97 protein-coding genes, 6 tRNA genes and 5 pseudogenes (1 of these 108 cut by a window edge) are annotated in these 112,137 nt (G+C 62.9%); 52 read left to right on the plus strand and 56 right to left on the minus strand.

Features of this window, described 5'->3' with window-relative positions:
- Positions 1–101: 101 nt before the first annotated feature.
- Positions 102–512 carry a PilZ domain-containing protein gene (locus OXH74_RS17780; protein ID WP_375738154.1) on the minus strand — a complete coding sequence of 137 codons (411 nt, stop codon included), beginning with the start codon at positions 510–512 and terminating at the stop codon, positions 102–104.
- On the opposite strand from OXH74_RS17780, the gene OXH74_RS17785 reads away from it, so the two are divergent.
- From OXH74_RS17785 to cysB, 5 genes are all read left to right on the plus strand, one after another.
- Positions 511–897: a thioredoxin gene (locus OXH74_RS17785; protein WP_375738155.1), complete on the plus strand. Its 387-nt coding sequence runs from the start codon at positions 511–513 to the stop codon at positions 895–897. The genes OXH74_RS17780 and OXH74_RS17785 overlap by 2 nt on opposite strands.
- Positions 897–1,850: a putative 2-dehydropantoate 2-reductase gene (locus OXH74_RS17790; protein ID WP_375738156.1), complete on the plus strand. Its 954-nt coding sequence runs from the start codon at positions 897–899 to the stop codon at positions 1,848–1,850. Before OXH74_RS17785 ends, OXH74_RS17790 begins: the two co-directional genes overlap by 1 nt.
- 11 nt (positions 1,851–1,861) lie before the next feature.
- Entirely contained in the window at positions 1,862–2,767 is a 906-nt protein-coding gene (locus OXH74_RS17795; protein ID WP_215369555.1) for a 5'-nucleotidase, read from the plus strand.
- A gap of 44 nt (positions 2,768–2,811) precedes the next feature.
- Positions 2,812–3,312, plus strand: coding sequence for a universal stress protein (locus OXH74_RS17800; RefSeq protein WP_215369558.1), 501 nt, complete (start codon positions 2,812–2,814; stop codon positions 3,310–3,312).
- A 121-nt stretch (positions 3,313–3,433) separates the two neighbouring features.
- Positions 3,434–4,408, plus strand: coding sequence for an HTH-type transcriptional regulator CysB (gene cysB / locus OXH74_RS17805; protein WP_375738157.1), 975 nt, complete (start codon positions 3,434–3,436; stop codon positions 4,406–4,408).
- A gap of 230 nt (positions 4,409–4,638) precedes the next feature.
- Here the strand turns inward: cysB and OXH74_RS17810 are convergent, their stop codons facing one another.
- Positions 4,639–4,986, minus strand: a complete 348-nt coding sequence (locus OXH74_RS17810; RefSeq protein WP_375738158.1) for a hypothetical protein — start codon at positions 4,984–4,986, stop codon at positions 4,639–4,641.
- Positions 4,987–4,989: 3 nt separating this feature from the next.
- Positions 4,990–5,724 (minus strand): phosphoadenylyl-sulfate reductase, encoded by a 735-nt coding sequence (locus OXH74_RS17815; protein WP_375738159.1) that lies wholly within the window; start codon positions 5,722–5,724, stop codon positions 4,990–4,992.
- A 188-nt stretch (positions 5,725–5,912) separates the two neighbouring features.
- On the opposite strand from OXH74_RS17815, the gene thrH reads away from it, so the two are divergent.
- Positions 5,913–6,530, plus strand: coding sequence for a bifunctional phosphoserine phosphatase/homoserine phosphotransferase ThrH (gene thrH, locus OXH74_RS17820; RefSeq protein WP_215369566.1), 618 nt, complete (start codon positions 5,913–5,915; stop codon positions 6,528–6,530).
- Positions 6,531–6,649: 119 nt separating this feature from the next.
- Here thrH and pabB read toward each other — a convergent pair whose 3' ends face one another.
- A complete protein-coding gene (gene pabB, locus OXH74_RS17825; RefSeq protein WP_375738160.1) occupies positions 6,650–7,999 on the minus strand; it encodes an aminodeoxychorismate synthase component I in 1,350 nt (449 codons plus the stop codon).
- A gap of 652 nt (positions 8,000–8,651) precedes the next feature.
- On the opposite strand from pabB, the gene OXH74_RS17830 reads away from it, so the two are divergent.
- Complete coding sequence (locus OXH74_RS17830; RefSeq protein WP_375738161.1) at positions 8,652–9,002, plus strand: hypothetical protein; 351 nt, start codon at positions 8,652–8,654, stop codon at positions 9,000–9,002.
- 176 nt (positions 9,003–9,178) lie between these two features.
- Here the strand turns inward: OXH74_RS17830 and OXH74_RS17835 are convergent, their stop codons facing one another.
- The gene (locus OXH74_RS17835; RefSeq protein WP_375738162.1) at positions 9,179–10,528 is read right to left on the minus strand and encodes a class II 3-deoxy-7-phosphoheptulonate synthase; all 1,350 of its coding nucleotides are present in this window, start codon (positions 10,526–10,528) and stop codon (positions 9,179–9,181) included.
- A gap of 284 nt (positions 10,529–10,812) precedes the next feature.
- Here OXH74_RS17835 and OXH74_RS17840 point away from each other — a divergent pair, with 284 nt between their 5' ends.
- Positions 10,813–11,559 (plus strand): spermidine synthase, encoded by a 747-nt coding sequence (locus tag OXH74_RS17840; RefSeq protein ID WP_375738163.1) that lies wholly within the window; start codon positions 10,813–10,815, stop codon positions 11,557–11,559.
- Positions 11,560–11,701: 142 nt separating this feature from the next.
- On the opposite strand, the gene OXH74_RS17845 is transcribed toward OXH74_RS17840, so the two are convergent.
- Positions 11,702–12,493, minus strand: a complete 792-nt coding sequence (locus OXH74_RS17845) for a crotonase/enoyl-CoA hydratase family protein (RefSeq protein ID WP_375738164.1) — start codon at positions 12,491–12,493, stop codon at positions 11,702–11,704.
- A 318-nt stretch (positions 12,494–12,811) separates the two neighbouring features.
- Here OXH74_RS17845 and OXH74_RS17850 point away from each other — a divergent pair.
- Positions 12,812–14,543 (plus strand): annotated as a pseudogene (locus OXH74_RS17850) (DEAD/DEAH box helicase).
- Positions 14,544–14,647: 104 nt separating this feature from the next.
- On the opposite strand, the gene OXH74_RS17855 reads toward OXH74_RS17850, so the two are convergent.
- Positions 14,648–15,415: a DODA-type extradiol aromatic ring-opening family dioxygenase gene (locus tag OXH74_RS17855; protein ID WP_375738165.1), complete on the minus strand. Its 768-nt coding sequence runs from the start codon at positions 15,413–15,415 to the stop codon at positions 14,648–14,650.
- 99 nt (positions 15,416–15,514) lie between these two features.
- Here OXH74_RS17855 and OXH74_RS17860 point away from each other — a divergent pair, with 99 nt between their 5' ends.
- A complete protein-coding gene (locus OXH74_RS17860) occupies positions 15,515–16,180 on the plus strand; it encodes a thiopurine S-methyltransferase (protein ID WP_375738166.1) in 666 nt (221 codons plus the stop codon).
- Between the two features lie 107 nt (positions 16,181–16,287).
- Here the strand turns inward: OXH74_RS17860 and htpX are convergent, their stop codons facing one another.
- The 3 genes from htpX to OXH74_RS17875 all read right to left on the minus strand — a co-directional run bounded on the left by htpX (position 16,288) and on the right by OXH74_RS17875 (position 18,975).
- Positions 16,288–17,160 carry a protease HtpX gene (htpX, locus tag OXH74_RS17865; RefSeq protein WP_215369577.1) on the minus strand — a complete coding sequence of 291 codons (873 nt, stop codon included), beginning with the start codon at positions 17,158–17,160 and terminating at the stop codon, positions 16,288–16,290.
- Between the two features lie 86 nt (positions 17,161–17,246).
- Positions 17,247–17,705 (minus strand): hypothetical protein, encoded by a 459-nt coding sequence (locus OXH74_RS17870; protein ID WP_375738167.1) that lies wholly within the window; start codon positions 17,703–17,705, stop codon positions 17,247–17,249.
- A 58-nt stretch (positions 17,706–17,763) separates the two neighbouring features.
- Positions 17,764–18,975: a pyridoxal phosphate-dependent aminotransferase gene (locus OXH74_RS17875; RefSeq protein ID WP_375738168.1), complete on the minus strand. Its 1,212-nt coding sequence runs from the start codon at positions 18,973–18,975 to the stop codon at positions 17,764–17,766.
- A 178-nt stretch (positions 18,976–19,153) separates the two neighbouring features.
- Here OXH74_RS17875 and msrB point away from each other — a divergent pair, with 178 nt between their 5' ends.
- The 3 genes from msrB to OXH74_RS17890 all read left to right on the plus strand — a co-directional run bounded on the left by msrB (position 19,154) and on the right by OXH74_RS17890 (position 20,743).
- Positions 19,154–19,546: a peptide-methionine (R)-S-oxide reductase MsrB gene (gene msrB / locus OXH74_RS17880; protein WP_375738169.1), complete on the plus strand. Its 393-nt coding sequence runs from the start codon at positions 19,154–19,156 to the stop codon at positions 19,544–19,546.
- A gap of 244 nt (positions 19,547–19,790) precedes the next feature.
- Complete coding sequence (locus OXH74_RS17885; RefSeq protein ID WP_215369581.1) at positions 19,791–20,276, plus strand: glutathione peroxidase; 486 nt, start codon at positions 19,791–19,793, stop codon at positions 20,274–20,276.
- Positions 20,273–20,743 (plus strand): MarR family winged helix-turn-helix transcriptional regulator, encoded by a 471-nt coding sequence (locus OXH74_RS17890; RefSeq protein WP_375738170.1) that lies wholly within the window; start codon positions 20,273–20,275, stop codon positions 20,741–20,743. The genes OXH74_RS17885 and OXH74_RS17890 overlap by 4 nt, the downstream gene beginning before the upstream one ends.
- On the opposite strand, the gene OXH74_RS17895 is transcribed toward OXH74_RS17890, so the two are convergent.
- Positions 20,724–23,051: an ATP-binding protein gene (locus tag OXH74_RS17895; protein WP_375738171.1), complete on the minus strand. Its 2,328-nt coding sequence runs from the start codon at positions 23,049–23,051 to the stop codon at positions 20,724–20,726. The two genes, OXH74_RS17890 and OXH74_RS17895, sit on opposite strands and share 20 nt — an antisense overlap.
- 98 nt (positions 23,052–23,149) lie before the next feature.
- Between OXH74_RS17895 and OXH74_RS17900 the strand changes: the two genes are divergently transcribed.
- Together OXH74_RS17900 and OXH74_RS17905 are read left to right on the plus strand one after the other, a co-directional pair.
- Positions 23,150–24,040, plus strand: a complete 891-nt coding sequence (locus tag OXH74_RS17900) for an ATP-binding protein (RefSeq protein ID WP_375738172.1) — start codon at positions 23,150–23,152, stop codon at positions 24,038–24,040.
- Positions 24,037–24,528, plus strand: coding sequence for a GAF domain-containing protein (locus OXH74_RS17905; RefSeq protein WP_375738173.1), 492 nt, complete (start codon positions 24,037–24,039; stop codon positions 24,526–24,528). The genes OXH74_RS17900 and OXH74_RS17905 overlap by 4 nt, the downstream gene beginning before the upstream one ends.
- 165 nt (positions 24,529–24,693) lie before the next feature.
- Here OXH74_RS17905 and OXH74_RS17910 read toward each other — a convergent pair whose 3' ends face one another.
- Entirely contained in the window at positions 24,694–25,356 is a 663-nt protein-coding gene (locus tag OXH74_RS17910; protein WP_375738174.1) for a glutathione S-transferase family protein, read from the minus strand.
- Positions 25,357–25,392: 36 nt separating this feature from the next.
- Positions 25,393–26,163, minus strand: a complete 771-nt coding sequence (locus OXH74_RS17915) for a hypothetical protein (RefSeq protein WP_375738175.1) — start codon at positions 26,161–26,163, stop codon at positions 25,393–25,395.
- Positions 26,164–26,396: 233 nt separating this feature from the next.
- On the opposite strand from OXH74_RS17915, the gene OXH74_RS17920 reads away from it, so the two are divergent.
- From OXH74_RS17920 to OXH74_RS17955, 8 genes and pseudogenes are all read left to right on the plus strand, one after another.
- Positions 26,397–26,472 (plus strand) — tRNA-Glu (locus OXH74_RS17920).
- Between the two features lie 15 nt (positions 26,473–26,487).
- Positions 26,488–26,563, plus strand: a tRNA-Gly gene (locus OXH74_RS17925).
- Between the two features lie 32 nt (positions 26,564–26,595).
- Positions 26,596–26,671 (plus strand) — tRNA-Glu (locus tag OXH74_RS17930).
- 15 nt (positions 26,672–26,686) lie between these two features.
- Positions 26,687–26,762, plus strand: a tRNA-Gly gene (locus OXH74_RS17935).
- A 32-nt stretch (positions 26,763–26,794) separates the two neighbouring features.
- Positions 26,795–26,870, plus strand: a tRNA-Glu gene (locus tag OXH74_RS17940).
- 15 nt (positions 26,871–26,885) lie between these two features.
- A tRNA-Gly gene (locus OXH74_RS17945) sits at positions 26,886–26,961 on the plus strand.
- A gap of 376 nt (positions 26,962–27,337) precedes the next feature.
- Positions 27,338–28,364: pseudogene (locus tag OXH74_RS17950) on the plus strand (IS110 family transposase).
- Between the two features lie 422 nt (positions 28,365–28,786).
- Positions 28,787–30,757: an alkyl/aryl-sulfatase gene (locus OXH74_RS17955; protein ID WP_375738176.1), complete on the plus strand. Its 1,971-nt coding sequence runs from the start codon at positions 28,787–28,789 to the stop codon at positions 30,755–30,757.
- A gap of 73 nt (positions 30,758–30,830) precedes the next feature.
- On the opposite strand, the gene OXH74_RS17960 is transcribed toward OXH74_RS17955, so the two are convergent.
- From OXH74_RS17960 to OXH74_RS17975, 4 genes are all read right to left on the minus strand, one after another.
- The gene (locus tag OXH74_RS17960; protein ID WP_375738177.1) at positions 30,831–32,225 is read right to left on the minus strand and encodes a DUF1254 domain-containing protein; all 1,395 of its coding nucleotides are present in this window, start codon (positions 32,223–32,225) and stop codon (positions 30,831–30,833) included.
- A 170-nt stretch (positions 32,226–32,395) separates the two neighbouring features.
- A complete protein-coding gene (locus OXH74_RS17965) occupies positions 32,396–32,800 on the minus strand; it encodes a DUF202 domain-containing protein (protein WP_375738178.1) in 405 nt (134 codons plus the stop codon).
- 1 nt (position 32,801) lies between these two features.
- The gene (locus OXH74_RS17970) at positions 32,802–33,197 is read right to left on the minus strand and encodes a YidH family protein (protein ID WP_215369604.1); all 396 of its coding nucleotides are present in this window, start codon (positions 33,195–33,197) and stop codon (positions 32,802–32,804) included.
- A gap of 114 nt (positions 33,198–33,311) precedes the next feature.
- On the minus strand, positions 33,312–33,611 hold the full coding sequence (locus OXH74_RS17975) for a hypothetical protein (protein ID WP_375738179.1): 300 nt from the start codon (positions 33,609–33,611) through the stop codon (positions 33,312–33,314).
- 304 nt (positions 33,612–33,915) lie between these two features.
- Here OXH74_RS17975 and OXH74_RS17980 point away from each other — a divergent pair, with 304 nt between their 5' ends.
- The gene (locus OXH74_RS17980; protein WP_375738180.1) at positions 33,916–34,887 is read left to right on the plus strand and encodes a LysR family transcriptional regulator; all 972 of its coding nucleotides are present in this window, start codon (positions 33,916–33,918) and stop codon (positions 34,885–34,887) included.
- Here the strand turns inward: OXH74_RS17980 and OXH74_RS17985 are convergent.
- From OXH74_RS17985 to OXH74_RS18010, 6 genes are all read right to left on the minus strand, one after another.
- Positions 34,851–36,107, minus strand: coding sequence for an MFS transporter (locus OXH74_RS17985; RefSeq protein WP_375741642.1), 1,257 nt, complete (start codon positions 36,105–36,107; stop codon positions 34,851–34,853). The two genes, OXH74_RS17980 and OXH74_RS17985, sit on opposite strands and share 37 nt — an antisense overlap.
- Before the next feature lie 114 nt (positions 36,108–36,221).
- Positions 36,222–37,385, minus strand: a complete 1,164-nt coding sequence (locus OXH74_RS17990) for an acyl-CoA dehydrogenase family protein (protein ID WP_375738181.1) — start codon at positions 37,383–37,385, stop codon at positions 36,222–36,224.
- 17 nt (positions 37,386–37,402) lie between these two features.
- The gene (locus OXH74_RS17995) at positions 37,403–38,950 is read right to left on the minus strand and encodes an AMP-binding protein (protein ID WP_375738182.1); all 1,548 of its coding nucleotides are present in this window, start codon (positions 38,948–38,950) and stop codon (positions 37,403–37,405) included.
- Positions 38,951–39,167: 217 nt separating this feature from the next.
- On the minus strand, positions 39,168–40,514 hold the full coding sequence (locus OXH74_RS18000) for a DUF1329 domain-containing protein (RefSeq protein ID WP_375738183.1): 1,347 nt from the start codon (positions 40,512–40,514) through the stop codon (positions 39,168–39,170).
- 2 nt (positions 40,515–40,516) lie between these two features.
- Positions 40,517–42,397: a DUF1302 domain-containing protein gene (locus tag OXH74_RS18005; protein ID WP_375738184.1), complete on the minus strand. Its 1,881-nt coding sequence runs from the start codon at positions 42,395–42,397 to the stop codon at positions 40,517–40,519.
- A gap of 118 nt (positions 42,398–42,515) precedes the next feature.
- Complete coding sequence (locus tag OXH74_RS18010; RefSeq protein ID WP_375738185.1) at positions 42,516–43,862, minus strand: serine hydrolase domain-containing protein; 1,347 nt, start codon at positions 43,860–43,862, stop codon at positions 42,516–42,518.
- Positions 43,863–43,979: 117 nt separating this feature from the next.
- On the opposite strand from OXH74_RS18010, the gene OXH74_RS18015 reads away from it, so the two are divergent.
- Complete coding sequence (locus OXH74_RS18015) at positions 43,980–44,903, plus strand: LysR substrate-binding domain-containing protein (RefSeq protein WP_375738186.1); 924 nt, start codon at positions 43,980–43,982, stop codon at positions 44,901–44,903.
- Positions 44,904–45,038: 135 nt separating this feature from the next.
- Here OXH74_RS18015 and OXH74_RS18020 read toward each other — a convergent pair whose 3' ends face one another.
- The 5 genes from OXH74_RS18020 to OXH74_RS18040 form a co-directional block, all read right to left on the minus strand.
- Complete coding sequence (locus tag OXH74_RS18020; RefSeq protein ID WP_375738187.1) at positions 45,039–46,223, minus strand: acetyl-CoA C-acyltransferase; 1,185 nt, start codon at positions 46,221–46,223, stop codon at positions 45,039–45,041.
- A 17-nt stretch (positions 46,224–46,240) separates the two neighbouring features.
- The gene (locus OXH74_RS18025; RefSeq protein WP_375738188.1) at positions 46,241–46,675 is read right to left on the minus strand and encodes an acyl-CoA thioesterase; all 435 of its coding nucleotides are present in this window, start codon (positions 46,673–46,675) and stop codon (positions 46,241–46,243) included.
- Between the two features lie 45 nt (positions 46,676–46,720).
- Positions 46,721–47,884, minus strand: coding sequence for an iron-containing alcohol dehydrogenase (locus tag OXH74_RS18030; protein WP_375738189.1), 1,164 nt, complete (start codon positions 47,882–47,884; stop codon positions 46,721–46,723).
- Positions 47,885–47,945: 61 nt separating this feature from the next.
- Positions 47,946–49,736, minus strand: coding sequence for an acyl-CoA dehydrogenase C-terminal domain-containing protein (locus OXH74_RS18035; RefSeq protein WP_375738190.1), 1,791 nt, complete (start codon positions 49,734–49,736; stop codon positions 47,946–47,948).
- The gene (locus OXH74_RS18040) at positions 49,733–50,971 is read right to left on the minus strand and encodes a 3-hydroxyacyl-CoA dehydrogenase NAD-binding domain-containing protein (protein WP_375738191.1); all 1,239 of its coding nucleotides are present in this window, start codon (positions 50,969–50,971) and stop codon (positions 49,733–49,735) included. Before OXH74_RS18040 ends, OXH74_RS18035 begins: the two co-directional genes overlap by 4 nt.
- A gap of 98 nt (positions 50,972–51,069) precedes the next feature.
- On the opposite strand from OXH74_RS18040, the gene OXH74_RS18045 reads away from it, so the two are divergent.
- The gene (locus tag OXH74_RS18045) at positions 51,070–51,969 is read left to right on the plus strand and encodes a LysR family transcriptional regulator (RefSeq protein ID WP_375738192.1); all 900 of its coding nucleotides are present in this window, start codon (positions 51,070–51,072) and stop codon (positions 51,967–51,969) included.
- A gap of 142 nt (positions 51,970–52,111) precedes the next feature.
- On the opposite strand, the pseudogene OXH74_RS18050 reads toward OXH74_RS18045, so the two are convergent.
- From OXH74_RS18050 to OXH74_RS18070, 5 genes and pseudogenes are all read right to left on the minus strand, one after another.
- Positions 52,112–52,474 (minus strand): annotated as a pseudogene (locus OXH74_RS18050) (TraC family protein); the annotation flags it as partial.
- A gap of 98 nt (positions 52,475–52,572) precedes the next feature.
- A pseudogene (locus tag OXH74_RS18055) lies at positions 52,573–52,766 on the minus strand (TIGR03751 family conjugal transfer lipoprotein); the annotation flags it as partial.
- Positions 52,745–53,488, minus strand: coding sequence for a DUF3726 domain-containing protein (locus tag OXH74_RS18060; RefSeq protein WP_375738193.1), 744 nt, complete (start codon positions 53,486–53,488; stop codon positions 52,745–52,747). The gene OXH74_RS18060 and the pseudogene OXH74_RS18055, both read right to left, overlap by 22 nt.
- The gene (locus OXH74_RS18065) at positions 53,488–55,188 is read right to left on the minus strand and encodes a hypothetical protein (RefSeq protein WP_375741643.1); all 1,701 of its coding nucleotides are present in this window, start codon (positions 55,186–55,188) and stop codon (positions 53,488–53,490) included. The genes OXH74_RS18060 and OXH74_RS18065 overlap by 1 nt, the downstream gene beginning before the upstream one ends.
- 189 nt (positions 55,189–55,377) lie before the next feature.
- A complete protein-coding gene (locus tag OXH74_RS18070) occupies positions 55,378–56,283 on the minus strand; it encodes a LysR family transcriptional regulator (RefSeq protein WP_375738194.1) in 906 nt (301 codons plus the stop codon).
- A gap of 93 nt (positions 56,284–56,376) precedes the next feature.
- On the opposite strand from OXH74_RS18070, the gene OXH74_RS18075 reads away from it, so the two are divergent.
- From OXH74_RS18075 to OXH74_RS18095, 5 genes are all read left to right on the plus strand, one after another.
- Positions 56,377–57,819, plus strand: coding sequence for an aldehyde dehydrogenase family protein (locus tag OXH74_RS18075; RefSeq protein WP_375738195.1), 1,443 nt, complete (start codon positions 56,377–56,379; stop codon positions 57,817–57,819).
- Between the two features lie 13 nt (positions 57,820–57,832).
- Entirely contained in the window at positions 57,833–58,819 is a 987-nt protein-coding gene (locus tag OXH74_RS18080) for a dipeptidase (RefSeq protein WP_375738196.1), read from the plus strand.
- A 236-nt stretch (positions 58,820–59,055) separates the two neighbouring features.
- Positions 59,056–60,606 (plus strand): BCCT family transporter, encoded by a 1,551-nt coding sequence (locus OXH74_RS18085; RefSeq protein WP_375738197.1) that lies wholly within the window; start codon positions 59,056–59,058, stop codon positions 60,604–60,606.
- A gap of 48 nt (positions 60,607–60,654) precedes the next feature.
- Complete coding sequence (locus OXH74_RS18090; RefSeq protein ID WP_375738198.1) at positions 60,655–61,026, plus strand: RidA family protein; 372 nt, start codon at positions 60,655–60,657, stop codon at positions 61,024–61,026.
- Between the two features lie 169 nt (positions 61,027–61,195).
- Positions 61,196–61,957, plus strand: coding sequence for a TerC family protein (locus tag OXH74_RS18095; RefSeq protein WP_375738199.1), 762 nt, complete (start codon positions 61,196–61,198; stop codon positions 61,955–61,957).
- 160 nt (positions 61,958–62,117) lie between these two features.
- Here OXH74_RS18095 and OXH74_RS18100 read toward each other — a convergent pair.
- A pseudogene (locus tag OXH74_RS18100) lies at positions 62,118–63,256 on the minus strand (SRPBCC family protein).
- Between the two features lie 89 nt (positions 63,257–63,345).
- Here OXH74_RS18100 and OXH74_RS18105 point away from each other — a divergent pair.
- Positions 63,346–64,266 (plus strand): LysR family transcriptional regulator, encoded by a 921-nt coding sequence (locus OXH74_RS18105; protein WP_375738200.1) that lies wholly within the window; start codon positions 63,346–63,348, stop codon positions 64,264–64,266.
- 51 nt (positions 64,267–64,317) lie between these two features.
- Here OXH74_RS18105 and OXH74_RS18110 read toward each other — a convergent pair whose 3' ends face one another.
- Complete coding sequence (locus tag OXH74_RS18110; RefSeq protein ID WP_375738201.1) at positions 64,318–64,728, minus strand: PA2817 family protein; 411 nt, start codon at positions 64,726–64,728, stop codon at positions 64,318–64,320.
- A 177-nt stretch (positions 64,729–64,905) separates the two neighbouring features.
- Between OXH74_RS18110 and OXH74_RS18115 the strand changes: the two genes are divergently transcribed.
- From OXH74_RS18115 to OXH74_RS18140, 6 genes are all read left to right on the plus strand, one after another.
- Positions 64,906–65,571, plus strand: coding sequence for a transglutaminase family protein (locus OXH74_RS18115; RefSeq protein ID WP_375738202.1), 666 nt, complete (start codon positions 64,906–64,908; stop codon positions 65,569–65,571).
- 336 nt (positions 65,572–65,907) lie between these two features.
- Complete coding sequence (locus OXH74_RS18120) at positions 65,908–66,528, plus strand: glutathione S-transferase family protein (protein WP_375738203.1); 621 nt, start codon at positions 65,908–65,910, stop codon at positions 66,526–66,528.
- A gap of 91 nt (positions 66,529–66,619) precedes the next feature.
- Positions 66,620–67,552 (plus strand): ABC transporter ATP-binding protein, encoded by a 933-nt coding sequence (locus OXH74_RS18125; protein WP_375738204.1) that lies wholly within the window; start codon positions 66,620–66,622, stop codon positions 67,550–67,552.
- Positions 67,549–68,328: an ABC transporter permease gene (locus tag OXH74_RS18130; RefSeq protein ID WP_375738205.1), complete on the plus strand. Its 780-nt coding sequence runs from the start codon at positions 67,549–67,551 to the stop codon at positions 68,326–68,328. Before OXH74_RS18125 ends, OXH74_RS18130 begins: the two co-directional genes overlap by 4 nt.
- Positions 68,329–68,450: 122 nt before the next feature.
- The gene (locus OXH74_RS18135; RefSeq protein WP_215369673.1) at positions 68,451–69,467 is read left to right on the plus strand and encodes an efflux RND transporter periplasmic adaptor subunit; all 1,017 of its coding nucleotides are present in this window, start codon (positions 68,451–68,453) and stop codon (positions 69,465–69,467) included.
- Positions 69,464–72,526 (plus strand): efflux RND transporter permease subunit, encoded by a 3,063-nt coding sequence (locus tag OXH74_RS18140; RefSeq protein ID WP_375738206.1) that lies wholly within the window; start codon positions 69,464–69,466, stop codon positions 72,524–72,526. The genes OXH74_RS18135 and OXH74_RS18140 overlap by 4 nt, the downstream gene beginning before the upstream one ends.
- 101 nt (positions 72,527–72,627) lie before the next feature.
- On the opposite strand, the gene OXH74_RS18145 is transcribed toward OXH74_RS18140, so the two are convergent.
- The 4 genes from OXH74_RS18145 to OXH74_RS18160 all read right to left on the minus strand — a co-directional run bounded on the left by OXH74_RS18145 (position 72,628) and on the right by OXH74_RS18160 (position 75,837).
- The gene (locus tag OXH74_RS18145; protein ID WP_375738207.1) at positions 72,628–73,188 is read right to left on the minus strand and encodes a putative glycolipid-binding domain-containing protein; all 561 of its coding nucleotides are present in this window, start codon (positions 73,186–73,188) and stop codon (positions 72,628–72,630) included.
- A gap of 36 nt (positions 73,189–73,224) precedes the next feature.
- Positions 73,225–73,569 carry an MmcQ/YjbR family DNA-binding protein gene (locus OXH74_RS18150; protein WP_375738208.1) on the minus strand — a complete coding sequence of 115 codons (345 nt, stop codon included), beginning with the start codon at positions 73,567–73,569 and terminating at the stop codon, positions 73,225–73,227.
- Between the two features lie 17 nt (positions 73,570–73,586).
- Positions 73,587–74,768 carry an MFS transporter gene (locus tag OXH74_RS18155; RefSeq protein WP_375738209.1) on the minus strand — a complete coding sequence of 394 codons (1,182 nt, stop codon included), beginning with the start codon at positions 74,766–74,768 and terminating at the stop codon, positions 73,587–73,589.
- A gap of 160 nt (positions 74,769–74,928) precedes the next feature.
- Positions 74,929–75,837, minus strand: coding sequence for a LysR substrate-binding domain-containing protein (locus OXH74_RS18160; RefSeq protein ID WP_375738210.1), 909 nt, complete (start codon positions 75,835–75,837; stop codon positions 74,929–74,931).
- Between the two features lie 153 nt (positions 75,838–75,990).
- On the opposite strand from OXH74_RS18160, the gene OXH74_RS18165 reads away from it, so the two are divergent.
- On the plus strand, positions 75,991–76,497 hold the full coding sequence (locus OXH74_RS18165; RefSeq protein WP_375738211.1) for a DUF1993 family protein: 507 nt from the start codon (positions 75,991–75,993) through the stop codon (positions 76,495–76,497).
- A gap of 209 nt (positions 76,498–76,706) precedes the next feature.
- Complete coding sequence (locus tag OXH74_RS18170; RefSeq protein WP_375738212.1) at positions 76,707–77,315, plus strand: FMN-dependent NADH-azoreductase; 609 nt, start codon at positions 76,707–76,709, stop codon at positions 77,313–77,315.
- Positions 77,316–77,443: 128 nt separating this feature from the next.
- Here the strand turns inward: OXH74_RS18170 and OXH74_RS18175 are convergent, their stop codons facing one another.
- On the minus strand, positions 77,444–79,033 hold the full coding sequence (locus OXH74_RS18175; protein WP_375738213.1) for an ABC-F family ATPase: 1,590 nt from the start codon (positions 79,031–79,033) through the stop codon (positions 77,444–77,446).
- Between the two features lie 613 nt (positions 79,034–79,646).
- Between OXH74_RS18175 and OXH74_RS18180 the strand changes: the two genes are divergently transcribed.
- Entirely contained in the window at positions 79,647–80,075 is a 429-nt protein-coding gene (locus tag OXH74_RS18180; RefSeq protein ID WP_375738214.1) for a hydrogenase, read from the plus strand.
- 92 nt (positions 80,076–80,167) lie between these two features.
- Positions 80,168–80,425 (plus strand): PRC-barrel domain-containing protein, encoded by a 258-nt coding sequence (locus tag OXH74_RS18185; protein ID WP_375738215.1) that lies wholly within the window; start codon positions 80,168–80,170, stop codon positions 80,423–80,425.
- Between the two features lie 756 nt (positions 80,426–81,181).
- Here the strand turns inward: OXH74_RS18185 and OXH74_RS18190 are convergent.
- Positions 81,182–81,397 carry a hypothetical protein gene (locus OXH74_RS18190; RefSeq protein ID WP_375738216.1) on the minus strand — a complete coding sequence of 72 codons (216 nt, stop codon included), beginning with the start codon at positions 81,395–81,397 and terminating at the stop codon, positions 81,182–81,184.
- Between the two features lie 518 nt (positions 81,398–81,915).
- Positions 81,916–82,194 carry a peptidylprolyl isomerase gene (locus OXH74_RS18195; protein ID WP_215369699.1) on the minus strand — a complete coding sequence of 93 codons (279 nt, stop codon included), beginning with the start codon at positions 82,192–82,194 and terminating at the stop codon, positions 81,916–81,918.
- Between the two features lie 120 nt (positions 82,195–82,314).
- Here OXH74_RS18195 and OXH74_RS18200 point away from each other — a divergent pair, with 120 nt between their 5' ends.
- Together OXH74_RS18200 and OXH74_RS18205 are read left to right on the plus strand one after the other, a co-directional pair.
- Positions 82,315–83,517, plus strand: coding sequence for a PilT/PilU family type 4a pilus ATPase (locus OXH74_RS18200; RefSeq protein ID WP_375738217.1), 1,203 nt, complete (start codon positions 82,315–82,317; stop codon positions 83,515–83,517).
- Between the two features lie 142 nt (positions 83,518–83,659).
- Positions 83,660–84,256 carry a DJ-1/PfpI family protein gene (locus OXH74_RS18205; protein WP_375738218.1) on the plus strand — a complete coding sequence of 199 codons (597 nt, stop codon included), beginning with the start codon at positions 83,660–83,662 and terminating at the stop codon, positions 84,254–84,256.
- 22 nt (positions 84,257–84,278) lie between these two features.
- On the opposite strand, the gene OXH74_RS18210 is transcribed toward OXH74_RS18205, so the two are convergent.
- Both OXH74_RS18210 and OXH74_RS18215 read right to left on the minus strand, forming a co-directional pair.
- Positions 84,279–86,234, minus strand: coding sequence for an acetoacetate--CoA ligase (locus tag OXH74_RS18210; RefSeq protein ID WP_375738219.1), 1,956 nt, complete (start codon positions 86,232–86,234; stop codon positions 84,279–84,281).
- Between the two features lie 54 nt (positions 86,235–86,288).
- A complete protein-coding gene (locus tag OXH74_RS18215; RefSeq protein WP_375738220.1) occupies positions 86,289–87,203 on the minus strand; it encodes a LysR family transcriptional regulator in 915 nt (304 codons plus the stop codon).
- 125 nt (positions 87,204–87,328) lie between these two features.
- On the opposite strand from OXH74_RS18215, the gene OXH74_RS18220 reads away from it, so the two are divergent.
- The 3 genes from OXH74_RS18220 (at position 87,329) to OXH74_RS18230 (ending at position 89,999) form a co-directional block, all read left to right on the plus strand.
- Positions 87,329–88,027, plus strand: coding sequence for a CoA transferase subunit A (locus OXH74_RS18220; RefSeq protein ID WP_215370753.1), 699 nt, complete (start codon positions 87,329–87,331; stop codon positions 88,025–88,027).
- 36 nt (positions 88,028–88,063) lie between these two features.
- Positions 88,064–88,720, plus strand: a complete 657-nt coding sequence (locus OXH74_RS18225) for a CoA transferase subunit B (protein ID WP_375738221.1) — start codon at positions 88,064–88,066, stop codon at positions 88,718–88,720.
- A 100-nt stretch (positions 88,721–88,820) separates the two neighbouring features.
- Complete coding sequence (locus OXH74_RS18230) at positions 88,821–89,999, plus strand: acetyl-CoA C-acetyltransferase (protein ID WP_375738222.1); 1,179 nt, start codon at positions 88,821–88,823, stop codon at positions 89,997–89,999.
- Between the two features lie 322 nt (positions 90,000–90,321).
- Here OXH74_RS18230 and OXH74_RS18235 read toward each other — a convergent pair whose 3' ends face one another.
- The 6 genes from OXH74_RS18235 to OXH74_RS18260 form a co-directional block, all read right to left on the minus strand.
- On the minus strand, positions 90,322–91,227 hold the full coding sequence (locus tag OXH74_RS18235; RefSeq protein WP_375738223.1) for a hydroxymethylglutaryl-CoA lyase: 906 nt from the start codon (positions 91,225–91,227) through the stop codon (positions 90,322–90,324).
- A 97-nt stretch (positions 91,228–91,324) separates the two neighbouring features.
- Positions 91,325–93,268: an acetyl-CoA carboxylase biotin carboxylase subunit gene (locus OXH74_RS18240; protein WP_375738224.1), complete on the minus strand. Its 1,944-nt coding sequence runs from the start codon at positions 93,266–93,268 to the stop codon at positions 91,325–91,327.
- Positions 93,265–94,065, minus strand: coding sequence for a gamma-carboxygeranoyl-CoA hydratase (locus OXH74_RS18245; RefSeq protein ID WP_375738225.1), 801 nt, complete (start codon positions 94,063–94,065; stop codon positions 93,265–93,267). The genes OXH74_RS18240 and OXH74_RS18245 overlap by 4 nt, the downstream gene beginning before the upstream one ends.
- 101 nt (positions 94,066–94,166) lie before the next feature.
- Entirely contained in the window at positions 94,167–95,774 is a 1,608-nt protein-coding gene (locus tag OXH74_RS18250; protein WP_375738226.1) for a carboxyl transferase domain-containing protein, read from the minus strand.
- Positions 95,775–95,883: 109 nt separating this feature from the next.
- On the minus strand, positions 95,884–97,047 hold the full coding sequence (locus OXH74_RS18255) for an isovaleryl-CoA dehydrogenase (RefSeq protein WP_375738227.1): 1,164 nt from the start codon (positions 97,045–97,047) through the stop codon (positions 95,884–95,886).
- 40 nt (positions 97,048–97,087) lie between these two features.
- Positions 97,088–97,486 (minus strand): MerR family DNA-binding transcriptional regulator, encoded by a 399-nt coding sequence (locus OXH74_RS18260; protein WP_375738228.1) that lies wholly within the window; start codon positions 97,484–97,486, stop codon positions 97,088–97,090.
- Positions 97,487–97,686: 200 nt separating this feature from the next.
- Between OXH74_RS18260 and OXH74_RS18265 the strand changes: the two genes are divergently transcribed.
- The 4 genes from OXH74_RS18265 (at position 97,687) to OXH74_RS18280 (ending at position 103,443) form a co-directional block, all read left to right on the plus strand.
- The gene (locus OXH74_RS18265) at positions 97,687–99,591 is read left to right on the plus strand and encodes a sigma-54-dependent Fis family transcriptional regulator (protein WP_375738229.1); all 1,905 of its coding nucleotides are present in this window, start codon (positions 97,687–97,689) and stop codon (positions 99,589–99,591) included.
- Between the two features lie 160 nt (positions 99,592–99,751).
- Positions 99,752–101,479 (plus strand): ABC transporter ATP-binding protein, encoded by a 1,728-nt coding sequence (locus tag OXH74_RS18270; protein ID WP_375738230.1) that lies wholly within the window; start codon positions 99,752–99,754, stop codon positions 101,477–101,479.
- Positions 101,469–102,149 (plus strand): peptidase S8 and S53 subtilisin kexin sedolisin, encoded by a 681-nt coding sequence (locus tag OXH74_RS18275; protein WP_375738231.1) that lies wholly within the window; start codon positions 101,469–101,471, stop codon positions 102,147–102,149. Before OXH74_RS18270 ends, OXH74_RS18275 begins: the two co-directional genes overlap by 11 nt.
- On the plus strand, positions 102,142–103,443 hold the full coding sequence (locus OXH74_RS18280; RefSeq protein ID WP_375738232.1) for an NAD(P)/FAD-dependent oxidoreductase: 1,302 nt from the start codon (positions 102,142–102,144) through the stop codon (positions 103,441–103,443). The genes OXH74_RS18275 and OXH74_RS18280 overlap by 8 nt, the downstream gene beginning before the upstream one ends.
- Positions 103,444–103,522: 79 nt before the next feature.
- Here the strand turns inward: OXH74_RS18280 and ald are convergent, their stop codons facing one another.
- The 6 genes from ald to OXH74_RS18310 all read right to left on the minus strand — a co-directional run bounded on the left by ald (position 103,523) and on the right by OXH74_RS18310 (position 111,479).
- Positions 103,523–104,644, minus strand: a complete 1,122-nt coding sequence (gene ald, locus OXH74_RS18285; protein WP_375738233.1) for an alanine dehydrogenase — start codon at positions 104,642–104,644, stop codon at positions 103,523–103,525.
- Positions 104,645–104,781: 137 nt separating this feature from the next.
- Entirely contained in the window at positions 104,782–105,549 is a 768-nt protein-coding gene (locus OXH74_RS18290; protein WP_375738234.1) for a slipin family protein, read from the minus strand.
- Between the two features lie 2 nt (positions 105,550–105,551).
- Entirely contained in the window at positions 105,552–106,949 is a 1,398-nt protein-coding gene (locus tag OXH74_RS18295) for a nodulation protein NfeD (protein WP_375738235.1), read from the minus strand.
- 186 nt (positions 106,950–107,135) lie between these two features.
- On the minus strand, positions 107,136–108,095 hold the full coding sequence (locus tag OXH74_RS18300) for a homocysteine S-methyltransferase family protein (RefSeq protein WP_375738236.1): 960 nt from the start codon (positions 108,093–108,095) through the stop codon (positions 107,136–107,138).
- Positions 108,096–108,416: 321 nt separating this feature from the next.
- Entirely contained in the window at positions 108,417–109,580 is a 1,164-nt protein-coding gene (locus OXH74_RS18305) for a catalase family protein (RefSeq protein WP_375738237.1), read from the minus strand.
- Positions 109,581–109,604: 24 nt separating this feature from the next.
- On the minus strand, positions 109,605–111,479 hold the full coding sequence (locus OXH74_RS18310) for a di-heme-cytochrome C peroxidase (RefSeq protein ID WP_375738238.1): 1,875 nt from the start codon (positions 111,477–111,479) through the stop codon (positions 109,605–109,607).
- Positions 111,480–111,809: 330 nt separating this feature from the next.
- On the opposite strand from OXH74_RS18310, the gene OXH74_RS18315 reads away from it, so the two are divergent.
- On the plus strand, positions 111,810–112,137 hold the 5' end (the start) of the coding sequence (locus tag OXH74_RS18315) for a sigma-54-dependent transcriptional regulator (protein WP_375741644.1). Its footprint extends 947 nt past the window's final position; only the first 328 of its 1,275 coding nucleotides appear in the window; the start codon lies at positions 111,810–111,812; the stop codon falls past the right edge of the window.

The following is a 112,137-nucleotide window of genomic DNA, read 5'->3' on the forward strand; positions in this document are numbered from 1 at the left end:
CGGAACGCAGCTGTTTGAACGCGGCGGGGAGGGGAACCTTACCGCTTTCCACGCAGGCTCCACAATGGTGAATGGTAGCGCAGACACGGAAATTGCCGGGCCTAGACGGGGAAGAAGTCCGACGCGTGCGCATCAACCCATTCGCGAGCGACAGCCTCGACGGGCAAGGGGTGGCCCACCTCGGCCTCTCGCTGCTTGCGGTAATGCTCGATATGGCAGACCTGCTCCACCATGCGCGCGCGGAAAAAGCTCTCTTCGCTGATGAAGCTGATGCCGATCAGATAGTCCTCCAACTGTTTTCGGCACCACGCCACGATGCCCGTCAGGTGCGCGTGATCCCCGAGCAGGGGGATCTGCAGTTCAATGGCCGTACCCCGGCGGAATGCCCGTGTGGAGTTGCATGCCACCCCGCCGAAGCTGATATCGTGCAGCCGCTGCAAAGGTTGGGAGCCGTTTTTGCTCCGGACCAGTTCTACCGGCATATCGGTGGGATGACGCAGGAATTGACGCATGTTCGCAAACCCCCGGTGCCATGAATCTGGCATCGCTGAGATCAGTATAGTGACCGAGCTGGAGCTGAGTGACCTGGATGCGGATCGTCACCTGCTTGACCTTCCGGGAACGTCCTTGTTGATCTTTACCACTGTGGGGTGCGCCAGCTGCCGCTGGGCGCGCCGCGAATTGCCGCGTGTGTTACTGCCTGTCGAGCGTTTGTGCTGGATCGACGCGGGGATAAGTGGCGGCCTGGTGCAGCGGTATGAGGTATTCCATCTGCCCGCGATGTTTGTGGTGCGGGATGGCCAATTTCATGGCGCGTTGCGGTCGAGCCTGTACCGCGATGATTTAATTCAAGCGCTGGATCGGGTGCTGTCCCGACCGGCAGAGGAGCTTCCTTGATGACTACAGGTAAACCGCGCATCGGCATCATTGGTACCGGTGCTATCGGCGGTTTTTATGGCTTGATGCTGGCGCGTGCCGGCTTTGATGTACATTTTCTGCTGCGAAGCGAGTTCCCCGCCGTCTCCGCCCGTGGCTTGCAACTGAACAGCGCTGTGCATGGCGCGCAAGTGTTGCATCCGGTGCAGGCCTATCGCAGTGCGGCCGACATGCCGCCTTGTGATTGGTTGCTGGTGGGGGCCAAGACCACCAGCAATACAGCCCTTGCGCCCGCTATCGTCGATGCTGCGGCTCCCGGCGCCAAAGTGCTGTTGCTGCAGAACGGCCTGGCAGTCGAAGACGAATTGCGCCCGCTGCTGCCGGACTCACTGCATCTGCTCGGCGGCCTTTGCTTCATTTGTGCGCATCGTTCAGCCCCTGGTGTGATCGAGCATCAGTCGCTCGGTGCGGTCAATCTGGGCTATCACTCCGGGCCGACGCAAGGTGATGAGGAGCGTATGGCGTTAGTCGAGGAGGGCGCCTCGCTGTTCCGCACAGCCGGCATCGATTCGTCCGCTGTGGCCAGTCTGGAGCAGGCGCGCTGGCAGAAGCTGGTCTGGAACGTGCCATACAACGGTTTGGCGGTCTTGTTGAATGCCGGGACCACCGCGCTGATGGCCAATCCTGACAGCCGCGCGCTGATCCAGGCGCTGATGCAGGAGGTCGTAGATGGCGCTGCGGCATGCGGCCATCGTGTTCCTGACAACTTCGCAGCCAAGTTGCTTGCGGGCACGGACCGGATGCCGGACTACCTGCCCAGCATGTATCACGATTTCATCCAGCATCGGCCTCTTGAGCTTCATGCCATCTACGAGGCACCGCTTGCTGCCGCGGCTGGCGTCGGGTTCGAGATGCCGCAGGTGCGAGCGCTGTACCAGGCGCTACGCTTCCTGGACGCACGTAACCACGACTGAGGGCAAAACCTATGGGCGCGGGATTGGGTGACAAGCTGGTGCTGGCAATCTCATCGCGGGCGCTGTTCGACCTCGATGAAAGTCACTCGATCTATGAATCGCAGGGCATAGCGGCCTACCGCCAGTATCAGATTGACCATGAGGAGGAAGTGCTTGCCCCCGGCGATGCCTTTCCTCTGGTCCAGAAGCTGCTGGCGATCAATGAGGCGCTCGAACAGCCCCGCGTCGAGGTCATCCTGGTATCGCGCAACAGCGCTGATACCGGGTTACGCGCATTCAATTCGATCCAGCACTACGGGCTGGCAATTTCCCGGGCCGCGTTTGTCGGCGGGCGCAGCCCTGAGCCTTACCTGAGGGCCTTTGGTTGCCACCTGTTTCTCTCCACCCATGCCGATGATGTGCGTAATGCCCTGCAAAGTGGCTATGCCGCGGCGACCATCCTATCGGGTGGCCCACGCCGTGCAGCCAGTAACGAGCTTCGCATCGCATTCGACGGAGATGCGGTGTTGTTTTCCGATCATTCGGAACGTATCTATCAGCGTGGTGGTCTGGAGGCGTTTCAGGCTCATGAACGCGATGCCGCCCGCGCACCGCTGGATGGTGGGCCTTTCAAACCCTTCCTGGCTGCCCTCAATCGGCTCCAGCAGGAGTTCCCGCCGGAGGCTTGTCCCATTCGCACAGCTTTGGTGACGGCCCGGTCGGCCCCAGCCCACGAGCGGGTCATACGCACGTTGCGCGAATGGGACATCCGCCTGGATGAGTCCTTCTTCCTTGGTGGTCTGGAGAAAGCGGCCATTCTCGAGACATTCGGTGCTGACGTTTTCTTCGACGATCAGGCAGGACATTGCGAAAAAGCCCGTGAAGTTGTCGCTACCGGGCATGTTCCTCATGGCGTGAGCAACGAGCCGCAGTTCTGACTAAGCTCTTTTGAGGCCCGCCAAGAAAGGCAGTAGGAGGCCTCATGATCCACTCGATTCTCTATGCGACGGACCTCGGTCTCTACGCCCCTTATGTTTTGCAACATGCGCTTCATATGGCCAGGGCTTTCAACGCCCAGCTCTACGTGGTCCACGCGGTCGAGCCCCTTGGCTTGTTCGCTGAGTCCGTCCTGCAGACCTATCTTGACGACGACACCCTGAAAGAACTCCGTGCCAAGGGCTTGGGCACCGTCATGTCGAGTATCGAGCAGCGTGTGCTCGAAGGGTTTCGCGATGAGATGGGGGAAGCCTTGCAGGATCTTGACCTGATCCGTGCGGTTCGCGTGGTTCAGGGCGACCCGCCGCAGGTGATTCTGGAGGAAGTGCAGAAGCTTTCGGTCGATCTGCTGGTCGTTGGCAGTCACAGCCATGGTGCGGCGCTTGATACCCCCTTGGGGAGGACTGCTGCGCGGCTCGTGCAGCTTTCCGAAGTGCCGGTCTACCTTGTGCCGATGCTTCAGCACCGTGGTCGAGGCGAGTTCTGAAAGCCGTTTGGACGAATGGTGTGCAAAGCAGAAAAAAACGTCTAGTTTTATTCTTCGAACCATTAATATGGTTATAAACGCCGCTGAACTCCTGCGTCGTCATTCGTTTTGAGGATCGCTTATGAAGCTCCAGCAACTGCGCTACATCTGGGAAGTGGCGCACCACGACCTGAACGTGTCCGCTACTGCGCAAAGTCTCTACACCTCGCAGCCGGGCATCAGCAAACAGATTCGCCTGCTGGAGGATGAGCTCGGGGTCGAGGTGTTTGCTCGCAGTGGCAAGCATCTCACCCGTGTGACCCCGGCAGGGGAACGCATCATCACGACGGCGGGAGAAATCCTGCGCAAGGTCGAAAGCATCAAGCAGATCGCCCAGGAGTTCTCCAATGAGAAGAAGGGCACCCTGTCCATCGCCACCACCCATACCCAAGCGCGCTATGCGCTACCGCCGGTGATTGGCAATTTCATCAAGCAGTATCCGGACGTCGCCCTGCACATGCATCAGGGTACGCCCATGCAGATTGCCGAGATGGCGGCTGACGGCACGGTCGACTTTGCGATCGCCACCGAGGCGCTGGAGCTGTTCGGTGACTTGGTGATGATGCCCTGCTATCGCTGGAATCGTTGTGTCATCGTGCCTCAGGGGCACCCGCTGGCCAAGCTGCCGAAGTTGACGCTCGAGGCGCTGGCCGAGTACCCCATCGTGACCTACGTGTTCGGTTTTACCGGGCGCTCGAAGCTAGACGAAGCATTCAGCCACCGCGGGCTGACCCCAAAAGTTGTATTCACCGCCGCCGACGCCGACGTGATCAAGACCTATGTGCGCCTCGGCTTGGGAGTTGGGATCGTTGCCAAGATGGCGGTAGACGCCAAGCTGGATAGCGACCTGGTGGTGCTGGATGCCAGTGAACTGTTCGAAGCCAGCGTGACCAAGATCGGTTTCCGCCGCGGCACCTTCCTGCGTGGCTTCATGTGTGACTTCATCGAGAAGTTCGCGCCCCACTTGACGCGTGAAATGCAGGCCAAGGCCATCCAGTGCCACAACAAGGCAGAGCTGGATGAGCTGTTCCACGATGTGAAGTTGCCGACCTACTGAACGGCGCCCCCCAGCACCTGAAAATCCCGGCAGAAGCCGTAATGCCATTCAAATAAGAAAAACGCCGCTTGGCCCCCAGCGGGAAAGCGGCGCTTTTGGGTTTGGCGCTATCAAGAACTCGGCGTCCCCACCCGCTCCTGCGGAGCCTTCAGCACCATTGTCGACGCCTCAACAGCTGACACGGACATCGCCTACGTGAGCAGCATTACGGCAGATGCCGAGCTTTTCGTTCAGAGCAGGTCCAGTCCGTCGCGTCCGGCCAACTGCTTGAACTGTTCACGCTCCGCATCGGCAGCCGGGGGCGAAGGTGGTTGCAGGACATCGCGCACCAGGGCCAGGAAGACCGTGTAGATCTGCTCGCGGCCGTCGTCATGGCGGACCACGAAAAATGGTGCCGTATCCACGCCGTAGTGTTGCGCGACCATCCAGCCGGGACTCGAAGGATCGCGCTCATCCGCCACCAGGATGCGGTCGATCCGTCCCATATGACCGCCGCGCTCCAAGCGTTCCATCACGTCCCGGCACTTGCGGCAATCCTGGCCGTCGGCCAGGACCTTTTTCACCAGCGTGATCCGCACGGATCAGGCCTTGCTGATCAGGTTGCCGGCGTGCAGGCCGCACTCCTTCTGCGTGGCTTCTTCCCACCACCAGCGCCCTTCGCGTTCGTGCTGTTTGGGCAGAACGGGGCGGGTGCAGGGTTCGCAGCCGATGCTGATGAAGCCGCGTTCATGCAGCGGGTTGTAGGGGATTTCCAGCATACGGATGTAGGCCCAGACTTCCTCACTGCTCATCTGCGCGAGAGGGTTGAACTTGTACAGCGGCTTTTCCGGTGTCGAGAAGGCACCGTCCAGTTCCAAGGCGGCCACTTGGGAGCGGGTGCCCGGGCTCTGGTCGCGACGTTGTCCGGTCGCCCAGGCCTTTACCGTCGACAGCTTGCGCTTGAGCGGTTCGATCTTGCGGATGCCGCAGCATTCGCCGTGGCCATCCTTGTAGAAGCTGAACAGGCCCTTTTCCTTGACGAAGGGTTCCAGCAGGCGCGGATCGGGTGATACCACCTCGATGGCGATGCCGTAGTGCTCGCGCACCTGTTCGATGAAACGGTAGGTCTCAGGGTGCAGTCGGCCGGTATCGAGGCTGAAGACGTTGACGTTCTTGTTGAGTTTCCACGCCATGTCCACCAGGACCACGTCCTCGGCGCCGCTGAAGGAGATCCACAGGTCATCGCCAAAAGACTCGAAGGCGAGCTTCAGGATGTCCTGGGGCGACTTGTTGGCATAGGCCGCCGCGAGTTCGGCGACATCGAAGGTTTGGCTCATCAGGCTGGCTTCCTAGTTGTAATGGCGCGGGGCGCTCTATCGTCGGCATGTTAGCAAATAGGATTTATGCTCCTAAATAACTAACAGAAAGCACTACTGCGTTCTTTGGCTATAAGGCCCGCGTTGCGCCGGCCCGGGTGAGCAGATAGAGTGCCGCCTTCTCACAAAAATCAAACGGGGAATTGCTCGTGGAAATCGCCTGTCTCGACCTTGAAGGTGTTCTCGTTCCGGAAATCTGGATCGCTTTCGCGGAAAAAACCGGAATCGAAGCGCTCAAGGCGACCACCCGGGATATCCCGGACTACGACGTGCTGATGAAGCAGCGCCTGCGTATCCTCGACGAGCATGGCCTGAAACTGTCTGACATCCAGGAAGTCATCGCGACCCTCAAGCCTCTGGATGGCGCTGTGGAGTTCGTGGATTGGCTGCGTGAGCGCTTCCAGGTGGTGATTCTTTCCGACACTTTCTACGAGTTCTCGCAGCCGCTGATGCGCCAGCTCGGCTTTCCGACGTTGCTGTGCCATCGCCTGATCACCGACGAGACCGATCGCGTGGTGGGTTACCAGCTGCGCCAGAAGGACCCCAAGCGTCAATCCGTGATCGCCTTCAAGAGCCTCTATTACCGTGTCATTGCGGCGGGTGACTCGTACAACGACACCACCATGCTCAGCGAGGCGCACAACGGGATCCTGTTCCACGCCCCTGAGAACGTGATTCGCGAGTTCCCGCAGTTCCCGGCAGTCCACACTTACGAAGACCTCAAGAGCGAGTTCATCAAAGCCTCCAGCCGCTCGCTGAGCCTCTGAGTGCCCGTCTGTGAAAAAGCCCGCCAAAGCGGGCTTTTTCATTTCTGTCATGGACTGACCATGGAGGTGTGGGGTGGAGGCGGGTGCAGTCCTCAGGAACACTCTCTCAGGTGCGGCCCTCAGCCCTCCAGTGCTTCCAGCGTCTCCAGCAGGACCTTCACCTTGGTGATGGACTCCTGGTATTCCGCCTGCCAATCGGAGTCGGCAACGATGCCGCCGCCGCCCCAGCAACTGGCCTGGCCGTCCTTGACCAGGACCGTGCGAATGGCAATCGAACTGTCGAGCTCGCCACGTACGTCCAGATAGAGCAGGGAACCGCAGTAGATCGAGCGGCGCGTCGGCTCCAGCTCATCAATGATCTGCATGGCCCGGATCTTTGGCGCGCCGGTGATGGAGCCGCCCGGGAAGCTGCCAGCGATCAGATCCAGCGCGTCCTTGCCGGGAGCTAGATGGCCGGTGACGCTGCTCACCAGATGATGCACGTTGGGGTAGCTCTCAAGGGCGAAGAGTTCTGGAACCCGAACCGATCCCGTGGCGCAACTGCGACCCAGATCGTTGCGCAGCAGGTCGACGATCATCAGGTTCTCGGCGCGGTCCTTGCGGCTGGCCAGCAGCTCGTCCGCTTGCGCCTGGTCTTCCTCTGGCGTGAGTCCACGAGGACGTGTGCCTTTGATTGGCCGGGTTTCCACCTGGCCGTGGCTGACCTTGAGGAAGCGCTCTGGTGACAGGCTGAGGATGGCGCCACCACCAGACAAGACCTGGTAGCCCGCGAATGGCGTGGGGCATGCCTGACGCAGGGCCTGGTAGGCCGTCCATGGGTCCCCTTCGCAGGGCGCCTGGAAACGCTGGGTGAAGTTCACCTGGTAGCAGTCGCCTGCCTGGATATAGGCCTGCACGCGCTCGATCGCATTCCTGTATTGCGCTTCAGCCAGATTCCTGGCGAATGGTGCCGTCAACCGGAATGGGCCAGTCGCTGAGGTGCAGGGTTCGCTGAATAGTGCGATCAACCTCTGGCGTTCGGCTTGGGCCAGGCTCGGGTGGAATACCAACTGGCTGGTGCGTGTCTGGTGATCAGTGACCAAGGCCCAGGCATACAGCCCGATGCCTGCATCGGGCAGCAGGAGGTCGTCGCGGGACTGCTGAGGCAACTGCTCAAGGCGACGACCGAAGTCGTAGGCCAGGTAGCCGATCAGTCCGCCGACGAACGGTAGCTCGACGCCATTGGGTGGCGATGCCTCCCCAAGGCCGGCCAGGGCCTCGCGCAGGCGCTGAATGAAGTCGTTGGCCGATTCGTCAGGTAGTGGCGCTAACTCTGCCAATGGCCAGGCGCTGAAGAGGTCATAGCGTCCACGGCAGGCCACTGGACGGCCGGCATCCAGCAAGACGGCGCCAGGTGCCGAACGGAGCAGGGCAAAGCGTTCGCAGGGTGATTCGTGGTAGGGCAGGTAGTGAAGTTGGCAGTCAGGCATATAGGGACGCAGGCTGGGCGCAAGAGCGGATTCTAGTCTGCCTCCAGTATTGATCCTAGAGCCTTTTCTCAAGTTTGCGCGGCAAATGCATTCTGATAGTTATGTACCAACCCCACGGAGAACCACCTTCGTTCCAGAACGATAGCGACATACGGATTCAGGCTTTGGACGCAGTCCTCAACCCCGTTGCAGGTAGCCTTCAGTATTCGAAACTCATAACTCCCCCCAGGCAGCTCCTGACTATTTGCCGAGATTGCAGATCCAGGCTGCCTTGGTCGCTCATCCCCATGCGCGGCTGTTGTTGTTTTCCGTTCCCGCCGGTTTTGGCAAGAGCACTGCCCTGGCGGCCCTGGCCGAAGCGTGTCGGGCGGGCTTGCACTGCGGTCGCCGGGCCCCCGGCATTTCTCGCTGGCTGTTGGCAGCTGCTCGCTGCTGCCGTTGAACTCCGCCACTTCGAGGGCCAAGGGCTGGCTTCTGGAGTTCAGTCGCGACGAGTTACGTCTGTCCGTCAACCAGACCCGTGAGTACCTGGAGCGGATAGGCCGGCAATTGTGCCGCACTGACCGCTTTGCATAGCCATACCGAAGGGTGGGTGATTGGTCGGCAGCAGGCCAGCCTCCGGCTCCGACACCAGCCCCATGCAGCTGAACAGATGGATCGCCTCGGCAGCGGTCGGAGACCCCTCAGCCAATACCTGCTCGCCAACGCCTTCGAGCAACTCTCCGCGGAGATGCAGGGTGTGCTGCTGGCCCTCGGGAATGCCAGCCAGTTGAGCGGTGACCTGGCCAACGCCTTGACCGGCCACCGGGACGGTCAGGAGCTGTTGGAACGACCGAAATCCATGCAGCTGTTCCTGCTGCCGCTGGGCCGTGAGCGGCAGTGGTATTGCTTACATCACCTGTTTGCCGAGTTCCTCCGTGGTCGCCTGAAAACCAGCGATCCGGAGTGCTTCAAACAACTCCACTTCAACGCCAGCCTGGAGTTCACCCATCACAATGGATGAAGATCACAGCTGGATCACTCTGGACAGCAAGGCGTCCAAGCGGTCCTTGCAGGGGGGCGCTGAGCGAGTCCGGGCTGCAGGTTCACGAGCATGCGGAGCAGGGCTCGATCGAGCTGGCGATCGTTCGTTAAACACTGAATGTGCAGCCCTTGGGCAAGGGCTGCGACAGGCGTCCATCAGCGACGAATCTGCTTCAGGGTTTCGGCAATCAGGAAGGCCAGCTCCAGGGACTGGTCGGCGTTCAAGCGCGGGTCGCAATGGGTGTGGTAACGGTCGGAGAGGCCGTCTTCGGTAATCGGACGGGCGCCGCCGATGCACTCGGTGACGTTCTGCCCGGTCATCTCAATGTGGATGCCGCCGGCATGGCTGCCCTCGGCCTGGTGCACTTGGAAGAACTGCTTGACCTCTTCGAGGATGCTGGCGAAATCGCGAGTCTTGTAGCCGCTGGATGCCTTGATGGTGTTGCCGTGCATCGGGTCGGAGCTCCAGAGCACCTTGCGACCTTCGCGCTGGACGGTGCGGATCAGTCGCGGCAGATGCTCGCCGACCTTCTCGGCGCCCATGCGCACGATCAGGTTCAGGCGGCCGGGATCGTTGTCCGGGTTGAGGATATCGATCAGGCGGATCAGCTCGTCACTGTCCATGCTCGGACCGACCTTGACCCCAATGGGGTTGCCGACGCCGCGCAGGAACTCGACATGAGCGCCGTCCAGCTGGCGCGTCCGGTCGCCGATCCACAGCATATGCGCGGAGCAGTCGTACCAGCCGCCGGTGAGGCTGTCACGGCGCACGAAGGCCTGTTCGTAGTTCAGCAGGAGGGCTTCGTGGGCGGTGAAGAAGCTCGCTTCACGTAGTTGCGGTGCGCTGTCCAGACCGCAAGCCCGCATGAAGGCCAGACTTTCATCGATGCGGTCGGCCAGCTGGCTGTACTTTTCGGTCAGCGCCGAGTTGGCGATGAAGTCTAGGTTCCACTGGTGAACCTGGTGCACATCAGCGAAGCCACCCTGGGCGAAGGCGCGCAGCAGGTTGAGGGTGGCCGTGGCTTGGTGATAGGCGTGCAGCAGGCGCTCCGGATCGGGCACCCGGCTGACCGGGTCGAAGCCGATACCGTTGACGATATCGCCGCGGTAGGCGGGCAGGGTGACGTCCCCTTGGGTCTCGTTGCCCGAAGATCGCGGCTTGGCGAACTGGCCGGCCATACGCCCGACTTTCACCACGGGGCAGCCGGCGGCGAAGGTCATGACAATCGCCATCTGCAGCAGCACCTTGAAGGTGTCGCGAATCTTCGCAGCGGAGAACTCGGCAAAGCTTTCCGCGCAGTCGCCACCTTGCAGCAGGAAGGCCCGGCCTTCGGTGACTTCGGCGAACTGCCGGCGAAGCTCCCGCGCCTCACCTGCGAATACCAGCGGCGGGTAGCTCGCCAGAGTCTGCTCGACATGCGCCAGTTTGTCGGCATCCGGGTATTCGGGCTGCTGCTGGATGGGTTTGTCCCTCCAGCTCTCGGGGCTCCACTCTTGGCTGTTCATCAGGGTCTCGATACGGCTGCTTGCGGGGAATGCGCCATGTTAACCGATTGACCTGGGGCACGTGGGGCTGCGAGCGTCGCTGCGGCCTAGGTGAGCGCATACCTGCTGGAGATGTCCTTGGCGCTGGTATCCTATTCGAGCTTTCTTCAGGCAGCTGTGGCTGACTGGGTGATGGCGGGACTAAGCCGGCAGCGATGATTCTGGCTTCAATGGCAATTGGCGCCTGATATGGCGCCACGCTGGTGCTTGCTAGCGGCACCGGCCTTGAGTGGGATGGAATTGTGATGTCCGAGGAGCGTCTGCTCGCGGAAGTGCGCGATGATTTCGGTGTGATCCGGGTATTCGAGGTGGGCGATTATCGCGTCCTCGAGTTCGGCGAGGCCGTGGAGCAGAGTTGTGTGTTCACGGCTGATCCCACCTGGCTCGAATACGACTACACCCGCGCGATGCTTATTGGTGCGCTGTGCCACGAGGCGCCGGAGACGGCGCTATTCCTCGGCCTGGGGGCCGGGACCCTGACTCAGGCCTGCCTCAAGTTTCTGCCGCTCGACGACGTCGAGGTCATCGAGCTGCGCCCGGACGTGCCCCGCCTGGCCATGGAGTACATGGGCCTGACGGATGATCCGCGCCTGTACGTGCGAATCGGCGATGCCCTCCAACTATTACCCAGCGCTGAGCCGGCCGACCTGATCTTCGTTGATCTCTATACCGACCATGGGCCTGGGGTAGGGCATCTGGCCTGGGATTTCCTCGGTGCTTGCCAGAAACGCCTCAGCCCCGGAGGCTGGCTGGTGATCAACCAATGGGCCGCAGATGACGGCAAACCCCTCGGCGCGGCCCTGCTACGGGGACTGTTCCATCGGCATTACTGGGAGTGCCCGGTGAAGGAAGGCAACGTCATCCTCATCGTGCCTGCCGATCTTGATCAGCAACTGGATCGTGAGGCTCTGAATGCAAGGGCAGAAGCCCTGGCACCAAGGCTGGGCTACTCCCTGCAGCCCTTGCTGGACGTGCTGCGCGAGGCGAGCTGAGGCTTGGCGGACTGTACTGTGGGTGCGGACTCATTCGCAAAGGGCTGTGCAGCAGCCCCCAGACTTGAAAGGCATTCCTTCGGGCTGCTTGGCGAATGACTTCGCCCCGCAAGAAAGCTGCCGGTATGGCCGTCGCGTTAATCTACCTGCCCTTGAAATGCCCGGCGCGTTGTTCCTGCAGGGCGCGCAGACCTTCTTTGGCGTCATCGCTGTCCAACAACTGTTGTGCAACAAGTGCCAGCGCTGCCGCAGCGGCTTCTTCGCCTTCGTTGACAGTCTGTCGAGCCGAGGCCAGGGTAGCCTTGATCCCCAGCGGCGCTTGCGCCGCCACTCGCTCGGCCAGCCAGATGGCGCGTGGCAGGAGGTCTTCACTGGCCAGCACCTCTTGCACCAGGCCCAGGCGATAGGCCTCGTGGGCATCGAACTCGTCACCGGTCAGCAGCCAGCGCATGGCATTGCCCCAGCCAGCCACTTGGTGCAGTCGCAGTGTGGCGCCCGCGAAGGGGAAGATGCCGCGCTGTACTTCCAGTTGAGCAAAGCGTGTATTGCTAGCACACAGGTTGATATCGGCCGCCAGCATCAGCTCGATGCCGATCGTGTAACAGTAGCCCTGCACGGCCACCAGCAGGGGCTTGGACAGGCGCTGGCCGCCGAAGGTGCCCCAGGCGTCGATTGCGCCTGCCGGCAGCCGCCACCCGGTGCGGAAGGTTTCGCCGACATTGGCGAGGTCCAGCCCAGCAGTGAAGTGGTCACCGTGAGCGAACACCAGCGCGCAGCGCGCGTCATCGTCCCGTTCATATTCACCCAGGGCCAGAACCAGGTCGTCCAGCATGGCTTGGTCGAAGGCATTGCGCTTGGCCACGCGATCAAGGCCGATGAGCATGATGTGGCCGCGCTTTTTACGGCTGACGCGGCCGACAGAGCTTGAAGGCATGGCGGTTTCCTCATGCGAGTGGCGGGGGCGCACGAGGGGTATAGTCGTCGAGTATTTCCTTGTCCATTGCGTTGACCGTCCGACGGGGTGCAAAGAGGCGGTACAGAAAAACCTGCACGGCAAGAATGTTTTTCCTGTATGATGCGCGCCGGCCTGCAAACGGCCCCGTTCAGGAACTGCGTTTTATCCGAGGCCTTGTGCCTTCGGCTGCAAGTCCGCGTCGCGGACTACCCTTGACGATTCATCCATTCCTAAAAAAGCGTACTCGCAAATTCTCTACCAGGCTGCCAGGGTGACCCACAAGGTCCTTCACGGCATGTGCAGCCATGGAACAAGGGTCTTTGCGGATGCACATTGAGGCAGACCCATGACCCAGGAACTCGGCACCTTCGCCGCGCTCGGCCTTCATCCCAATGTTCTCGCCGCAATCTCTGCGGTTGGCTATGAAGAACCGTCCCCCATCCAGGCCCAGTCGATTCCGGTGATCCTCGCCGGTCACGACATGATTGGCCAGGCCCAGACCGGTACCGGCAAGACTGCAGCCTTCGCGCTGCCGATCCTGTCGCGCATCGATCCGGCCAAACGAGAGCCGCAGGCGCTGATCCTGGCACCGACCCGCGAGCTCGCACTGCAAGTTGCAACCGCCTTCGAAACCTACGCCAAGCAGATGCCCGGCCTGAGCGTGGTCGCTGTCTACGGTGGTGCACCCATGGGCCCGCAACTCAAGGCCCTGCGCCAAGGCGCCCAGGTTATCGTGGCAACCCCCGGTCGTCTCTGCGACCACCTGCGTCGTGACGAGAAGCTGCTTGCCACCGTGCAACAGCTGGTGCTCGACGAGGCGGACGAGATGCTCAAACTCGGCTTCATGGACGACCTCGAAGTGATCTTCGAGGCCCTTCCTGAGAGCCGTCAGAGCGTCCTGTTCTCGGCTACCCTGCCGCCGTCGATCCGCTCGATCGCCGAACGTCACCTGCGTAACCCGCAGCACGTCAAGATCGCCGCCAAAACCCAGACTGTGGCTCGTATCGAACAAGCCCACCTGATGGTCCATGCCGACCAGAAGACCGGCGCCGTTCTGCGTTTGCTGGAAGTCGAAGAGTTCGACGCGCTGATCGCTTTCGTGCGCACCAAGCAGGCCACTCTGGACCTGGCCAGTGCCCTCGAAGCCAAAGGCTACAAAGCTGCTGCGCTGAACGGCGACATCGCCCAGAACCAGCGTGAGCGCGTGATCGAGTCCCTCAAGGACGGTCGTCTGGACATCGTGGTCGCTACGGACGTAGCCGCCCGTGGTATCGACGTACCGCGCATCACCCACGTATTCAACGTGGATATGCCGTATGACCCCGAGTCCTACGTACACCGTATCGGTCGTACCGGCCGTGCGGGTCGTGATGGTCGTGCACTGCTGCTGGTGACTCCGCGTGAGCGCCGCATGCTGCAGGTGATTGAGCGTGTCACCGGCCAGAAAGTGGCCGAAGTGCGCCTGCCCAACGCCCAGCAAGTGCTGGACGCCCGCATCAAGAAGCTGACTGCCAGCCTCACTCCGCTAGTGGCCGAAGCCGAAGCCAGCCATGGCGAACTGCTGGACCGCCTGATTGCCGACATCGGCTGCAGCCCCCGTGCCCTGGCCTCGGCGCTGCTGCGCAAGGCCACCAATGGCCAGGCGCTGAATCTGGCGGATGTCGAACGCGAACAGCCGCTGGTGCCGAGCTCCCAGCCGCGCGAGCGTCGCGAGCGTGATGGCGAGCGCGGTGAGCGCGGTGAGCGTGGCGAGTACCGCGAGCGTCGCGCCCCGGTTCCGCTGGCCGAAGGTCGCGTACGTTGCCGCACTGCCTTGGGGACGCGCGACGGTATTGCCGCGAAGAATCTGCTGGGCGCCATCCTAAACGAGGGCGGCATTGCGCGTGAAGCGATTGGCCGAATTCAGATCCGCGAGACCTTCAGCCTGGTCGAGCTGCCGGAAGAAGGCCTGGACCGCCTGCTGGGCAAGCTGAAGGACACCCGTGTGGCCGGCAAGCAGCTGAAGCTGCGCCGCTACCGCGAAGACTGAAGCACCTGGCGATAAATGAAAAAGCCCCGCATTGCGGGGTTTTTTTATGTGTGGTGCGTGGAGGAAACGAATTCGCCCCCATGCACAGAAAGCAGGTGGCGCGGCTAATCGAACCGGTAGATATCCATTCCCAGCGCCCCCAGGGTGAAGCCGCTGTGCACCACCTCGAAGCGGCTGCCTGCGCCGCGGGCGAAGTACAGCGGCAGCAGGTGTTCATCACTGGGATGGTTTCGTACGGCATGTGGCGCGAGTTTGCGATAGTCGTGGAGCGCACCTTCGTCATCGGTCTTCAAATGGGCCACCATCCAGTCGCGAAACTCGCGAGCCCAGGGACTAATGACGTCAGGGCCGGCGCGCCAGTCCAGTTCGCCCAAATTGTGGGTGATACTTCCCGAGCCGATCAGCAGGATGCCCTGCTCGCGCAGCGTTGCCAGTGCACGGCCAACGCGGGTCAGGAATGCCGGGCCAAGCCGGCTTGGCAGCGAAAGCTGTACGACCGGGATATCTGCGTCCGGGTACATCAGCGACAGGGGCACCCAGGTCCCGTGGTCGAAGGGGCGCTCGGGGTCGACTGAGGCCGGCAGGCCAGCCTGGTTCAGTTGTGCAGCGACGGTTGTAGCCAGCCCGGGGGCGCCGGGTGCAGGATACTGCACGGCGTAGAGGGCCTGCGGAAAGCCATGGAAATCATGCCAGGTGGCGGGCTGGGCGGCACCAGAGAGCAGCAGGCTATCGCTCTCCCAGTGCGCGGAAACCACAAGAATGGCGCGTGGCCTCGGTAACGCGTCGGTCAGTTGTTTCAAGGCAGGGCCACTGGCGCCAGGTTCCAGCGCAAGCATCGGCGAGCCGTGGGAAATGAACAGGCTGGGTAGCATTTCGGAATTCCTCGGGTAGGATGCCGGCATCATCAAGGCTGGATATATCGATTTCCAGTATAAATTGTTGAACTTATCAATCGAATTGTTGGAGGCGTCATGGACGAAGCATTCTGGCTCGCGCGCTGGGAGCAGGACCAGATCGGGTTCCACCTGCGCGAGGTCAACCCCTACCTGCAGCGTTATTGGCCAAGCCTGGGTTTGGCGCGGGGTAGCCAGGTGCTGGTGCCGCTCTGCGGCAAGACCCTGGACATGGCCTGGCTGGCGGGGCAGGGATATCGGGTTCTAGGCGTGGAGTTGGCACAGCGAGCGGTGGAGGACTTCTTCGCCGAGCAAGGGCTGGAGCCGGACGTTCGCCAGGAGGGTGCGTTGCAGCGCTATAGCGCGGGCGCTGTCGAGATCCTGCAGGGTGATTTCTTCGCCGTGTCGCCTGAGCAGGTAGCTGATTGCAAGGCATTGTATGACCGGGCCGCACTGATCGCCTTGCCGCCGGCTATGCGCGAGGACTACGTGGCGCATCTGTCGTGCCTGCTGGCACCCGGCAGTTGCGGTTTGATGGTGACGCTCGACTATCAGCAATCGCGCCTTGATGGGCCGCCGTTCTCAGTCCCGGAGGCAGAGGTGCGCGAGCGCTTCGCCGGTGGCTGGCAGTTGGAGCTGCTGGAGCGTTGCGATGTGTTGGAGAAGAACTGGAAGTTTGCGTCGCGTGGATTGGATAGCTTGCACGAGCCGGTGTTCCGGCTGCGTCGGGTGGCGGCAGCGTAAGGGGAGGCGGATCCTGGGGTCACTTGGCGAATGAATTTGCCGCTACAGGAGAAGCTGCAGGCAAAAAAGAGGGCGGCCATGGCCGCCCTTAGTCAGTGTGAGTCGTTTCAGCCGCGACGGCGCAGGGCTTCGATGCGCTCTTCCAGCGGCGGATGGCTCATCAGCAGGCCGGCCAGTCCGTGCTTCAGGCCGCCGTTGATGCCGAAGGCAGCCAGGCTGTCGGGCATCTGGACCGGGACGCCTTGCTCGGCGCGCAGGCGCTGCAGGGCACCGATCATGGCGTTGGTGCCGGCCAGGCTGGCGCCGGCTTCGTCAGCTTTGAACTCGCGACGGCGCGAGAACCACATGACGATGATGCTGGCCAGAATGCCAAGGACCAGCTCGGCGAAGATGGTCGCGATGAAGTAACCGATGCCCGGACCCTCTTCATTCTTCAGGATGACCTTGTCGACGAAGTTGCCGAAGATCCGCGCGAAGAACATGACGAAGGTGTTCACCACGCCTTGGATCAATGCGAGCGTCACCATGTCGCCGTTGGCTACGTGGCCGATCTCGTGGGCCAGCACGGCGCGTACTTCATCGGGCGAAAAACGCTCCAGCAGGCCCTGGCTCACGGCCACCAGTGCGTCGTTCTTGTTCCAGCCCGTTGCAAAGGCGTTGGCCTCGTAGGCGGGGAAAATGCCGACTTCCGGCATCTTGATTCCGGCCTCGCGGGACAGTTGTTCGACGGTTTGCAGCAACCACTGCTCGTGGCGTGTACGCGGCTGAGTGATGATCTCGGTACCGGTGCTCATCTTCGCCATCCACTTGGAGATGAACAGCGATACCAGCGAGCCGGCAAAACCGAACACGGCGCAGAAGACCAGCAAGCTGCCATAGTTCTGGCCGGTAAAGCGGTCCACCCCGAGCAGTTTCAGCGTGATGCTGGCGATTACCAGCACTGCAAGGTTGGTGGCCAGGAACAACAGGATGCGCATCATGGTTGGATCAGTCTCCTCACGGGGAAAACGTTCGTTACTGCGGGGTATATAAGGGGCAGCCCTGGCGTATTCAACCAGGGACTATTTCAAACTGTGTCGCTTGAGGCCTGGGGATTGGCCCTGTCCTCGAAGATTAGCCTAGCCAGGCGTGCCAGGCGTTCGCCGTCGGCGCCGCGCAGGGCCTCACGAAGTTGCTGGGCGAGGCTCGCGCGAACGCGCAGCAAACTGGGCGGGAGTGGCTGATCCAATTGCGCATCATCCGGGACTGCGCGGGACATTCGCAGGAAGCCTTTTTCGCTCAGCACGGCCTGGTCCAGCGCTTCGAAGTGAAGGGTACTGTCGTAACGCAGGTAGCCTTCTTCAGCGAGCCAGAGAAGAGCGGCGAGACAGCTCTCGTGCCGTTTGCTCGGTAGGCCGAACTCGTCCGGCTGCTCGGGGCCAATCAGGTCCTCCACGTACAACGCAATACGTCGTGGAAACGCGTGGTAGAGCTGGAGCAGGCCGGCGGCGCAGTCCTTGTAGAAATCGTCGATCTGCAGGTCCATGGGCTAGCCTGGCAAGCGCTGGCTGCGCCGCCGTGGTTGGGCCACGGCGGCGCAGCCTTTACTGGTGATAGGACTTGAGGAAGCTGCCGATGCGCCCGATGGCTTGCTCCAGGTCGTCGACGCGGGGCAGGGTGACCACGCGGAAATGGTCCGGCCACGGCCAGTTGAAGGCGGTTCCCTGGACGATCAGCAGCTTCTCGGAGAGCAGCAGGTCGAGGACGAACTTCTCGTCGTTATGGATCGGGCAGACCTTGGGGTCAATCTTCGGGAAGGCGTAGAGCGCGCCCATGGGTTTGACGCAGCTGACGCCGGGGATGTCGTTGAGCAGTTCCCAGGTGCGGTTGCGCTGCTCCAGCAGGCGGCCGTTGGGCAGCACCAGGTCATTGATGCTCTGATAGCCGCCGAGGGCGGTCTGGATGGCGTGCTGGCTCGGCACATTGGCACATAGGCGCATGTTGGCCAGGATGTCGATGCCTTCGATGTAGCTCTGGGCCTTCTGCTTCGGGCCGGAGATGGCCACCCAACCGGAGCGGAAACCTGCCACGCGGTAGGACTTGGACAAGCCGTTGAAGGTCAGGCACAGCACGTCCGGTGCCAGCGAGGCTGTGGAGATGTGGATGGCGCCATCATAGAGGATCTTGTCGTAGATCTCGTCGGAGAAGAGCACCAGATTGTGTTGGCGGGCCAGCTCGACCATGCCTTCCAGCACTTCCTTGGAGTACACGGCGCCGGTTGGGTTGTTCGGGTTGATGATCACCATGGCCTTGGTGTTCGGGGTGATCTTGGCCTTGATGTCCTCGAGGTCCGGCCACCAGTTGGCCTGCTCGTCGCACTGGTAATGCACGGGCTTGCCGCCGGCTAGGCTGACCGAGGCTGTCCAGAGTGGGTAGTCCGGCGCCGGGATCAGCACTTCGTCACCATTGTTGAGCAGCGCCTGCATGCACATCACGATCAGTTCGGACACGCCGTTGCCGAGGTAGATGTCTTCGATGCCGATGCCTTCCACCTGCTTCTGCTGGTAGTACTGCATGACAGCCTTGCGGGCGCTGAACAGACCCTTGGAGTCGCTGTAACCCTGCGCGGTCGGGAGGTTGCGGATCACGTCCTGGAGGATTTCTTCCGGAGCTTCGAAACCGAACGGCGCCGGGTTGCCGATGTTCAGCTTGAGGATGCGATGGCCTTCCTCTTCCAGGCGCTTGGCGTGCTTGAGCACCGGGCCGCGGATGTCATAGCAGACGTTGGCGAGCTTGTTCGATTTGCTGACCTGCATGATGCTGGATGTCCCGAGGTGGAAAGCGCCGCAGCGGGCGGCGACTGGCTGGTATCTGTGCGCCTTGGCAGGGTGTAACACGGCTGCCAGACTGGCGTCTTATGAAGCGCGCATGATACGTGCGGCCCGATGACCCGAAAAGGCCGGGCCAGGCTTTTTTCCACTGCCGAGGACTGCCATGGACAAGCTAGACAAACCCCTGGAAAGCTGGCGCGAAGAGCTTTCCGAAGCCCAGTTCCACGTCTGTCGCCTGGGAGGCACCGAGCGTGCCTTTACCGGCGAGTACTATGCCACCAAGACCCCTGGAATCTACCGTTGCGCCTGTTGCGGCACGGCGCTGTTCGACTCCGATGCCAAGTACGACTCCGGCAGTGGCTGGCCGAGCTACTTCCAGCCGGTCAGCAAGGAGGCCATCGCTGAACAAGAGGACAATAGCCATGGCATGCATCGCATCGAAGTCCGTTGCGCCCGTTGCGATGCGCACCTGGGGCATGTTTTCCCCGACGGCCCGCGTCCCACCGGCTTGCGATACTGCATCAACTCGTTGTCGCTGAAGCTCGAGCCACGCTGAGATTGGTTGTCCCCCAATTGAGTCATGGGTTGCGTCCCTTGTAGGAGCGAGCGTGAGTGCGAATGGGGAGTGGGCTTTCGCGAGCAAGCTCGCTCCTACAACAATGATTTCCGCTCGGCAGCTGTACCTGACTTGGAGTTGGCCTTGAGTCGGATGCGGACTCTCTGTATATGGAAATAAATTGCGCACAATTTAATTGCTCGCTATTTTGATGGGGCCACTTACTTTTCAGCAGGTTTCCATCATGAGCACCGCCCTCTTCGATATCCCGGTCACGACCATCAAAGGCGAGCAGAAAACCCTCTCTGATTTCGGCGGCAAGGCGCTTCTGGTGGTCAATACCGCCAGCAAGTGTGGCTTTACCCCGCAGTATCAAGGGCTGGAGAACCTCTGGCAGCGGTACAAGGACAAGGGGCTGGTGGTGCTGGGTTTTCCCTGCAATCAGTTCGGTAAGCAGGAGCCGGGCGACGAGGGGGCGATCAGTGAATTCTGCGAGTTGAACTTCGGCGTCAGCTTTCCGCTGTTCAAGAAGATCGAGGTCAACGGTTCCGGCGCCCATCCTCTCTATGTGCAGCTGAAGAAGCGCGCACCAGGTCTGTTAGGCAGCCAGGGCATCAAATGGAACTTCACCAAGTTCCTGATCAGTCAGGACGGCAAGCTGATCAAACGTTTCGCGCCGACCACCAAGCCGGAGGATCTGGGCGCGGAGATCGAAGCCCTGTTGAAATGAACGCGTCAGGCTCCATGAATCCAGAACTGCTGCTGGACAACCAGCTCTGCTTCAAGCTCTACGCTGCTTCCCGCACGATCATCCGTGGTTATCGCCCGCTGCTGGAGAAGCTGGGTCTGACCTATCCGCAGTACCTGGTCATGCTGGTGCTGTGGGAGTGGCAGGCGAAGCCGCCTGAACTACCAACGGTGAAAGCGCTGGGCGAGCGATTGATGCTGGACTCCGGGACCCTGACGCCCTTGCTCAAGCGGCTCGACCAGCTCGGCTTGGTGCAGCGTCGACGCGCTGCGCACGACGAGCGAGAGGTCCACTTGGCCCTGACACCGCAAGGGGTGGAGCTACGCGGCCAGGTGATGCCTCTGCGCGCCGAGCTGATTTGCAAGAGTGGCTTTGACCTCAGTGAGATGGGCGCTCTCCGAGGGGCGCTCGATCAGCTTCTGGGACAGCTCACGGCGCAGCCTGAGTAGCGGGCAGCCACGTATCGAGCAGCGTCTCCAGTTCTTCGCGCCGGAATGGTTTGGCCAGGTAATCGTTCATGCCTGCGGCGTGACAGCGTTCGCGCTCGTCAGGCAGGGCGTTGGCGGTCAAGGCGATCACCGGCAGGTCTGGCCAGCGTCCACTCTGTCGAATCCTTCGGGTTGCCTCGTAGCCGTCCATCACGGGCATGTTGCAGTCCATCAACACCAGGTCGACGGCGTGCTGTTCCAGTCGGCTGAGCGCTTCGCCGCCGTGACCGGCAAGCAACACCTCACAACCGAGCTTGGCCAGCATGCCCTTGGCCACCAACTGATTCACGGCGTTGTCCTCTACCAGCAGCACCTTTGCATTGTGCCTTCTGGGCAGGGGAGCCTCGATGGTCTGCGTCGGTTGTTCTTCTGGCTGTTTCAGGAGTACCCGTTGCAGGGCCTGGTAGAGGGGTGTTCGGGCCAGCGGGCGGGCAAGTTGCTGCAAGGGGGCCAGTGCGTTGATCTGGGCTGCAGACAGGAAGCTGGCATAGCCGGTAACCAGGAGGATTGGTGCGCCTGAGGCTTTGCGCAGGCTCTCCAGGCGTTCGGGGTGGTCGCTGATCAATAGGTCCGCTTCCAGTCCAGCGGGGTCTGCTTCGGGATCTTTTCGCTCGTAGTCAAGATTCCAGACCGGTAGCCAGGTCTGCAGCAGTTCTCCCAAGCCGCCGCCTGCACTGCAGAATGCTGCTACCCGGCCCATCAAGGGAGCGTTGTGTTCCGCGGGTGCCTGCTCGACCAGCGGCAGCTCGGCGCTGAACAGGCTGCCCAGCCCCTCTTGTGACCTGACCTCGAGCTGGCCCTGCATCGCTTCGCAAAGGTGGCGGGTCAGCGCCAGGCCAAGGCCGGTGCCGCCGAACTGGCGAGTAATGCCTGCGGTGGCTTGTGAGAACGGCTGGAACAGCTTCGGCAATGACTCGCTGGAAATGCCGATCCCCGTGTCTCGTACGCTGATGAGAACACCTCCTTCGCAAGGGGCGACGCGCAAATCGACGCGACCATGCCGGGTGAACTTGAGCGCGTTGGACAGCAGGTTGCTGATCACCTGCCGCACCCGGGTCGGATCTCCGGTGACCAGCGCAGGAAGGCTGGGGGCGATGATGCAGGTGAGTTCGACACCTGGGGCGGCATTCTGGGAAAGCAGGTTGGCGGTGTCTTCGGCCAGCGTGCCGAGGTCGAACGGAATCCGCTCCAGTTCCAACTGGCCGGCCTCGAACTTGGACAGGTCGAGAATATCGTTGAGCAACTCCACCAGCACGGTTCCCGAGTCGCGGGCGATCTGAAGCTGACGGCGCTGTTCGCTGCCCAACGGCGCATCCAGAGCCAGGTCAAGCATCCCGAGCAGGCCGTTGAGCGGCGTGCGGATCTCATGGCTCATATTGGCAAGGAACGCCGCGCGTGCCTTGGCCATCTCCAGTGCGGAACTGCGAGCGGCTTCCAGTTCCTGGTTGTAGCGGCTGAGCCGGCTATTGGCGGCTTTCAGCTCGGCGGTGCGGGCCGACACGATGTCTTCCAGTTCGCTGAGGTACTGGTTCAAGCGTTGGTCGGCTACGCGACGTTGCTGCATTTCGGTCGCCAGGTTGGCCAGGTGGCGATTGGTGACCTCCACCAATACGCCGATTTCGTCCTGTTCATGACCGGGAGGGCAGGGCAACTTGGCATCCGGTTCCCTGCCGGGGCTGCCTTCACTGAGTGAGCGGATCAATCCCACCAGCGGCTTGGTCAGCATGCTGTAGAACAACACCAGCAGGATCAACGACAGCAACAGGCTGCGCACGAAGCCGCTGAGCAGCGTAAGCATGGCGCGTCGAAGGAAATCACTGCCGAAGGCATAGGTATCGACCTCCAGGCGCAGGACGCCAAGCACTTCATTGGGTGCGTGGACGATATAAAGCGGATCTTCGAAGTCGCGGCGCTCGCCGAAGAGAAAGTCGCTGAGCATTCGAAAGTCGCTTTCCGTGCGCGCCCGGTTGACGCTCGCCAGCACTGCGCCGTTGTTGTCAATGATCTCGGCGCGAATGACAGCAGGTGAGCGCAGCAGGCCGGTGACCAGCTCCTGGGCCAGTTCGGCGTCGATGTTGTAGGCGATGCGGGCCGCGGGGCTGTGGCTGATCTGCAGCAGCGCCTGGATCTCGCGGTCGATCGAGGCATCTTCGTTGATGTAGTCGTTCGCGACCTGGATGATGCTGAGGACCGTTCCGAGGATGAACGCCACCAGCACCGTGAGGCTGGCCTGCTTGAACGACAGGCGTTGAGTCAGCGGAATGTCCATGGGGGCGGGGGGTGGCCTTGTTCCGTGAGCTTGCCAAGCATAGCCTATCCGGTCTTCCCGCAGTGCCTGGTGACTGCGGCTGAGCCAAGGAGTTGACCGTGGATTCCCGTTTGAATGCCTTTCTCGAGCGCGCCGATGCTGTTCTCGCGCGCCTGGAACCCCTGCTGCCGGCAACCCGGCCTGATATCGACTGGCAGCAATGCCTGGCGGCGCGTTGGCACCGTGAAGGTCGCGGCGGTTACCTACAGCCGCTGCAGGTGAGTCTGGACCTGGATCTGAGCGACCTGATTGGTGTCGATAACCAGCGTGAGCAGCTCGCTCGCAACACGCGCCAGTTCGTCGATGGGTTGCCTGCCAACCACGCGCTGCTCTGGGGTGCCCGTGGTACCGGTAAATCGTCCCTGGTGCGCGCCTTGTTGGCGGAGCACGCGGGGGCAGGGCTGCGGCTGATTGAGATCGAGCGTGACCACCTGGCGGACTTGCCGCGGGTGGTCGAGCAGATCGCCGGGGTTGCCCAGCGCTTCGTGCTGTTCTGCGATGACCTCTCGTTCGAGGCGGGCGAGGGTGACTACCGGGTGCTCAAGAGCGTGCTGGACGGCTCCCTCGAGCGTGCGCCGGACAATGTCCTGCTCTATGCCACCTCCAACCGCCGCCACCTGGTGCCGGAGAAACAGAGTGACAACGAGCATTGGCAGATGGTCGATGGCGAACTGCACCCCAACGAGGCGGTCGAGGACAAGATCGCCCTGTCGGATCGTTTCGGTCTCTGGCTGTCGTTCTATCCCTTCACGCAGGAGCATTTCCTGGCCGTGGTGCGCCACTGGGTCGGCGTGCTCGCCAAGTCGGCGGGGCTGGAATGGGAATGGAGCGAGGATCTGGAGAAACTGGCGATTCGCTGGGCCCTGGGACGGGGCAATCGCAATGGCCGTTGTGCCTATCAATTCTCCCGTCAGTGGGTCGGGCTGGCGCTCCTGGAGCAAGGTAAATGATCGATCTTCAGCAGGCCGGTAGCGGGCTTGCCGGCTACGCGCTGCTGGCGGCCCAATTGGAATCGCTGCTGGCGGATGAGCGTGATTTCATTGCCAACAGCGCCCAGTTCGCGGCTTTCCTCTACAGCGAGCTGCCCGATTTGAACTGGGCCGGCTTCTATCTGAATCGCAACGAACAGTTGGTGCTGGGGCCATTCCAGGGCAAGGTCGCCTGCGTGCGCATTCCCTTCAGCAAGGGCGTCTGCGGCGCAGCGGCCAGCACGCGGCAGACCCAGCGTGTCGACGATGTGCATGCGTTTCCAGGGCATATTGCCTGCGACAGTGCCTCCAATAGCGAATTGGTGGTGCCGCTGGTGAAGGACGGGCGATTGATCGGCGTGCTGGACCTGGATAGTCCGGAATTGTCGCGTTTCAGCGCAGAGGACCAGCTTGGGATCGAGCAATTAGCGGTAATTTTCCTGCGTCTGACGGACTGCAGTGGTCTTTGAGTGACAAGTAGCCCGGACTCAGTCCGGGCTACCGCTCGAATGAGTGCCGTGTGGAAGGGCACGCTGCGCACCAGTCTGGCATCGATCGCTTCCTCCCCCGGTTGAAATGCCTGAGTTGGTGCGCATGGCGCACCTTACGGTCGGCATTCGCAGTTGCGGTAGATTTCAGGCTCTGCCACTGAGCTTGGCCAGTATCTTCTGTTCGCCGGGGAGCACCGCTTGCACGGATTCACGTGCCTTCATCCGTCCGTAATGGGCAGCCAGCCTGGGCCAGCGCTCGGCGTCCAGTTGTTCACAGCCATGCTCCATGTTGATCAACTGGCTGGCAAAGGCGATGTCGGCCATGGTCAGGCGCTCGCCCACGAAGAACTCCGCACCGCCCAGGGTCTTTTCCAGGTAGTTGAAGTGCTGCGGTAGCTTGTCAGTCAGTGCTGCCTGCACAGCCGCTTCGTCGCAGGGCTGGCCCATGGTGGGCTTGAGCGCGCGATTACGAAACACCGTGAAGGTGCTTAGCGGTGCCAGTTCGTAGTCCGCGTACTTTTCCAGCCAGCGCACCTGGGCGCGCTCGTTGGTATCGCGTCCATAGAGCGGTGCGAGTTCACTGTGCTTGTCCTCCAGGTACTGGCAGATCACGCTGGAGTCGGCGAGGCTGAAATCGCCGTCGCGCAGCGCGGGTACCCTGCCCAGAGGGCTCAACTCGCGGTACCACGCTGGTTGCGCAAAAGGCGAGACGATCTCCAGTTGGTAATCCAGGCCTTTCTCCAGCAGATAAAGGCGTACTTTGCGGACAAATGGGGAGAGTGGGGCGCCGTAGAGGGTAAGACTCATCAAGGGTGTCCTTGTCTGATTGGATCAGCGTGAAGGTCAGTCGTAGATGTTCTTCTTTTTCCAAAGATCATCGTCATCCATTGACTTCAGACCCTCGGTCAGCTCGCTCGGTTCGTTGATTTGCGGTTGTGCTGTCTCTAGAACCAATGCGTTGGCGCGGGCGAGGTGGGCCTGCAGTTGTTGCTTCTGGTTCTGGTAGCGTGCCGGGTCGGGTTGCTTTTGCAGGTACTGCACGCCTCGCTCGAACGCCAGCCGCGCTTGTCGAGGCTGTTCCTCCTGCACCGCTTGCAGGCCGAGGTTGGTGAAGAACTCAACATGCAGTTGGACCAGCAGGTCGCGAATTTCCTTGACCCAGTTCTTGGCGTCGTTAGCCGCCAACAGTCCATCCTGGGCAGCGCGACCGATCTGGCCATGTAACCCTTCGAGCTGAAAGCGGACTTCCTTTGCCTTGGCTTCGCTGAGGATCTTTTGTGGCGCGTTGGTGACGGGGATGGCTTCGCCCAGGTTGGCCAGTACGCGGAGCTCCTCGAGCCTGGCCTTCAGGCGGGCATCCTGCTTGTCCAGCTGCTGCAGGCTTTCGCCCAGTTGAAGCTGCAGTCGGGTCAGGAGGAGTTTCAGGGCAGGGGAGACCATTTGCCCAGGCATCGTTTCGGAGAGATCGCCGCAGCGGCGGATCCGGTCGGTCAGATCGGCTTTCTTGCGGGCTTTTTCCAGCTTGGTGTTTTCCACCATGTGATTGATGTAGCCAATGACGATCAGAATCACGATACCGACGACGATCAACAGGGTGATCACGAGTGGCGACATCTGAAAGGCTCCCGCGCACTTATAGGAATTGCGCCGGAGTGTAGAGGCTTGGTTGCCATGCTCATAGAGGTGGTTCAAAAATTGAGCAGAAGTCGTTGATTTTAAAAAGTATTTCAAGGAGGGTTGACGGGTGTTGAAAGGCTCCCTAGAATGCGCGCCACTTCGACGCGATGCCCGATGGGTAAAGTGGAGAAGCCGGAAAAAGCTGAAAGCTGTTGTAAGTTCCGGGCCGCGTCCCCTTCGTCTAGTGGCCTAGGACACCGCCCTTTCACGGCGGTAACAGGGGTTCGAGTCCCCTAGGGGACGCCAGTTTCAAAGTTGCATGCGGGAATAGCTCAGTTGGTAGAGCACGACCTTGCCAAGGTCGGGGTCGCGAGTTCGAGTCTCGTTTCCCGCTCCAGATTTTCAAGCAATGCTTGTTGAGCCTTGTTTGTCCCCTTCGTCTAGTGGCCTAGGACACCGCCCTTTCACGGCGGTAACAGGGGTTCGAGTCCCCTAGGGGACGCCAGTTTCAAAGTTGCACGCGGGAATAGCTCAGTTGGTAGAGCACGACCTTGCCAAGGTCGGGGTCGCGAGTTCGAGTCTCGTTTCCCGCTCCAGATTTGCAAGCAATGCTTGTTGAGCCTTGTTTGTCCCCTTCGTCTAGTGGCCTAGGACACCGCCCTTTCACGGCGGTAACAGGGGTTCGAGTCCCCTAGGGGACGCCAGTTTCAAAGTTGCACGCGGGAATAGCTCAGTTGGTAGAGCACGACCTTGCCAAGGTCGGGGTCGCGAGTTCGAGTCTCGTTTCCCGCTCCAAATTATGATCTACAGATGTCCACCGAACTCTGTAAGTCATTGAAAAAGGGCCGTAAGGCCCTTTTTTCGTTCCGGCAATATCTACTGGAATCTTCCCCCAGCCAGGACTTTTAAGTCCATTTTTGAGTCCATCTTTACGGGGGTGGTTGCCGAGTTGTTGCTGGAGGAGTGCGGTCTGCGAGACAAGCATCTAGTCCTGACTTCTGTTCAGGAACTCGATCGTGGCACCCGCTACGACAAGTTGGCCAGAAGTTTTGCCGCGATGGCCACACTGGCTTGCACGCTGCGCTGCCTACGGCAGTACTAATGGGATGGTCACCCCCACACCCTGCCAGGGGTTAGGCTCTGGCTGGGGGCATTCACGGAGACCATCATCATGAGCGCAGTCGCACTGGTAGGCATCGATCTCGGCAAGCACAACTTCCATCTGCATGGGCAGCACAAGTCTGGGCGAGAGGTTTTCCGCAAGAAGGCGACGCGTCCACAGATGATGCGATTCTTGGGCAACCTGCCAAGCTGCACCGTGGCGATGGAGGCTTGTGCCGGATCGCATTTCGTGGCCCGCCAACTGATAGCGATCGGGCATGAGGCGAAGCTGATCTCACCGCAGTTCGTGCGGCCCTTCGTCAAGGCTAACAAGAACGACTTCGTTGATGCCGAGGCGATCTGCGAAGCGGCTTCGCGACCGGCAATGCGCTTCGCGACGCCCAAGACCGAGGCGCAGCAAACCCTGTCTGTGCTGCATCGAATCCGTGACTCTCTGGTGCGCGATCGCACCAAAACCGCCAACCAGGTCCACAGGCTTCCTGTTGGAGTTCAGTATCAGCCTGCCGAAAGGGCTGTCGTTGGTCAGGTGTTTGCCGAACACACTGGCCGAGCATGAGCTGCCGCCTCGGTTGATCATGCTGCTAACACGTCTACACCAGCACTTCTGCTACCTGGATGAACAGATCAGGGAGTTGGACAAGGAAATGGCCAGCCAGCTTGCCGAAGACGACCTCGGAACTCTCCTGTTGACCATACCGTGTGTGGGTCCGATCACGGTCAGCTTGCTGTCGGCCGAGATGGGCAATGGTAAACAGTATGGCGGCAGTCGTGATTTCGCGGCTTCGGTGGGACTGGTTCCTCGCCAGTACAGCACGGGAGGCCGAGCCAACAAGCTGGGCATCAGCAAGCGCGGCGACAAGTACTTGCGCCGCCTGCTGGTGCAATGCGCCAGGGTCTACCTCCAGCGCCTGGAGTTCCAGCAGGGCGCCTTGGCCGACTGGGTGCGCTCGTTACGCGAACGACACCACTCGAATGTGGTGGTCTGCGCCTTGGCCAACAAGGTTGCTCGCGTTGCCTGGGCGATAGCCGCCAACCGCTCGAGATTTGACGCAGAGCCAAGCACTTCCGGAGCCTGACCCCGCGCCTACAGCAGGACCACGAACACCCTTTCAGGTTTGCGATGTTGAACAATTGATGACGTGAACGGCCCACCGGCCTAGCGAACAACCTGGTACGAAAGGAGGCTTTCGAAGCCGCCGTGCTTTTAAGGATCGCTAGGTGCGACTCTCATCGTGGCACGGGGCAGGCCCCACACTGACGCCGGATAGATTTAGGCAAGCCAAACACTCATCGCTGATCAGCATTGCAGAAACGGGGGTGACCATAGATTTTCGTACAAAACCTAAGAGCGGAACTTTTGCCCATAGCAGGGCGTTATGCCGGACATGCCTCTCTGATATTGGTCGCGTGCGGTTAAGGCCCAATAAAGTGCATCGGTTCACTGGCGCACGTGGTCGGCGGCGCGCCTCGGTCTCCAATAAAAAGAAGGATGTTCCCCATGCTTGTCCGACGCCCTGCCCGGGTCTTGCTGGCGCTCACGTTGCTGGCCCAGTCCATTACCGCTTCCGCTGCACCCTCCGCTAAGGACGCAACCGAAATGACCCGCGCTTCCAACCTGCAATGGTTGCAGCGCTTACCCTTCGCCGATCGAGCTGACTTCGAGGCCGCACAGCGTGGCTTGCTGGAGCGCTTCGATGGCGTGGTGGACAACGGCAAAGGGCAGGCCGTGTGGGATCGCGGCACCTACGCCTTTCTCGATGGTCGCGAAGCCCCGGCGACGGTGAACCCGAGCCTCTGGCGTATCGCCCAGCTGAATAACATGGCCGGGCTGTTCCAGGTCACCGAGGGTGTCTATCAGGTGCGCGGCCTCGATCTTGCCAACATGACCCTGATCGAGGGCGAGAAGGGGCTGATCGTCATGGATCCGTTGCTCACGGTGGAAACCGCCCGGGCGGGCCTGGAGCTCTATTTCAAGCATCGGCCACGTCGGCCCGTGGTGGCGGTGATCTACACCCATTCCCACATCGACCACTTCGGCGGCGTGCGTGGCGTGGTAGACGAGGTGGATGTCAAAGCAGGCAAGGTGCAGGTCATTGCGCCAAGTGGCTTCTTCGAGCATGCGGTCAGCGAGAACGTGCTGGCAGGCCCGGCCATGAAGCGCCGGGCGCAATACATGTATGGCTCGCTGCTGTCCCGTGGCGAACGCGGCCAGGTAGACGCGGGCCTGGGCAAGGGCGTGCCGACTGGCGGTACGGTGAGCTTGATAGCGCCTACCGTGGAGATTGCCCAGCAACTGGAGACACGCACCATCGACGGCGTCGAGATCGAGTTTCAGCTCACCCCTGGTACCGAGGCGCCTGCAGAGATGAACCTCTATTTCCCGCGTTTCAAGACCCTGTGCATGGCGGAGAACGCCACCCGTGTGCAGCACAACGTGCTGACCCTGCGCGGCGCCCTGGTGCGTGATCCGAAGATCTGGGCGCAGTATCTGGACGAGGCGCTGGTGCGTTATGGCGACAAGGCCGAGGTGCTGTTCGCCCAGCATCATTGGCCTACCTGGGGCCAGCAGGAAATCCGGGAATACCTGGCCGACCAGCGCGACATGTACGCTTTCATCGACAGCCAGACGCTGCGCCTGATCAATCAGGGCCTGACCCCGACCGAAATCGCCCAACGCCTCGATTCGCTGCCGCCCCGGCTGGCGGGCAAGTGGTATAGCCGCGACTATTACGGCTCCCTGAGTCACAACGTGCGTGCGGTCTACCAGCGCTACATGGGCTTCTACGACGGCAATCCGGCCAACCTGAATCCCTTGCCCCCGGAAGATGCCGGCAAGCGCTACGTCGAAGTGATGGGCGGTGCCGACCAGATCCTTGCCAACGCGCGGAAGGCGTTCGCCGCGGGCGACTATCGCTGGGTGGCCCAGCTCACCAATCACTTGGTCTTCGCCCAGCCTGACAATGCCGAGGCCCGGGACCTTCAGGCCGACGCGCTGGAGCAGCTGGGCTACCAGAGCGAGAACGCGACCTGGCGTAACGCCTATCTGAGTGGCGCCCAGGAACTGCGCCAGGGCGTGGCCCTGGCCAAGGGCGGCAATGGTGCGCCGGACCTGGTCCGGGCGCTGACACCGTCGATGTTCTTTGACTACCTGGCCGTACGCATAGACGCGATGAAGGCGGCCGACGAAGACCTGCGGATAAACTGGCGTTTCACTGACATCAATGAGGACTACGCCCTGACCCTGCGCAATGGCGTGCTGACACACCGCAATGGCGCCCGGCATGCCGCGCCGGAGATCAGCGTAACCATGACCAAGGCGCTGCTGGACCGCATCGCCCTCAAGGAAACCGGCTTCCTCAAGGAGTCGACCATTGGTGGCATCACTATCGAGGGTGGGCGTCTGAAGCTGCTCGAACTGCTGGGTGGGCTGGATGAGCCTAACGGGCAGTTCAATCTGGTCACCCCCTGAATCTGGTGGGTGAGGCCCCGAACGAGGCACGTCGCGCGGGACCCCGATTCGGGGCAGGAATCTGCCCCGGCGGTCACTGGGTGACCTGGATCACCGGCGGCAACCAACGCTTTTCGAGCACCTCGGGCTTGGGCCAGTAGAGGCGCAGGAACAGGTTGAACGGGCCTTCTGGGGCGGGCAGCCAGTTGCTGTGCTGGGCCACTTCGGCTGGTGGTTCGTGTTGAATGAAAAGATCCAGCGAGCCGTCGTCGTTGTAGCGCAGATCATCACGGTCACCCAGTGCGTATCGGTCCAGCGGGTTGGCCGAGAGCAACTGCTGGGCGTTGTACAGGGTCAGCGACCAGAAAGCGCGGGTAGGCGGCAGTTGGTCTCTGCTGAAGTGCAGGACATAGCGCTGGTCGCCGCTCAGTGGCCGGCCCTGCGGATCCTTGTGCAGGTTGGGGTAGAGGGCGTCATCCGGAGTGTTGGCGCCGAAGCCGAGTTTCGCGACCAAGGCGCGTTGCTGGTAGCGGACGCCATACTCGCCCAGGTCGTAGCCAATGCGCCAACCGTTGTAGGTGTCTCGTTGCTCCAGCAATTGCTGGCTGTCGTTCAGCAGCCCGACCACCTTGCGATAGCCGATTCGCGAGCCGAGGCGCTGCAGCGTCGACTGGTTGACGTCGCAGTCGTCGTTGATCAGGCCGATGGCCTGGAGGCGCGCCAGCATGGGCGCGTCTTCCGTGCGTGGTGGGTTGTGGTGCAGCAGTTGGCAGAGGGCGGTGAAAAACTGGTCCTGGTTCCAGTTGGCCAGCTGTCGGTCCGGCGCCTTGCTCCGGTCTAGCGGCGGCAGCTCTGCCATATCGGCTAACGTTGCGGCCACGGGATGGCCTTGCCAGGCGCTCAGCGGCATGATTTGGAAACGCTGCTGCAACTGGTGAATTTCGGCGTAGTCCTCGGGGCCGCTGCTCTTTATTCGGCCGATCATCCAGGCCATCTGGGTGGGTATCCGGATTACGTCCATTCCAGCCGGAGCCGTGCCATTCCAGGTCGGTCCTGCCACGAGGAAGGTCTTGGGCTCGGTGCCAATGGTCCGGGTGCCGGGGCTGGTCACCACGTTCGACCAGGCGTCCATGATCGGCATCATGTAGTAGTGGCCGTTGGTATCGGGGATGCTCATCACCACTGGCTCCTGGCGCAGATCAAAGTGGGTGATGCTGTACAGTGTGTCGACGTTGGGCGATACCACGCTGTTGAAGCTGGCGTCGGGAAAGCGAAGGCTATGACGAAAGCCGTTGATGGCCGTTGTGCCGAGCAGTTCCTGATGCTGCTTGGTCAACTCCATGAGTACCAGCGGGTAGCCGAATAGGTAGGCTTGGGCCGTTTCCCGGGCCTGGTTCACCACGCTGAACGCGGAGGCCGTCAGGCCGACGGCGACCAGGGTCGTAGCACCGAGGCCCAGCCTCCAGAGCATTTTCCTGCTCAGTGCCATGTGCTGCCCTCCCTTGGCGCCTGGTTGACGGAGCCTGCCACTGCTACCGGGAGCGAGTTGGGCGCTAGCGGGCGCGCGCGGATTGTCCTGCTGGTGGATAGCTGAATCTGTGTTGTCATTGTGGTTTTCTCGGCTATGAGTTCCAGGCTGTTGTGCAGTCCCTGTCTGTTTCAGATCGATCGAATAGTTAGGTGAGGCGTGCTCCAGGGGTGAGAAGGAAATGTCGGACCCTGTGCCGTGCTGAACGGTGCCGGCATAAGCTTTGCGCCAGCGTCTTCGGTGGTGTCGCGCACGGCGTTGAGCATTGCGAGCAGCGCCATGGTCACCAGCGCCAAGCCGGTGAAGACAACCTTCCCCGGACTCGCCCGGCCGCGCTCGTCGCGCAGCATTGCCAGGCTGCGCTGATAGCGTCGCCCCTGGCGCCCCCCCAGGATGCCGGCCGTACTCAGCGCAATCAGTACAACCCACGGTGCATGCCCGCGCAGGGCCAAGCAGGCGATCACCAGTAGCGATACCTGGGTCCGGCGCCAGGCCAGTTCGGTGCGTTCGGCCTGCAGGCCGTTGTCGGTCGACACTTCAGCCGCCCCAGCGCGGCCAGAACAGGCCGATCATGATCAGCGCAGCCATGCAGCAGCCGAGCGCCAGCAGCGGCACCAGACCTGGCAGCGGCAATGCATGGCGGTGACGAAGGGCGCGCTCCACCGACAGCCAGCGCAGGCAGGCGCCGACGCTGACCAGGATGCTCAGTGACAGCAGGCTCAAGGTGATGATCAGCCGCAGTAGCGGCTCGAAGGCCTGGCTGGCGAACGTCTCGACGGCGATGCCGCCGCCAAGCAATGCCAGCGCGGTTCGGATCCAGGCCAGGAAGGTGCGCTCGTTGGCCAGTGTGAAACGAGGGTCCGGCTCCTCGCCGCCCAATAGCGACAGAGAGAGCGTTTTGCGTGGCAGGTTGCGGTGATCTGGAGTGCTCATGCAATACCCTGAATGCAAAGCTGCCGCCGGCCCGGGAGGGGCCAGCGGCGTGGGGTGGGGCCAGCGCAGGACCTTGCTGCGCAGGGCGCGCGGCAAGTAGTCGGAGGCACTGAATCAGCAATTGAAGTTGAGCGGCTGGCTCTGTTCATTTGTGAGGCCTGCGGCGGTGTGACGGCCTGTGTTCAGGTCGTAGGTCGCGTCCATGGCTTCAACGGCCGCTATAGCGGTGGGTCTGGGCATCAGTTCCGAATCGTGGTCGGTGCCAAAAACTCTGGGCCCAGGAAGCGGCGCCACGCTCAGTTGACCTCCGGTTTCGCCGAGCTGGAAGCCCACGGCCGAGGCGGTTCCGACCAGGCAACTCAGGATCAGCAAGAGGAGCGGTTGGCAGAAGCTGCCGCGCAGCATCGAGGTCATCACTCTTGTCCTCTTTATTTTCCTTATTGCAGAGTGAGAAGTTGTATTGGGAGGAAATTAAGTGCCTTTCTTCGGGTAATTAATTTCCCGACGTTTAAGTTTGAAGTCTCTAATTTAGCGAGTAGACGAAACTTGAAGTTTGAAGAGCCATCTGATTGCGTGGAAGAGTGTTCGGCAATGTCGTCGTGAGGTTATGTTGCTCCCTTCGGACGTGTTTTCAGCGATACTAGGCATCGGCCGGAGACCTCACAAATAGCGTCTTTAGATAGTTGCCATAACGCTTCGGCATAGCCAGAGATACGCCATGACCCTCAAGCAGCTCCGTTATCTGATCGCCATTGCCGAAGCCGGCAGTTTCTCCGCAGCCGCGCGCCGGGCGTATATCGCCCAGCCGGCCCTGAGTCGGCAGATCGGTTTGCTGGAAAGCGAACTGGACATGCAACTGCTGGAGCGCCAGCACGACGGCATCGCCCTGACCGATGCCGGGCGGCGGCTCTACGAGGTGGCCCGCTCCGTGGTGCAGAAGCTGGATTCGGTGAAGGACGAGCTCAAGTCCACCCGCGGCGATCCCCGTGGCCACGTAGCCATTTCGATTCCCGCCACCGCTTCGGCGCTGCTGCTGCCGGCCATCATCTCCAGGGCAGCGGAGAAGTTTCCTGGCATCGCTCTCACGGTGTGCGACGGCCTGACACGCGAGGGCGGGCAGGCGATCGAGCTAGGCAAGGTGGATTTCGGTGTTGTTCCCAATGCCGAGGAACTGGAGAACGTGGCCGCCGAGCCGATCCTGATTGAGGAACTCTACTGGGTAGGGCAACCGGATGCACCGAGCGATGCCATCACCATCACCCTGGCCGAGGCGGCTGCCACGCGGCTGGTGATGCCGCCGCGCTCGCTGCACTTGCGCCGGCGCATCGAGCAGGCGGCCATGGAGGCCGGCGTCACGCTGAACTCGGTCTATGAGCAGCAGTCCGCCCCCGGCATTGCCAGTCTGGTGCGCAGCGGGTTGGCTACCACCATCAGCAACTGGCCGCCGTTGGAGGAACTGCTGGAGCCAACGGCAGCGCGGCTAATCGTCGAGCCGAAGATCACCCGTACTGTGTCCATCGCCCATTCGGTGCACAAACCGCTGTCATTCGCCGCGTCCTGCATGCGTGACTTGGTGCGTGTGCTGCTGGTAGAGGCGGTTCAGGCTGGCCGCTGGCGCGGCAGCCTGATTGAGCGCAGTTTCGAGGAGACGCCTCAGGCCTGGGAGCACGCCGACAGCGAGGCGCCCTGACGCAGGCGCTCGCGGGAGCGTTCCGGGTTGAGGAGGCGCAGGCCGATCAAGCCCGCCACCACCATTACCGCGCCGCACACCAGGAAGCCCTGGGCGTAGCCGTCAGGATGGTCGGCGCCGGCTCCATGCACCAGCAGGCCCGTGACCACCGGTGCGGACAGGCCGGCCAGAGAGGCGATAGCATTGCCGATGGCGAGGATGCCACCGCGCTGGCCGCTGGGGGTGAATTCCGCGAGCATGGCCGGTCCCACCGAGTACATCACCAGGGCCAGGCCACCGCTCAGGGTCAGGCAGGTGATGCGTGCGACTACCGAGATATCCGGCAGGATCAACGACGCGGAGAGCAGCCCGCCAGCGATCAGGCACAGGGAAACGAACACGCCCCGCGACAACCGCGAAGGAACACCTCGGCTCAGCAGGCGCTGGGACAGCCAGGCCATGAACAGGCTGAGCGGGGTGGTTACCACTACGAACAGCACGAACATTCGACCGGTATTGATCGGGTCGATGCCCAGGCCGGTTTCCAAGTAGCTGGGCACCCAGGTCAGGGTCAGGGCCAGGGACCAGTTGGCGGCGAAGTGGCAGATATAGTTGCCCAGCACACTGCCATCGGTGAGCAGTCGACGGTAGGGCACCCGGTGGGAGTCCAGTTTCACCTGCCCGGCACGCAGGTTATCGAGGGTACCTTCGCGACCCAGCAGTAGCCAAAGCGCACACCAGACCAGGCCGATGGCGGCAAGCACGGCGAAGTTTGTGCGCCAGCCGTAGTTCAGGCTGATCAACGGGATCATCGCGCCAGCAACCAGCAATCCCATGGCGCTGCCGGAGTGGAGCAGGGCCACTGGCAGGTTGCGGCGGTCGTTGGGAAACCATTTGTACAGCGCATGGGTCGCCACCGGTGAGGCCGGACCCTCGCCGATGCCCAACAGCACCCGGCAGGCAACAATCATCCACAGCGAGCTGACGAATAGCATCGGTAATTGGATCAGTGCCCAGAACAGGCCCATGCCCAGCAGCAGGGTTCGGGTCGGGCGCCGATTGGCGAGGAAGCCGCCGACCACGGCGGAAATGGAGAACAGCCAGTGCAGGGCGCCGCCGATCAGGCCGAACTCGGTCGGGGTCAGGCCCAGTTCCTGGGTCATGGGAACGGCGACCAGGCCGATCACGACCTTGTCCAGGAAGTTCACCAGCATCATGAAGGCCAGCAGGATGGCGATCATCCAGGCCGTGGCTGGGCGGAAGGCAGCGTCGTCGCGAGTCATGGGGTTCATCTCTGATCTTGTTTTTATCGAAAAAAGCCCGTCCCGCGTGGAAGACGGGCTTGCGCACTCGCCCTAGCTGGGCATCAGCACGCTCTTGGCGATGGTGTTGCGCTGGATCTCGCTGGTACCCGTGAGGATGCGCATCATACGGGTCGCGCGGAAGATCCATTCGACCGGATGTCCCTTTATCAGCCCGGCGCCGCCGTGGATCTGCACCGCCTTGTCGGCAATGCGGAAGGCGGTTTCCGAGGCGAACAGCTTGCACATGGGCGCCTGAACCTTGATGTCACCGCCGGCATCGTTCGACTGCGCCGTGGCGAACATCATGCTGCGTGCGGCGTACAGCTCGGTGGCCATGTCGGCGATCATGTGGTTCACCGCCTGGAACATCGCGATGGGTTGGCCGAACTGCTTGCGGGTGCGGGCGTGGTCGACGGTCAGGTTCAGTGCTAGGCCGGCCATGCCCAGCAGGGTGGGGCAGTGCAGTAGACGATTGAGGGTAATACGGCCCATGGCCAGCTTGAAGCCCGCGCCTTCGTCGCCGATGCGGTTCTCTACCGGCACTCGTACCTCGTCCAGAAAGATGTCGCCGTGGCTGCCGCCCCCGGACATCACCGCGTAGTCGGTCTCCACGCGCACGCCAGGTGCCTTGAGGTCGACGAAGAATGCTGAGATGCCCTGGGCACCGCGTCCCGGTCCGGTCACGGCGAGCAGTACCGCGATGTCGGCATAGGGCGCACCGGAGATGTAGCGTTTGCCGCCGCTGAGAACGTAGTGATCACCCTCGCGGCGGGCCTGGGTCTGGATGGCCGAGGCGTCCGAGCCTGCTTCTGCTTCAGTGAGGGCGAAGCAGACCGTCTGCTCGGCGCGGCACACCGGCTGCAGGAAGGATTCGATCTGGTAGGCGCTCGCCACTTTGAACAGATGGCCGATGCGTGGCGGGCCGGACAGTTCTCCCAGTACGTGCGGGGCCAGCATCGAGCCGGTGAGAACGGTGGCCTCCTTCACTGCGCAGAGGTCGGCGCTGCTCAGCCCGGCGCCGCCCAGGGTTTCGGGAAGCATGATGTTGTAGAAGCCCAGTTCGCAGGAGCGCTTCCAGACTTCCCGCAGCAGCGGTCGGGGATGGGGCTCCCCCCAGGACAGGCCGTCACGGCGTTCAAGGGGCAGGATCTCGTCGCGGATGAAACCGTCTATGGCCTCGATGATCGCCTGGGCCTTGTTGCTTGGTTGGTACATGTTGGACTCTCCCGTGCTCAGATCCGACGCTCGCTGTTCTGCCAGTACGCCTCGCGGATCAGGCGACGTACTACCTTGCCGTTCGGGTTCTTCGGTAACTCCTTGACGAAGTCCACCGTGCGCGGCTTCTTGAAGCCGGCCAGGGTACGGCCGCAATGCTCGATGATGGCCTCGGCACTAAGGGTCTCGCCCGGCTTGAGCACCACCACGGCGCGCACCGCTTCGCCCCACTGTTCGTCAGGCACGCCGACAACCGCGGCCTCGAAAACCTGCGGCAGGCTGTAGAGCACCTGCTCCACTTCGGTGGGATAGATGTTGAAGCCGCCAGAAATGATCATTTCCTTCTTGCGGTCGACAATGAACACGTAGCCATGCTCATCCACGGTGGCCAAGTCGCCGGTGAGGTAGTAGCCGTCGCGCATCACCTCAGCGGTCAACTCTGGCGCCTGCCAGTAGCCCTGCATGATGTCCGGGCCTTTGACGACGATCTCGCCGATTTCGCCGGGGCGAACGTCCTCGAACACCTCGTTGACCACCCGCAGGTCGGTCTCGAAGTAGCAGCGTCCGCAGGAGGCCAGGCGCCGGTAGTCGCCGTCTTCCACTAGGTGGTCTTGCTCGGTGAGCACGGTGACCAGCGAGCAGGTCTCGCCAGCGCCGTAGCCCTGGGCCAGGATCGGCCCGAATACCCCGATGGCGCGTTTGACCAGGGCCGGTGCCATCGGTGCCGCGCCGTACATAACCAGGCGAAGGCTCGACAGGTCGAAGCGTTCCACCTCCGGGAAGTTCACCAAACGGTTGATCATGGCCGGTACCAGGAACAGGCGGGTGACCCGCTCGCGCTCGATGGTCTCCAGCAGCAGGCGGTCGTCGTAGCGCTCCAGCAGCAGGTTGCAGGCGCCCACCGCCAGAAGCGGCATGATCTGCATGCCGCTGGCATGGGTGATGGGGCCAACATGGGCCATCACGTCACCAGGCGCGGCGCGGCGGGTCGGGCTGGCGATGCTCTTGCGGATCAACGCCTTGCGGTTGCCAAAGCTGAGCATGGCCGCCTTCAGTACACCGGAGCTGCCGGAGGTGTAGTGCAGCACGGCCAGATCGTCGTCGGCAGGGTCGCAGCACGAGTGGGTCGCGCTGCCCCGCTCAAGCAGGGCGGGATAGGTGATGTCACCGGCCCCGGCGTCGAGGGAGATGATCCAGCGCAGTTGTGGCAGGTCGGCGCGGTGGCTGGCGAGTGCTTCGGCGAAGCGCCCGTCGGTGATGACGGCAACGCTGCGCGAGTCTTCCAACACCTGGATCACCTCATCGACCGACAGGCGGGCGTTTACCGGCACTTTCACCATGGCGCACTTGTATAAGGCGATTTCCGCTTCCACAAGTTCCACGCGGTTCATCGCCAGAATGGCGACATGTTCACCACGCGCGATCCCGAGTGCGTCCATGGCAGACGCGAGTTTATTAGTGCGAAGTTCAAGTTCGGCAAATGTCAGACGTGTTCTGGAGTCGATAACAGCTTCTTTATCGGGCCAGTAAAGTGCACTTCTACTGATAATTTTCCCAAGGTTCACGTTGTTTTTCTCATGGGGGGAGACAGGACTTCGATCCTATCCAGAGACCATTGGCCGCAACTAATACAACTGTTCGATGCAGGCCATATCGTTATTAGATGGATGTGTCGGGTAAAGTCTTGTGCTGGCTACAAAGTTCGATATGCGTTTTTTTCGGCAAGCTGAATGGCATTCGCGCAGGCACTTATGGTGGATGGCCTGCGCGAATTGGGAGGCATTACTTGCCGAGGCGTTTGAGCTGCGCCGGGGTGAACTCGGCCTTGGACACCATCTCGCCGAACTGCGCCTTGCTGGTGACTTCGTTGCTCAGGTAGTTCACCGCATAGCGCCCGGAAATCAGGTCATAGGTAGCCTCGGCGACAGTCAGCGGCAACTGGATGTCGTGCAGCATGGCCAGGTGGGATTCGTAGTTGCGCCACAGTTCGCCGCGGTTGTCGTAGATGTCCGCAGCCATGATCTGCCAGGTGTCCTCGTCAATATAGAAGCGGCGCTTGCCATAGACGTGACGGCTACCTGGTTTAAGGGTGGCTTCCACCACCCAGACGCGGTGCTTCTCATAACGGGCGTGTTCGGGGTTTAGGTAGCCGGGCTTGAGCAGGTCGCTGTACTTGGTCTGCTTGCTGGCCATGCGGTAGGCGTTGTACGCGACCAGCATTTCCCGCTTGCCCTGCAGTTTCCAGTCGTAGCGATCGGGCGCGCCGTTATAGCCGTCGACACTGTCGGCCACTACCTGGCCGAAGCTGTAGCGTGCACTGCTGTCATAGGCGACGGTCGGTGCCCGTCGCACACGCCGCTGCCCAGGATTGTACTGCCAGGCCGAACGGGGTCCCGACACTTGGTTGATCGGCTCATGCACCAGGGTCACCTCGCCTGCGTAGCGCGACGGAGCGGTGGTCCTGACCCGGTTGAAGAACAGGACGTTCTCTTCCGTGCCAAGGTCGCTGACTCGCTCGCGGAAGGCCGTCAGGCCATCGGAGTTCACCAGGGTGTAGTCACCTTTTTCCTGCACGGTCGCCGAGGCGAACTGGCGGCGGATCGAGCCGCCACGATAACGGGTGAGGTGATTCCATATCACCTCCAGGGCTTCTGTTGGCTGGGGAAATGGCACCCCGAAGTTGTAGCCGGCCAAGCTATATCCGTTGTCCGTCAAAGTGACCTTGGTCAGGTTGGCCCGGCTTTCGTCCAGGTAGGCCTTTGGCAGGGCGGCGCTGCGATGGCTCGGGTACACGGACATCTGGTACTCGGGGTAGCGGGCAAACATCGCCTGCTGGCCAGGGCTGAGCTGATCCTTGTACTGGGCGAGGTTGGACTTGGTGATCACGTACAGTGGCTTCTCGCTGGCGAATGGGTCGGTGTAGTTGCCGTTGGCGCTGACCGCCGCAGCGCCGGATCGCATGCCACCCTCCCAGCTCGGGATACTGCCATCAACATTGGCGGCGCGCTCGGCGCCCACCGGGGTGAGCTCGGTATCGAACCGGGAGGGGTCGTTGCTTTTAGCCAGGGCCAGGGAGCAGGCGGTCAGCAGGGTGAGGGCGAGGGGAAGGGTCTTCAGGGCAGAGGTCATGGTCAGAAGCTCGCTTTGAGGGTGACCGAGGCGTAGTCGCGGTCATCGATGAGGGAAAACTCGTTCGAACCGAAGAAACTGTTGTAGGCCAGTTCGAGCGAGTAATCGTTGCGGTAGTCGAAGGTCAGGGCGAGGCCAACGGCCTGCTGGCCTTCCTGGAAGTTAGGGCCGTAGCCCTCGACGTCGTGACGCCAGTTGATGGAGGGGGTCACCACCGTGGCAGGCAGCAGATCCTCGTAGTTCAAGGCCATGCGTAGGCGATAGCCCCAGGAGAATGGAGTCATCACGCCGTGAGTGTTGCAGTGGGTCGCGGCGGCCAGCTCTTCATCGGTCAGGCCAGCGGTGTTCCGCGCTGAAGGCGTCGAGCAAGGTGTGCCATCGGAGGTCGGTGTGCGACCGAAAGCGCCTGCGCGACCAAGGCGTTCATCTTGCGGTTCCAGGCCGCCGATCCAGTTGGCGCCCAGTTCCGCGGCCCATGCCAGGCGCTGGGCACCGAGCACGTTGGACCGGGTGTTGGTGGCGCCGAGGCTGAACTGCCACACCTCCTTGCGGGTGTAGCCATCCACTCGGCTGCCCCGGGCGGCGGCCAGCTCAGCGGGAGTCATTGGCATGATCCAGGTATTGGACTGGCCAGCGAGCAGGTTGATGAGATCCCCCGGGTTGTAGCCCAGCGGCATGTTGGGGCGATAGCTCAGTTCGCCGAAAACGGCGGTACTGCCCACTACCCCGCTGATGCTGGCGCCGTACAGGCGGATGTTCTCGGGGTAGGCGGTCAGGTAATCGCCAGTATTGAGGTTGGCTCCCGGATTGCCGCCGGCGTTAGGTGCCTGACGGGCGATCACGCCGGAAAGAAACGGCGTACGACTGTGATAGTTGAGGTAGTAAAGTCCGAGGTCCGCGTTATTGAGCGATTCGATCAGGTAGTGCGTGGCCAGGCCGTACTGGCCGGTATCGCTGGGCCAGTCGGTGGCCGTGCGTTGGAGATAGCGTTCAGCAGCCGGCCGCAGCGCTGCCGGAACGTCGAGGACGTTTTCGACGCTGGAGGCATCGGTGGTGGAGATGCCGCCAGCGATCAGCTTGTTGAACTTGCAGCCTTCCTGGAGCGAGTCGTTGGTGCTGAAGAACGTGCCGCAACCCTCGAGAACCGAAGGACGGAAGTTGTACTGCCAGAAACCTTCAACGCTGACGGCATCCGTCAGGTCGAAGTTGAAGGAAATCATCTCCGCCGGCAGTAGCCCTTCCTTCAGTTCCGTACCGGGGCGGTTGAAGGCGGAGACGTCCAGCGGGTTGATCGCGTTGACACCGTTTTGCAGGAACAGTGCCTCGCCCCAGCTCAGCACATGCTTGCCGAACTTCACGCTGACGGGGCGCTCGGCCAGCTCGAAGTCCTTCCAGACATAGGCGTCCAGGACCTCGAAGCCCTTGAATTTGGCCAGGTCCTGCCAGCCCGAGTCGTCGAACTTTCGGAAGTCGCCGTTGCCTGTCTCCATTGCGTCGTCGTACCAGTACTTGAAGCGGATGAAGGCGCCTTGTGAACCATCGTTCAGATCAAAATCGGTCAGGCCTTTGAACAGGGTCGAGATGGTGTCGCCCCTTTCGAAATTGAGCTTGCCGTCGTCACCGTTGTAGTTGGTGCCGGTACCTACCTTGCCGATGCTGGAGGCGTCCGCCTTGTTCAACAGGTCTTTGTCTGCGTTCTGCAGTGCCCAGCTGGTGCCAAGGGACAGGGTGGTGTTGCTGGTCAGGCTCCAGTCGTCGTTCAGCTGCCAGGTGGCGGCCTGGGACAACGGGCTGGCGGCGCCCAGGGCGACGCCCAGGGCCAGGGCCGTGGGGCGGAATCCGCGACGGATGCGGGCGCGGTGGGGCGAGGTCGAGCTGTTCATGAAACCCTCTCGTTGTTGTTGTCGGGTCGGTGGCTGGCCTGGGCGGTTTCGCGGGCAAAGCGCCGCCCGGGCCGCGCAGTCGCCTGCGCAGCCGTTTCCCTGGCTGGGTTGGGTGTCGCTAGTGCGGTAGCTGGACCAGCAGTGCGCTGACCAGGTTGTTGAAGGTGGCCGCCGAATCCATGGTGCGGGTGCCGGCGCGGTCCTCGCCGCCAGCGCTGCTGGCGCGCCGGGCCTGGTCGGGGGTGGACGCCAGCTTGACGATCACCAGCTCGCGTCCGGGGTTGATGTAGATCTTCTGGCCGAAGCGACCGCTGGCCTCGATGGAGTTGTCACCATCGTTCTTCTGGAACCAGTAATTGCGGTAGGCGTAGCCCGGGCGTCCCGCCGCCAGGTTGCCGCGGGCGAAGACCGCCGCGTCGCCGGGCTCGAAGAGGCTGCGTACCGCCTGGTTGAAGCTATCGTTCGAAGCCGCTCGGGCCAGTTCGCGACGCACCAGCTCAGCGAAGCGCGCAGTGTCCCGCAGGTTGCCGCTCATCCCGCCGCTGGCCATCTCGGCGCCGAGCTGGTCCACCTGGACATAGGCGTCCTCCTCGGCGAAGCGCGACCAGATGCGTTCTTCCACCAGTTCCGCCCAGGTCTTCCCGGAGATGCGTCGCAGGGCCCAGGCCAGGGCTTCGGGTGAGCCGTTCTGGTAGAAGAACGGCGGCTTCTCGGTGCCGTCGCCACCCGGCTGGGCCAGCTTGAGGAAGGCGTAGATGTCCTCCGGCATGCCCGGCTGCCTGGGGATCAGCCCGGTGGCGGCGAAGAGGCCCAGGTCAGGCGGCACCTTCTCCGGGTAGGCCACCGCCACCCGCATGTCGAGGTTGGCGCGCACGCTGCTCTCGCCGAAGGGCGTGCCTTCCAGCTCCGGCACGTAGCTGGCCAGCCGGGCCTCCGGGTCGAGCTTGCCCTCGGCGATGAACTGCGCGGCTAGCAGGCCCGTGACCGACTTGGTCATGGAGGCCCAGATGTGCGGCTGGCGGTCGCCGAAGCCATCCAGGTAACGCTCGTAGACCACCCGCCCGCGGTGCAGGACGATCAGCCCGTCGGTCACGGTTTCCCGCAGGTAGCGGTCGAGGCTGAGAAATTCGTCACCGGCCTTGAAGGTCAGCGCGCCCAGCTCCAGCGGCTGGCCGCTGGGCAGGGGCAGCGGGGTCCGCGCCCGGGCCAGGTTGCGGGTGGGCGACACCTCGCGGGCATGGGTCATGGACCAGCGCAGGTACGGCGGCAGGAAGGCGTTGGCTTTGTTCACGCGGAGCTCCGGGGCAGGGGGAAAGCCTTGCATGACGCCGGTGCTGGGCGCGACAGCGGCCGCCTGCGCGGGCAGCAGGGCAGAGGCGAGCAGGAAGGTGGCGCCCAGCAGCAGGCCGGGGGCTTGCCGCCGGCGCGATGGAGCGGCCGGGGCAGGGGAGGTGCATGGGGTCATTGTTGTTATCCCATTGGGCGGTTTCGGGCCGGGGGCCTTTTTTCGGATGCTATGCGGGGCCTGGCATAGATACAATGAACCACTTTGGCAAAAGTCATAACCAGGAGGAATGCCCCCTTGGATACCCGCGATCTCGAATATGTCATCTGCGTCCGCCAAAGCGGCTCCATTGGCAAGGCAGCGGAGGTGTTGGGGATTTCCCAGCCCGCCCTGACTAAAGCTGTAAGACGAGTTGAAGAGCAATTGGGATTGCAGCTTTTCGAGCGGGTTCCCCAGGGCATGCGGCCAACGCATGCAGGTGAGCTTTTTCTGAAACGTGCGCAGAAACTGCACCGCGACTTTGATGACGCCATGGCGGAAGTACGTTGTCTGCGGACGGGGGAGCAAGGCGTCGTGCGCATAGGCTATTCGCTTACCTTCCCCGATGAGCTGTTGCATGCCGCCTGCAGGCGGCTGATACGCGAGCGCCCGTCTGCCAAGCTCAAGCTCTGCTGCAGGATGGCTCAGGAACTGCTGAGCGCCTTGCGCGCCGGTGAGCTGGACATTGTGTTCGTGCCTATTCGGGCAACCGAACCGGAACTGGACATCCAGCCGCTGTACCGGGACCGGCTGGTCGTCGCAGCTGACGCGGCCCATCCGCTTTGCCAGAGGAAGGGGCTGCATCTGGAGGACCTCAAGGGCGAAGACTGGGCGCTTCCCGCAGGGCATATCACGGTGCGGGTGATGCTCGAGGAGGCGTTCCGCCAGCGAGGGTTGCCAGCGCCATCTGTTCGCGTCGAGGCGGACTTCAGCAGCTCCAACTCTTACCAACTGATCGCTGGCAGTCGGATTCTGACCCTCGCCCGATTCAGCCGTGAGTTTTTGGCAACTGGGCTGGCCGCACTGGACCTGGCTCCCGGAGAGCTTGATTTGAATCGCAACGTGGGAATGGTCACCCGTACCAACGGATTCCTGTCACCCGTGTGTTGCCGGGTAATCGAGCTGTTCAAAGAAGAGATCGCGAAGGGGCACTTTGGGCTGGACGCGACTTCTCGGATGTAACCCGCGTGCCAACGGAAACTTCCCTGGCAGGAGCGGTAATCCGCTCAGATAAAGGAGGGCGGCTCTCTCTGAGCCGCCCTTTCGGGACTTGGTGCTTGCCTGCACGCCTTGTTCAGAACTTCGGCAAGCGATACCTCAGAGCACTTCGAACAGGCCGGCGGCACCCATGCCGCCGCCCACACACATGGTCACCACCACGTATTTCACGCCGCGACGCTTGCCCTCCAGGAGCGCATGGCCGACCATGCGCGCGCCGCTCATGCCGTAGGGGTGGCCGATGGCGATGGCGCCACCGTTGACGTTGAGCCGGGCAGGGTCAATGCCGAGCCGCTCGGCGCTGTAGAGCACCTGGCAGGCAAAGGCTTCGTTGAGTTCCCAGAGGCCAATGTCATCCACCCCCAGGCCATGCTGGCGGAGCAGCTTGGGTATGGCGAACACCGGGCCTATACCCATTTCCTCGGGCGCCAGCCCCGCGACGGCGATGCCGCGATACAGGCCCAGCGGTGTGATGCCGCGAGCGGCGGCCAGGGAGCCATTCATCAGAACGCAGGCACTGGCGCCATCGGAGAGTTGGCTGGCGTTACCGGCGGTGATGCTGCCGCCCTCGACCACCGGCTTGAGCCGGGTCAGGTCTTCCAGCACCGTCTGCAGCCGGTTGCCCTCGTCGCGGGATAGGGTCACCTCCTCGTAGCTCACCGCGCCGCTGTCCTTGTCGACCAGTTTCCTGCGCGCGCTGACCGGTACGATCTCACCGTCGAACAGGCCCGCGGCCTGAGCTTCGGCGGTGCGCTGCTGTGACTGCAGGGCATAGGCGTCCTGCGCTTCGCGGCTGATGCCGTAGCGTCGGGCGACTAGCTCGGCGGTCTGCAGCATTGGCATGTAAGCGTGCTCGGCCTGACGCACCACATTGGCGTCGTAGTCGCTGGCTGCCCATTGCACATGGGCATTCTGCACTAGGCTGATCTGCTCTTGGCCGGCGCCGACGGTGACCTGCATGCCGTCGACCATGATCTGTTTGGCGGCGACGGAGATCGCCATCAGGCCGGAGGCGCACTGGCGGTCGATGGTCTGGCCGCTGACCGTCAGCGGCAGGCCGGCGGCCAACAGCGACAGGCGCGCCAGGTTGGTGGAGGCGGTGCCGCCCTGCATGGCGGTGCCCATCACCACGTCGTCGATCTCGCCCGTCTCGATTCCGGCGCGTTGCACGGCGGCGCGGATGGCGATGGCGCCCATCGAGGGTGACTTGAGATCGTTGAACGCGCCGCGGAAGGCCTTGGCGATTGGCGTGCGTGCGGTGGAAACGATCACGGCACCTTGCATGTCGAACTCCTTGTGGGTCAGTTGCGCAGCAGACGGGCCAGAGCCTCGCGCTGTGCCATTGGAATGGGAATCGGGCGCTGGTCGACCCGGTCGACGAATACGTGGACGAAATGCCCGGCGGCGCAGGCGTTGAGCTCACCGGCCTTGAAGATGGCCAGCTCGTAGTGCACGGAGCTGTTGCCGAGCCGGGCCACGCGCAGGCCCACCTCGATGTGCTCGGGGAAGGCGATGGAGTTGAAGTAGTCGCAGGATGAGCTGACGACGAAGGCGATGGTTTCGCCCTCATGAATGTCTAGGCGACCCTGTTCGATCAGGTAGGTATTCACCGCGCTGTCGAAGTAGCTGTAATAGACGACGTTGTTGACGTGGCCGTAGATATCGTTGTCGTGCCAGCGGGTGCCGAGTGTCTGGAACCAGGCGTAATCGGCACGCTGGTGTTGTGCGGGTTGCATGGTGGCTCCTGGCGTCCACCCCTGCTGGGCGGATGGTGTTGGGGTTCAGTAGGCGGCCTGGTAGATGGCGAGGGCGTCGGCCTCGCTCACCTCGCGCGGGTTGTTGACCAGCAGGCGTTGCTGGTGCAGGGCATCGCGCGCCAAGGTCGGCAGTGCCGCTTCCGGGACGCCGGCATCGCGCAGCCGGCTGGGCAGGCCACAACGTGGACCGAGCGCGGCCAGCTCGGCAATGAACTGCTCGCAGAGCGACGCCGCATCGCCGGGCCGCAGGCGTGCCCCGAGCAGTAGGGGGGCCAAATCGGCATACAGTGGCATTGCAAGCGGAGCATTGAAGCGCGCCACCTCGGGCAGTACCAAGGAATTGGACAGCCCATGGGGTATGTGGAAGTGCCCGCCCAGCGGGTAGGCCAGGGCATGCACCGCCGCCACTGGCGCGTTGGCGAAGGCCTGTCCGGCCAGGCAGGCGCCGAGCAGCATGGCCTGGCGGGCGCGCACGTCGCCGCCGTTGTGCACCGCTTCGTCCAGGTTGCCGGCCAGCAGGCGGAGGGCCTCGCGGGCCAGTAGGTCGGACAGCGGGTTTTTCTTCAGGCGGCTGGTGTAGGCCTCGATGGCATGCACCATGGCATCAATGCCGGTTGCAGCGGTGACCGTTGGCGGCAGGCCGAGGGTCAGTCCGGCGTCGAGCAGGGCCAGGTCCGGCAGCAGCACGGGCGACACCACACCCAGCTTGGTGGACTCGCCAGTGGAAACAATGGCGATGGGCGTCACCTCCGAGCCTGTGCCAGCGGTGGTCGGCACCTGGATCAGCGGCAGGCGCGGACCGCGGGCTTGGCCGACGCCGAACAGCTCGCCGAGCGATTGGCCGCAGCCTGGATGGGCGAGCAGCGCCACCAGCTTGGCCACATCCAGCGAACTGCCGCCGCCGAAGCCAACGACCAGTTCGGCCTCCAGCTCGCGGGCGCGTTCCACTGCCGCCTGCACGATGATTTCAGGAGGATCGGCGATCACCTGGTCGAATACCTGCACGCTCAGTCCGGCGCTGGCGAAGCCTGGCAGTACATCGTCGAGCAGGCCGAAACGGGCGATGCCGAGGTCGGTGACAATCAGTACCCGGCGAGCGCCGCGCTCGCGGCACAGCTCGGCCAGGCGTGTGCTGGCGCCGGATTCGCAGAGAATCTGCGCAGTCGTGGCGAAACTGAACGGCTGCATGAAGCCTCCTCGTGTTGTTGTGCGCTGGTGAGCGGCCCGGACACGCCGGGCCGGGGGCGGGTCAGAAGGCAAAGTGCTCGGCCGGCAGCGCCATCAGGCAGTCAGCTCCACCGAGCAGCGCCAGGCGGTGACTGCTGGCGCGGGGCAGCAGGCGCTTGACGAAGAAGTCGGCGCTGGCGAGTTTGGCGCGGTAGAAATCGCCCTCGGCGCTGCCTGCGTCCAGGGACCGCTGCGCGCAGAGTGCGGCCTGCACCCAGAAGCCAGCGAGCAGCACGTAGGCGCTGTAGTGGAGGAAATCCACCGAGGCTGCGCCGATTTCCTGCGCGTCGTGCTGGCAACGCGCGATGACTTCGGCGGCCAGCCCGTGCCATTCGTCCAGGCGCGCTTGGACAACCCGTGCCAAACCGGAAAGTGCCGGCTGGCCCAAGGCCTCGTTGCACACTGAGCGTAACTCCTCCTGTAGCGCGGCCAATTCGGCGCCGCCATCGGCCAACAGCTTGCGGCGAATCAGGTCAAGCGCCTGGATGCCGTTGGTGCCCTCGTAGAGCTGGGTGATGCGGCTATCGCGCATCAGTTGTTCCATCCCCCATTCGCGGATGTAACCGTGGCCGCCGTACACCTGCACGGCGTGGCTGGCGACTTCCTGGCCCAAGTCGGTGAGGAAGGCCTTGACGATAGGGATCAGCAGAGCGGCGCGCTTGCTGGCCGCCTTTCGTGCCTCGGTGCTCTCGGCGCCATGCTCCAGGTCGAGCTGGCGGGCGGTATAGGCGGCCAGCATGCGGCCGCCCTCGACCAAGGTCTTCTGGATCAGCAACATGCGCCGCACGTCCGGGTGGACGATGATCGGATCGGCGACTTTATCCGTGGCCACCGGGCCAGTCAGACCGCGCGACTGCAGGCGCTCCCTGGCGTAGCGCAGTGCGCCCTGGAAGGCCGCCTCGCCAATGCCGAGTCCCTGCAGGCCGACCTGGAAGCGCGCGTCGTTCATCATGGTGAACATGCAGGCCAGGCCCTGGTTGGCTTCACCGACCAGATAAGCCGTGGCACCGTCGAAGTTCATCACGCAGGTCGAGGCGCCTTTGATGCCCATCTTGTGCTCTATGGCACCGCAGGACAGCGCGTTGCGCCGGCCCGGCGCGCCGTCGGCATCGGTGAGGAACTTCGGCACAAGGAACAGCGAAATGCCCTTCACTCCGACCGGCGCGTCCGGCAGCCGTGCCAGCACCAGGTGAATGATGTTCTCGGAAAAGTCCTGTTCGCCGCCGCTTATGAAGATCTTGCTGCCAGTGATCTGGAAACTGCCGTCCGTCTGGGGCTCGGCGCGGCTGCGCAGCAGGGCCAGGTCAGTGCCGGCCTGTGGCTCGGTCAGGCACATGGTGCCCGTCCATTGCCCGCTGACCATCTTCGCCAGGTAGCCTGCCTTCAGCTCTGCACTTCCGTGTTTGTGCAGCGCCAGCACTGCGCCTTCGGTGAGCCCCGAGTAGACACGGAAGGACAGCGAGGCGCTCATCAGCATTTCGTGGAAGGCGAAAGCCACCAACTGAGGGAAGCCCTGGCCGCCGAACTCCACCGGGCCGGTCATGCTCGCCCAGCCGTTGTCCACGTACTGCCGGTAGGCGGCGCGGAAGCCTCGCGGGGTGCTCACCTGGCCGTTCTCCAGGCGGCAGCCTTCCTCATCGCTGTTGCGGTTGAGCGGGGCAATCTCGTTGGCCGTGAAGGCGGCCGCTTCTTCCAGTACGCCATCAATCAGCTCGCGGTCGAGGCCAGTGCCGAGCTGCGCACAGTGCGCACTAGCGTCGAACAGCTCATGAAGCACGAAGCGCATGTCGCGCAGGGGGGCCTGGTAGCTCATGCCAGGCCCTCCTGTACGGCAGCAAAGCACTGGCCGGCGGCGGCCAGCCGTTCGATTAGCGGTGCCGGTCGCCATCTGGCGCCGTGCCGCGCTTCCAGGGTGCGCAGGCGATCGAGGATTGCCGGCACACCTTCGCTGTCGGCCCACGCCATCGGACCGGCCTTGTCGGCGGGGAAGCCGTAGCCATTCAGGTACACGAGGTCGATGTCGTGGCTGCTGGCGGCGATATTCTCTTCGAGGATCTTCGCACCTTCGTTGATCAGGGCCAGCAGGCAGCGCGTCTGGATTTCCGCGTTGCTCACCGGTCGTCGAACGAAGCCGAGGCGGGTGGACTCCGCCTCGACCAGGCGATCGACTTCAGCATCCGACTGCGCCTCGCGGCTGCCCGACGCGTAGCGGTAGTAGCCCATCCCGGACTTCTGGCCGAATCGGCCGAGTTCGCAGAGACGGTTGTCAACCTGCACCGTGGGTTCGTCCTGGCCTTTGCCGGCCAGTCCGCGAGTGCGCCACTCCAGATCAATGCCCACCACGTCGTACATGCGGAACGGTCCCATGGCGAAGCCGAAGGTCTGGAGCGCGCCGTCAACCTGGGCCGGCAGGGCACCTTCGAGCAGCATCAGCCGCGCTTCCCTCACATAGGTGCGCAACATGCGGTTGCCGATGAAGCCTTCGCAGTTGCCGGCGACCACGCAGACCTTGCCGATACGTTCGCCCAGGGCCCGGGCTGCCTGCAGCACGGCGGGTGCGGTATGGGCGCCGCGCACGATCTCCAGCAGCTTCATGATGTGCGCTGGGCTAAAGAAGTGCAGGCCCAGCACTTGCTCGGGCCGCGCGGTGACGGCTGCGATGGCGTCGATGTCCAGTGCCGAGGTGTTGCTGGCGAGGATCGCCGAGGGTTTCAGAGTGGCATCCAGGGTTCGGAAGATCTGCTGCTTGAGCTCGAGGTTTTCGTACACCGCCTCGATCACAAGATCCGCCGCGGCCAGCGCCGCATAGTCGCTGACCGGTTTCACATAGGCCCTGCGCCGGTTGACCTCGTCCGCTCCGATGCGGCCCTTGGTTATGTCATGCGCCCAGGTGTCCTCGATCATGCGCAGGCCTTGTTCGAGCATCTGCGGGTTGTTGTCTAGCCACAGCACGGGAATCCCGGCGTTAGCCAAGCTGATGACGATGCCCCGGCCCATGGTGCCGGCGCCGATGACGGCGGCCTGCTGCAGGTTCAACGCATTGCTCATGCCAGCTCTCCTGAAATCGGTGATGAAGGGTCGCCAACACCCTAAAGATCTAAGTACTATTTGAGAAATGGCATGTTGTGATGCCTGGTATTCATAAGATGAATTCATCGAGCTTTGACCTCAACCTGCTGCGAGTGCTCGACGCCCTGCTGCGAGAGCAGAATGTCTCGCGCGCCGCCGAGCGCCTGGCCCTGAGCCAGCCGGCGGTGAGCAACGCCCTGGCACGGCTGCGCGAGTTGCTGGATGATCCGCTGCTGGTACGCATCGGCCGGCGCATGCAGCCCACGCCTCGCGCCCTGGCCCTGGAGGGGCCAATTCGTGCTGCTCTGCAACAGATCGAGCAGACCCTGAGTGGCGCCGAGGCGTTCGATCCGGGGCAGAGCCGCCAGCAGTTCCGCATTGCCCTGACCGACTATGTCGAGCAGCTGTGCATGCCCGGCCTGCTCGCGCGTCTGGGTGACATGGCACCGGGATTGCGCATCGATGTGGCACACCTGAGTCCGAGCCTGCCAATCGAGGAACTGGACCGGGGCGCGCTGGACCTGGTGCTAGGCCGCTTCGATGAGATCCCGGCGCGCTTCGTGCGCCATCCCTGGCGCATCGAGACGCTCCAGGTAGCGGTGCGCAAAGGTCACCCACTGCTGGCTGGCGACCTCGACATGGAGAAGTTCCTGCGCCTGCGCCACGTCTGGGTGCACGGTGGCCAGACGCGTGGCATGGTCGACCAGTGGCTGGCCGGACGGGGGCAGTCGCGGCAGATCGTCTACACCACGCCGAACTACCTGCAGGCGGCGCACATCGTCGCAGGCTCGGACTTGGGTGTGGTCCTGCCAACCCAACTGGCGCGCCAGTTCGCCGCTTTGCTGCCCATCCAGTTGTTCGACCTGCCCTTCGAGCTAGGCCCCTTCCACCTTGAACTTGTCTGCCTGGCGCAGAAGAGTCGCTTACCGGCATTCGCCTGGCTCATCGAGCAGATATTGCTGATTGGCAAGGGCTGAGCATGGTCGGAGTGGATATTGCGTGGCTTCGTCTGCGCCAGAGCGATTGGGGCATACCTCACGAGCGGCGCCTCCGTCTGGTGCGTGACCGTGACCTGCTGGATCAGCGCGTCCTGCTCCAACTAAAGGTCACAACGGGGTTGTCCTGCACGTAGAGCTGCACGATCCAGGGGCTGTCATCCAACTCGTCAAACGAGCCCTGCAGCACGTTCTCCTGGGTGTCACGCACCTGCAGCAACCAGGCGGGTTCGCGCCCTTCGGTGCCGATCGGTGTCAGCTCGAAGAAGGCGGCCACGGGCTGGCCGTTGTCCAGCAGCATGCACTTGGTGTCGGGTAGGTATGCCACCCAGGGCAGCAGGTCGGTGAACGATGGCGCAACTCCCTGGAATGCCTGCTCGTCGGCCAGGGTGGCGGGCCGGCGCCGGGGCTGCGTGGCGCCAGGCTCGGGAATGCCCAGGGCGTGCAACGTGGCGACATGGTGGGTCCAGGCGTCCTTGGGCGGCATGGCTTCCTCGGCGGGGGGATGGGGCGGGTGCGTTCCGCGTCGCCGCGAGGCCATCAGTAGTCCTCGACCCGCTCGCCAGGTAACACGTACTGCACACGCTAATACAAGGGGAACACCGTCGTGTAGCTGGGGAGCGGCACCGGATCATTGCCGGCCAGGTGCGGGAACACATACATCACCAGCGGCGCCAGAACTGCCGGTAGATCTCGGTGGCCGCGGTGCGCGTGTAACGGGTCTGCACGCCCGGCGCAGCTTGTGTGTAGGCCTCGGTCAACGTCCGCCGGCACCGCTGCGCGAGCGCTCGGAGCTCTCCACCAGAACTGCTTCTGCAAGCCGGTTGAGGCGTTGCCATAGGGCGGGGGAGATCTCCGTTCCATTCTCCAGAGCCTGCTCACGGGCCAGGGTGAAGTCCGCCGGGGTGATACATCGTTCCTCTCGGGCGTCCTCGATCTCCACTGCCGGTTGCGAGTGAGCTGGTGTACCGAGGAGCAGTGTCAGCGACTGCCGCTTCCCTTGGGTGGCATGTTCGGGGAGGCGGTACTCCTGGTAGGTGGGGTAGGTGGCACCGGCGTCGATCCGGGCCAGGTGACGGCGCACCGGGTCGTGGCCGTTGTCCCACTGTGCGCGAGCCCACAGGCCCTGCCGCGCACAGTCTGCCAGAACCTTGAGGATGAACTTGCGGTTGTGGCAATGGTGGACTTCGACGCCTATCGACCCGTGCTCCAGCGCCTGCACGCAGGCCAGCTCCAGCAGCGCCGGTAAACAGTTCAGGGCGCTGCGACCATGGCACTCGGCGATCAGCGTGGCCGGCCCCTCGGCGACCAGCTTCGCTGGCGGGCGTTCGCGGTCGGCCACCAAGTCCAGCGCCCGTTCAAGTTCGCCAAGACCGTCTTCACGGTGCAGTTGCAGCCAGCTGACCAGGGCTGCGGCGTCCTCATAGTGGCCCGGGGTATAGCCCATGCCCTCGAAAACTCGTTTAAGCAGGGCGTTCAGTTCGTTGGCGGAAATCAACATCAAGGCTTCTCCGGGGTAGGGGCGAGCGGCAGGAACCAGTCATCGTCGAAGGGTTGGCCGATATCCTCCAACAGGGGGGCGCCCTGGAACATGGTGTTGCGCACCCACAAGCGCGAGCGCGGGTCGAACTTGCTCACGCCGAAGAACGACAGCTTGCAGCGCAACAGATGCATGGGCAGCACATCACGGTCCAGCAGGTTGGCGCGGATCTCACCGTAGTGGGTGCGGGCCATGGTCTGGATGCGGCGGACCATGCCGCGCTGCTCAGGATGACGGAGCAGGAAGTGCGCGACCTTGTGTTTCGGGTGTTCCACCAGGTAGGCGCCGAGCTGTCGATGGCACTGCTGCACCAGGTAGCCAATACCGAGCGGCATCTGCTTGTCGCGGCCGTCGTCCAGGTTGCAGTTGCCCAGGCGCGGCTCCTGCTTCTCCTCGGAGCGGTACCAGAAAGTCTCCTGGGCGCCATCGATGGCGAAGTCGATGGCCAGCGCCCAGTCGTAGCGGGTCTCGATCAGGTGCTTGAGTTCGGAAACGGGCATCTCGGGGTGCAGGTCGGACTGCTCGGGCAGGGCCAGGTGCTCTTCCAGTTCGTCCACCAGATCCGGGTGCAGTTCCAGGAGGATGCAGTTGATCAGCTCCTGCCCCTGCAGGCTGGCGCGTTGCTGAGACCAGTTCTGCAGAGACTGCCAGGCTTGCAGCGGTTGCAGGTCGAGCCCGGCGCGCAGGGCCCGCATGTCGGCCAGCACACGTTGGTTGTGGCCGGCCTGCCATTGGTCTTCGGTAAAGGTTTCCTCGATATGGCGGATGGCACGTTCCAGCAGTTGCGGCAGGCGTTCCAGCTGCGCGGCCGTCGGGATGCCGGCGAGGATGCGGGCCAGGGCCAGTTCGCGCATTTCGATCCAGCGGCTGATCAGTTGCGGATGGTTGATCAGGTAGGGCGCCATACCAAGGCCGGTGGAGTTGCCGATGCCGAAGTAGCGCTTGAGGGCCGGGGCGAAGGGCACGGCGGTTTCCGGTGAGCGGCGCCGGGCAATGTGCTCGGCCTGCTGCAAGCTGAAATTGCGCAGCATGAAACAGGTGAACATTTCGGCGGCAAACGGGCGGGCGAAGTCCGGGTGCTTGCGGCTGACTTTCTCCCAGTCGGCCATGCCCAGCTTACCGCTGCCGTAGACGGCCGTGGTGCGGTACAGGTAGCCGACCCGGGCGATCTGCGCGACGTCGGGCTGGCGCCCTTGGCTCAGGGCCTCCACCACGCTGTCGAAGTTACGCACGCTGCGATTGGCGCGCGACAGCACCATCACCTTGGCGTCGAGCCGGCCCGCTTCCTGCAGCGGCACGTTCTGGCGCAGGTAGTCGACATAAGCCTCGTCCACCTCGCCTTCGCAGAGCGCCATGGTCAGATCCCACTCGCTGGCGATGACCCGGTCGTTGCGCTTTTCCGGTGCCAGGTACTGGGAAAACAGCACGAAGCTGAACAGGTCACTGCGAGTGCGGATGCGATAGATCACCGTGCCGTAGCCGTCAGCATCCAGTTCGAATCGGGGAGCGTCGATCTGCCATTGCTCACGCATGATTCGGCGGACCAGGCTGCGCATGAAGCTCAGGCGGCTCTGGTGCAGGCTGCCGAGCCGCTCCAGGTCCATGACCAGGTGGGCGGGGCGCATGTACGGAATCGCAGCCTCGGGCAAGCTGGATTCCATGATTGAAGGGGTGCTCATTCTGGGGCCCTCAACTGGCATTCACCGCGCACCGTTGCCTGCTGGCTTTCGGGCGGCGGCTTGTTATTGATCTGCCGCCGATGGTGGGACAGCAGGCCCCGCGGAGCAATTCAGATCGCCCTATCGTTTGATAAGTAACCCTTATTCAAATGGCTTTGTCGATCAGTCAGGTTATCGCCACTCAGCGGGGTCCAGTTCGTTGTCGCGCAGGATGAACTCGAACAGGGCCTGGGCGGCCACCGGCAGGGAGCGGTTGGCCTGGCGCACGATGCCGATGTCGCGGGTCACCAGCGGGTCGGCCAGGGGGATGAAGCGCAACTGCCCGGCCTCGGCCGGGAAGGCGAAGCGGGGCAGGGTGGTGATGCCCATGCCGGCCTCGATCATGGCCAGCAGGGAAATCATGTTGGAGATATAGAACTGCGAGTCGCTGACCAACTCTTCGGCGCGAGTGCCGGCCAGCAGGCGCGAGGTGCCGTTGGCGATCAGGCGCTCACCGCGCAGTTGCTGCCAGCCGAGCTGCGCTTCGCCGGCCAGCGGGTGGTTCTGGTGGCAGACCACGCCGATGCTGTCTTCCCAAATGGGAATGAAGCGGATGTCACTCTCCGCTTCCCAGAGGCTGGAGATGCCGAAGTCCACCTGTTGGTTCTCCACCATGTTCAGCACCGCTTCGGAGTTGTCGTCGAACAGGCTGACGTGCAGGTCCGTCGCATCGCCAATGAAGCGCGTGAGGATATCCGGCAGCAAGCGGCTGGCGATGGAGGGCACCGAGGCGATGCGCAGGTGCCCGGACTTGTACTGGGCGATCAGGCTCATGTCGCGGACCACGCGGTCGTGGTGCTCGATCAGCTCCTTGGCATAAGCCAGGAACTGCACACCGAAGGGAGTCAGCTCGGGCTTGGTGACCCGCGCGTTGCGCTTCTCGAACAGGGCCTGACCCAACTTGCCTTCCAGGTCGCGGATGGACAGCGAGATGGCCGGCTGGGTGCGGTGCGCACGCTCCGCCGCGGCATGGAAGCCCTGCAGCTCGGCAACCCAGACGAAGTGGCGCAACTGGACGATCTTCAGGTCCGGCAGCATGGTAAGTTTTCCTTATCAATCAATATTTACAACTAATTTTAGTTTATCTGAGGTGGCACCTACCATGCGCTCAAAGCGAGAACGGAGGTGCACATGCCCAGCAAGATCTGCAACAACTACATCGGTGGCGCCTGGGTCGAAGGTGCCTCGAGTGCTGCCAACCGCAGCCCCGCCAACGTCGAAGACGTGATAGGCCGCTACACCCAGGCCAATGCCCTTCAGGTGGATCAGGCGATTGCCGCCGCCACAGCCGCCCAGACCATCTGGGCCCGCAGTGGCCTGGAGGAGCGCTACCAGGTGCTCATGGCCGTCGGCAGCGAACTCATCGCCCGCAAGGCGGAGCTCGGTGAGCAACTGTCGCGGGAAGAGGGCAAGACCCTGGCCGAGGGAATCGGCGAGGTCTATCGCTCCGGGCAGTTCTTCCACTACTACGCTGCCGAAGTCCTGCGGCAGATGGGCGAGACGGCCGATTCGGTGCGCCCCGGCGTGGAGATCGAAGTCCGTCGCGAGCCGGTCGGAGTGGTCGCCATCATCACCCCGTGGAACTTCCCGATGGCCACCGCCGCCTGGAAGATCGCGCCGGCCCTGGCCTTCGGTAATGCCGTGGTATTCAAACCGGCCAATGCCGTGCCGGCGAGTGCCTGGGCACTGACCGAGATCATTTCCCGGCAGCCCCTCCCGGCCGGCACCTTCAACCTGGTGATGGGCAGCGGTGCCGAGGTCGGCGAGCGACTGATCCACTCCAGCGGGATCAATGCCCTGAGCTTCACCGGCTCGGTTGAAACCGGACGCCGGGTCGCCACCGCGACGGCCGCCAACTTCGTCCGTTGCCAACTGGAAATGGGCAGCAAGAACGCCCTGGTGGTGCTCGACGACGCGGACCTGGAGCTGGCGGTGGAATGCGCAGTGAACGGTGCCTTCTTTGGTACCGGGCAGAAGTGCACGGCGTCGTCCCGCCTGATCGTCACCGAGGGCATTCACGACCGCTTCGTCGAGGCGCTGATCAAGCGCATTAAACAGCTCAAGGTCGGCCACCCGCTGCGCGAGGGCGTGCAGATCGGCCCGGTGATCGACGAGCGCCAGCTGGCGCAGAACCTGCGCTACATCGAAGGCGCCAAGGCCGAAGGCGCGCGCCTGGTCTACGGCGGCGAGCGCATCGTTGAGGAACACGAGGGCTTCTACATGCGCCCGGCGCTCTTCGTCGACACCCGCAACGACATGCGTATCAACCGCGACGAGGTATTCGGGCCCATCGCTTGCGTCATCAAGGCGAAGGACTACGAAGAGGCCCTGGACATCCTCAACGACACGCGCTTCGGCCTGACCGCCGGGATCATGACCCAGTCGCTGAAACACGCTAGCGACTTCAAGCGCCGGGCCAATACCGGCTGCGTGATGGTCAACCTGCCCACCGCCGGCACCGACTATCACGTGCCTTTCGGTGGTCGCAAGGACTCCAGTTTCGGCCCGCGCGAGCAGGGGCAGTACGCCCGCGACTTCTACACGGTGGTCAAGACCGTCTACGTGCGTCCCTGAGGGAGAGAGCGCCATGCAAGAGCTTCTGATGATCGACGGCCTGCAGTACTCCAACTGGAGCCCTGAGCTGTTCCGGCAGATGCAGGAAGGTGGTCTGAGTGCCGTCCACGCCACCATCGCCTACCACGAAACCGCCCGCGAGACGCTGTCGCGAATCGGCGAATGGAACCGCCGCTTCGAGGCCTTTCCCGAGCTGATCCGTCCCGTGCGCCAGGCCTCGGACATCCGCCTGGCACAGCAGGAAGGACGGGTGGGGATCTTCTTCGGCTTCCAGAACTGCTCGCCCATCGAGGACGACGTCGACCTGGTGGAGGTTTTCCGCCAGCTCGGGGTCTTCATCATGCAACTGACCTACAACAACCAGAGCCTGCTGGCCTCCGGCTGCTACGAGCGCGAGGACAACGGCATCAGCCGTTTCGGCCGCCAGGTGATCGAAGAGATGAACCGCGTCGGCATGCTTATCGACATGTCCCATAGCGCCGAGCGCAGCACCCTGGAAGCCATCGAGCTGTCGAGCCGGCCGGTGATCATCTCCCACGCCAACCCCACCAGCTTCCATGCGGCCAAGCGCAACAAGTCCGATGCGGTGTTGCGCAGCATCGCCGAGTCGGGCGGGCTGCTAGGTTTCAGCACCTATCCCTTCCACCTGCGCGGCGGTTCGGCCTGCCAACTCGATGAGTTCTGCGACATGGTCGCGCGCACCGCCGACCTGATGGGCATCGACCACATCGGCATCGGTACCGACCTCTGCCAGCAGCAGCCGTTGCAAGTGCTGGAGTGGATGCGCAATGGCCGTTGGAGCAAGGCCAAGGATTACGGCGAAGGTTCGGCGGACAACGCCGATTGGCCGGCCCCACTGCACTGGTTCCGTGATAGCCGCGACTTCCCCGTCATCGCCCAGGGTCTGCGCCAGCGCGGCTTCGCGGAGGACGAGGTGCGCAAGATCATGGGCCTGAACTGGCTGAACCTGCTGGAACGCGGCACCACGCCGCAGAACTGATCTACCCACCCCGTGAGGACGCCATGAACAAAAACAAGAACAGAGCCTCGTCCAACTCCCACCGTGGAGCTGGCCTGTGCCCACCCGCACAACACCATCAGACGCTGCCTCCAGGGGGCGCGCGCGACAAGCGCCCCTTGCGTTGACGAAACGACCCCTCGTCGTTTCGAACCCCTGGTCATTCGCCCCGCGCGTGCCGCATGCCGCCGGGGCCTACGCTACAACCTGGAGGCATCATGAAAGTATTCCCGACCCAGACCATAGGCAGCACGCCGATGAAACACCCGGCACTGCAAGGCATCGATTGGCCGCTGTTCGTCATCAGCGGCGGCTTCCTGCTCAGTTTCCTGGTGGCGGCGCTGGTGGACATCGACGCCGTCTCGGCGCTGGTCAACACGCTGTTCGCCTGGTCGACGAAAGTCTTCGGACTCTACTGGCAGGTGCTGATGCTGGCGACCTTCCTGGTCAGCCTGGGCATCTGCTTCAGCAAGTGCGGCCGCGTGCGCCTGGGTGGCGTCGACCGGCAGCCGGAAACCAGCACCTTCAACTGGATTGCCGTGATCATGTGCGCACTGCTGGCCGGGGGCGGCGCCTTCTGGGCGGCTGCCGAGCCGCTGATGCACTTCGCAAGTCCGCCGCCGCTGTTCCCCGGCGTGCAGCCGAACACCGAGCTGGCCGGCCATCTGGCCCTGGCCCAGTCGTTCGTGCACTGGGGCTTCCTCGCCTGGGCAGTACTCGGCAGCCTGCTGGCGATCGTGCTGATGCACCTGCACTACGACAAGGGCTTACCGCTGGCGCCGCGTACGCTGCTGTATCCGCTGCTGGGCGAGCGCGCACTCAAGGGACCCATCGGCAACCTCGCCGATGCTTCCTCGATCATCGCGGTGGTCGCCGGCACCATCGGCCCGATCGGCTTTCTCGGCCTTCAGATCAGCAATGCGCTGCAAGCCGTGTGGGGCCTGCCCAATGACCTGCTGACCCAGTCCATCACCATCATCCTGGTGACGGCCATGTACACCACGTCCTGCCTGGTAGGCCTGAATGGCATCCGTTTCGTCAGCGAGATCAACGTGTGGCTGATGATCGGCCTGGCACTGTTCATGATCGTGGCTGGCCCGACCCTGTTCATCCTCTCGGGCTTCCCTGTGGCGTTCGGCATGCAACTGGAAAACTTCCTGCCGATGACCCTGTACCGCGCCGATCCCAAGTGGCTCGACTGGTGGACGGTGTTCTACTGGGGCTGGTTCATCGGCTACGCCCCCATGATGGGCCTGTACGTGGCCAAGATTTCCCGGGGCCGCAGCATTCGCCAGATCATCATGACCCTGTCGATCGTCGCGCCGCTGGTCACCATGTTCTGGTTCACCGTAGTCGGCGGCACCGGCATCGGCCTGGAACTGCAGAACCCCGGCATCGTAACCGCCCACGGCACTCAGCCCGAGGCCATGTTGCTGGGCGTGACCCAGAGCCTGCCGCTGGCGGGGCTGGTGTCGGCGCTGTTCCTGTTCCTCAGCTTCATCTCCGTGGCCACCAACGGCGATGCCATGGCCTACACCGTAGCCATGGCCATGTCCGGCAACGACTCGCCGAAGAAGTGGCTGCGCGCCTTCTGGTGCATCGGCATGGGGCTGGCTGCAGTGGTTCTGATCACCATCGGTTCGGGTGGGGTCACAGCGTTGCAGTCCTTCATCGTCATCACCGCCGTGCCGGTGTCCCTGCTGATCCTCCCTGCGCTGTGGAACGCCCCACAAATAGCCCGCCGCCTCGCGCGCGAGCAGCAGGTCTAGTCCCTTGGGAGGGCTTGTCCCTCTTTTTTCTTCCCCCTGGAGAGTTCAATGAAACAGGCAGTCAGCACCCGTTTGTACCCGTCCAAGGCCCCGCTGGAGTGGGCCGTGATCGGTAACGGGACTTTGTACACGGCGCAGATCCCCATCGATGTCGAAGGGCGTGTGGTCGAAGGGGGCATCGAGGCGCAGACGCGACAGACCCTGGACAACCTCAAGCACACCCTGGACTGCGCCGGGCTGGGCCTGGACGCGGTGACCCAGGTGCTCATCTACGTCACGGACCGCAGCTACCTGGCCACGGTGAATGCGGTCTACGCCGAATACTTCTCCGCTCCCTACCCGAACCGCGCTGCCGTGGTCGTGGCGGGCCTTGCCCGCGAGGAGATGCTGGTGGAATTGGTGGTTTACGCGGTGGCCTGACCGAGCCCCATCCTGGCCCTGCCGGCGATCCTGGAAGGGCCGGTCTTTCGCTCGCCAACTCTTCCGGCAGCGACTTTACCTATGCGGGGTGCAAGCGCTTTTCCGCCACAAGCGGGCCGGCGCTTGCGCCACTTCCGGCCTCCTGGCCAGATTTGCTTTGGAGTGTGAAATGGAAGGGCTGTTGCACCCGGAGATCTGGGTCGCCTTCTTCACCCTGACCGCCCTGGAAATCGTCCTCGGCATCGACAACATCATCATGATCGCCATCCTCGTGGCCCGGATGCCGCCGCACCTGCAGGCGCGCACGCGTTTCTTCGGCCTGGCGCTGGCCATGGTCACCCGCATCCTGCTGCTGCTGTCGATCACCTGGATCATGCGGCTCACCGCCGACCTGTTCCACGTGTTCGGCCAGGGCATCTCCGGCCGTGATCTGATCCTCTTCTTCGGCGGCCTGTTCCTCCTGTGGAAGAGCAGCACCGAGATGTATCAAGGCTTGGAAGGCGAAGATGAAACCGAGGACTCGCCCAAGGGCGGGGCCGGCGGCTTCATCGGTACCATCATCCAGATCGCCATCATCGACATCGTCTTCTCCCTCGACTCGGTGATCACCGCCGTCGGCATGGTCTCCCACGTGCCGGTCATGGTCGCCGCGATCATCGTCGCCGTGCTGGTGATGATGCTGGCCGCCGGCACCATCAGCACCTTCATCGACAAGCACCCGAGCCTGAAGATGCTGGCGCTGTCCTTCCTGGTGGTGGTCGGCACCGTGCTGATTGCCGAGTCCTTCGAAGTCCACGTGCCGAAGGGCTACGTCTACTTCGCCATGGCCTTTTCCCTGGCCGTGGAGGCGCTGAACATCCGCATGCGCACTGCCTGGGCTCGCCAGGAGGGTGAACCGGTGAAACTGCGTAAAGAACCAATGGGTGATTGATCGAGTGAGGTCAGCTTCTGGCCGATCCTCTCCGGCCGCACCAGTGCGGCTCATGGGCTAAGTCAAATAGTTCGAGGCTGGGTCCGAGTCCCGTTTCCCGCTCCAAATGAACAAAAACGCCGCTCATTCGAGCGGCACTTTTTGTATCTGCGTTCCGAGTTCAAGCCGGGTCCCGTTGGCGGATCGGCGTCTGCTCGATGACTCGCTCCGCCATCTCCTTCAGTTGCTTCATCGATTCGACCGACTCGCGGTCTATCTTGCGGCGCATTACCAGCAGGTTGGCCAGGCGCATTAGTCGGCCGGAGAAGCGGTACTCAAGGGTTCGGACGAAACGGGTGCCGGTTTCTGTCTTCTCGCATTCATAGGTCAGCTGCAGTTCCAGGCCGTGGGTACCCTGGGCGGATGCGCACCAGCGCCGGCCGGAGCTGTTTTCAGTTACGTTCCAACTGAGGTGTCCGGCGCGCCCTCCGGCGTGGATGTCTTCTTCGAAATGGCTGCCGGCCGGGAGTGGGCCGCTGGGGCCGTCCACCCGCAGGGAGGAGGGGTGCCATTCCGGCCAGCGGGTAGCCGTGCTGGCATAGGCAAGGATCTGGTCCGGGTTGCGGGTGATTTCCACTTCGTGCTGCATCCGGGTCATGGAACTCTCCTGCCCTGAGGTTCCCAATACAGGCTGCCCCGCAGCCAGTCCATCAGCGGGAAGACCAGGTTGAAGTTGTGGGTTTGCATCAGGTCGCGCCGATGGTGCAGTTCGTGCAGTCGTCGCATATGACGAACCCAGGGCAGGCGTGAGATCGGGTGGTTGGCGGGCAAGTGTTCGCAGGCGTGGAAGACCTCATAGCTCAGGTAACCCGCCAGCATCGTAGTCGAGAGGAGGGCGGCGGCATTGGTGTTCAGGAAGGAAAGCAACCACCACGCGACGAACAGGCCAAGGCTGAAGAGGACGATCAGCCAGGCCGGGAAGAGAATCACCCTCCAGTCCCGCGTCGATTCGTAAGTCATCTGCCCGGCGACGAAGAAGCTGTGGTGATCGCCTGTATGGCGCTTGTAGAACATTGCCCCAGGGCGAGTCTTTTTGTGGCCCAGGTTTTTGTGGATGGCGTACTCGCCCCAGCTGAAGAACATGAGTGCCAGCGGTACCACCAGCCATTCCAGCGGCTTCACGTTCTCCAGACCACTGATGAAGAACACAAGACAGGCCGCGCCGTAGGCCAGCACGAATCCACCGTGCAGCCAGGCGTTGTAGAGAGGGTGGATGCCCGCGCGGTAACGTGCACGAAAAGCTCGGGTGTCAGGGCTCATTTGCTGCTCCGGCAGTCTTGTTGACATGCCTTCGAGTCTAGTGATGAATACTTTATTCCAGTAATGGATATTAGAAATGAGCATTATTCATGAGCCTGAATTTGCGCCGTATCGATCTGAACCTGTTGCTGGTGTTCGATGCCCTGATGCAGGAGCAGAACCTTTCGCGGGCCGCAACGCGCCTGCACATGAGCCAGCCGGCGGTGAGCAACGCCTTGGCGCGCCTGCGCAGCCAACTAGGTGAGCCGCTGTTCAAGCGCACCGCTCGCGGCATGTCGCCCACCGCCCATGCCCAGGTGCTCTACGGTCCCGTGCGCCAGGCACTGAATCTGCTGCAGTTGGGGCTAGGGGCCCAGGGGGAGTTCGACCCCCAGGCCGAGCACAGCTTCCGGCTATCGATGAACGACTATGCCCTCATCATGCTGCTACCGGCCCTGTTGGAACAGTTAAAGGCAGAAGCGCCGCGGGTCGTGCTGGAGGTGCAGGACGACGAAGCGAAAAGCCTGATCCCACGGCTGGCCAGCGGCGACCTCGATCTGGCCATCGACTACCTCTACTTCGATAACCCCGATCTCTGCTACCAGCCCTTCATGGAAGAGGAACTGGTAGTGATCGGACGGTCCGGACACCCGGCCTTCGAGGGTGGGCTGACCCGGGCCGGCTACCAGCGGAGCCAGCATGTACTGATACTGCCGCGCGCTGGTCGCGGTTCACCGCTGGAGATCGTTCTGGGCTCGGCAAAGATCCGGCGCCAGGCCGGACTGCAGGTTCCCCACTATCTGACCATCCCGCCCATCGTGGCCCGCTCTGATTTGTTGGGCACAGTGCCACGCCGGCTCGCCGAGCATTTTTCCGCCATTTATTCGCTGCAGATGGCGCCGCTACCGGTCGAGACGCCACCGGTGCAGGTGAGCCTGATCTGGCACCGCCAGCAGGAGCTGTCGCCTGGCCTGCGTTGGTTGCGGGAGCGAATTGTCCGGCTGAGCGCCGATGGGCGGCTGGGAGGCTGAAACGACAAAGGCCCGCATCGCGGGCCTTTGTCACGTCCGGGGCAGGCGTCCTCAGTGCTTGCTGCCGTCTTCCGGCATGGCCAGCAGCTGCTTCTCCTGGTTCCAGTCGAACGGTTCGCCATTCTGTTCGGCTTCGTAACGGCGTTCATCGAGACGCTGGAACAGCTCAATCTCTTCGTCGGGCATGAAGTGCAGGCAGTCGCCGCCGAAGAACCACAGCAGGTCGCGTGGGACCAGGTGGGCGATTTGCGGGTAGCGGTGGAAGACCTGGCTGATGAGGTCCTGACCCAGGTACAGGCTGCGTTCCGGGTCACGAGGCAGTTCGCTCATGAGATCGTCGAAACGTTCGACGAACAGGGCATGATTCTCCTCCGGAACCTGTTCGGCCTCGCCCAAGGCGACCAGGATGCCACGCAGGTGGGCGAGCAGGGCGAGGTGATGGTCGAGGTAGGGATTGGCCATGGCGGAGCTTCCTGAAGCATGATCGGGCGCGGAAGTATAAGGCTCTGGCGACCCGCTGTCCCGCATGCGGGTATCAATGGTGCCTGTGGCGCCAGGGGCGGCGAGCTTGGCAGGATCGTCGTGCCGCTGCCGGTCGTTGGCCGCATAGACTGGTCCGAAACCCTGCGGAGAATACTGATGCAGCCCTACCTGGAAGCCGGCCGCTTCGTTGATAGCGATCATCCCCTGGTGATCGAGTTTGCCGAAAGCCGGTGTGGTGCCACGCGCGATCCCCGAGAACAGGCGGTCAACCTTTATTACGCCGTGCGAGACGAAATTCGCTACAACCCTTATGTTTTCAGCCGCGACCCGCAGACGCTGAAGGCAAGCTATGTGCTGGCGGCCGGCGAGTCTTACTGCGTGCCCAAGGCATTGCTGCTAGCTGCTTGTGCCAGGCATTGCGGCATCCCCTCGCGCATCGGCCTGGCTGACGTGCGCAACCACTTGGCGACGCCACGTCTGCTGGAGTTGCTCAAGAACGAGGTGTTCGCCATGCATGGCTACACCGAACTGTATCTCGACGGGCGCTGGGTCAAGGCGACCCCCGCATTCAATCTGGCTCTCTGTCGCCTGTTCGATGTGGCACCGTTGGAGTTCGACGGCCTGAGCGACAGCGTGTTTCATCCTTTCAATCGCCAGGGCGAACGCTGCATGGAGTACTTGGCCAACCATGGCCAGTTCGCCGACCTGCCGGAGGCACTGTTCTTCGAGCATCTGGCAGCCAGTTACCCGCATCTGTTCCGCGACGTTGCCCCGTTCATGGGGGGTGACCTGCATGCCGAGGCGTTAGCCATGGGCGAATGAATTGGCTCTATCCCTGTCATGCGCTGCGACTGGATGGATCTCTTGCAGGAGCGAGCTTGCTCGCGAACTGGACCTTCTTGCGAGCAAGAACTCGGTGTCTCCCTTGATCCTACAAGGCGCTCCGCCCGGCCGTTGATTACTAGCAACAGCTAACCCAGACAGAGCCAGTGAATTCGCCGCGACAACAGAATGTGATACCGAGACAAGCCCTGAGCAGGGGTTGCTGGAAGCGCCACCCCGGTCCGGTCGATAACGGCTATCAACGCAAATCCTTGGCCATCGATGGGGGGATTGCCTCTAGAATTGCCGTTCTGCCAGGAGCTGAGGAAGATTCACATGCTGAAGATCTGGGGCCGGAAGAATTCCTCCAATGTGAGAAAGGCTATCTGGGCTGCCGAAGAGGTCGGCGTCGCCTACGAGACGATCGATGCCGGCGGCGCTTTCGGCCTGGTCAACGAGCAGGAGTATCGAGCGCTGAATCCCAACGGTCTGGTCCCGATGATCGAGGACGACGGCTTGGTGCTCTGGGAGTCGAATGCCATCGTCCGCTACCTGGCTGCACGCTACGCTGCCGGCAGCCTCTATCCTGAGGACCCGGCCGAGCGTGCCCGTGGCGACAAATGGATGGACTGGACCACCTCGGCCTTCGCCCCGGTCTTCCGTGACGTGTTCTGGGGCACCTTGCGCACGCCAGCGGCAGAGCGCAACGAGGCCCTGATCGACACCGCACTGACCCGTTGCGGCCAATTGCTGGAGATGCCCGAACGGGCGCTGGCCGGGCAGCCCTATCTTTCCGGCAAGCGTCTGGCCATGGGCGACATCCCCTTGGGTAGCTTCATCTACGCCTGGTTCGAAATGCCCATCGAACGCCCAGATCTGCCGGCCCTGGCGGCCTGGTACGCACGGCTCCAGGAACGACCGGCTTACTGCAAGGCAGTGATGACCGCCCTGACCTGATGCTAGGCTAAACCCATCAAGAGGGTTGATGGTTGTGTTTGCTGCCATCAACCTTTTTCAGTCCCCATTTGCAAAAGGCTTGTTTACCGTCATGAGTTCCGCCCTGTCCATCCGGCAGTTGACCAAGACCTACGCCAATGGCTTCCAGGCCCTCAAGGGCATTGACCTGGAAGTGGCCGAAGGCGATTTTTTCGCATTGCTCGGCCCCAATGGCGCGGGCAAATCCACCACCATCGGCATCCTGTCCACCCTGGTGAACAAGACCAGCGGCACCGTTAGCGTCTTCGGCAATGACCTGGACAAGTCGCCCTATGCGCTCAAGCGCTGCTTGGGAGTGGTGCCGCAGGAGTTCAACTTCAACCAGTTCGAGAAGGTCTTCGACATCGTCGTGACCCAGGCGGGTTACTACGGTATCCCGGCGAAGATCGCCAAGGAGCGTGCCGAGCAGTACCTGACACAGCTCGGCCTCTGGGAGAAACGCAACTCCGCTTCCCGCGAGCTGTCCGGCGGCATGAAGCGCCGGCTGATGATTGCCCGGGCGCTGATCCATGAGCCGCGTCTGCTGATCCTCGACGAGCCCACCGCCGGCGTCGATATCGAGCTGCGCCGTTCCATGTGGAGCTTCCTTACCGAGCTGAACGAAAAGGGCATCACCATCATCCTGACCACCCATTACCTCGAAGAGGCCGAGCAGCTCTGTCGCAACATCGGCATCATTGATCACGGGCGGATCATCGAGAACACCAGCATGAAGGAGCTGCTGAAAAAGCTGCACGTCGAAACCTTCCTGCTGGACCTGAAGGAGTCGCTGGAAGTGGTCCCGCAGCTCAACGGCTACCCGGCCGCGCTGGTGGACGACCACACCCTGGAAGTGCAGGTCGAGAAGACCCAGGGCATGACCGAGCTGTTCCGCCAGTTGGCGGCACTGAACATCGACGTGCTGAGCATGCGTAACAAGTCCAATCGCCTTGAGGAGCTGTTTGTGTCTCTGGTGGAGAAAAACCTGGCGAAGGTGACTGTATGAGTTCGGAACTGCGGGCCAACCTGATTGCCCTCAACACCATCGTCACCCGCGAAGTCCGCCGCTTCACTCGTATCTGGCCGCAGACGCTGCTGCCGCCGGCGATCACGATGGCGCTGTACTTCGTCATCTTCGGCAATCTGATCGGCCGGCAGATCGGTGACATGGGCGGTTTCAGCTACATGGACTACATCGTGCCCGGCCTGATCATGATGTCGGTCATTACCAACTCCTACAGCAACGTGGTGTCGAGCTTCTTCGGCAGCAAGTTCCAGCGCTCGGTGGAGGAGTTGCTGGTTTCGCCGGTTTCGCCGCACACCATCCTGCTTGGCTACACCATCGGCGGAGTACTGCGTGGGCTGGCCGTAGGCGTAATCGTGACCCTCCTGTCGCTGTTCTTCACCAAGCTCCAGGTCCATCACATCGGGGTGACCGCGCTGGTAGTGCTGTTGACTGCGACGGTGTTTTCCCTGGGCGGCTTCATCAACGCCGTCTATGCGCGGAATTTCGACGATATCTCGATCATCCCGACTTTCGTGCTGACGCCCCTGACCTACCTCGGCGGGGTGTTCTACTCGATCAACATGCTGCCGCAGTTCTGGCAGACCGTGTCGCTCGCCAACCCGATCCTGCACATGGTCAACGCCTTCCGCTATGGCATCCTCGGGGTGTCCGACATCAACATCGGTGTTGCCATCGCGCTGATGCTGCTGACGACAGCCATCCTTTATGCCGCGTGCATCCACCTGCTGGTCAGCGGACGTGGTATGCGCCAGTAAGGTGCTACAAAGCGACATAGACTGACATCATCCCCTGCTGCCCCTGAGGCCCGTCTGCCGATAGAGTCGGCAGACGCTTCAGGCCAGAACCCGCAAACAGTCTGTTGGATAAGAGGCATTCGATGATCGTCAGTCGCACTGCAGGGATGCTGCTTTCTTTCCTCATGTCGGTTTACGCCCTGGCTGCCCCGCCGCCCCTGGTGGAAGTGTCAGAGCCGCAGCGAGGGCTGGTACGCGATGAGCTGATCACGTTTGGTTCCTTGCGTTCGGACGAGTCGGTAATGATCCGTCCGGAAATCGAAGGGCGCCTTGCCGCGCTGCATTTTCGCGAGGGGCAGGCGGTCAAGGGGGGCGACTTGCTGGTCAGTCTCGACGGCGCCATCGTCCGCGCCGAACTGGCCCAGGCCCGCGCCAACCTTGATCTGGCGGAGAAAAGCTACGAGCGGGCCAAGCTGTTGTTCGCACGCGGCGCCAGTAACGCCCAGGCCCAGGACGAGGCGCTGTCGCAACAGCAGGCTGCCCGCGCGAGCCTGGAGCTGGCCCAGGCCAGGCTGGAGAAAACGCAGATCCGTGCACCCTACGACGGCACCCTCGGCCTGCGCCAGGTGAGCGTCGGCGATTACCTCAGCGCCGGCCAGGACATGGTCAACCTTGAGGTGCTGGACCCGCTGAAGGTTGATTTTCGCATTCCACAAAAGGCCGTCAGCCAGGTCGGGATTGGTCAGTCGGTGGAGATCAGCTTGGATGCTTACCCCGGCGAGCAGTTCCGCGGCGAGATCATCGCGCTGAACCCACGTCTGGACGAAGTCGGCCGCAGCCAGGCGATCCGGGCGCAGATCGGCAATCGGGACCACCGCCTCAAGCCCGGCCAGTTCGTCAAGGTTTCAGTGATCCTGGCCGAGCGCCCGCAGGCCCTGCTGATTCCTGAGGAGGCGGTGATGCCCCTGGGCCAGCTGCTATTCGTCAACCTGGTCGTGGACGGCAAGGTGGAGCGGCGGCAGATCAAGATCGGCCAGCGCCTGCGCGGCAAGGCCGAGGTACGTGAAGGCTTGCAGGGCAATGAGCAGGTCATCACCGCGGGCTGGCAGAAGGTCAGCCCAGGGCTGGAGGTCCGCACCGTAGCGCGGGGTGGGGCATGACGCTCTCCGATGTGTGCATCCGCAGGCCGGTGTTCGCCACCGTCCTCTCGCTGATCATCGTCCTGCTCGGCCTTCTGGCTTATGAGCGACTCTCGGTGCGGGAGTACCCGAACATCGACGTGCCGATCGTCACGGTCAACGTCATCTACCCGGGGGCCAGCCCGGAGATCATGGAGTCCCAGGTGGCGCAGCCCATCGAGGACGTGTTGTCGGGTATCGAGGGGCTGGACTTCGTGGCTTCCATCAGCCGCTCGGAAAACACCCAGATCACTGCCCAGTTCCGCCTTGGCACCAACGCCGACGAGGCGGCCAACGATGTGCGGGACCGTATTGGGCGCGTGCGTGGTCTGCTGCCCGACGAGATCAACGAGCCCATCGTGCAGAAGGTCGAGGCTGACGCCCAGCCAGTGATCTGGCTTGCCTTCTACAGCGAGAGACACTCGGCCATGGAGATCACCGACGTACTCGAACGAGTCGTGCGTGATCGCCTGCAGACCATCCCGGGTGTATCCGAGGTGCAGATTCGCGGCGCGCGGCGCTTCGCCATGCGCATCTGGCTGGACCCGGAAAAGCTGGCCGCCCACGACCTCACGGTGCAGGACGTGGAAGATGCCATACGCAGGCAGAATGTGGAGATTCCGGCCGGGCGCATCGAGTCGGTGCAGCGCGAGTTCAGCGTGCTTTCGGAAACCGATCTGCGCACGCCTGAGGAATTCAACGACCTGATCCTCAATGACCAGCGCGGCTATCTGCTGCGCCTGTCCGACGTCGGCCACGCCGAGGTCGGTGCAGCGGATGTGCGCAGCGTAGTGCGCTTCAATGGCCGCTCCGCCGTGGCCCTTGGGCTGGTCAAACAGGCCACGGCCAACCCGCTGGAAATTTCCGATGGGCTGAATGAAGCGTTGCCGGAAGTCAGCGCGCTGTTGCCTGATGGCATGAAGATGACGGTCGCCAACGACAGTTCATTGTTCATTCGCGAGTCGATCGACAACGTCTACACCACTATCTGGGAAGCCGTGGTACTGGTGATCCTGATCATCTTCCTGTTCCTGCGCTCGTTGCGCGCCACGCTGATCCCGCTGGTGACCATCCCGGTGTCGCTGATTGGCGCGTTTGCGCTGATGGCACTGATGGGCTTCTCCATCAACACGCTGACGCTGCTGGCAATGGTGCTGGCCATCGGTCTGGTGGTGGACGATGCCATCGTGGTGCTGGAGAACATCCACCGGCATATCGAGGAGGGTATGTCGCCGCTTCAGGCCGCCTACAAAGGCAGTCGCGAGATTGCCTTCGCGGTGGTCGCCATGACCTTGACACTGGCTGCGGTCTACGCGCCCATCGGCTTCATGCAGGGCACCAGCGGTAAACTCTTCACCGAGTTCTCCTGGACGCTGGCCGGAGCCGTGCTGGTCTCTGGCTTCGTGGCCCTGAGCCTGTCGCCGATGATGTGCGGGCGCCTGCTCAAGGCCCATGTTCCGCAAGAGCGGCACAGCCGCGTCTACAACCTGGTCGAGGCCTTCCTCCACGGCCTGACCTACAGCTACCGCCACCTGCTGGAGCGGGTGTTGCGCGCCTGGGTGCTGATCATCGGCGTGCTGGTGGCCATTCTCGTCTTGTGTCTGGTTCTGTTCAGTGGCCTGCGCAGCGAGCTGGCACCCACCGAGGACACCGGCACCATCGTCGGCTCGATCAATGGCCCGGACGGCGCCACCATCGAGTACACCAGCCGCTACGCGAAGATGCTCGAAGAGGCCTACCGGTCGATTCCGGAAACCAACCGCTTCATGGTGGTGGTGGGGTTCCCGACCGTGGCCCAGGGTCTTTCATTCCTCAAGCTGGAAGACTGGGACGACCGTGAGCGCAGCCAGTTCGAGATCCGCGACGAGCTGCTGCCCAAGCTGCAGGACATCCCCGGCGTACGAGCCTTCCCGATCAACCGTCCGCCGCTGGGGCAGAGCGCGCGCAACCAGCCGGTGAACTTCGTGATTCGCTCTTCGCTGGAGTTCGATGAGCTGCAGCAGTACGTGGACCAGTTGCTAGCGCGCGTGCGCGACTATCCCGGCCTGGAAAGCCTCGACAGCGACCTCAAGCTGAATACGCCGCAGCTGAAGGTGACGGTTAACCGTGAGCAGGCGGTAGCCGTGGGAACCGACGTCGCCGCTATCGGCCGCAGCCTGGAAAGCTTGTTCGGCAGCCGCCAGGTCACGCGCTTCAAACAGAGTGGCGAGCAGTACGACGTGCTGGTGCAATTGGCCAACGTCGACCGCAGCAATCCGGAGGACCTCAACCGAGTCTACGTGCGCGGCCGCAATGACAGCATCGTGCAACTGGCCAACCTGATCGACATTCGCGAGACCGTAGCCCCGCGCGAGCTGAACCACTTCAACCAGTTGCGCGCGGTCACGATCACCGCAAACGTAGGCTCCGGCTATACCCTGGGCGAGGCCCTGGACCATCTGGAGCAGGCCGCGCGCGAGGTGTTCCCGACTGATACGCAGTTCGATTACACCGGCACCTCGCGGGAATTCAAGGATGCCAGTACGGGGGTGGCGCTGATCTTCGCCCTGGCGCTGGTATTCATCTACCTGGTGTTGGCGGCGCAGTTCGAGAGCTTTGTCGATCCGCTGATCATCCTCTTCAGCGTTCCGCTTTCCATGGCCGGGGCACTGCTGGCGCTGACTTTCTTCGGCGGCACGCTGAACATCTACTCACAGGTGGGCATGGTGACCCTGATCGGCCTGATCACCAAACACGGCATCCTCATCGTCGAGTTCGCCAACCAGTTGCTACGCCAGGGCATGGGCCTGCACGAGGCGGTGCTGGAAGCCTCGGTGAAACGCCTGCGGCCGATCCTTATGACCACTGGCGCCATGGTGCTGGGGTCGGTGCCCCTGGCCATCGCCAGCGGTGCCGGGGCCGAGAGCCGTCAGCAGATCGGCATGGTGATTGTTGGCGGGTTGCTGGTGGGGACTTTCTTCACACTGTTCGTGGTGCCGACGCTCTACCAGCAACTGCGGCGCTGGCGGCCGATTCGTCAGGAAGAGCCTGCGCTGGCTTGAGGCCGATCACCTCATGGCGCCGTTTGCGCTGAAGGTGACCGTTTGCGTGGATTGGCCTCTCTCCCATTTGTGGGGAGCGTTGGGGAGAGGCGCACCTCGCCTCACTGTCGCAGGAAAAACCTTGGATAGCGCTCCACCAGGCCATCGTTACCCAATGTCAGCACGGCTTCGAAACCACTGCCATCAAGGTTCTGGTAGAGGTAGTGGTGCTGGTCAAGGCGTGTATAGGCCTGGCGCATCCGTCTGACGCTGAGTTGAGGCGCCTCGATGAATACCGCCTCGATTTCGCGGCATTCGCCCTGGGCCAGGTAGAGGCGCCAGATGCTCGGGCTGTTGGTGAAGGGGGTTGGCCAGAGGTCTAGGTCCAGGCAGCCGGATAACTCAAGGAGTTTGTTGCCCTCCCCATCGCTCCAGTCGAGGTGGCTGTCACGCTTCAGGGCCAGCGTGCGCGAACCGTGTGCGTCCCGTACGCGGGCGCTGAAGGTCCGTGGCTCCCAGCCCTTTTCGAACTCCAGGCTGTAATGCAGGCGATAGGGTTGGCCCGCATCATCGAAAGCCAGTACCCAGCCATCCGCGCGCCGGCCGTCCAGGCGAAAGTCCTCAAGGCCGGAGGTTGGGGCCTTGAGGTTCCAGAGGTGGGTCCAGAGGGCGTTGGTTCTCATCGGCTCAGGCCTTTTCAGCTCAGGGCATTGGACAGCTTAGAGCAGGAGCCCCACCTGGCGGATCTTCGGTAGTCGGGCCACCACCAATTGGTGGGAACGCGTCAGCAGCTGACGCAGCTCCTCATCGCCGAACGGGAACGGCGTCGCCATGCTGATCCAGTGGGCCCGGGCCAGGTAGGGCGCAGGCCGGACGCCTGGACGATCGACGTAGCCCAGGAACAGATCGTGATCGACCTTGAAGGCCAGGCCATCACCGAGGAAATCGAGGATGGCGAACATCTTGTTGCCGGCGATCGAGAACACTCGGTTACTCCCCCATTTGATGTCCTCTCGGGCACCCGGCAATTGCAGGCAAAAGGCGGCGACTTGATCGGGGCTCATGGGTTCCTCCTGATCCTTCAGGTACTACTGGTGCTGCGCAGCAGCCAGAGGCTCAACAGCACGCCGGCCAGCGCCATGCTCGCCGCTACCAGGAAAATCATGGCAAAGCCGGCGGCGCTGGCAATGGCGCCCATCAGCGGGCCCGCGATGCCCAGGGCGAGGTCGAAGAATACGGCATAGGCGCCCAGTGCAGAACTGCGACTGGCCGCTGGAATTCGCGAAACCGCTTCCACACCCAGCGCAGGGTAGACCAGCGACAGGCCAAGGCCAGTCAGCGCTGCGCCAGCCAGGCTCAGCCAGGGCGTTGGAGCGATCCACAACAGCAGTAGGCCCAGGCTTTCTACGCTCAATGACAGGATCGCGACCCGATAGCCGCCCAAGTGCCTGATGCTGTTGATGAACAGCAGCCGCGCTCCAATGAAGGCGCAGCCGAATGCGGTCAGGCAGTAGGCTGCGCCGTCCCAGCCCTGGCTCGCGTAATACAGGGTGATGAAGGTGGCCAGGGTGCCGAAGCCGATTGAGCCAAGCGCTAGCGCCGTGCCGTTGGGGGCGATGCGCAGGAAGACGTTGTGGAAGGGCAGCCGTTCGCCGTGCACGATTGGCGCCGGCGGTTTGTTCCAGGCCGCCAGCAGCGCCAGGGTGCAGAGCAGGGCCATGAGCGCGCCGATGCTCCACAGACCCAGGTGTGCGGCCATCACCACCCCCAGTGGGGCGCCTACGGCGATAGCACCGTAGGACGCAATCCCATTCCACGAAATGACCCGGGCCATGTTCTCGGCGCCCACCCGGCCAACGCCCCAGCTGATCGAGCCCGTGCCGACAAGCCCCTGGCCGATCCCGAGCACCACGCGTCCTGCCAGCAGGAGCACCAGGCTGGGCAGCGGCCATGCCTGCAGGGTCGTGGAAAGTAAGGTGAGTATCCCGCTGAGGCCGCAGAAGGCCATGCCGTAGAGGACGGCGCGTTTGGCACCGAGGCGGTCCGCCAGGCTGCCAGACATCGGTCGGGAAAGCAGGGTGGCCAGGTACTGTGAGCTGATCACGATCCCCGCCATGATCGAGCCATAGCCCAAGTTGTCGTGTACGTAGCCCGGCAACACGGCAATGGGCAGGCCAACACAGAAGAAACTGATGAAAGTGAAGAAGACGACGGAGATGATCTGCAAGGTAGTGGAGGACGCAGACAGCTGGGGCGTGCTCATGGCAGAACCTGGAAGAGAGGGGACGGGGCGGCGCTCATGATCGCCGAGTCCGATTGGGAAAGGAAGCGTGCTAACGATTGAGCGCGTCATTCACTCAACGAGATTTGCCGGGCTATTTCAACGCTGCAAAGCAGTACCTTCCTTCCCCGAGTCTGGAGGCTTACACCGGCGGGTGCAGCCCATGGTGGAAAGCCTCTACCAGATGTTCGATCCAGGCGCGCACGGCCGGCAGCATCCCACGTCTATGGGTGTAGACGGCCTGCAGGAAACCGCCGGGTAGCCGCCAGTCTGGCAGTAGGCGTACCAGGCTACCGTCGCGGAGTTCCGCTTCGCAGTTCATTTGCGGCAGCAGGCTGAAACCGAGCCCCAGGAGCGCCGCGCGCTTGCGCATCTCGAAGTCTTCCGTGCCCAGGCGCGCGTCCATGACCACTTCCTGTCGGTTGCCGAGGCTGTTTCGCAACTGGTAGTGCAAACGCCGGTCCGCCTCTGGAGCCCCTAGTGCGGGTAATTGCTGCAGGTCTTCCGGCCGGGTGATGGTCTTTCCCAGCAGCAACCTGGGGGATGCCACCAGAAAACTCACCGCCGGGCTGAGCTGGCGTGCGATCAGCGTTGGGTCTTCATCTCCTTCTTCGCGTACTCGCAAGGCCACATCCACGCCTTCTTCTCGCAGATCGACCCTGCGATTGGTCAGGATCAGGTCCAGTTGCACGAGCGGATGCTGCTCAATGAACTCCAGGGTGATGGGGCGCAGTTGTGTGCGGCCCAACTCGACGGGACAGGATACCCGCAAGCGACCGCGCGGCTCGGCGGTCAGGCTGGCCACCACCTCGTCTGCCTGCTCGGCCTCTGCCAGCATCGCCTGGCAGTGCCGCAAGTAGCGCTCCCCGACGTCGGTCAACGCCAGCTTGCGTGTAGTGCGTTGCAGTAGGCGAACTCCCAGGCGCTCTTCCAGTTCTGCGATGCGCCGCGACAGGCGAGATTTCGGAATGCCCAGCAGACGACCGGCGGCCGCGAACCCACCGTGTTCGACCACCTTGGCGAAGTAGAAAAGATCGTTGAGGTCCTGCATGCTTTTGTCCTGCGTGTGGGACGAAATATGACATTTTCGGCTAGTTTGACGCGATTGATTTGTTCCGTGGGAACGTTGGTGCCCGGAATTGCCGCGGCGCTCGCCAAGGGCTATACCTGATCGACTTTCCCCACCCGAAACGGAGCAAGCACCATGTCCTTGTCCATGTACGAGGCTTCAATACCGGTATTCGTGCGCATGCTGGGCAACTTGTCGACGATTCTCGCCAAAGCCCAGGCCAATGCGGAAGCACGGAGTATCGAGCCCAAGGTTTTCATCGAGGCGCGGCTGGCGCCGGATATGTTCCCGCTGGCTCGCCAGGTGCAGATCGCCAGCGATATGGCCAAGGGCTGCGCGGCCCGTCTCGCGGGCGTCGAGGTGCCGAGCTACCCCGATACCGAGTCAAGCTTCGCAGAACTCCAGGAGCGGATCGCCAAGACGGTGGAGTTCGTCCAGGGCATCCAGGCGGCCCAGCTGGAGGGCAGTGAAACCCGCATCGTCACCCTGAAGATGCGCACCGGTGACCTGACATTCCCTGGCCTGGCGTACCTGCTGCACTTCGCTTTGCCGAACTTCTACTTCCACGTCACCACGGCCTACGCCATCCTCCGCCACAATGGCGTGGACGTGGGTAAGATGGATTTCCTCGGCGGCGTCTGAACCGTCGCTGGCGCTGAGCGCAGCGAAGCCCAACGATTCTTTTGTTGGAACCTTGTCGGGTTTCGCAGGGCTCAGCCCAACCAAAGCAGATTCGTCCCATGAGTGGGACGCTGAGTCACGAAGTTGCCGGCTAATCAGTCTTTGTGCTCATCAGTAGGATTGCCCCATCCCGATCAGCAGTCGCCGATCGATCAATTGAGGAAACCTACATGAAACTTCTGCACCTTGATTCCAGCATCCTCGGCGACGCATCCGCCTCCCGTCAGCTGAGCCGTTCCGTGGTTGAAGCCTGGCAGGCTGCCGAACCCGCCGCCCAAGTCACCTACCGTGACCTGGCCAGTGATGCCCTGAGTCACCTGTCGGCCCTGAGCCTGGTGGCAGGTGGAACACCTGCCGAGCTGCGCGACGCTGCCCAGAAGTACGAGGCTGAACTCGGCGAAACCACCTTGAGTGAATTCCTGGCTGCCGACGCCATTGTCATCGGCGCGCCGATGTACAACTTTGCCGTGCCGACCCAGCTCAAGGCCTGGATCGACCGTATCGCTGTCGCCGGCAAGACCTTCACCTATACGGAAGCCGGCCCGAAGGGCTTGGCGGGCGGCAAGAAGGTGGTGGTCGTCTCCACCGCCGGTGGTGTCCACAACGGTCAGCCCAGTGGCAGCGCCCATGAGGATTACCTGTGCTTCGTTCTCGGCTTCCTCGGTATCACCGATATCGAGATCATCCGCGCGCAGGGCCTGGCCTACGGCGAAGAGCCGCGCGCCAATGCCATCAGCGCTGCGCAGGAGCAGATCGGCGAGCTGTTCGCGACGGCCTGATCTGGTTGCCTGAAACGACCAAGCCCCGCTAATGCGGGGCTTGGTCGTTTCAGGCTTCTAATGCTTCGGAGGAAACCTGTAGGGGAGAATTCATTCGTCCCTACAAGTCCTCAGCTTGTCCCGGCAGGTTAGACGATCACGCCCTGGCTGCGCAGGTAGTCGTCGTAGGTGCCGCTGAAGTCGGTCACGCCGGTTTCCGACAACTCGATGATGCGGGTGGCCAGGGAGCCGACGAACTCGCGGTCATGACTGACGAAGATCAGCGTGCCCGGGTAGTTTTCCAGCGCCAGGTTCAGCGCTTCGATCGATTCCATGTCCAGGTGGTTGGTCGGCTCGTCCATCACCAGCACGTTGGGACGCTTCAGGATCAGCTTGCCGAACAGCATGCGGCCTTGCTCGCCGCCGGAAATCACCTTGACCGACTTCTTGATCTCATCGTTGGAGAACAGCATGCGGCCGAGGGTACCACGCACCAGTTGCTCGCCGCCCTGGGTCCACTGGCCCATCCAGTCGAACAGGGTCACGTCGTCGGCGAAGTCATCGGCATGATCCTGGGCGAAATAGCCGACATCGGCGCTTTCGGTCCATTTGACTTCACCGGCATCCGGCGTGAGTTCACCTACCAGGCAGCGCAGCAGGGTGGTCTTGCCGATACCGTTGGGGCCGATGATGGCGACACGCTCGCCGGCTTCGATCTGCAGGTTCAGGCCCTTGAACAGTGGCTTGTCCTCGAAACCCTTGGCCAGCTTCTCCAAGGTCACCGCCTGGCGGTGCAGCTTCTTGTGCTGCTCGAAACGGATGAAGGGGCTGACGCGGCTAGATGGTTTGACCTCTTCCAGCTGGATCTTGTCGATCTGCCGTGCACGGCTGGTGGCCTGCTTGGCCTTGGAGGCGTTGGCCGAGAAGCGGCTGACAAAGGTCTGCAGTTCGGCGATCTGTGCCTTCTTCTTGGCGTTGTCCGAGAGCAGGCGTTCGCGGGCCTGGGTGGCCGCGGTCATGTACTCGTCATAGTTACCTGGGAAGAGGCGCAGCTCGCCGTAGTCCAGGTCGGCCATGTGGGTGCAGACGCTGTTCAGGAAGTGACGGTCGTGGGAAATGATGATCATGGTGCTGTTGCGCTCGCGCAGCACGCTTTCCAGCCAGCGGATGGTGTTGATATCCAGGTGGTTGGTCGGTTCGTCCAGCAGCAGCACGTCTGGATCGGAGAACAGCGCCTGCGCCAGCAGCACGCGCAGTTTCCAGCCGGGGGAAACAGCGCTCATCGGACCGAAGTGTTGGTCCAGCGGGATGCCGACGCCGAGAAGCAGTTCGCCGGCGCGGGATTCGGCGGTGTAGCCGTCCATCTCGGCGAAGTGCACTTCCAGCTCGGCCACGGCCATGCCGTCCTCTTCGCTCATCTCCGGCAGCGAGTAGATGCGGTCGCGCTCGGCCTTCACCGCCCAGAGTTCGGTGTGGCCCATGATCACCGTGTCGATCACGCTGAAGTTTTCGTAGGCGAACTGGTCCTGGCGCAGTTTGCCCAGGCGCACGTTGGGCTCCAGCATCACCTGGCCGGCCGACGGTTCCAGGTCACCGCCGAGGATCTTCATGAAGGTCGACTTACCGCAGCCGTTGGCCCCGATCAGGCCGTAGCGGTTACCGTTGCCGAATTTAACGGAAACGTTCTCGAACAGCGGCTTGGCGCCGAACTGCATGGTGATATTTGCGGTGGAGATCAAGGGTTTTACCTATCAATAACTTACAAGTGGCCGCTTTCAGCTGATAGCGATTTGATATCAATGTTCAGCTTTTCAAGCTCGCGCCAGTCGGAGCACGAGTTGATCCAGCAGGCGTACGACGACAGCAACATCTGCACGCGGAGGCCGAGTTGCTGGGAGATGAAAGCGGGATTGATGCCGGATATCCGGCAGATTGTCGCATAGGTGTGCCAGTAATTGCATGGCGAGCGGTATCTGATCCCCCGGCGCCATCGTGGTAGGGCGCCACCGGTGGTGGATGCACAAGGCGTCTTGCATGTGCCCTTGGCTCTTGGAGGTCGGGACAATCCAGGGGCCACGCACGCGACCTTCACCCCGTCTTTCCGACATTTGGTATGCGCCTGGGCCACCTTCCTGCAGAGGTTTACGCGGTGCGAGTCGGAGTATGAATCGTTACAGCGCCGCAGCATCGTCATGATCCGGTCGACCCGGCGGCATCCAATCAAGGTTCAGCGCAAGCTGGAGGTTGAGCTGGGTCAATTCACGCTGGCACTGGCGCCAAGTGCGCAGCAGCCTAGAGTGGGTACTCGGTTGAGAGAAAAATCAGGCGTAAGCCAAGTCTCAAAAAGGATTCATGATGGTCGAATTGCGGCGTCGCTTGCTTTGGCACGGGATGTTCCTCTTCCTGCTCGGACTTGGCGTGGGCCTCGTCGAGCCGCAGTTCAGCAACCCGCGTATGGGCCTTGCCGCTCATCTCGAGGGCGTCATGAACGGCACTTTCCTGCTGGCGATCGGGGCGGCCTGGACAGAGGTCCGTCTCGGCGCACGAACCAAGGCTGTTGCGTACTGGACTGTACTTTACGGTACCTATGCCAACTGGGCCTTCACGACGTTGGCTGCGGTTTTCGGTACGGCAGCCATGTCACCCATCACTGCAGCCGGGTATAGCGGAGCACCTTGGCAGGAAAGCCTGGTGACGCTCGGCTTTGTTTCGGTCGGACTCTCTATCGTTGTCGCCTCGCTGCTCTTGCTCTGGGGTTTTTCCCGCGGCGCGAAGGTCTGACCGGGCAGGTTCTGCCCGCGTTGAGATTTGCGATGGGCATGGTGGTGTTCTGCCGAGCTATATTGCCAGCAGGCGCTGACAAGGAGGTTGGTATGGCAAGGGACTATACGGATGGTCGCTATAAGGTTTACCTGGGCCGAACCGCAGGCGCTCCCAGGGTGGGGCGCATCGACCGTGACGAATTCGTCAGGAGCGACAGCAACCAGTTGCTCTACCGCCTCGAAGGCAAAGATGTTTACGACATGAGTGGCGAACATGTCGGCGAGATCATGGATGCCGGCGATTTCGCCATGGTTGTGAAGCGCAGCCCTACGAGTATCGATTGCATACTCGTCTTCGTGCCCGAGTAACCACTCCTCGCGATACACCTGATTTCAAAGAGTGCAGGACATTGGTGAGCCACGGAATGGCAATAACCTGCCGAAAGGACAAGGGCCGCCACGGTCCCGGGACAAAGATTGGTACTACCCCGTGGCGGCAATATGAAATGCCCAAAAGAACAACTCCAGCGTAGCAATTTGATTGCACATGGCCAGTACCACTCGTTCGGCCAATTGGTGCGTTCGGCTGCGTTGGACGTCATCGTTGCCATGAGCTGCGATGCATGGAGCGCCGCTTATGCAGGGCTGCAGTGGATGCGTCCTCATATGACAAAGCCCGCGCAAGGCGGGCTTTGTCGTTGGGGGCTGATCTTTCAGCAGTCCAGGGAGCTGAACACTGGCCTGCCGGATTCGTCCACGCGAAGCAGCTTATCGAGGGCGTCATCCGCCGCTTGAATTGCATCGGATCGGCGGGTGAAGTGTGTACGGTCATAGACCTGATGGAGGAGCGGTTCTGCGTAAGATCCGTGCGGTCTGATTGCAACAAACGCTAAAGCATGATCACCGTTGAGTCGGGCTTCGCTCCAGGCGGCGTGCCCTGGGAAGTCTCGTCTGTTCATGGCGGCCTCCAGCAGGTTGCGTCTTAGAAGATGGACTTCAAATATGGACCAGGAATCCTCATTTGGTAGGGCGACCTGACGAAGGGATGGGTGATAAAGAGAAACCCGCCCAAGGTCGGCTGGATATTTGAAGTTGATCTATCGGTGATGAGGGCTGCTGCCTGTCTCAGATTCCCCTCCAGAACTCGTACATCGCATAGATCACCCCGATGGCCAGCATCCAGCGAACCAGCCCGAGTAATTCCTTGCGGGTCATGACCCACCAGGCCACCAGAGCGATCATCACGGCCAATCCCAGCTGTTGCGCTTTGCTTTCTATTGTCTGGGAGTACGCGAAATAAAAACCCATTGCCAGTGATCCGAGCCCGACGACCACCTTCATCGGATCACTCATCGTGTGGGTTGTCTCGTTCCTTCTGACCGCTCCCGACCCCTTGCAGGAGGAGCAGCACTCGAACCTGGTGACTCCGTTCTCAAAATGAGTTTTCCGGCCTGTTCCGTTGCAGTTGGTGCACATCGACGTAGCCATAGGCGAGTTCTCCGTAGATCTTTTTCCTCGCCTACTGCTACCCGAATACGTCCATCGAAAGGTCTGGCGTGCTGTTGCTGGTGTTATAGCCAATCCAGCTTGTCGACGGCGTGCGCTCTGGCAGGAAAAGGAGGGGCTTGGTCGGCGGTATGGCAAGGGCTGAAGGCGGGCGTGAGTAACAGGGTCGAAATTCATTACGAATGCAGGGGATGGAGACTGAAACAGGGGGGAATGCGCGCGGGCTGATGCCAACCGCGATATCAGCCCGCAGAATTTGATGAATGGTCGTGCCGACAACTCACTGAGGTGAGAGGCGCGCAAAAGTGCGCGCTTTTAGCAATTTCGCGCCGCTACGGGGATCGGCCGTCGTTTCAGTCGCGGAAGAACACCTGCACCAGGTGGTAGCCAAACTGGCTTTTCACAGGGCCGTGGATGGTACGGACGGGCTTCTTGAAAATCACCTGGTCGATCACCCGCACCATTTGGCCTGGGCGGACCTCGCCGAGGTCGCCGCCGCGCTTGGCGGAAGGGCAGATGGAATGCTTCTTGGCCAGGGTGGCGAAATCCTCGCCATTGGCCAGGCGCTTTTTCAGTTGTTCGGCTTCCGCCTCGGTCTTGACCAGGATGTGGCGGGCAAGGGCCTTGGCCATGGGAATTCCTCGTGGACTGTGGAGCCGTTCATTGTGCCCGACCGGGCGTCGGTCATACAGTTGCCTCTTTTCGATCCGCTGTGCGGATGCGTTGCTCCTCCACTGGATTACGGACGCCCCATGGACCTTTCCTCGATGTTGAAAATCCTGGCCACCCAGGACGGTTCCGACCTTTACCTCTCTACTGGCGCGCCGCCCTGCGCCAAATTCAACGGCGTGCTCAAACCGCTAAGCAGCGAGCCATTGCGCGCCGGCGACGTAGCAAAGATCGCCGATTCGGTCATGGATGCCGAGCAGCGCGCTGAATTCGAGCGTGAGCTGGAGATGAACCTGGCCATTTCGCTGCCCAATATCGGCCGCTTTCGCATCAATATCTTCAAACAGCGCAACGAGGTATCCATCGTCGCGCGGAACATCAAGCTCGATATCCCGAAATTCGAGGACCTCAAACTGCCGGAAGTGCTGCTCAAGATGGTCATGGAGAAGCGCGGCCTGGTGTTGTTCGTCGGCGGCACCGGCTCGGGCAAGTCCACCTCGCTGGCCGCACTGATCGACTACCGCAACCGCAATAGCGGCGGGCACATCATCACCATCGAAGACCCGGTGGAGTATGTGCATCGGCACAAGAAATCCATCATCAACCAGCGTGAAGTGGGCGTGGACACCCGCAGCTTCCATGCAGCGTTGAAGAACACCCTGCGCCAGGCGCCGGACGTGATCCTGATCGGTGAGATCCGCGACCGCGAAACCATGGAGCACGCCCTGGCTTTCGCCGACACCGGCCACCTGGCGATTTCCACATTGCATGCCAACAACGCCAACCAGGCGCTGGACCGTATCATCAACTTCTTCCCCGAGGAGCGTCGGCCGCAGCTGCTCAATGACCTGGGCAACAACCTCAAGGCCTTCGTTTCCCAGCGTCTGGTGCGCACCCAGGATGGCAAACGCCGTGCGGCGGTTGAAGTGCTGCTCGGGACTTCGACCATCAGCGACCTGATCAAGCGCGGTGAATTCCACTCCATCAAGGAAATCATGGAAAAGTCCCGTGGCCTGGGCATGCAGACCTTCGACCAGGCGTTGTTCGACTTGGTGGTGGAGGGCGCCATCAGCGAGGACGAGGCGATCAAGAACGCCGACTCGGCCAACAATCTGCGCCTGAAGCTCAAGCTTTATCGCGAGGGCCCCAATGGACCGGCTGCGCAGGAGACCACCTCGACAGCAGCGCCTGCTGGAGGCGAGAGAGCTGCCAACTGGGGGCTCGAGCTGAAGTTGGAGGAGTTGGAGGAAGATGAGCCGGAGGAGCCGGGGGCAGGGCCGAGGTAGGTTCCCGGGGCATTGCTGGTGTGGGTTTCGTCCGCTTCCCCTCTCAACCTGTACGGTCAAATTTGATTACTGCTGTACTTGGCGCCTGTGCCGCGGCCCGCATAGATTCGCTCCATGCACGGATCTGCTGCGGGAGGCCGCCATGCGTATCGCCGTACTGACGTTCGAGGGTTTCAACGAGCTGGATTCCTTTGTCGCCGCCGGGCTGCTCAACCGCATGCGCGGCCACGGCTGGCAGGCTGAGATCACCTCGCCCACGGAATGGGTTACCTCGATGAACGGGGTGAAGATCCAGGCGCAGCAGCCGCTGGAGTTCGCTAACGCGGCGGACGTGGTGCTGTTCGGCAGTGGCATGCAGACCCGCGCCATCGCCGAGGACCGCAGCATCCTCGACCGCCTGCGGCTGGACCCGCAGCGCCAGTTGATCGGTTCGCAATGCTCCGGCGCCTTGCTGATGGCCCGCCTCGGGCTGCTAGGCAGCCTGCCGGCCTGCACCGATCTCACCACCAAGCCCTGGGTGATCGAGACTGGCGTGCGGGTGCTGGACCAGCCGTTTTATGCCAAAGGCAACCTGGCCACCGCTGGCGGTTGCCTGTCGGCGCCGTACCTGGCGGCTTGGGTGATTGCCAAGCTGGCCGGTGAAGACGCTTGCGCCACGGTGCTGCACTATGTGGCCCCGGTGGGGGAGAAGGAGGCCTTCGTCGAGCGGGCGCTGGGGGTGGTGAGGCCTTATCTCTGAGCCTCAGGGAGAGAGCACCGCTTCAACTCTTCAGCTCGGGCAATTCCCGGAACAGTTCCAGCGCCTGCGGATTGGCCAGGGCATCGGTGTTCTTCACCGGCTTGCCGTGTACAACGTTGCGTACGGCCAGTTCGACGATCTTGCCGCTGATGGTGCGTGGAATGTCGGTCACGGCGATGATCTTGGCCGGTACATGGCGCGGGGTGGTGTTGGCGCGGATCACCTGGCGAATGTGAGTTTGTAGCGCTTCATCCAGCACCACACCCTCACGCAAACGCACGAACAGCACCACGCGCACGTCGCTGTCCCAATCCTGGCCGATGGCGATGGATTCCAACACTTCTTCGACTTTTTCCACCTGGCGGTAGATTTCCGCCGTGCCGATGCGTACCCCGCCGGGGTTGAGCACGGCATCCGAGCGGCCGTGAATGACCAGGCCGCCGTGCGGGGTCTCCTCGGCGTAGTCGCCATGGGCCCAGACGCCGGGGAAGGTTTCGAAGTAGGCCGCCTTGAACTTCGCCCCTTCGGGGTCGTTCCAGAAACACACCGGCATGGAGGGGAAGTGCCGGGCGCAGACCAGTTCGCCTTTTTCGCCCACCACCGGCTTGCCGTCTTCGTTCCACACCTGCACGTCCATGCCCAGCCCCTTGCACTGCAACTCGCCGCGCCACACCGGCAGCACCGGGTTGCCCAGGGCGAAGCAGGATACGATGTCGGTGCCGCCGGAAATCGATGACAGACAGAGGTCGGCCTTGATGTCGCGATAGACGTATTCGAAGCTCTCGTGCGACAGCGGAGAGCCAGTTGATAGCAACGCCTTGAGTCGCGTCAGTTGGTGGCTCTGACCGGGCTTCTCGCCGGCTTTCTCCAGCGCTGCGAGGTACTTGGCGCTGGTGCCGAAGATGCTGATGCCCTCGGCGTCGATCAGGTCGATCAGGCGTTCCGCGCCGGGATGGAAGGGCGAGCCGTCGAATAGCACCAGGGTGGCACCGAGGGCCAGCCCGGAGACCAGCCAGTTCCACATCATCCAGCCGCAGGTGGTGTAGTAGAACAGCGTGTCGTCGGTCCTCAGGTCCGTGTGCAGCCCATGCTCCTTCACATGCTGCAGCAAGGTGCCGCCGACGCCGTGGACGATGCACTTGGGCACGCCCGTGGTGCCGCTGGAGTAGAGAATGTAGAGCGGTTGGTCGAACGGCATCTGGGTGAACGCGGGCTCGCCGCCGGGGGTGTAGAAGTCACGCCAGAGCGTGACCTTGGCGTGGGTGGTGAAGTCGCCAGGGGTGGCCTCAGGACGTGCGAAGGGCACCACCACCAGCTGTTCGAGCGACGGCATGCGCTCAAGGATTTCATTGAGCTTGGTGGTCAGGTCCAGCACCTTGCCGGCGTAGCGGTAACCGGCGGCGGCGATCAGCACCTTGGGTTCGATCTGGCCGAAGCGGTCGATCACACCCTGTGTGCCAAAGTCCGGTGAGCAGGACGACCAGGTGGCGCCCAGACTGGTGGCGGCCAGCATGCCGACCACCGTCTGCCAAGTATTCGGCATGAAGGCGGCGACGCGGTCGCCGACACCCACTCCGGCAGCTTGCAGGCTGCGTTGCAGGCCGGCGACCTGAGAAGCCAGCTCGGCGTAGGACAGTTGTTCGCGGCCGCCGTCTTCGGCAATCGCGATCAGCGCCGGGTGGTCATCACTGCGGCGCAGCAGGTGCTCGGCGAAGTTCAGTGTGGCGCCGGGAAACCAGTGGGCGCTCGGCATCGCCGGGCCTTCTTCCAGCACTGCCTGTGGCGCGCTGGAGAAGCGAATATCGAAGAACTCGACGATGGCCTGCCAGAAGGCCTCGCGATTGGCCACGCTCCAGGCGTGCAGAGCAGGGTAGTCGGCCAGGTCCAGGCCGTGACGCTGGTTGACCTGGCGCCGGAAGGCGTCCATCCGGGTGGCGGCGATGCGGGCCGGGCTGGGACTCCAGAGAGGCTGGTTCATCTGTGCGTCCATCGTGTCGGGCGGATGCTTCTCATAATGGCACGGGTTGGCGGCTCAGGTTGGGGCCTCGGGCAGGTCCAGGGTATTCCAGTCGGTGACGTGCAACAGCACGTCGCATAGGGCCTGGGCTGCGGTGGAGAGCTTGTGCTCGGCGAGCCTGATCAATCCGACTCGCCGGGCCACCTCCGGGCTGTGCAGGGCGATGCAGCGGGCGCCCAGCTCCTGCATCTGCTGGATGCACAGGCTGGGGACGACGCTGACGCCCAGCCCCTGGGCGACCATGCGGCCGATCGTGCCCAGCTGGTGACTCTCGAAGGCCACCGGCAATTTGCCGTGTTGCGCGGCGACCGTCTCTTCCAGCAGCAGTCGCACGGCGGAGGGCCGTTGCAGGGTGATGAAGTTCTCCCGCAGCAGCTCCGTCCAGCTCACGTCCTGGCGACTAGCCAGTTCGCAATCGGTGGGAACTACAGCAACGAATCGGTCGGTATAGAAGGGCGTGAAATCCAGACCGTCGAGCGAGTCCGGCTCGAACGCGATGCCCAGCTCGACACGGCGGTTGCGCACCATTTCCAGTACTTGCTCGTTGATCACATCATGCACGGCCACGTTGACCTTCGGGTGGCGATTGCGGAAGGCCTTGAGCGCCACCGGCAATAGGTTGCCGGCAAACGAGGGCATGGCGGCAATGGAAACCTTGCCCAATTGCAGGGTGAAGTGCTGGCGCAGCAGCTCTTCGGCATTGTCCCAGTCTGCCAGCAGGCGACGGGCAATGGGCAGCAGTGTCTCGCCCTCTGGCGTCAGGCTGACGCTGCGGGTGGTGCGCACCAGCAACGGGCCGCCGAGGGACTCTTCCAGGCTTTTGATCGCCAGGCTCAACGCAGGTTGGGAAAGGTGCAGCCGTTCGCAGGCCTGGGCGAAGCTCAGGCTCTGGGCAACGGCAAGGAAGGCGCGCAGTTGCTTGACAGTCATTGATTTGCCTTTGTGATTAATGCAAAGGAAAAACAAACTTAACAAATCAGTCTGGAGGGGAGAAGCTCTGCCTCACCCACCGGCGACGACTGCCGGCCACGAACAACGACAAGAGGCGCAATCGCATGAGCGGACTCGACAAACGCGTGAACTCCTATGAAGAGGCCCTGGCTGGCCTGACCGACGACATGACTGTCCTGTCCGGCGGCTTCGGCATCTGCGGTATTCCGGAGAACTTGATCAACGAGATCCGCCGCCGTGGCGTCAAGGGCCTGACCGTGGTCTCCAACAACTGCGGCATCGACGGCTTTGGCCTGGGCGTGCTGCTGGAAGACCGGCAGATCCGCAAGATGATCGCGTCCTACGTCGGCGAGAACGCCCTGTTCGAGCAACAGCTGCTCAGCGGCGAGCTGGAAGTCGAATTGACCCCGCAAGGCACCCTGGCCGAGAAACTGCGCGCAGGCGGTGCCGGCATCCCGGCCTTCTACACGGCCACTGGCTACGGCACCCCGGTCGCCGAAGGCAAGGAAGCTCGCGAGTTCAACGGCCGCCATTACATCCTCGAGCCGGCGATCACTGGTGACTTCGCCATCGTCAAAGGCTGGAAAGCCGACCACTTCGGCAACGTCATCTACCGCCACACTGCACAGAACTTCAACCCGGTGGTCGCCACCGCCGGCCGCATCACCGTGGTCGAGGTGGAGGAAATCGTCGAGCCGGGCGAACTGGACCCGGCCCAGATCCACACCCCTGGCATCTACGTGGACCGCATCATCCAGGGCAGCTTTGAGAAACGCATCGAGAAGCGCACCGTCCGCTCCTGAGCCTGACCACAACAAGAAGAATCCGAGGATACCGACATGGCACTTACCCGCGAACAGATGGCCCAACGCGTGGCTCGCGAACTGAAGGACGGTTACTACGTGAACCTGGGGATCGGTATTCCGACCCTGGTGGCCAACTACGTGCCGGAAGGCATGGATGTGATGCTGCAGTCCGAGAACGGCCTGCTCGGCATGGGCGCATTCCCGACCGAGGAGGAAGTGGACGCCGACATGATCAACGCCGGCAAGCAGACCGTCACCGCCCGCTCGGGTGCAGCGATCTTCTCGTCCGCCGAGTCCTTCGCGATGATCCGTGGCGGCCACGTGGACCTGACCGTGCTAGGCGCCTTCGAAGTGGATGTGCAGGGCAACATTGCGTCCTGGATGATCCCCGGCAAGCTGGTAAAGGGCATGGGCGGCGCGATGGACCTGGTGGCTGGTGCCGACAACATCATCGTCACCATGACTCACGCCTCCAAGGACGGCGAATCCAAGTTGCTCAAGCACTGCAGCCTGCCGCTCACCGGCTGCCGCTGCATTCGCAAGGTACTCACCGACCTGGCGTACCTGGAGATCGAGAACGGCACCTTCATCCTGCGCGAGCGCGCGCCGGGTGTGAGCATCGAAGAAATCGTCGCCAAGACCGCCGGCCCGCTGATCGTGCCGGATGACGTCATCGAAATGACGTTCTGAGTACCTCACCGCATTGAAGGGATCCGCCACGCACGGCTCCCTTCAATGCGTTTTTTTCGTTTTATCACCTCCGACCCTGCTTCTTGATCGGGAGAAACCAATGCAAGACGTCGTAATCGTCGCCGCTACCCGCACTGCCATCGGCAGCTTCCAAGGCGCTCTCGCCGGTATCCCCGCCCATGAACTGGGTGCTGCGGTGATCCGCCAACTGCTGGCTCAGACCGGCCTGGATGTCGCCGAGGTGGATGAAGTGATACTGGGCCAGGTGCTGACCGCAGGTTCGGGCCAGAACCCGGCGCGGCAGGCGGCAGTCCTCGCTGGCCTGCCTTTCACGGTCCCGGCCATGACCCTCAACAAGCTCTGCGGCTCGGGCCTAAAGGCCCTGCATCTGGGCGTACAGGCCATCCGCTGCGGTGACGCAGACGTGGTCATCGCCGGCGGCCAGGAGAATATGAGCCTGGCCCCCTACATCCTGCCTGGCGCCCGCACCGGCCTGCGCATGGGCCATGCGAAGATCGTCGACACCATGATCCACGACGGCCTGACCGATGCCTTCAACGACTACCACATGGGCGTCACGGCTGAGAACCTGGTGGAGAAATACGGCATCAGCCGCGAGGCCCAGGACCGCTTTGCCGCCGCTTCGCAGGAGAAGGCCGTGGCTGCCATCGAAGGTGGGCGCTTCAAGGACGAGATCACTCCGATCCTGATCCCGCAGCGCAAGGGCGATCCCGTTGCCTTCGCCACTGATGAGCAGCCGCGCGCCAGCACGACCTTTGATGCCTTGTCCAAGCTCAAGCCCGCCTTCAAGAAGGATGGCAGCGTCACCGCCGGCAACGCCTCCAGCCTCAACGACGGCGCTGCTGCGGTGCTGCTGATGAGCGCTGAAAAGGCCAAGGAGCTGGGCCTGCCGTTGCTCGCCCGAGTCGCCGGTTACGCCAATTCCGGTGTTGACCCGGCGATCATGGGCATCGGTCCAGTAACCGCGACTCGCCGTTGCCTGGAAAAAGCGGGCTGGAGCCTCGAGCAACTGGACCTGATCGAAGCCAACGAAGCCTTCGCCGCCCAGTCGCTGTCTGTGGGCCAGGAGCTGGGTTGGGACATGGCCAAGGTCAACGTCAACGGCGGCGCCATCGCCCTTGGCCACCCGATCGGTGCATCGGGTTGCCGCGTGCTGGTGACTCTGCTGCACGAGATGATCAAGCGTGATGCCAAGAAGGGTTTGGCGACCCTGTGCATTGGTGGGGGGCAGGGCGTGGCGCTGGCGATCGAGCGTTGATTGCGACGCGGTAAGGAAAACGCCGGCCTCAGGGGCGGCGTTCTTGTTTGGAGGGTGCGCCGTGCGCACCCTACCATCAAGCCCGTAGGGTGTGGTTGAGCGAAGCGATACCCATCAGCGGGAATCGATGGGTATCGCAGGCTCAACCCATCCTACCGAGCAGAGTCGGGTTCAACTCCGCGCCAGCCAGCTAACAAGCTTCAGCCGCGAGTCACTCCTCTCAGCTTCAGGGAGAGGGGCCGGGGGAGAGGGCGGCGGATAAAGCAATAAAAAGGCCGCGATCCCGAAGCATCGCGGCCAAGAGGGGAACCTCAATCGAGCTTCAGCTCGAACTCGCCAGCCTGGCGCGCGCTACCCGCGAGCCATTCTCTTTGCCCAGCACCGCGCAGATGCGCTGGCCAGCCGCAATGAGCTTATCCATGTCGATGCCTGTCTCGATGCCCAACCCGTTCAGCAGGTAGAGCACATCTTCGGTGGCGACGTTGCCGGTGGCACCCTTGGCGTAGGGGCAGCCACCGAGGCCGGCGACCGAGCTGTCGAACACCGCGATGCCTTCCAGCAGGCCGGCGTAAACGTTCGCCACGGCCTGGCCATAGGTGTCATGGAAGTGGCCAGCGAGCTTGTCACGGGGAACCTTGGCGCCGACGACTTCGAACATATGGCGGGTAGCGCCTGCGGTGCCAGTACCGATGGTGTCGCCGAGGGAGACTTCATAGCAGCCCATGGCGTACAGCTCGGCGGCCACGCTGGCCACTTGCTCGGCGGGGACAGTGCCCTCGTAGGGGCAGCCCAGCACACAGGAAACATAGCCGCGTACACTGATGCCCTGGGCTCGCGCCGCGTCGATGACCGGCACGAAACGTTCCAGGCTTTCGGCGATGGAGCAGTTGATGTTCTTTTGCGAGAAGGACTCGGAAGCGGCGGCGAACACAGCCACTTCCTTCACCCCGGCCTCCAGGGCGGCCTCGAAGCCCTTCAGGTTTGGTGCCAGGGCGGCGTAGGTGACCCCGGCCTTGCGCTGGATCTGCGCGAAGACCTCGGCCGAACCGGCCATCTGCGGCACCCACTTGGGCGAGACGAAGCTGCCCACCTCGACATAGCCGAGGCCGGCGGCGGTCAGGTCGTCCACCAGGGTCACCTTGTCGGCGACGCTGATGGGTTGTTTCTCGTTCTGCAGGCCGTCGCGCGGGCCGACTTCGACCAGGCGGACCTTGCTTGGAATATTCATTGCGTCATCTCTCAATGCACCGGAGTTCAGTACCGTAGGATGGAACGGGTAGCGTTCCGCTGAACCCGACTCATCCTACGAGGTGTCACTGCGGACCTCAGGCCTCTTCCAACTCGACGAGGGCGGTGCCTTCGTTGACCAGCTCGCCTTCGCCGCAATACAGCGCCTTGATCACGCCGTCGTGGGGCGCGCGGATGCTGTGTTCCATCTTCATGGCTTCCAGCACCACCAGGGCGGTACCTGCTTCGACCTTCTGGCCAGCTTCCACCAGCACGCGCACGATACTGCCGTTCATCGGCGCCGTCAGCCCGCCGTGATGGCTGTGGCTGGCTTCCACTTCCTCGATCGGGTCGACGCGCGTGACGCTGCGCAGTTCGCCGTCCCACTCAAGGTAGAGCGTTTCGCCTCGGCGGATCGCCAGGTGCTGGCGACGCAGGCCGTCTTGCTCGACGGTGATGTGCTCGCCGGACAGGCAGATCGGGCTGGCGGCCGCGCCGCGCAGACGCACCACACGGCGTTCGTTACCGGCAATCAGGTGCTGGTCGATTTCGCTGGGCAGACCGGCGCGCCAGCCGTTGTGATGGCTCCAGGGCGAGTAGGGATCATCACTGCGAATGCGCTGTGCTTCGCTCTGGCGGAAGGTTTCGCCGGCCAGTTGCCAGAAGGTCTCGGGCAGTTCGGCGGGGGCAGGCAGCAGTTGTTCCTGGTAGCGGCCTATGAAGCCGGTATCCAGCTCGGCGGCGGCAAAGGCCGGGTGGGCCAGTACGCGGCGCAGGAACGCCAGGTTGGTCTTGAAGCCGCCCACGGCGGTTTCGTCGAGCATGGCCAGCAAGCGCTGACGGGCTTCCTCGCGGGTTTCACCCCAGGCGATCAGCTTGGCCAGCATTGGGTCGTAGAAGGGGGATACTTCATCGCCTTCGGCCACGCCACTGTCCACCCGACGACCCGGGCCGTGGGCGGCCTCGCGGTAGAGGGCCAGGCGGCCGCTGGCGGGCAGGAAGTCCTGCTCCGGATCTTCGGCGTAGAGGCGCACTTCGATGGCGTGGCCTAGCAGCGGCACCTGTTCCTGGGTGATCGGCAGGGCCTCGCCACGGGCGACGCGGATTTGCCAGGCCACCAGATCGAGGCCGGTGATGGCTTCGGTGACCGGGTGCTCCACCTGCAGGCGGGTGTTCATCTCCATGAAGAAGAAGTCGCCGCGCTCATCCAGCAGGAACTCCACGGTGCCAGCGCCGACATAACCGATGGCCTGGGCCGCGCGCACGGCGGCTTCGCCCATGGCGCGGCGCAGTTCGGCGGAGAGGCCGGGGGCCGGTGCTTCCTCCACGACCTTCTGGTGGCGGCGCTGGATCGAGCAGTCGCGCTCGTTGAGATACAGGCAGTTGCCGTGGCTGTCGGCGAATACCTGGATTTCCACGTGGCGCGGCTTGAGGACGTACTTCTCCACCAGCATGCGCGAGTCGCCAAAGGCCGACTGCGCCTCACGCTGGGCGGAGGCGAGGGCCTCGGCCAGCTCGCTTTCGCGCTCGACCACCTTCATGCCCTTGCCGCCACCGCCGGCAGCGGCCTTCAGCAGCACCGGGTAGCCGATGCGCTCGGACGCGGCGCGGAAGGTTTCCAGATCCTGGGCCTCGCCGTGATAACCGGGCACCAGGGGCACGCCGGCGGCTTCCATCAGCGCCTTGGCGGCAGACTTGCTGCCCATGGCGTCGATGGCGGAGGCCGGTGGGCCAAGGAAGATCAGGCCAGCCTCGGCGATGGCACGGGCGAAGCCGGCGTTCTCCGAGAGGAAGCCGTAGCCCGGGTGGATGGCCTGGGCGCCGCTGGTCTTGGCGGCAGCGATCAGCTTGTCCACCAGCAAGTAGCTTTCGGCGGGTTTGGCGCCGCCCAGGTCGACGGCGATGTCCGCCTCGCGCACGTGGCGGGCATTGCGGTCGATGGCGCTGTGCACGGCCACGGTACGAATGCCGAGGGCCTTGGCAGTGCGCATGACGCGGCAGGCGATTTCGCCACGGTTGGCGATCAGCAGGGTGGTGATCATTGTTGTGGCTCCTGCCAGGACGGTTTGCGTTTCTCCAGGAAAGCACGCAGGCCCTCCTGGCCTTCGGGGCTCACGCGGATGCGAGCGATGGCGCTTTCGGTATAGCGGCGCAGGCCTGGGCTGAGGGCACCACTGGCGACCTCGCGGAGCAGGTCCTTGGTCGCGCTCATCGCTTGCGGGCTGTTCTGCAGCAGGTTGGTGGTCCAGTCATTGACCGCCTCGTCCAGCGTATCGATCGGGTAGCACTCGGCGAGCAGGCCGAGCTCACGGGCTGTTTCTCCGCTGAAACGCTCGGCGGTCAGGGCGTAGCGGCGCGCCGCGCGTTCCCCGATGGCCTGTACCACGAAGGGGCTGATCACCGCCGGGGCCAGGCCGATACGCACTTCGGAGAGGGAGAACTGCGCGTCCTTGGCGCCGATGGCCATGTCGCAGCAGCTGATCAGGCCCAGCGCACCACCAAAGGCCGCACCTTGCACTACGGCAAGGGTCGGCACCTTGAGGTGGTAAAGGTTGTACATCAGCTCGGCCAGCTCGCGGGCATCGTCCAGGTTGGAGTTGTAGTCGAGCTTGGCGGATTCCTGCATCCAGGCCAGGTCCGCGCCGGCGGAGAAGTGCCGGCCACGGCCGCGCAGGATCAGGAAACGTACATTGGGGGCAGCCTTGACGGCGTCGAGGGCGAGGATCAACTCGCGGATCATCCCGGCGTTGAAGGCGTTGTTCTTTTCCGGACGATTCAGCCAGAGCGTGGCAACGCCGTTGCTGGTGATGTCCAGTTGCAGGGTGGTGAAGTCGGTCATCGTTCTCTCCTGTAGGAGCGAGCTTGCTCACGATCAACGGTGGTGCCCGGGTTCGCCAGCAAGCTGGCTCCTACGTTGGTCCCACCACTCGCAAGCAGGATTTACATGCGGAACACGCCGAAGGTGGTCCGCTCGATCGGGGCATTGAGGCTGGCGGACAGCGCCAGCCCCAGCACGTCGCGGGTTTGGGCCGGGTCGATGACGCCGTCATCCCAGAGCCGCGCACTGGAGTAGTACGGATGCCCCTGGCGCTCGTACTGCTCGAGGATCGGCTGCTTGATCTTCGCTTCTTCTTCGGCACTCAGGTTGTGGCCGGCGCGTTCGCTCTGTTCGCGCTTGACCTGGGCCAGTACGCCGGCGGCCTGCTCGGCGCCCATTACGCCGATCCGCGCGTTGGGCCACATCCACAGGAAACGCGGGTCATAGGCGCGGCCGCACATGCCGTAGTTACCGGCGCCGAAGCTGCCGCCGATGATCACGGTGAACTTCGGCACCTTGGCGCAAGCCACCGCCGTCACCAGCTTGGCACCATGCTTGGCGATGCCGCCGGCTTCGTACTTCTGGCCGACCATGAAGCCGGTGATGTTCTGCAGGAACAGCAGCGGAATGCCGCGCTGGCAGGCCAGTTCGATGAAGTGTGCACCTTTCTGCGCGGCTTCCGCGAAGAGGATGCCGTTGTTCGCCAGGATGGCGATGGGGTAGCCGTGCAGGTGAGCGAAACCGCAGACGAGGGTGGTGCCGAACAGGGCCTTGAACTCATCGAATTCGGAGTCGTCGACCAGGCGCCCGATGACTTCGCGCACGTCGAACGGCTGCTTGGCATCGGCCGGGATCACGCCGTACAGCTCTTCGGCCGGATGGCGCGGCAGGAGCGGCTCGCGGCGATTCAGTTCACCCTGCTTGCGCCAGTTGAGGTTGGCGATGCTGCGGCGGGCGAGGGCAAGAGCGTGCTCGTCGCTCTCGGCGTAGTGGTCGGCCACGCCCGAAGTCTTGCAGTGGACGTCGGCGCCTCCCAGGTCCTCGGCGCTCACCACTTCGCCGGTGGCGGCCTTCACCAGCGGCGGGCCGGCAAGGAAGATCGTGGCCTGGTTGCGCACCATGATGGTTTCGTCGCTCATGGCCGGCACGTAGGCGCCGCCTGCGGTGCAGGAGCCCATTACCACGGCGATCTGCGGGATGCCTTGGGCGCTCATGTTGGCCTGGTTGAAGAAGATGCGGCCGAAATGCTCGCGGTCGGGGAACACTTCGTCCTGGCGCGGCAGGTTGGCGCCGCCGGAGTCCACCAGGTAGATGCAGGGCAAGCGGTTCTGCTGGGCGATGGCCTGGGCGCGCAAGTGCTTCTTCACCGTCAGCGGGTAGTAGGAGCCGCCTTTCACCGTGGCGTCGTTGGCCACGATCATGCATTCCACGCCTTCCACGCGGCCGATGCCGGCAACCACGCCAGCGGCGGGAACGTCCTCGCCATAGACCTCATGGGCGGCCAGTTGGCCGATCTCCAGGAAGGGAGAGCCCGGGTCCAGCAGGCGGTTGATGCGTTCGCGCGGCAGCAGCTTGCCACGTGAGGTGTGGCGCTCCTGGGCTTTGGCGCCGCCGCCTTCGTGGATACGGCCGAGCAGCCCGTGCAGGGCCGTGACCTGTTCGAACATAGCCGCGCTGTTGCGGGCGAATTCGGGGGTGCGGGTGTTGATCTGGGTGTGCAGGATGGCCATCTGGCGCGCTCCATCGAATGTTGTGCCGCCTCTTTCCTGTAGGAGCCGGCTTGCTCGCGAAGGCTTGTTCGCGAGCAAGCTCGCTCCTACAGGGGTGCGGTGTTGGCGATCAGCGAGTCTCGTTGAACAGCTCGCGGCCGATCAGCATGCGGCGGATCTCGCTGGTGCCGGCGCCGATCTCATAGAGCTTGGCGTCGCGCAGCAGTCGGCCGGTGGGGAACTCATTGATGTAGCCGTTGCCACCAAGGATCTGGATGGCTTCCAGCGCCATCTGGGTAGCGCGCTCGGCCGTGTAGAGGATCACGCCGGCGGCGTCCTTGCGGGTGGTCTCGCCACGGTCGCAGGCCTGGGCCACGGCATAGAGGTAGGCGCGGCTGGCGGCGAGCTGGCTGTACATGTCGGCCACCTTGCCCTGGATGAACTGGAACTCGCCGATGCTCTGACCGAACTGCTTGCGGTCGTGAATGTAGGGTACGACGACGTCCATGCAGGCCTGCATGATGCCGACCGGGCCGCCAGACAGCACCACGCGCTCATAGTCCAGGCCGCTCATCAGGACTTTCACGCCACCGTTGAGCACGCCCAGGACGTTCTCTTGCGGCACTTCCACGTCGTCGAAGAACAGCTCACAGGTGTTGGAGCCGCGCATGCCCAGCTTGTCGAACTTGTTGCTGCGGGAGAAGCCTTTCCAGTCACGCTCGACGATGAACGCGGTGATACCGTGGGGGCCCTTGTCAAGGTCGGTCTTGGCGTAGATCACATAGGTGTTGGCATCCGGGCCGTTGGTGATCCAGGTCTTGCTGCCGTTGAGGACGAAGCGGTCGCCCTTCTTGTCGGCGCGCAGCTTCATGGAGACCACGTCGGAGCCGGCATTCGGCTCGCTCATGGCCAGGGCGCCGACATGCTCGCCGCTGACCAGCTTGGGCAGGTACTTGGCCTTCTGTTCGGCATTGCCATTGCGCTTGATCTGGTTGACGCAGAGGTTGGAGTGGGCACCGTATGAGAGGGCGACCGAGGCCGAGCCACGGCTGATCTCTTCCATGGCGATCACGTGGGCCAGATAGCCGAGGCCAGAGCCGCCGTACTCTTCTTCAACGGTGACGCCGAGCAGGCCCATGTCGCCGAACTTGCGCCACATGTCCATGGGAAACGCGTTTTCCTGGTCGATTTCGGCGGCGCGTGGCGCCAGCTCGGCGGCGACGAAGGCTTGTACCTGCTCGCGCAGCATGTCGATGGTGTCGCCGAGGGCGAAGTTCAGGCTCGAGTAAGTCATGGTTCCACCTGTGCTTGTCATTGTTTGGGGAAGGAAGAAATCAGGCGTTGACGCCTTGTTTCTGCTTGGTTTCGGCGAGGGCAGCGAGGCAACGCTCCTCGGCGGTATCCAGTTCCAGCTGCATCTGCTGGATGTCCAGCAGTTGCTGTTCGAGTTGGGCGCGGCGCGCGGCGATCTTGCCCATGAAGGTCTCCAGCTGCTTGCGATTGCCGCTGCTGGGATCGTAGAGGTCGATCAGCTCCTTGCACTCGGCCAGGGAGAAACCGATGCGCTTGCCGCGCAGGATCAGCTTGAGGGCCACCAGGTCCTTCGGGCTGTAGATGCGCTCCTGGCCACGGCGCTCGGGGCTGAGCATGCCTTGCTCTTCATAGAAGCGGATGGCGCGGGTGGTCACATCCAGTTCGCGGGCCAGGTCGGAAATGCTGTAGGTCGTGGACATGGTCAGGGCTCATAGCTGTGTTTACCTTTACGTTAACGTAAACCTGTGCCAACCTGACTGTCAACTCCGCCGCATCAGACTCCCGCAGGTGCCAGCAGTGGCTTGTTACTCGTCTGCTGTGGGTCTCCGCTCTTTACGGACGAGGGCGGCAGGTGTAGACATTCAGGGCGTGCGACGACCCAGGCGCGCTGGAGCGAGAGATGGCGCAAGACATACGAATAACAATGGCAGCCGACCCCCTTCACGAATCCCGGCAGGCTCGATTGAAGCTGCTCAATGAGGGTGAGTTGCCCCAGGGCATGCTGCGCGAGGAAATCGACGCTTCGTGGCGGCGCAGCCTCGGCTACGGGCTGAACTGCCTTGAGGGCGAGCAGATTGGCCTGCAGCAGGACCCGGACCTGCAACTGTTGCTGGCGAGCAACCGCCTGCTGATCGATGCTGCGACCCCGGAGCTCGAATACCTGGTCAGCCAGCAGGGCAAGGGTGGGCTGGTGATCCTCGGCGACGCACAGGCCAACGTGCTGGCGGTCGAGGGCCAGACCGAACACCTCAATACCTTTGGTCTGCGCGACCTCAAGCCCGGCACTTGCTGGAGCGAATCCCTGCGCGGCACCAATGCCATTGGCACTGCCGTGGTGGAAGGGCGTCCGACCCTGATCAATTGCGGTGAGCATTACCTGGATCGGCTCAGCCGCTTTTCCTGCACCTCGGTGCCGATCAAAGACCCGCAGGGACGAGTCATCGGCGTCCTCGACCTGACCCGTGACGGCGTCATGGCCCAGCCCCAGGACAACCTGGCAACGCTGATGCTCGCCGCCAGCAACATCGAGAGTCGTCTGTTCGCACTGTGCTATCCCGACGATCTGGTGCTGGCTTTCCATCACCGCCCTCAATACCTCGGCTCTGCCTGGCACGGGTTGCTGGCGCTGAGCCTCGATGGCGAGGTGGTGGCGGCCAACGAGCAGGCCTGCTGCCTGTTGCAGGTGTCGCGCCAGGTGCTGGTTGGGCGTCGTAGCAGCGACCTGCTGGGCAGCCGATCCCCGCAGTTCATGGCGCGCTTGATGCAGGGCGGCGTGAGCAGTGTGCAGACCGCCAAGGGCGAGTTTTTTTTCCGTGCTTTACAGGTGCCTCGTCATACCAGCATCGGTGGCACTGTCTCGGCATCCAAGACTTCTGCGGCCAAGCCACAGGTGCTGGAGGAGCTGGCCGGCCGTGACAGCCGTTTTGCCCGGTCCCTGCGCATGGCGCGGCAGGGCCTGGCCGGCGATCTGCCGGTGCTGCTGCTGGGCGAGACCGGCACCGGCAAGGAAGTCGTGGCACGCGCCCTGCACCAGGCCAGTGCGCGGGCTGACAAGCCCTTCGTGGCGGTCAACTGTGCGGCGATTCCTGAGGGGTTGATCGAGTCCGAGCTCTTTGGCTATCGCGAGGGGGCCTTCACAGGCTCGCGCAAGGGCGGCATGGTCGGCCGGTTGATGCAGGCCCACGGCGGCACATTGTTCCTCGATGAAATTGGCGATATGCCGCTCAGCCTCCAGGCGCGCCTGCTGCGTGTATTGCAGGAGCGCAAAGTGGCACCACTAGGTGCCGGGGAAGAGCAGGAGATCGACGTGGCGGTGATCTGCGCCACCCACCGCGACCTCAAACGATTGGTCCAGGAAAAACACTTCCGCGAAGACCTTTACTACCGCGTCAACGGCGTCAGCCTGCGCCTACCGGCCCTGCGCGAACGCGAGGACCTGGCGGCCATGATCAACGGCGTGCTGGACAAGCTCGGCGCGGCCCAGGTCACCCTCGACAAGGACCTGACCGAGTTGCTGTCGGGCTACGACTGGCCAGGCAACATCCGTCAGTTGGAGATGGTCCTGCGTTCGGCGCTTGCCATGCGCGAGGATGGCGAGACCGTGCTGGGCCTCGACCATCTCACCGACAGCCTGCTGGACGAACTGACCGCCAGCTGCCGCCAGCCCGGTAGCATCCGCGAGAACGAGCTGGAGCTGATCCGCAGCTCGCTGGAGCGGCACCAGGGCAATGTCTCGGCGGCGGCCGACTCCCTCGGCATCAGCCGCGCCACCCTTTACCGCAAGCTGAAGCAGCTGCGCGGATGAGTCGGCCGTGTTGCCAATGTGGGGCGGGTGCCCTGTGGGGGCGAATTCATTCGCCAAGCAGACCGCAGGTCTGCCCTGCAAGGCTCAAGGGGGCTGCGTTGCAGCCCATAGCGAATGAATTCGCCCCCACAATGAACCTGCAATCCCTGGCCATTACCCGATGACCCGCTTCTTCCTCAAACTTGTCGAAACCAGCGACCCCGAACTGCTGCGCCGGGCCATGGAGTGGCTCTACGGCTTCGTGCGTCCGCACCTGCGAGCCATCCTGTTACTACTCGGCCTCTCCTTCGGCGCCTCCCTGCTGGTACTGGCGCAACCCTGGCTGACCAAGACTCTGATCGACGATGGCCTCCTGGCCAAGGACTTCGGCAAGTTGGTGCAGGTGGCCATGGCGATGATCGCAGTCGGCATCCTTGGGACTGTGCTCTCTGGCATTAACCGCTACCTGCACACGCGGCTTTCCGGGCGCATCCTGTTTGCCCTGCGTGACGACCTGTATCGGCATCTGCAACAGCTTTCGCCGGCCTTCTACGGCCGCCGACGCATCGGTGACTTGTTATCGCGGCTGGATGGTGACGTCGCGGAGATCCAGCGCTTCGCCGTCGACTCGCTGTTCTCGGCGGTTTCCAGCGTCATCGGCCTGATCGGTGCGGTGACCCTGATGCTGCTGCTGTCCTGGCAGTTGTCGTTGCTGCTGGCGCTGCTGATTCCCATCGAAGTCCTCTGGCTGCGCTGGATGCGGCGCAAAGTGGAGCGCGAGGTGCGCAGCCTGCGCGAACGCTCGGCGGACGTGTCATCCTTCCTGGTCGAGACGCTCCCGGCGATGAAATTCATCCAGGCGGCCGGCCAGCAACAACGTGAATCCCGCCGCCTGGAGCACTTGGGCCAGGGGTATATGAGCCAGCTGCTGAAGCTGCAGGTCACCGAATTCTTCACCCATGCGGTGCCCGGCACACTCACGTCGCTGTCCCGCGCCTGTGCCTTCCTCATAGGCGGCTACTGGGTAGTGCAGGGCACCTGGCAGCTTGGCGCGCTGATTGCGTTCTCCACCTACCTCGGGATGGCCGTGGGGCCGGTGCAGAGTCTGCTCGGGCTCTACGTCGCCCTGCAACGCATGACGGTGAGCCTTGGACGGGTAATGGAACTGCAACAGGAGCCGGTGCCGGTGCGCCAGCCCGATTCGCCACGCTCGATGCCCGACGGCCCAGGCGAGCTGCGTCTGGAAGCGGTGCACTTTGCCCATGACCAACGCAACGAGGCGGTATTGCGTGGCGTCGATGCCGGCATTCCCGGCGGCTTGAAGGTGGCCATCAGCGGCGCTTCAGGTGTTGGCAAGTCGACCCTTATCGATCTGCTGCAACGGTTCTACGACCCGGACGAAGGCCGCATCCTGCTGGACGGCATCGACCTGCGGGAGCTGGACCTGCAGGCCCTGCGCCGGCGCATTGCCGTGGTCAGCCAGGACATCGTGCTGTTTCGCGGCAGTCTCGCGGACAATCTGGCTTACGCCGCACCGGATGCCAGCCGCGAGGCCCTGGAGCAGGTGGCTCGCCTGGCGCGGCTCGACAGTCTGATCGAATCACTGCCCCAGGGCCTGGACAGTCAGCTCGGCGAGCGCGGCCAGCAGCTTTCCGGGGGGCAGAAACAGCGCATCGCCATTGCCCGCGCGCTCCTGCAAGACCCGCTGATCCTGGTGCTGGACGAAGCTACCTCGGCAGTCGACGAAGCCACCGAACGAGAGGTGATTGCAGCCATCGACCAGCTGTTTGCTGGGCGCACGCGCATCCTCATAAGCCACCGCCCTTCGACCCTGGCGCAGGCCGACCTGGAGCTGCGTCTGGAGAATGGCCTGCTGCGGCAATTGGAGGTTGAGCATCATGACCGCTGAATTGCGTGTTGGCATCATCGACAGCGGATACGCGCCGGGCCAGGCCAATCAGGTGCTGGCGGCGAGGCGCTTCTGGTTATCGGAGGACGGGCTTGCCGATGGCGAGGCATTGCCGGATGCGCTGGGGCACGGCAGTGCGATCCTCGATACCTTGACCCGCCAGGCGGGGCCACTGGAGCTGTATGTCGCCCAGGTGTTCGGCGACCGTTGGCAGACGAGCCCACTACAGATCGCTGGCGCCTTGCACTGGTTGATCGAGCAGGATGTGGCGTTGGTCAATCTTAGCCTCGGCTTGCGCAACGACCGACCCGTGCTGCGCGAAGCCTGTGCCCTGGCGCAGGTCGCCGGCATCCTGCTCTGCGCTTCCAGCCCGGCCCAGGGCGAGCCGGTTTATCCGGCCAGCTACCCTGGCGTGATCCGTGTGACGGGCGATGCGCGCTGTGCGGCAGGGCAATGGTCCTGGCTGAACAGCCCGCAGGCAGACTTTGGTGCGCCGGTTGCAGCCGTCAACGGCGTGGCGGGTGCCAGCGTGGGTTGTGCGGCGCTCTGCGGGATGATCGCCGGTAACCTTCAACGGCATCCGGGCGCCGGGCGGGATGCGGTGCTGGCCTGGCTGCGGGATGGCGCCGCCTTTGTCGGCCCAGAGCGGAGAGGGCGGCCCGATGACTGAGCTGTCGATTGCCGTGCTTGGCGCGGGTCCAGCTGGAGCTGCCGTCGCCCTGGGCTTGCGTCGTCTGGGTTACCAAACCTGTGTTGTCAGCGAGTGGCGACGCTTCGCTGCGGTGGAAGGCGTTTCCCAGCGTGTGCTGGACGGGCTGCGCCAGGCCGGATTGGAAAGGGCCCTGGCCAGCGCCGACGCACCGACGCCGCGAAAGGTGTTGTGGAATGGCGACGGTCAATCGATCAACCAGGAATGCCTGCTCGATCGTCCGCGCTTCGACGCGGCGATTCGCGAAGACTTGTACGCCGCAGGGGTGACCGTGATCGAGGCGCGGGTGCTGCGGGTGGAGAGCAGTGCCGGCGGGCACCTGATCCACCTCGACTCCGGGGAGCCGCTCAGGGCGGATTTCCTGGTCGAGGCGCGCGGCCGCCAGGCACCACTGGCCGGTGGCCGGCTGCGCGGGCCGGAAACCTTGAGCCTGCTGAACCAGTGGCAAGAGTCGCCGGGTCAGCCCGGTTCAGCTGTGGAGAGCCTGGCTGATGGCTGGTCGTGGATGGCACGTCTGGCTGATGGCCGCTGCTATTGGCAGGTCACCCTGGACGCCAACAGGAGCGAACTGCCGGCCAAGGATGAACTGGCTGCCTATTGCGCCAGGCGTCGCGGCGACTCGTCGCTGGTGCGCGGGCTGTTCGGTGACGTGGCCTTGCAGCCCGCCAGCCTGCATGCACGCAGCAGCACGGCCATCTTGCTCCATGAAGCCGGTGGCCCGAACTGGCTGCGCGTGGGGGATGCGGCGATGGCGGTGGACCCACTGTCCGGCAATGGCATCTTCCAGTCGCTGTCGTCGGCCCTGCAAGCACCGGCGGTGATCAACACCCTGCTGCAATGCCCGGAGCGCGCGGACCTGGCGCAGCGTTTCCACCAGCAACGGGTGGAACAGCTGTTCCTGCGCTTTGCTCGCACCGGGCGGGATTTCTATGCCATGGAACAGCGTTGGCCGGAGCAGCCCTTCTGGCGCGACAGGCGTCAGTGGCCGGATGCTGAGCCGCTGCATACGCCACCAGACTTCAGCCAGGTGCGGGTCGAGCGCTTGCCGGTGATTCGCGGTGACCTGATCGACGAGGCCGAGGTGGTGGTGACGGCGGACCAGCCGCTGGGCATCTGGCACCTGCAAGGCATCGAGCTGGCGCCCATTGTACGAAGCGCGCTGCGTGGGGAGCTTGAGCCAGTGCTCGTGGCTCTGCCGGTCGAGCAGCGGCGGATGGTGCAGGGGTGGTTGCTGGGGCAGGGCTACCGGCCCTGAGTGGGCATAAAAATGACCACAACACAAACATGGGCCGCGGGCACCTGCCGTGTTGTGGTCACCGGAGCCTCGACGGCTCCTAAAGTTGCTTCACCATCTCATCGAGGTGAACGAATTCCATATGGTGGGCGGCGGCAACGCTGGCGTTGGTCAGTCGCCCTTTGGCCACGTTGAGACCATGGCGCAGATGCAGGTCGTCCTCCAGTGCCTTGCGCGTACCCTTGTGGGCGAGGGCGATGACGAAGGGCAGCGTGGCGTTATTCAGGGCCAGCGTCGAGGTGCGTGCCACGGCGCCGGGCATGTTCGCCACGCAGTAATGCACGACGTCGTCGATGATGTAGATCGGGTCGGCATGAGTGGTGGCACGGGAGGTTTCCGCGCATCCGCCCTGGTCGATGGCGACATCCACCAGGACAGCACCCTCCTGCATCCTGGCAACCATTTCGGCGGTGATCAGTTTGGGCGCGGCCGCGCCGGGGATGAGCACGCCGCCGATCACCAAGTCCGCCGCCAGCACCTGCTCGCGCACGGCGCTATGGGTGGAGTAGAGCGTGGTGATGCGATTGCCGTATTGCGCGTCCAGACGCCGCAGCGCGTCGACACTCTTGTCCAGCACCGTGACGTCGGCACCCAGGCCGACGGCCATCGCCAATGCGTGGGTACCCACGACCCCGCCGCCGAGCACCACTACCTTGCCAGGGGCTACGCCCGGCACACCGCCGAGCAGGACGCCGCGACCACCTCGGGCCTTCTCAAGGCAGTTGGCGCCGGCCTGGATCGACATGCGTCCGGCCACTTCCGACATGGGCGCCAGCAATGGCAAGCGCCCATGGCTGTCGGTTACGGTCTCGTAGGCGATGCAGGTGGCGCCGGAGGCCAGCAGCTCATCGGTTTGCGGCCGATCGGGTGCAAGATGGAGGTAGGTGAAGAGGGTCTGGTCCGGCCGCAGGCGCGCGCGCTCCTGGGTCAGCGGCTCCTTCACCTTGACGATCAGTTGGGCGCCTTCGAAGACGTCTCCGGCGCTGGCAGCGATAGATGCGCCAGCGGCCCGGTAGTCCTCGTCGCTGAAACCAATGGCCGCGCCGGCCTTGGTTTCCACCAGGACTTCATGTCCCAGCCGGGTCAGCTCGGCCACTGACTGGGGTGTCAGGCCTACCCGGTATTCATGGTTCTTGATTTCCTTTGGCACTCCGACTCGCATTGCAACCTCCCGGGTTGTTTCGCGCTGCCCTGTCTTCAGTGTAGGAAGCCACTCGCTCCGACCCCGCCGAATAGCAGGGCATTTTCAGGGGAAATCCCTGAAAACCTAGGGAAAAGTAGTGGCCTGAGTCATTCGTTTCAGCCTTTTTCGCCTCGTGCTGATCCCTCGCTCATCCCACCAAGCAGGTCCACCGGCAGTGGGAAGACGATGGTGTTGGTCTTGTCGTTGGCGATAGCGTTCAGGGTCTGCATGTAGCGCAATTGCATGGCGCCGGGCTGGCGGCCGAGCATTTCCGCGGCCTGCATCAGCTTCTCGGAGGCCTGCAGCTCACCTTCGGCATGGATCACCTTGGCCCGCCGCTCGCGCTCGGCCTCGGCTTGGCGGGCGATGGCGCGGACCATGGTCTCGTTGAGGTCGACGTGCTTGATCTCCACGTTGGAGACCTTGATGCCCCAGGCATCGGTCTGGGCATCGAGTGCCTGCTGGATGTCGGCATTGAGGCGTTCGCGTTCGGCCAGCATCTCGTCCAGCTCATGCTTGCCCAGCACCGAGCGCAGGGTGGTCTGGGACAGCTGGCTGGTAGCCATGAGGAAGTTCTCCACCTGGATGATTGCCCGTTGCGGGTCTATGACGCGGAAGTAGACCACCGCGTTGACCTTCACCGAGACGTTGTCGCGGGAGATCACATCCTGCGGCGGCACGTCCAGGACCACGGTGCGCAAATCCACCCGGACCATCTGTTGGATCGCCGGGATGATCAGCACCAGGCCCGGGCCCTTGACCCTCCAGAAGCGGCCGAGCTGAAACACCACGCCGCGCTCGTATTCGCGCAGGACACGGATCGCCGATGCTGCCAGCACGATGATCAGGAACAGGACAATGGAGAAACTGATAGGAAAGCCCATGTTTACGCTCCTTTTGGCGGACTGTCGTCCGCCTCTACGTCCAGCAGCAAGCCCTTGCGAGCGACGACCCGTACCCGTTGCCCGGCTCGTAGTGGCGCCGAGCTGCGCACCTGCCAGCGCTCACCTTGCAGCTGCACCCAACCGCCGTGTGGGTCGCTTGTCTCGAGGTCGAGCAGGATGGTCGCACTGCCGACGAGCCCCGCGTCGCCGCTGACTACGGCCTGGCGCCTGGACTTCAGCGCCATGCCGATGATGGCGAAGATGAGCACCGCGCTGGCCAGTGCGATAGTGACGATCACGGGCAGGGGGATGCCGAAGCCGGGTACCTCGGTGTCGATCAGGATCACGGCACCGACGACGAAGGCGGCAATGCCACCAAAACCGATCACGCCGAAGCTGGGCATGAAGGCCTCCGCGGCCATGAACAGAATGCCCAGCAGGATCAGGGCGATGCCGGCGAAGTTCACCGGTAGCAGTTGCAGGGCGTAGAGCGCGAGGATCAGGCAGATGCCGCCGATCACGCCGCCGACCCCGGAGCCGGGGTTGGAGAACTCGAAGATCAAGCCGTAGACACCGATCATCATCAGGATCAACGCCACGCTCGGGTTGGTGATGACTGCCAGCAATTGCGCGCGCCAGTCCGGCTCGCGCTGGATCAGTGGTGCACCGGCAGTGGTCAGCTTGAGCTGCTGTCCGGCAACCACCACGGTCTTGCCGTCCAGCTGACGCAACAGATCGTTGACGTCGTTGGCCAGGTAGTCCACCACTTTCTGCTTCATGGCATCGCTGGATGACAGGCTTACCGATTCGCGCACGGCACGCTCGGCCCATTCGGCGTTGCGCCCGCGCATTTGCGCCAGGCCACGGATGTAGGCGGCGGCATCATTTACCTGTTTGCGCGTCAGCGTCTCCTGATTGCCCGCAGGCGCAGCCTGCTCGCCCTTGTCCTCCTTGTCCTCCTTGCCTGCCTCGTCCTGCTTGCGCGGTTTGTCTGGCTCCGGCTGGCCGGGCATGCCGCCAATCTGCACCGGGGTGGCGGCGCCGAGGTTGGTTCCGGGTGCCATGGCAGCGATATGACTGGCGTAGAGGATGTAGGTGCCGGCACTCGCCGCCCTGGCGCCACTGGGGGCAACGAAGCTGGCCACTGGCACCGGGCTGGCCAGGATCGCCTTGATGATGCTGCGCATCGATGTGTCGAGGCCTCCGGGGGTATCGATCTGCACCACCACCAGCTGTGCCTTGTCCTCCTCCGCGCGTTCGATGCCACGGGTGAGGTAGTCAGCCGTTGCCGGACCTATTGCACCGTCGACCGTCAGCACGGTCACGCTACCGTCAGCCAGCAGCACGCACGGCAGCAGCGAGGCCAGCAGCAGGAGCCTGCGGATCAACCGGCGGATCATGGGGGGGACCTCCACCTGGGCGCTGTTTACCTACAGCATAGTTGAGGGCTTTGGTCGGATTTATGCGAGGGCGGCTCGTTCGCTGCAGGGGCAAATTCATTCGCCAAGGACTGCGCAGCAGCCCCTCAATCTTGAAGGCCAGGCCGATGTGGCCTGCTTGGCGAATGAATTCGCCCCCATTCGGAGCTACAAGACTGCCCTGAACAATGGCTTGCACACCTTGGCGATCTGTTCGACGTGCCGGTGGTCGGTCCCGCAGCAGCCGCCCATGACATTGAGGTTCGGCAAGCACTGGCGCAGCTGTGCATACAGGGAGGCCAGCTCCTCGGGGTCGCCGCTGTCCAGCGTGGTGGCTTCGTTCAGCTCGGCGTGGCTCTTGCGCGAGGCATTGGCGCGCAGGCCATGTATCCGGCTGACCCATGGGGCGCCGGCTTCGAGCACATGGGCAAAGTGGCTCGGGTGAGCACAGTTGATCATGTAGTAGGCGGGGTAGCCGACTGTTTCGGCATCGACCTGCTCGATCGCATCGCGTAGGGGCTGACCGGTCGGCAGGTTGCCATCGGTTTCCACGGTAAAGGAAATCGCCACCGGCATTCCGGCCTCACGGGCCGCCAGTGCAATGCCCAGCGCCTCGTCCACGTAGTTCATGGTGATTGCGGTCACCATGTCGGCAGCGGTGTCGGCGAAGATACCGACTTGCTCGCTGTGGTAGCGCTCGGCCTGGTGTGCATCCATGGCCTTGTCAGGGACGTAGCCATCGCCACGGGGGCCGATGCAGCCGCTGATGACCACGGGGGTGCGCCCACTCTCGACCTCGGCGCGCAGCTCTTCCAGCAGCACGATCGCCTGGCGGTTTATCTCGGCCAAGCCCTGGGGGGTGAAGCCGAGATGGTTGGCCCAGTCCGGATTGGCCCGCCAGGTGGCGCTCTCGAGGATCAGGCCGGTGCCATAGTGGCTGGCGATGTCGCAGTACGCGCGGTAGTACTTGCGCAGGGCGGTTTGGCCATCAGGGTAATTGAGCAGGACGAATGCAGCGAAGTCGGGGAGGGCGATGCCTTCATGGAAGACCAGGGTGGTTTCGATGCCGCCGTCGGTGAGAAACAGTTCATTCTCCATCTGCGGCAAGGCACTTCGATACTGAGCCATGGTGATGACTCCGGGACCTGTGGACGTTCGCTGTCCGAAACAGGCTTCGGGTCGAAGGTGATGCGGACAGCCTGAGTGGCCTCGGGCGGGTTCCGCATTGGGACGGGCTTGGCCCGGGGCCGCGTAGGGGCTTGCGTGTTGCCCGTACGCAAGAGGAAAGGCTAGCACCGGTGGCAGGGGGCTCTTGCGTTGGCTGATGGATGGGCGGCCCTTTACCTGAAGAGGAGAAATGCTTTGGCGGGGATTGCTTGCGGGCTCGGGTCGATGCGGAACCAGTAGCTATCGCTCAGAACCATCAGTCTCGCGTCACCCCTCTCCGTTTCAGGGAGAGGGGCTGGGGGAGAGAGCGGTACCCGCTTCGTTACGCTCATGCCGATATGCACTGACTGCCTCGTACACCGCCTTGCGTAAGCGATTGATGCCGCCGATGGGGCGATGCTCGGGCAAGCCGTGCCAAGGGTTGAACGACAGGTTGTCGCAGAAGAGGTTCTGCTCGCGACTGTCGAAGTCCTGGGCGGGCACCCTGATGCTGGCAACGGTCACGAAGGGGGAGATCTCCTCGTCCCACTCGACGCTGGTGTCTTCGATGGGCATGTAGTAGGCAGGGTTCTGCTTCTGTACCTGGAGGGCGAAGCATGCCGGCACGCGGTCCAGCGAGAGCTGTTGGTAGAGCGCGCTGCGCAGGAAGTTGGGCAGGGCCGTGTTCTGCTCCGGGCGCTCGTAGGGCGGGCAGCTCTGCGGGTCCGGTATGACACGGTACTTGATGTTGGCCTCGCCCAGCTTGTACGGGGAGATGGAGCTGTAGGTGGTATTCACCGGGCTGTCCGGCGCCGGTGCCAGGGTTTTCAGGGCGATGAACAAGTGGCGGACCTCCCAGGTGCGCGGGTCCAGGCTCGGGAAAAAGGCGCCGACCTTGTTGCCGTTGGCCTGGGCGGCGAAGTTCTGCCGGTATTCGGCCACATCGCGAACGAAGAACACCGGGTGGTTGAACATCACGAAGTCCTGTTCGCCTTGGCGCGCGGGGTTGCGCATCAGCTTCTCGCCGGGCACGTCGAGCAGCTTGATGGCCATGCCCCTAGCGTCACGGACACGGTCGAACTGCGGGTAGGCGTTGCCGTTGGACAGGCGCATCCAGGCTTGCCAGGTCTTACCTGGCTCGCTGAAAACGCCTGCGCGCAGATCGTTGTTAATGTCTGGCAGGACCGTCACTTCCGCCTGCACGCAGCCATGGGCCTTGGCGTGGGCATCACGCAGCACGCGCGTGTTATCGCGGTGCTGTTCGACGATACGGACGGCATCTTCGATGATGGCCTCGGTGTAACGCGCCTCGGCAGCAGGAATTTCCTCTTCGGTCGCCACCGGACCGGAGAACTTCCATCCGTAATAGGCTTCGCCCATGCTCCAGCCAAGCAGCCCAACCGCCAGGATGAGCAGGAGCAGTTTGCCGAGCGCGCCACCGAGCCAAAGCCAGAAACGTTTGAGCATGTGGTTTTCCTTGTTATGGGAGCGTCAGCCTTCGCAGCTCGGGCCTGGGTTCCAGGGCTTGGGTTGGACGGGGCTCAACTGGCTTTCCAATGTCGGGTTGCCCAGCACCTTGAGGTACTCGATCAGGGCGAGGCGTTCGTCCGGCGGCAGAAAGCGTCCAATCACGCCGCCCTTGCGGCAGCCGTCGCGGAACTCATGACCCTGGTTGCCGTTACCGACAATGGAGGTATCGAGCAGGAAGCTACCGGGAAAGGCATCGGTTCTGAAGCCGACGAATTTGGGGTCGTACTCGAAGCTGCCGACATGGAACTGCTTGGCTCGCTCTGAGACCGGTGACAGCACCTGGAACAGTGTGGGAACGGAGCCGTTATGCAGGAAGGGCGGAGTAGCCCAGATGCCATCCAGGGGGCGGGCTTTGTACCCGCGCTTCTCCTGCACGCCAATCGGGAGGCCGAAGCCGTCCAGGCGGGCACGTTCTTCACCGCTGATGCCGGCCTGCTTGTAGGCCTGGTTTTCGACGAATGCGGTGATGTAAGCGAGACCCTTGGCACTGGAGATGTTGTTGAAATCCACTTGGTCCGAACTCGATCCAATCAGTTTGACGTCCAGCCTGGCCAACTGCTCCTGGGTCCAGCCGAGCTTGCTGATGTCGTAGCGGTGGTCGGCAATATTGTCGGCGGCGGTGGGGTCAGTGCCCACGATGTCGGTGGGTACGATCCGCAGGTGCCACTCGGGGCTGCGACCGGGCGCAAGACGCTGTTCTGGCGGTACGGCGTTGACAGCGTGGCAGTAGGCGCAATTCTCGGTGAAGAGTGCGCGTCCTTTGCTGGCCAGGGACATGTCCACCTTGCCGAATACCGATTCCGGCCAGGCGGGTGGGGCCAGTTGCTTGAGGGTTTCCTCCAAGGTGTGGAGGTCACGCACGCGGACGCTGGAAGCATAGCGGTCGGCCTCGGGTACCGGGCCGCCATTGGTTTGGAACAGGCGCAGGGTAGCGCCAACGCCCAAGGCTTCGCCGATGTTGCGGGCCATGGGCTGCATGGCTGAGCCGTTCCATTGGACCCAGTCGAATTTCCAGATATCCCACAGGTGCGGGTAACTGACCGGGGCATTGGCGACGCGATAGTTGTCGGGGCTGATGGCGTCGCCATAGACACTGTTGGCGATGCGGCCGAAGGCGTCGGTGCGGCCGAAGCCCTCTTCGGTCGGGTAGAGGCCCCGGTGGGTGTCGTTCCACGCGGTTCCAAGCAGGCGGTCGAGTACGCGCTTGAAGTCGCTGCGCAGTTGCTTCTTGCCCTTGGGGTACTGCTCGCCCAGCACCTGCTCGGCGAATCGATTGAACTTCAACGGGTTGTAGTAGGTGAAGGCCATGCTCATGCCCAGGGCCTGGCCGAAGCTGCCTCCGCGTAGCGTCGGCACGGTGGAGGCGAGGGAGTGCAGGGCTGCGCCGCCGTCGATTCGCACGGCCTGGCCGTTATAGCGAAGCTCGCCGGTATGACACGCTGAGCACGTGATATCGAGAAACTGCTCCCCGGTTTCTGTGTTCTGGTGCCGGGTGAGGCCTACGGGCAGGTTGCCAGGATTTTGCGCGGAGGCCTTCTGCTGAGGGTCGATGAGGAAGCCGAATCGGGCGAGGTACTCCGGCCGGGCGAACTTGTCGCGGGAGAACGGCAGCTCGAGGGCGGTGAACCAGTCGTAACGCAGACCTTTAACCTGGGTGCCCTGCGGGGTGTAGTAAAAGGCCTGGCGTTCGCTCTCGCTCCACTGGCCCAGGTAGTGCAACTTCTTCGGCGCCTGGAAGTCGGGTAGGTTTGGATTGGCGACGTAATAGAGGACGACGCCCAGGCCGGCAAGAAGCGCCAGCACCAACAGTGTCAGTCCACGGCGTAGGACACGCATGGAGTACTTCCTTGTTACTTTGAAATTTGGCCTACGTTATGCCAATCGTGTCGGATGTTGGCAAGTTGCTATTACCCCGTGGCCCGTACTGCTGTGATGGTAACCGGCGCTGAGCTGTGAATGCGACGGGCGCCGAGACAGGCGATTTCGAGGCGGAGCCGGGCGGCGATTCAGCCTCTCCGGGGCAAAGTTCGAAGCGAGATTGGTCTTATAGAGAAACGTTCCATAGCGGCCGGACGTTCTTGCTAGCGTTACAGAAACCGGCTTCAAACTGTTGTTTTTATTGGAGAAGCAACTTATTGACGTCAAGGATCGAACACCTTGGAAGATCTGGCATCCGTACCGCACCGCATTCTCCTGGTGGACCCTTGTGATCAATGCAGGGCGATGGTGCCGCGCTTGCAGGATGCCGGCTGGCTGGTTACCAGTCAGACCCTTGATCAGGTCCCGGCTGCAACCTACGACCTCGGTCTCTTGCGGCTACGCGCACAACATCTGTTGCATCCAGAAGCCATCAAGCAGCTGATCAGTCAGAGCGGTACAGAATGGATTGCCCTGGTCGCCCCGGATTGCCTGGCGGTGCCAGGCCTGGATGAGTTCGTCAGCGAGTGGTTCTTCGACACGCTACCGCTGCCCACAGACCTGCCCCGTTTGCGCA

Source organism: Metapseudomonas boanensis, from assembly GCF_042232855.1.
In the GTDB taxonomy this organism is placed as follows: Bacteria; Pseudomonadota; Gammaproteobacteria; order Pseudomonadales; family Pseudomonadaceae; genus Metapseudomonas; species Metapseudomonas boanensis.

What these genes read in the sequence shown, in the direction of transcription:
- OXH74_RS18210 (WP_375738219.1), bottom strand. Translation starts at nt 86,234, where the DNA reads ATGAACCAGCCTCTCTGGAGTCCCAGCCCGGCCCGCATCGCCGCCACC.
- OXH74_RS18060 (WP_375738193.1), bottom strand. Translation starts at nt 53,488, where the DNA reads ATGTTGATTTCCGCCAACGAACTGAACGCCCTGCTTAAACGAGTTTTC.
- OXH74_RS18265 (WP_375738229.1), top strand. Translation starts at nt 97,687, where the DNA reads ATGGCGCAAGACATACGAATAACAATGGCAGCCGACCCCCTTCACGAA.
- OXH74_RS17890 (WP_375738170.1), top strand. Translation starts at nt 20,273, where the DNA reads ATGAACGCGTCAGGCTCCATGAATCCAGAACTGCTGCTGGACAACCAG.
- OXH74_RS18025 (WP_375738188.1), bottom strand. Translation starts at nt 46,675, where the DNA reads ATGCAACCCGCACAACACCAGCGTGCCGATTACGCCTGGTTCCAGACA.
- OXH74_RS17910 (WP_375738174.1), bottom strand. Translation starts at nt 25,356, where the DNA reads ATGAGTCTTACCCTCTACGGCGCCCCACTCTCCCCATTTGTCCGCAAA.
- OXH74_RS18180 (WP_375738214.1), top strand. Translation starts at nt 79,647, where the DNA reads ATGATGGTCGAATTGCGGCGTCGCTTGCTTTGGCACGGGATGTTCCTC.
- OXH74_RS18155 (WP_375738209.1), bottom strand. Translation starts at nt 74,768, where the DNA reads ATGAGCACGCCCCAGCTGTCTGCGTCCTCCACTACCTTGCAGATCATC.
- OXH74_RS18185 (WP_375738215.1), top strand. Translation starts at nt 80,168, where the DNA reads ATGGCAAGGGACTATACGGATGGTCGCTATAAGGTTTACCTGGGCCGA.
- OXH74_RS18105 (WP_375738200.1), top strand. Translation starts at nt 63,346, where the DNA reads ATGAGCCTGAATTTGCGCCGTATCGATCTGAACCTGTTGCTGGTGTTC.
- OXH74_RS18070 (WP_375738194.1), bottom strand. Translation starts at nt 56,283, where the DNA reads ATGCTGCCGGACCTGAAGATCGTCCAGTTGCGCCACTTCGTCTGGGTT.
- OXH74_RS17855 (WP_375738165.1), bottom strand. Translation starts at nt 15,415, where the DNA reads ATGCTACCCAGCCTGTTCATTTCCCACGGCTCGCCGATGCTTGCGCTG.
- OXH74_RS18110 (WP_375738201.1), bottom strand. Translation starts at nt 64,728, where the DNA reads ATGGCCAATCCCTACCTCGACCATCACCTCGCCCTGCTCGCCCACCTG.
- OXH74_RS18165 (WP_375738211.1), top strand. Translation starts at nt 75,991, where the DNA reads ATGTCCTTGTCCATGTACGAGGCTTCAATACCGGTATTCGTGCGCATG.
- OXH74_RS18145 (WP_375738207.1), bottom strand. Translation starts at nt 73,188, where the DNA reads ATGAGAACCAACGCCCTCTGGACCCACCTCTGGAACCTCAAGGCCCCA.
- OXH74_RS18225 (WP_375738221.1), top strand. Translation starts at nt 88,064, where the DNA reads ATGGCACTTACCCGCGAACAGATGGCCCAACGCGTGGCTCGCGAACTG.
- OXH74_RS18020 (WP_375738187.1), bottom strand. Translation starts at nt 46,223, where the DNA reads ATGCAAGGTGCCGTGATCGTTTCCACCGCACGCACGCCAATCGCCAAG.
- OXH74_RS18115 (WP_375738202.1), top strand. Translation starts at nt 64,906, where the DNA reads ATGCAGCCCTACCTGGAAGCCGGCCGCTTCGTTGATAGCGATCATCCC.
- OXH74_RS18310 (WP_375738238.1), bottom strand. Translation starts at nt 111,479, where the DNA reads ATGCGTGTCCTACGCCGTGGACTGACACTGTTGGTGCTGGCGCTTCTT.
- OXH74_RS18065 (WP_375741643.1), bottom strand. Translation starts at nt 55,188, where the DNA reads ATGGAATCCAGCTTGCCCGAGGCTGCGATTCCGTACATGCGCCCCGCC.
- pabB (WP_375738160.1), bottom strand. Translation starts at nt 7,999, where the DNA reads ATGCCTGACTGCCAACTTCACTACCTGCCCTACCACGAATCACCCTGC.
- OXH74_RS18240 (WP_375738224.1), bottom strand. Translation starts at nt 93,268, where the DNA reads ATGATCACCACCCTGCTGATCGCCAACCGTGGCGAAATCGCCTGCCGC.
- OXH74_RS18300 (WP_375738236.1), bottom strand. Translation starts at nt 108,095, where the DNA reads ATGGCTCAGTATCGAAGTGCCTTGCCGCAGATGGAGAATGAACTGTTT.
- OXH74_RS17895 (WP_375738171.1), bottom strand. Translation starts at nt 23,051, where the DNA reads ATGGACATTCCGCTGACTCAACGCCTGTCGTTCAAGCAGGCCAGCCTC.
- OXH74_RS17960 (WP_375738177.1), bottom strand. Translation starts at nt 32,225, where the DNA reads ATGGCACTGAGCAGGAAAATGCTCTGGAGGCTGGGCCTCGGTGCTACG.
- OXH74_RS17860 (WP_375738166.1), top strand. Translation starts at nt 15,515, where the DNA reads ATGGACGAAGCATTCTGGCTCGCGCGCTGGGAGCAGGACCAGATCGGG.
- OXH74_RS18090 (WP_375738198.1), top strand. Translation starts at nt 60,655, where the DNA reads ATGAAACAGGCAGTCAGCACCCGTTTGTACCCGTCCAAGGCCCCGCTG.
- OXH74_RS17870 (WP_375738167.1), bottom strand. Translation starts at nt 17,705, where the DNA reads ATGGACCTGCAGATCGACGATTTCTACAAGGACTGCGCCGCCGGCCTG.
- ald (WP_375738233.1), bottom strand. Translation starts at nt 104,644, where the DNA reads ATGCGAGTCGGAGTGCCAAAGGAAATCAAGAACCATGAATACCGGGTA.
- OXH74_RS17980 (WP_375738180.1), top strand. Translation starts at nt 33,916, where the DNA reads ATGACCCTCAAGCAGCTCCGTTATCTGATCGCCATTGCCGAAGCCGGC.
- OXH74_RS18045 (WP_375738192.1), top strand. Translation starts at nt 51,070, where the DNA reads ATGAATTCATCGAGCTTTGACCTCAACCTGCTGCGAGTGCTCGACGCC.
- OXH74_RS18040 (WP_375738191.1), bottom strand. Translation starts at nt 50,971, where the DNA reads ATGAGCAATGCGTTGAACCTGCAGCAGGCCGCCGTCATCGGCGCCGGC.
- OXH74_RS18080 (WP_375738196.1), top strand. Translation starts at nt 57,833, where the DNA reads ATGCAAGAGCTTCTGATGATCGACGGCCTGCAGTACTCCAACTGGAGC.
- OXH74_RS17955 (WP_375738176.1), top strand. Translation starts at nt 28,787, where the DNA reads ATGCTTGTCCGACGCCCTGCCCGGGTCTTGCTGGCGCTCACGTTGCTG.
- OXH74_RS17915 (WP_375738175.1), bottom strand. Translation starts at nt 26,163, where the DNA reads ATGTCGCCACTCGTGATCACCCTGTTGATCGTCGTCGGTATCGTGATT.
- OXH74_RS17785 (WP_375738155.1), top strand. Translation starts at nt 511, where the DNA reads ATGTTCGCAAACCCCCGGTGCCATGAATCTGGCATCGCTGAGATCAGT.
- OXH74_RS18270 (WP_375738230.1), top strand. Translation starts at nt 99,752, where the DNA reads ATGACCCGCTTCTTCCTCAAACTTGTCGAAACCAGCGACCCCGAACTG.
- OXH74_RS17845 (WP_375738164.1), bottom strand. Translation starts at nt 12,493, where the DNA reads ATGCCTTCAAGCTCTGTCGGCCGCGTCAGCCGTAAAAAGCGCGGCCAC.
- OXH74_RS18150 (WP_375738208.1), bottom strand. Translation starts at nt 73,569, where the DNA reads ATGAGCCCCGATCAAGTCGCCGCCTTTTGCCTGCAATTGCCGGGTGCC.
- OXH74_RS18280 (WP_375738232.1), top strand. Translation starts at nt 102,142, where the DNA reads ATGACTGAGCTGTCGATTGCCGTGCTTGGCGCGGGTCCAGCTGGAGCT.
- OXH74_RS18230 (WP_375738222.1), top strand. Translation starts at nt 88,821, where the DNA reads ATGCAAGACGTCGTAATCGTCGCCGCTACCCGCACTGCCATCGGCAGC.
- OXH74_RS18120 (WP_375738203.1), top strand. Translation starts at nt 65,908, where the DNA reads ATGCTGAAGATCTGGGGCCGGAAGAATTCCTCCAATGTGAGAAAGGCT.
- OXH74_RS18160 (WP_375738210.1), bottom strand. Translation starts at nt 75,837, where the DNA reads ATGCAGGACCTCAACGATCTTTTCTACTTCGCCAAGGTGGTCGAACAC.
- OXH74_RS18095 (WP_375738199.1), top strand. Translation starts at nt 61,196, where the DNA reads ATGGAAGGGCTGTTGCACCCGGAGATCTGGGTCGCCTTCTTCACCCTG.
- OXH74_RS18190 (WP_375738216.1), bottom strand. Translation starts at nt 81,397, where the DNA reads ATGAAGGTGGTCGTCGGGCTCGGATCACTGGCAATGGGTTTTTATTTC.
- OXH74_RS18010 (WP_375738185.1), bottom strand. Translation starts at nt 43,862, where the DNA reads ATGACCCCATGCACCTCCCCTGCCCCGGCCGCTCCATCGCGCCGGCGG.
- OXH74_RS18235 (WP_375738223.1), bottom strand. Translation starts at nt 91,227, where the DNA reads ATGAATATTCCAAGCAAGGTCCGCCTGGTCGAAGTCGGCCCGCGCGAC.
- OXH74_RS17840 (WP_375738163.1), top strand. Translation starts at nt 10,813, where the DNA reads ATGTCCGAGGAGCGTCTGCTCGCGGAAGTGCGCGATGATTTCGGTGTG.
- OXH74_RS18250 (WP_375738226.1), bottom strand. Translation starts at nt 95,774, where the DNA reads ATGGCCATCCTGCACACCCAGATCAACACCCGCACCCCCGAATTCGCC.
- OXH74_RS18215 (WP_375738220.1), bottom strand. Translation starts at nt 87,203, where the DNA reads ATGACTGTCAAGCAACTGCGCGCCTTCCTTGCCGTTGCCCAGAGCCTG.
- OXH74_RS17970 (WP_215369604.1), bottom strand. Translation starts at nt 33,197, where the DNA reads ATGAGCACTCCAGATCACCGCAACCTGCCACGCAAAACGCTCTCTCTG.
- OXH74_RS17885 (WP_215369581.1), top strand. Translation starts at nt 19,791, where the DNA reads ATGAGCACCGCCCTCTTCGATATCCCGGTCACGACCATCAAAGGCGAG.
- OXH74_RS18030 (WP_375738189.1), bottom strand. Translation starts at nt 47,884, where the DNA reads ATGCAGCCGTTCAGTTTCGCCACGACTGCGCAGATTCTCTGCGAATCC.
- msrB (WP_375738169.1), top strand. Translation starts at nt 19,154, where the DNA reads ATGGACAAGCTAGACAAACCCCTGGAAAGCTGGCGCGAAGAGCTTTCC.
- OXH74_RS18140 (WP_375738206.1), top strand. Translation starts at nt 69,464, where the DNA reads ATGACGCTCTCCGATGTGTGCATCCGCAGGCCGGTGTTCGCCACCGTC.
- OXH74_RS18275 (WP_375738231.1), top strand. Translation starts at nt 101,469, where the DNA reads ATGACCGCTGAATTGCGTGTTGGCATCATCGACAGCGGATACGCGCCG.
- htpX (WP_215369577.1), bottom strand. Translation starts at nt 17,160, where the DNA reads ATGATGCGCATCCTGTTGTTCCTGGCCACCAACCTTGCAGTGCTGGTA.
- OXH74_RS18195 (WP_215369699.1), bottom strand. Translation starts at nt 82,194, where the DNA reads ATGGCCAAGGCCCTTGCCCGCCACATCCTGGTCAAGACCGAGGCGGAA.
- OXH74_RS18125 (WP_375738204.1), top strand. Translation starts at nt 66,620, where the DNA reads ATGAGTTCCGCCCTGTCCATCCGGCAGTTGACCAAGACCTACGCCAAT.
- OXH74_RS18085 (WP_375738197.1), top strand. Translation starts at nt 59,056, where the DNA reads ATGAAAGTATTCCCGACCCAGACCATAGGCAGCACGCCGATGAAACAC.
- OXH74_RS17990 (WP_375738181.1), bottom strand. Translation starts at nt 37,385, where the DNA reads ATGTACCAACCAAGCAACAAGGCCCAGGCGATCATCGAGGCCATAGAC.
- OXH74_RS17795 (WP_215369555.1), top strand. Translation starts at nt 1,862, where the DNA reads ATGGGCGCGGGATTGGGTGACAAGCTGGTGCTGGCAATCTCATCGCGG.
- OXH74_RS17985 (WP_375741642.1), bottom strand. Translation starts at nt 36,107, where the DNA reads ATGATCGCCATCCTGCTGGCCTTCATGATGCTGGTGAACTTCCTGGAC.
- cysB (WP_375738157.1), top strand. Translation starts at nt 3,434, where the DNA reads ATGAAGCTCCAGCAACTGCGCTACATCTGGGAAGTGGCGCACCACGAC.
- OXH74_RS18035 (WP_375738190.1), bottom strand. Translation starts at nt 49,736, where the DNA reads ATGAGCTACCAGGCCCCCCTGCGCGACATGCGCTTCGTGCTTCATGAG.
- OXH74_RS17875 (WP_375738168.1), bottom strand. Translation starts at nt 18,975, where the DNA reads ATGCAGGTCAGCAAATCGAACAAGCTCGCCAACGTCTGCTATGACATC.
- OXH74_RS18200 (WP_375738217.1), top strand. Translation starts at nt 82,315, where the DNA reads ATGGACCTTTCCTCGATGTTGAAAATCCTGGCCACCCAGGACGGTTCC.
- OXH74_RS17800 (WP_215369558.1), top strand. Translation starts at nt 2,812, where the DNA reads ATGATCCACTCGATTCTCTATGCGACGGACCTCGGTCTCTACGCCCCT.
- OXH74_RS17815 (WP_375738159.1), bottom strand. Translation starts at nt 5,724, where the DNA reads ATGAGCCAAACCTTCGATGTCGCCGAACTCGCGGCGGCCTATGCCAAC.
- OXH74_RS17975 (WP_375738179.1), bottom strand. Translation starts at nt 33,611, where the DNA reads ATGACCTCGATGCTGCGCGGCAGCTTCTGCCAACCGCTCCTCTTGCTG.
- OXH74_RS17835 (WP_375738162.1), bottom strand. Translation starts at nt 10,528, where the DNA reads ATGAACAGCCAAGAGTGGAGCCCCGAGAGCTGGAGGGACAAACCCATC.
- OXH74_RS18130 (WP_375738205.1), top strand. Translation starts at nt 67,549, where the DNA reads ATGAGTTCGGAACTGCGGGCCAACCTGATTGCCCTCAACACCATCGTC.
- OXH74_RS18205 (WP_375738218.1), top strand. Translation starts at nt 83,660, where the DNA reads ATGCGTATCGCCGTACTGACGTTCGAGGGTTTCAACGAGCTGGATTCC.
- OXH74_RS18260 (WP_375738228.1), bottom strand. Translation starts at nt 97,486, where the DNA reads ATGTCCACGACCTACAGCATTTCCGACCTGGCCCGCGAACTGGATGTG.
- OXH74_RS18255 (WP_375738227.1), bottom strand. Translation starts at nt 97,047, where the DNA reads ATGACTTACTCGAGCCTGAACTTCGCCCTCGGCGACACCATCGACATG.
- OXH74_RS18220 (WP_215370753.1), top strand. Translation starts at nt 87,329, where the DNA reads ATGAGCGGACTCGACAAACGCGTGAACTCCTATGAAGAGGCCCTGGCT.
- OXH74_RS18290 (WP_375738234.1), bottom strand. Translation starts at nt 105,549, where the DNA reads ATGGGCTTTCCTATCAGTTTCTCCATTGTCCTGTTCCTGATCATCGTG.
- OXH74_RS17780 (WP_375738154.1), bottom strand. Translation starts at nt 512, where the DNA reads ATGCGTCAATTCCTGCGTCATCCCACCGATATGCCGGTAGAACTGGTC.
- OXH74_RS18305 (WP_375738237.1), bottom strand. Translation starts at nt 109,580, where the DNA reads ATGCTCAAACGTTTCTGGCTTTGGCTCGGTGGCGCGCTCGGCAAACTG.
- OXH74_RS18075 (WP_375738195.1), top strand. Translation starts at nt 56,377, where the DNA reads ATGCCCAGCAAGATCTGCAACAACTACATCGGTGGCGCCTGGGTCGAA.
- OXH74_RS18245 (WP_375738225.1), bottom strand. Translation starts at nt 94,065, where the DNA reads ATGACCGACTTCACCACCCTGCAACTGGACATCACCAGCAACGGCGTT.
- OXH74_RS18295 (WP_375738235.1), bottom strand. Translation starts at nt 106,949, where the DNA reads ATGATCCGCCGGTTGATCCGCAGGCTCCTGCTGCTGGCCTCGCTGCTG.
- OXH74_RS18135 (WP_215369673.1), top strand. Translation starts at nt 68,451, where the DNA reads ATGATCGTCAGTCGCACTGCAGGGATGCTGCTTTCTTTCCTCATGTCG.
- OXH74_RS17830 (WP_375738161.1), top strand. Translation starts at nt 8,652, where the DNA reads ATGGATCGCCTCGGCAGCGGTCGGAGACCCCTCAGCCAATACCTGCTC.
- OXH74_RS18005 (WP_375738184.1), bottom strand. Translation starts at nt 42,397, where the DNA reads ATGAACAGCTCGACCTCGCCCCACCGCGCCCGCATCCGTCGCGGATTC.
- OXH74_RS17905 (WP_375738173.1), top strand. Translation starts at nt 24,037, where the DNA reads ATGATCGATCTTCAGCAGGCCGGTAGCGGGCTTGCCGGCTACGCGCTG.
- OXH74_RS18000 (WP_375738183.1), bottom strand. Translation starts at nt 40,514, where the DNA reads ATGACCTCTGCCCTGAAGACCCTTCCCCTCGCCCTCACCCTGCTGACC.
- OXH74_RS17790 (WP_375738156.1), top strand. Translation starts at nt 897, where the DNA reads ATGACTACAGGTAAACCGCGCATCGGCATCATTGGTACCGGTGCTATC.
- OXH74_RS18170 (WP_375738212.1), top strand. Translation starts at nt 76,707, where the DNA reads ATGAAACTTCTGCACCTTGATTCCAGCATCCTCGGCGACGCATCCGCC.